Origin of the sequence: Vibrio ezurae NBRC 102218 (assembly GCF_000467185.1) — a bacterium.
GTDB classification, from domain to species: domain Bacteria; phylum Pseudomonadota; class Gammaproteobacteria; order Enterobacterales; family Vibrionaceae; genus Vibrio; species Vibrio ezurae.
Window position 1 is genome coordinate 1 of record NZ_BATM01000008.1, and the last position, 115343, is coordinate 115343.

The following is a 115343-nucleotide window of genomic DNA, read 5'->3' on the forward strand; positions in this document are numbered from 1 at the left end:
ACGATGTATCAAAAAAGTTCTGCCTTGTTCTCATCATTATTATTGCGCTATTTCTGATCACTTACTGAGTGTGATTGGTATGATTGTGCCAAGTGATGCAAACTTAGCGTCAAAATGTCATTTTTGGATACTCAAGTTGATGATAATTATCGATTTAACATGGTGTAGAGTGGCGAATTACTGCATAATCAAAGATATTACACTGATTTTAAAAGGGTCATCCTAGTGAAAATTTTGAAGATAGCGTTGGTGCTGGTTCTGTTTTTAATAGCATTAGCATTAGGCGCACAAAATCAAGAAGTTGTGACTTTTGACTACTTATTAGCAGAAAGTAATTTTCATCTATCCACCTTGATTGGCATTGTATTTGTGACGGGTTTTGTCATTGCGGGAGTTATTTTCGGTAGTATGCTCTTCCGCTCTCGACTTCAGGTAAGAAAGCTTAATCGCAAGCTGAAAAAGCTCACCCCTCAAATTACTCCTGCGACGTCCACCGCGACTGTCCCGGCGACAGATAAGTCTAATAAGTAATTTGCTAAATGCTTGAACTACTGTTTCTACTCTTACCAATTGCAGCAGCCTATGGATGGTACATGGGTCAACGCAGTGCGCGTCAAGATAATCAGAGACAATCCAACCAGATCTCTCGTCAATACGTTCACGGCTTAAACCTATTACTGTCAGAACAGTCTGATAAAGCGGTTGACCACTTTATTGAACTGTTACAGGTGGACGATGAGACCATTGATACCCATTTAGCGCTAGGTAACTTATTTCGTTCAAGAGGTGAGGTAGATAGAGCTATTCGTATTCACCAAAGCCTGATCTCACGTACTGAGTTGACCATAGACCAAAAAAACATTGCCTTGCAGCAGCTGGCGAAAGATTACATGGTGTCCGGTTTTTTGGATCGCGCTGAGAAAATCTATGAGCAGTTGGTGGATGAGCCTGATCATAAAGAGCCAGCACTGCAACAGTTAGTCGCCATCTATCAACAGACTAAAGAGTGGAATAAAGCCATTCACTACGCAGGAATGCTAGTGAAAATGGGTCGTAAAAAAATGCGCACCAGTATCTCGCATTATTGGTGTGAGTTGGCGATTCATGAGAAGGCATTTGGTAAACGTAATAAATGCATTCAATACTTTAAAAAAGCCCTGTCTGAAGACCCTAAATGCGTGCGCGCGAATATTTCTCTTGGCCGCATCTATATGGAAACCGAGGAATATTCAAAGGCGCTGCGCTATTTAGAAGCGATCTTAGCCCAAGACGTGGACTATGTGAGTGAGGTTTTACCGAACATTGCTGATTGCTATCGTCATTTAGGATTAGAGTCAGATTTGCTGTCGTTTCTGCGTCAATGCATGGAGAAAAATGCGGGCGTATCGGTTGAGTTGATGCTGGCACAAATTGTCGCACAACATGAGGGCAGCGTCGCCGCTCAAGAGTTGATGACCCGTCAGCTGACTAAAAACCCAACCATGAAAGGCTTTTATCGCTTGATTGATTATCATGCTGCTGAAGCGGAAGAGGGCAGTGCAAAAGACAGTTTAACCCACCTGCAAGCGATGGTTGGTGAACAACTTAAAGTTAAGCCTCATCATCGATGTCGAAAATGTGGTTATTCTACCCACGCTCTCCATTGGCACTGTCCTTCGTGCCGCAGTTGGGGCAGTATCAAGCCTATTCGTGGCTTAGACGGAGAATAAAAGCCACACTAGCTCTAACATTCTGCTGCATAGGAGGTTAGAATAGGCGTGCTTTACTCTTTATCCCCTCTAATTAGGAGACCCTTCGATGGATCAAAAAGTGATTGTTGCCTTAGACTACGACAACAAAACTGACGCTTTAAACTTTGTTGACCGAATTGACCCTGCTTCTTGCCGCCTTAAAGTAGGCAAAGAAATGTTCACTCTATTTGGCCCTGAGTTTGTAAAACAACTCCATCAGAAAGGCTTTTCTGTATTTCTAGACCTTAAATTTCATGATATCCCTAACACGTGTTCAAAAGCCGTTCGTGCGGCCGCAGAAATGGGTGTGTGGATGGTGAACGTTCACGCCAGTGGTGGCGAGCGCATGATGACAGCTTCACGCGAGATCTTAGAACCCTACGGTAAAGACCGCCCACTATTAATTGGTGTCACCGTATTAACCAGCATGGAACAAGCGGATTTAGCGGGTATTGGCTTAAATGTGCAGCCTGCTGAGCAAGTATTGCGTTTAGCGAATTTGACTAAAAATAGCGGTTTAGATGGCGTGGTATGTTCAGCTCAAGAAGCGAACTTCTTAAAAACTGAACTTGGTCAACAATTTAAACTCGTGACTCCGGGGATTCGTCCTGCGGGTGCTGATGTGGGTGACCAAAAACGCATCATGACACCTGTTGATGCAATTCAGGCGGGGTCTGACTACCTTGTGATTGGCCGTCCAATTACACAAGCAGCTGATCCTGCAAAAGTATTAGCGCAAATTAACGCGACTCTTGCTTAATTGCTAACTAATACCAAGCATGCAGAGCTTCTCTGCATGCTCATTTCACCTTAATTCTTCTCTATAAAACCGCTTCGGCAACCGGCACGCCACTATGAAATTTAAATTCATGGTCGTCAGAGCTGATTAGCTGCGCTTCTACGTTGGCAAAATAGTCAATTCGTTCACTGATATCTTCCCCAGCAATTTGCTCAGCCAAACTTAGGTAATCTTGATAGTGACGCGCCTCAGAGCGAAGTAGCGAAATATAGAAAGTGCGAATATCCTCATCCATATAAGGGGCGAGGGCTGCAAATCGCTCACAAGAACGCGCTTCTATAAAGGCACCGATAATTAATTTATCAATTAAGGTTTGTGGCTCATACGTGCGTACGTGTTTGAGCAACCCTTTGGCGTAACGGCCAGCAGGTACGTGTTGGTATTCAATACCTCTGCTGACCATGATTTCAAGAACTTGGTAAAAGTGATGCAGTTCTTCTTTGATCAATAGCACCATCTTATCGATAAGATCTTGGCTATAAGGAGACTCAGACTGGGCAATAATGCCTTTAGAAATATTACTTTTTCCTTTTAGGCTAGCCAAATCGCCGACGCCTTTATAAGCAAATTCTTCGTAAGGTTTAAACCAGTCCAGCATTTGCTGTTTACTGTCGTTATTCGCGGCGTACTTGCGGATTAAAAACATCGCTGATTGACCGGCTTTTAACTCACACAATAGATGATCAATAAGCACAATCGGTAATCGCTCCGGTTTTTTCGCTTCATCAATCCATTGGGTTGGGGTTGTACAGTTGAGAAATTGGTGAATAGGGGCAAGCAGTTGTTGATACATATGGGGTCCAGAATGAGTTTAGCTAGGGCTAGCCTAAGAAAATTGTCTTGAGATGTCTATAAAGTGATGAATTGTTCATGATAATTAACGAAACTACTATTCAATATATACAAAAAGCGTTATAACTAATCATTATATATAACGGAGTCTGGGACATAATATGAAGCTACAGCAACTAAGATACATTGTAGAAGTTGTTAATCATAACCTGAACGTATCGGCCACTGCTGAAAGTCTTTATACCTCTCAGCCGGGCATCAGTAAACAAGTAAGATTGCTTGAAGATGAACTCGGCGTTCAGGTGTTTGAACGAAGTGGGAAGCACTTGACTCAAGTTACTCCAGCCGGTGGCGAAATCATTAAGATCTCTCGTGAAATTTTATCAAGAGTAGAATCCATCAAGTCGGTGGCCTCTGAGCATACTCATCCAGAAATGGGTACGTTAAACATTACCACCACCCATACTCAAGCGCGTTATGCATTACCTGATGTGATTAAAGGCTTCACTACTCGCTACCCTAAAGTTTCTTTGAACATGCACCAAGGCACGCCTTCACAAATGTCTCAGGCGATAGCCAAAGGCACCGCGAACTTTGCGATTGCAACCGAAGCGCTGCACCTTTATCACGATGCGATTATGTTGCCGTGCTATCACTGGAACCGTTCAATCGTTGTAACTCGTGACCATCCTTTAGCAGCAAAATCTCACGTTACGATTGAAGATCTTGCCGCCTATCAGCTGGTCACTTATGTGTTTGGCTTTACTGGGCGTTCTGAGCTAGATACCGCGTTTAACGCGGCAGGATTAACCCCAAGAATCGTGTTTACTGCCACTGACGCCGATGTCATTAAAACTTACGTACGTATGGGCATTGGTGTGGGTGTTATCGCTAGTATGGCGATTGATGCGGAGCAAGATAAAGATTTGGTGGCCATTGATGCCAGTCATATTTTTGGCGCGAGTACGACAAGTATTGGCTTTAGACGAGGCACTTTCTTAAGAAGCTATATGTTCGACTTTGTCGAGCGTTTCGCCCCTCATTTAACGCGACCAGTCGTAGAGCAGGCGATTTCATTGAAAAATAATCATGAAGTCTCTGAAATGTTCAAAGATATCGAACTTCCTATTCGTTAATCATTTCTAATTGGCAGACTTCCCTCTAGAATACTCCGCTAGGGGGAAGCATGCGCACTCAATATATTCAACTCGATCACTTACTGCTTAAGCATCAACACTATTGGCGCTTTGAGCCTTTTCACGCCAGTCAAACGGTAGAGCATCGTTTTACTCAAACAGCATTGGGTACATGGCTTGATAGCCTCTCTATGTCGGATGTACAGCGTCTAAAGCAAGACTTACCCAGTATCTTGTGCCAGTTAAGCGAGTATCTGCCACAACTGCCTGAATTGACCCAGCTTTGCCTGTTGGAAAAAAGTACCAGTATGCCATTGGCGCTGAACTCGCATTTAAGTTCAGGCATACCGGGACGCAAACTGTCGCAAATTGCCGCTATGGGGGCAGAGGCTTTGGGCACCCATCATGGCAGTGAATGGTTGGAATGGTGCGCAGGTAAGGGATTTTTAGGACGCATTTTAGCGCATCATTCAGAGCAGGATGTAACCAGTTTTGAGTGGCAAGAGTCCTTGTGTCAGCAAGGTCAACTTGATGCGAATAAACAACAGCTTCCGCTACGTTTTGTACAAGGGGATGCGTTTGATTGTGACCATCAGCAGGTTTTTAATGAGCATCAGCATGCGGTAGCCTTACACGCCTGTGGTGATTTACATGTGCGCTTAATGCAACATGCGAGTCACTACCAACTTCCCGCTCTGTCTATCGCGCCGTGCTGTTATCATTTGATACAAGAGGATGCCTATCAGCCATTGTCCGACATTGGTAAAAGCTCCTTGCTCGCACTGTCAAAAGCTGAGCTTCGTATACCACTTCAAGAAACCGTAACTGGGGGAGAGCGAGTACAAAAGCACCGCTTCTTAGAAATGAGTTATCGGCTGGGTTTAGATGAGTTATTACGCCGCGAGCTTGATTTTAAAGAGTACCAACCGATTCCAAGTGTGAAAAAATCACAGTTACAGCTAGGGTTTCATGCATTTTGTCAGTGGGCGACTGAGCGCAAGGGATTGGCGTTACCCGATTGCGATTTTGCTCATTATCAAACACTGGGTGAGCAGCGCTTTGTGAGAATGGAGAAGCTAAGCCTAGTGCAAATGGCTTTTCACCGCCCGTTAGAGCTGTGGTTGGTAATGGATAAAGCGTTGTTTTTGAAAGAACGTGGTTATCGAGTGAATCTAACGGAATTTTGCGACAAAAAAATAACACCGCGTAATATTTTAATACACGCGGTGTTATCTAGATAAACAGAATTAGTGGACTTTTGCGATGGCTTCCGCTGGATCTACGTATTCTAGGTCAAAATTCTCAGCCACTTCTTTGCAGGTGACCATGCCGTGAATGACATTTAGACCATTTAAGAAGCCTTGATCTTCAGTTAACGCGTCTTTATAACCTTTGTTCGCCAGTCGCAGAATATACGGCAAGGTGGCATTATTTAGGGCGTAAGTAGAGGTTCTTGCTACGGCGCCTGGCATATTAGCCACACAATAATGCACTACATCGTCCACTAGGTAGATAGGGTCGGCGTGTGTCGTAGCGTGCGAGGTTTCAAAACAGCCTCCCTGATCGATCGCTACATCCACAACGGCTGCACCCGGTTTCATAGATTTTATGTGTCTTTTTGTTACAAGCTTCGGTGCGGCAGCGCCAGGGATAAGCACAGCGCCTATGACTAAGTCAGCGTCAAGAACATGACGATTTAGCGCCTCTTCTGTGGAGTAAACCACTTTTGCTCGCCCTTGGAATTCTTCATCCAATGCACGCAGTGTGTGCATATTGCGATCTAAGATAGTGACGTCAGCACGCATACCGACCGCCATTCTAGCGGCGTTTGAACCCACCACACCACCACCAATCACGACCACTTTTGCCGGCTCCACACCCGGTACGCCACCAAGCAGTAAACCGCGTCCAGCATTAGATTTTTCTAATGCTTGAGCACCCGCTTGAATTGACATTCTGCCAGCCACTTCCGACATTGGCGCTAAAAGAGGTAACTGATTTAAGTGGTCGGTCACGGTTTCATATGCAATGCATACCGCTTTGCTATTGATTAGTTCCTCAGTTTGTGGAAAATCAGGAGCTAAGTGTAAATAAGTAAACAATATTTGCCCTTCGCGAAGCATTGCTCGTTCGATGGCTTGAGGTTCTTTTACCTTTACGATCATCTCGGCTTGAGCAAAAATTTCCGTTGCGGTTGGAAGAATGGATGCACCTGCTGCGATATAATCATCGTCGCTGAAACCAATGCCCGAACCGGCTTGCGTTTCAACGATGACTTGATGCCCGTTAGAGGTCACTTCTCTTACGCTATCTGGGACCATACCTACTCGATATTCATGGTTCTTGATCTCTTTAGGGATACCAATGATCATCCTGACTCCTTATTGTTTTATAGTTGTATTAGCTGTATATCTAGCTCTTATTGGGTGTTATCTACTAGTATAGTGTTATTTATATAAAATTTGATGCTGAATATTTTAATATTGTAGTGTATGTTGTTGCAAGGAAGTAAAAAGGTGGAGCAAAGCATGATAGAAGCGAGTAAACCGTCCAAGGAACTGGATCGTATAGACAGAAATATTCTTAGTGAATTACAAAAAGATGGTCGAATTTCGAATGTAGAACTGTCTAAACGAGTTGGTTTATCTCCAACGCCTTGTTTGGAAAGGGTGCGACGTTTAGAGCGTCAAAACTATATTTTAGGATATACCGCGCAATTAAACCCACAATACCTAGACGCATCACTATTGGTGTTTGTCGAAATCACTCTCAACCGTGGCGCGCCGGATGTATTTGAACAGTTCAATGAAGCGGTACAAAAACTGGATGATATTCAGGAATGTCATTTAGTGTCGGGCGACTTTGATTACTTGTTAAAAACTCGAGTATCAGATATGGGAGCCTACCGTAAATTGTTAGGAGATACTCTTCTTCGTTTACCGGGTGTTAATGACACTCGTACATATGTTGTCATGGAAGAAGTGAAACAGAGCAACAACTTGGTTATCAAAACTCGTTAAATGACTATTCCCCAAGGTTCTATTTGGGTTTTTGCCTCTGCATGTGTTTAAATGAAGGTAATCATGGGCGACAGTAGTCGCTCATGTTATTTTTGTCCGACCTAGACTCACATGCAATGGATATGTTGAAAAGAAATCCTAAAATTCGAACGATAGTTCACACGTCTCCAAAAAAATCGACTACTCATCTGTCAGGCATACAACGCTTGCGCGAAGGGTGCTTAATTATTGGGGTACTCATGGCCGTCTTAATGGCGGTATCTTTGATGTCATTTAACCCAGCTGATCCTTCTTGGTCACAGACCGCATGGGGTAGCGACGTTGCCAATGCGGGTGGACTGCTAGGTGCATGGGTCGGTGATACACTGCTATTTACCTTTGGTGTACTGGCTTACTTTATTCCGCCCATCATTATTTTATTGTCTTGGATTGTGTTTCGTAAACGTTCGCAGACTGAGCCAATTGATTTGATGTTGTGGGCAACAAGGTTGCTTGGTGGCGCACTATTGATAGTGACAAGCTGTGGTCTAGCGGACTTAAACTTTGATGATATCTGGTATTTCTCATCGGGTGGTGTTGTTGGTGATGTGATCGCAAGCCTTGCCTTGCCAACCTTAAACACATTGGGCACTACATTAGCATTGCTCTTTATCTGGGGCGCATCCTTCACGTTATTTACCGGTCTTTCTTGGTTATCTATGGTTGAGCACATAGGGCAGGGGACACTATCCTTGATTAGCTCGTGCCTAAACTTTGTTCGTGGTGATAAAGAGCAAGTGATAGAGCCAACTCGTCTTGATGATCAAAAACTGGTTTACGCGGATACTACCCCAGAAGTGACTGCGCCAATGGACAGTGATGATTCGGTACCGAGCATTTCTACGGCAGATACGGCCTCTGAAGATGAGCCTTATAAGATCTATATGCCAGAGAGCAATGATGACGATACGTTTGCCTTTGATCGCGTAAATAACCTAAATGCGCCTATCGATCAGCTAGAGCGTGATGCGCAATTGGCAAACGATTATGTCGATCTAGATCCATTGATGGATGAAATGCCTCCGCTTGATACTCCGATCGTCACATCAGCAGCGCAAGGTGCAGCAGCACCATCGGCATCAATACCGGAGCACGCACCGGTTGCCCAGAATACGCAACCCACACAACAATCGCAGCAAGGTATAGCATCTAACGATATTGCTGTGCCTAATCCAGTGCAGTCGCAAACTGCGCATGCAGCGGCAGGCACGCTTGCAAGTGCTGTCGTCGGCGCTGCTGCATCACAAGTGGCGGCAACACAATCCGCGCCAGTAGGGGAAACACCGATTTACGAAAGTGCATCAACTGGCGTGAATCATGCGGACTTTGAAGCCACAACTATCCAAGATGATGATATTGAATTGGATGATGGCTTTACTGACTTTGACATCGATGAAGGTGACAAAGTGACGCCAAGTTTCTCTTCGCACAGCTTTGATGAAGTGGACGATAACGCAAGCACCATTGAACTTGAAAATGAGTTAGATGAGCCGTCTACGCCAGAAATGACCTTGGATGAACACACCGCAGTACACTCGGCGGGACACACTGAAGCGCAATTCGAAGCGCAAGAAGAATTTATAGAACCACAGCCAGTCGCTGCTTACGCTGCTGAGTCTGAAGTTATCGAAGAACCTCAGCCACTGCACGCTGAGCAAGATCAACCTTTCAATGAGCACGTATCTTCGGAAACGCCGTTGCAGCCTGCACCTGAAGCAGTAACAGAAGCAGAGCCAATGGCTGAAGCATTAGCTGTTGAGCATGAGCCAGCCGTTGATGATGAGCCTGTTGTTGAAGAAATGAGTGAGGCGGAAGCTTTTGCCAAACAAGTAGAAAGAGCAAGAGCTCGTGATGCGGCATCGCAAAACCCGTTCTTAATTCGTCAAGATGAGAATTTGCCGGCGGTCACGACACCACTGCCAACGCTGGAACTGCTTTATCACCCTGAGAAGCGTGAAAACAATATTGACCGAGAAGCCTTGCAAGGCATTGCTCGCTTGGTGGAATCAAAACTGGCGGATTATAAAATAAAAGCAACTGTGGCCGGTATTTTCCCTGGTCCGGTAATCACACGCTTTGAACTTGATCTCGCGCCTGGGGTCAAAGTGTCTAGAATCTCAAGTTTATCAATGGATTTGGCTCGTTCACTGTCTGCGTTAGCGGTACGTGTGGTTGAAGTTATTCCGGGTAAACCTTATGTGGGTCTAGAGCTGCCGAACATGACGCGTCAGACCGTGTACTTATCTGATGTGATTAGCAGCCCGCAATTCCAAGAAAATACATCACCAACCGCGGTGGTATTAGGTCAGGACATTGCAGGCGATGCAGTGGTTGCTGATTTAGCAAAAATGCCACACGTATTGGTTGCTGGTACCACAGGTTCTGGTAAGTCGGTGGGTGTGAACGTCATGATTCTGAGTATGTTGTATAAATCAACGCCAGAAGACGTTCGCTTCATCATGATCGATCCAAAAATGCTGGAGCTATCCATCTACGAAGGTATTCCGCATCTTCTTTCAGAAGTTGTGACGGATATGAAAGATGCATCCAATGCATTGCGTTGGTGTGTTGGCGAGATGGAACGCCGTTATAAACTGATGTCAGCATTAGGCGTTCGTAACCTAAAAGGTTTCAACGACAAATTGAAAATGGCGGCCGATGCAGGTTACCCAATTCAAGACCCATTATGGAAGCCGGGCGATAGCATGGACGAAGAAGCGCCTATGCTAGAAAAACTGCCTTATATCGTGGTGATTGTGGATGAATTTGCCGACCTGATTATGGTAGTCGGTAAAAAAGTCGAAGAGTTGATTGCTCGTATCGCGCAAAAAGCACGTGCGGCAGGTATTCACCTTGTATTGGCAACGCAACGTCCATCGGTAGATGTAATTACCGGTTTGATTAAAGCCAATATCCCAACGCGTGTGGCGTTTACGGTTTCTACCAAAACCGATTCGCGTACCATTTTGGATCAAGGTGGCGCTGAATCCTTACTGGGTATGGGTGATATGTTGTATTTACCACCGGGTTCAAGCCATACCATTCGTGTACACGGGGCATTTGCCTCCGATGATGATGTGCATGCGGTCGTGAATGACTGGAAAGCGCGTGGTAAACCACGTTACATCGAAGAGATCACTAAAGGTGAACCTTCACCGGATACGCTATTACCGGGTGAAAAAATGGAAGGTGACGAAGACACTGACCCATTATTTGACCAAGTGGTTGAGCATGTCACAGAAACGCGTCGCGGTTCTGTGTCAGGCGTGCAACGTCGCTTCAAAATCGGTTATAACCGAGCAGCACGTATTGTTGAGCAATTAGAAGCTCAAGGTATTGTTTCGGCGCCAGCACACAACGGTAATCGTGAGGTGCTTGCGCCACCTCCAATTAAAGATATGTAATGGGCCTTTTGGCCCAGTTTTCAGAGAGTAATATGAAAAAACTATTAATTAGCGTTTTAGTGTTAGTTTCCAGCGCAGCCTTTGCCAATCCTCAACAAGAGTTGGTTCAGCGCCTTGATAAAACCGATGGTTTTACCGCCAATTTTGCGCAAACTGTGGTCAGCCCTGACAACGAAGTGGTTATGCAAGGTACTGGCACCGTTGAAATTGCCAGACCGAGCATGTTCCGTTGGTCAACGAACGCTCCAGATGAAAACCTGTTGGTGTCTGATGGTGAAACGCTTTGGTATTACAGCCCATTCATTGAGCAAGTGAGCATTTACAAGCAAGAGCAAGCCTCTGAGCAAACGCCGTTTGTACTGTTAACTCGCAACAAAGCCAGCGATTGGGATAAATACAGCGTGGAACAAAACGGTGACAGCTTCACCTTAACACCAACTGATAAAGCTTCAACACAAGGTCAGTTCCAGCTAAACATCGATAAAGCTGGTGAGATCTCAGGCTTTAACGTGATTGAGCAAGACGGTCAGCGCAGTAAATTCACGTTCAGTGATTATCACTCGCAAGTGTCACCAAAAAGTCGCTTTGTATTTACTGTCCCAAATGGGGTAGAAGTTGATGATCAGCGAAACTAAGTCGCTATCATGAGCAATATGCAGTTTGATTTTTCATCGGGCGAAGACTTTCGCCCGTTAGCCGCTCGAATGCGTCCTCGCACCCTTGAAGAGTACATCGGTCAGCAACATGTATTAGGGCCGGGTAAACCTCTCTACAGAGCCTTACAGGCCGGCCAACTGCACTCCATGATTTTATGGGGGCCTCCGGGCACAGGTAAAACCACCTTAGCCGAAGTAGCAGCCAGTTATGCCGATGCCCGTGTTGAGCGAGTCTCAGCGGTCACCTCTGGGGTGAAAGACATTCGCGCCGCCATCGAAAAAGCTCGTGATAATAAACTTGCCGGTCATCGCACCATCTTATTTGTCGACGAAGTACATCGCTTCAATAAAAGTCAGCAAGACGCCTTTTTGCCACACATTGAAGACGGCACTGTGACATTTATTGGTGCCACCACCGAAAACCCGTCTTTTGAGCTTAATAACGCACTGCTGTCTCGCGCTCGCGTGTACAAGCTAGGCTCGTTAAACACCCAAGATATTGAACAGGTGATAGAGCAAGCCTTAAATGACGAAGAGCGAGGCTTAGGCAAGCTACAGGCTCAGTTTATCGACGAAAGTGATAAACGCCTTGCCGAGCTTGTCAGTGGCGATGCGCGTATGGCGCTGAACTATCTTGAATTGCTTTTCGATATGGCACCGGAAAAGAACTCAGTCAAACAGATAGACCTTGAGTTATTGGCGCAGGTGGCTGGCTCTAAAGTGGCTCGCTTTGATAACAAAGGCGATATTTGGTACGACCTTATTTCAGCGGTGCATAAATCCATTCGCGGCTCTGATCCCGATGGCGCTCTGTATTGGAGCGCGCGCATGCTCAAAGCAGGATGCGATCCTTTATATATTGCGCGCCGTTTATTAGCCATTGCCTCTGAAGATATTGGCAACGCCGACCCAAGAGCGATGCAAGTGGCAATCAGTGCATGGGATTGTTTTACTCGTATTGGCCCTGCCGAAGGCGAGCGTGCCTTAGCACAAGCGGTGGTGTATTTGGCCTGTGCACCTAAAAGTAACGCGGTGTACAAAGCATGGAAACAAGCCTTGCAAGATGCCGAAGATACCTCTGAGCTTGAAGTGCCTCATCACTTACGCAATGCTCCTACTAAGCTAATGCAAGATTTAGGCTATGGGGAAGGGTATCGATATGCTCATGATGAACCGGGCGCCTATGCCGCAGGTGAGAGCTATTTCCCGCCAGAGATGCGTGACACCCGTTACTATTTTCCAGAAAACCGTGGCTTAGAAAGCAAAATTGCTGAAAAGCTGAACTATCTACATTCATTAGACGAAAAAAGCACACGAAAGCGCTACAAAAAGTAGTGGTTTTTCGCTATCTTTGTTCGATTGAATTTTTCCCTTTTTAGCTCCTTGAGAGTTATCGTTAACTACACGCAGGATTAGCAATGCTAGATTCTAAATTATTTCGTACAGAGCTGGACGAAACAGCAGCAAAACTAGCCCGTCGAGGTTACACCTTAGACGTTGATACCATTCGCCAACTGGAAGAACAGCGTAAAGCGATTCAAGTTGATGTTGAGAACTTGCAATCCACGCGTAACTCCATCTCCAAGCAAATTGGTCAAAAGATGGCTGCTGGCGATAAAGCAGGCGCTGAAGAAATCAAAAAACAAATCGGTACTCTAGGCTCAGATTTAGATGCGAAGAAAGTAGAGCTAGCAGAAGTGCTTTCTCAGCTAGAAGACATCACTCTTTCTGTTCCAAACTTGCCAGATGACTCTGTACCAACAGGTAAAGACGAAAACGAAAATGTTGAAGTGACTCGTTGGGGCACACCAAAAGAGTACGACTTTGAAGTGAAAGATCACGTTGATCTTGGTGAACTTGCAGGCGGTCTAGATTTCGCAAGCGCAACTAAAATCACTGGTGCTCGTTTCATCGTGATGAAAGGCCAATTTGCGCGTCTACACCGCGCGATTGCACAGTTTATGCTAAACCTTCACACTGAAGAGCACGGCTACACAGAAATGTACGTACCGTACCTAGTAAACTCAGACAGCCTATTTGGTACTGGTCAATTACCTAAATTTGGTGAAGACCTATTCCACACAGAACCACTGACTGAAAAAGTAAACGATGAAGAGCCACGTAAACTGTCTTTGATTCCTACAGCAGAAGTACCAGTGACTAACATGGTACGTGACACCATCGTTGATGAAGCAGATCTGCCAATCAAGATGACGGCACACACACCATGTTTCCGCTCTGAAGCGGGTTCTTACGGTCGTGATACTCGCGGTCTTATCCGCATGCACCAATTCGACAAAGTTGAACTTGTGCAAATCACTCGTCCAGAAGATTCAATGGATGCGCTAGAAGAGCTAACAGGCCACGCTGAGAAAGTACTGCAATTGCTAGAACTTCCTTACCGTAAAGTGGTGCTTTGTACGGGTGATATGGGCTTCGGCGCTCGTAAAACTTACGACCTTGAAGTTTGGGTTCCAGCGCAAAAAACATACCGTGAAATTTCTTCATGTTCAAACACATGGGATTTCCAAGCACGTCGTATGCAAGCTCGCTTCCGTCGTAAAGCTGAGAAGAAACCAGAGTTGCTACACACACTAAACGGTTCAGGCCTTGCTGTAGGTCGTACTATGGTTGCTATCTTAGAAAACAACCAACAAGCAGACGGTCGCATCGAGATCCCTGCGGTACTACAACAGTACATGGGCGGATTAACTCATATCGGTTAATTCTGCTAGGTTGTAAAAACCGGCTGACTTATTTGAAACCACCTAGCAGTATTGTTAGGTGGTTTTTTTGTTATAGCTCAGCTATCTGTGAGAGAGTTTCTGGATGACGCTGAACCAATTTTAGAAGGGTTATCGCTTGTCCATTTGGTGCGCTACGCCCTTGTTCCCAATTTTCTAATGTACGAGATGAGGTATGCAGTAAACGCGCAAACACACCACGAGACATATTAAATTGTTCACGAATACTCACGATCTCATTAGGTGAAATATCTAACTCACCGATATCGTTAACTTGGTAGGTTTTAAGGGTTAACTTACCCTCAGAATGTTCTTTAGCCTCAATAAGAGCTGAACTTAACTCTGTAAACAGATCACGACTGCTCATTACGCCACGCCTCCATAAAAGCTTTCAATTGTTTCTTCTGGTCTGCGGTTAAATCAGACATTTCATTCTTGCCATAAATCGTCAGCAAGTAGAACCGACGCTTTTCGTCGAGGAAATAATAGATAACACGAGAGCCGCCACGCTTGCCTTTGCCTTTACTTGCAACTCTAATTTTCCGCAAACCACCTGTACCTTGAATTACGTCACCTTGTTTCGGGTTAGACATTAACTCAGATTGAAAAAGCCTAAACTCATCATCGCTGAGATATTCATTACGGTACTTTTCAAATATGGTTGATTCGACAAATATACTTTTCATATGCAAAGTATACGCAACTAACGTATAGATAGTAAAGCTATACGTGATTAACGTAGTTATGATTTTTAAGAAGGCGGGGTTGGGTTGAGCTATCACGCTTTGTTAAGCGGCAATAAAGCAGGGTCAGGACTTGAATTTTGCGTTTGAAGGTTTACTTTGTGCAAAAAGAAAGACCTGACCCCATTTACTTCCCGAGTTTACCACTTGGGGACCATACTCAAAGCAGAAGTAATTTGATCTCTTGCCGCTTCACCAAATAGATGAGTATTTTCTATCAGCATATTAACTGCAGCTCCATTAGAAGCAATTTGCTTGCGAATACGTTCTTTTGCTGCAAAAGCTGGTTTCTGACGTTTATAAACGTCTTCCCACCAATCTCGACCATATCTATTTATGAGACTATTTTTAATTGATTTAAAACGCTCTCTACTTCGAACACCCTCAGCAGACACTAAAACGCTTGCCCAAATCATGCGCTTTTGTAAATCATTTGGAATCCAACTTTGACGTTGAAGATCGGAAATCACATCAGGATGAACGTAAAGCGTGTTCTCAGAAACCTTTCGTGCAATCCACAAAGTTTGAGCACGTTCAAAAGCTAATTTCTTATCCTGAGGACTAAAATCTTGGCTATATTCTTTCCAAGTTTCTAGCTCATCAATTAATGCCAATTTCTTAATTAATTCTTCCAAGACTAAAGTCCTCCGAGAACGTATAACATTCTTAATAACAGATCTGCTTGCCCAACTTTCATTCAACATACCATAACTAATTGAAATGTAATGCATATACTCAACATTTCGTATTCTGTCTTTACATAAAAACGAGTGTTCGTGTTATCACTTTTTAACAATGCACGTTACCTTAGGGATAACAGAGATAATTCTATAATTAATCATTGTTATTCAATAGCTTAACATGTATTCATGCTCCTTGTTGAGAGGGGTTAGCGACTCTATTCAGCTTTCTAATGATTATTTAAAGTAAATGACAGTGCTACATAGGCAGAACCTTGCTCGGAATAAGGTTCTGCCATCAAATATTGCCAATAGCGGTTTATTTAGATGGATAGGGGATGAGCTTTTTGTTTAGCGGTGTGCACTAACCAGCAACCACTACAACTGAAAATTATCAGGATCAGCGACCGCACTCTCAACAGCATCTATCAAGCGCGCTAATTCGTCTGGCTGGATAATGTAAGGAGGCATCATATAGATAAGTCGTCCAAACGGACGTATCCACACGCCATGCTCCACAAAGTGCGCTTGAATGCGTTGCATGTTGACGACTTGATAAGTTTCGATGACGCCAATTGCGCCTAAATAACGAATATCTTTCACCATCGGCTGTGCTTTTAGCTTGGGTAGTGATTCGGCAAAGATGGATTCAATTTGCGTGACTTGCTTGTGCCATTCACCCGTTTGCAATAGCGACAAACTTGCGGTTGCCACGGCGCAGGCGAGTGGGTTGCCCATAAAGGTTGGGCCATGCATAAAGCATTGCGCTTCACCTGAGCAGACGGTATTGGCTACTTTTTTGCTAGTCAGGGTAGCAGAGAGCGTCATGTAGCCACCCGTTAGCGCTTTACCAACACATAAGATATCTGGCTGTATATCGGCATGTTCAACGGCGAACATTTTGCCAGTGCGGCCAAAGCCTGTGGCGATTTCATCGGTGATCAGCAACAGATCATATTGGTCGCATAATTCACGCACTCGCTTGAGATAGGTGGGGTGGTAAATACGCATTCCGCCAGCCCCTTGCACAATTGGTTCAAGGATAATGGCCGCAACTTCTTGATGATGCAGTGCTAATGCATCAACTAGCGGAGCGGTATCGGATTCATCCCAAGTATCAAAGAAGCCCGTCTTTGGCGACTCAACAAAGATATGTTCAGGCAAAAAGCCTTTATACAGGGAGTGCATTGAATTATCAGGGTCGGTTACGGACATAGCGGCAAAAGTATCGCCGTGATAGCCGTGTCTAAGCGTGAGAAACTTAGCGCGTTTTTCGCCTTTTGCGTGCCAGTATTGCAATGCCATTTTTAAGCTGACTTCCACTGCGACCGAACCCGAATCGGCAAGAAAGATATGCTCAAGATTATCAGGGGCGAGATCTAATAGCTTTTTACCGAGCTCTATTGCCGGCTGATGGGTGATTCCGCCAAACATCACATGCGACATAGCATCGATTTGCTGATGAGCCGCCTCGTTTAATGCAGGATGTGAGTAACCATGAATCGCTGACCACCAAGAAGACATGCCATCAATTAACTCTCGTCCATCTTCTAAGGTCAATTTGACGCCAGAAGCTGAGGTGACTGGGTAACAGGGGAGAGGGTTAAGGGTTGAGGTATACGGGTGCCAAAGGTGGTTTTTGTCGAAGTCTAAATCCATAAAAGCGCTCAAATTGTACAATTAGTGTTCGTTAGTAAACAAAGTTACCTTTGTGATGTTGACAGTGTATCGCTTCGGGTTAGACTAGCCAAGCATCAAAACAGCCCAAAAGGATAACAGCGTGGAAGTTCGCCATGACTGGACAGTTGCAGAAGTCCAACAATTACTCGATTTACCTTTTATGGATTTGCTCTATCAAGCGCAGACCATTCATCGAAAGCACCAGCAACATAACTATGTGCAGGTCAGTACCTTACTTTCAATAAAAACAGGCGCTTGCCCAGAAGATTGTAAGTATTGTCCGCAAAGTGCCCATTACCGCACTGATGTTGATAAAGAGCGTTTGATGGAAGTTGAGCGAGTGCTTGAAGCCGCTGAGAAAGCGAAAAACTCAGGTTCAACGCGTTTTTGTATGGGCGCAGCATGGAAAAATCCAAAAGCGCGCGATATGCCGTTATTAACGGACATGATCAAAGGCGTGAAATCCATGGGCTTAGAAACCTGTATGACGCTGGGCATGTTAACCCCAGAGCAAGCCTCTGAGCTCTCCACCGCTGGCCTTGATTATTACAATCATAACTTGGACACCTCTCCAGAATATTACGGCAACATCATTACCACTCGCACCTATCAAGACCGTTTAGACACGCTCTCTCACGTGCGTGATGCCGGAATGAAAATCTGTTCTGGTGGCATTATCGGTTTGGGTGAAGGTTCAGCCGATCGCGCTGGGCTGTTAGTGGAGCTAGCCAATTTACCTGTGCACCCAGAAAGTGTGCCAATCAATATGCTAGTGAAAGTAAAAGGCACGCCACTGGAAAACGTGGAAGATGTCGACCCATTTGAATTTATTAAACTTATTGCGATTGCTCGCATCATCATGCCGCAATCGGCGGTACGTCTTTCAGCAGGACGTGAAAGCATGAACGAGCAAATGCAAGCGCTGTGCTTTATGGCGGGTGCAAACTCCATCTTCTACGGTTGTAAGTTGCTGACTACGCCAAACCCTGATGAAGACAGCGACATGCAGCTGTTTAAAAAGCTTGGCATTAATACCATTGCCACCAGTCAAAAGCCCGATGAAATTCAAGAGCAAGATTTGCTTGAGCAAGTGAATGAGCGCGTGGCGGCAAGACCAAGTAAAGACGATTTGTTCTACGATGCAACCGTTTGAGTCGCGCCTATTTGAATCTCGTATCGACAAGGCATTGCAGCAACGTAAAGAGCAGGGCCTTGTTCGAACGTTAAATCCTATCGTGGGTGGCAACACCGATACCATTATTGTGGATGATACGGCGTTTGTTAATTTCTCCAGTAATGACTATTTAGGGTTGGCAGACGAGCAGAGCATTAAAAGTGCGTGGAAATCCGCCATTGACGAGTACGGCGTGGGTAGCGCCGCATCGCCAATGGTGACTGGGCATTCATTTGCTCACCAAGCATTGCAGGAAACGTTGTGTCACTGGCTTGGGTTTGAACAAGCACTGCTGTTTAACTCTGGCTTTAGTGCCAATCAAGCCGCGCTGTTTACCTTGTTGAAAAAAAACGACATCGTCTTGCAAGATAAGCTCAATCACGCCTCCTTGATGGAAGCGGGGATGCTAAGCCCTGCTAAAATGCTTCGTTTTTCGCATAATCGAACGGATAAGTTGCAGTCTCTACTTCAAAAATCAGGCCCCAGTTTAGTGATTACTGAAGGGGTCTTTAGTATGGATGGAGATCGTGCTCCTCTGGCGAACATAGAGACTCTTTGTCAGCAACATGATGCTTGGTTGATGGTCGATGATGCACACGGCATTGGCGTATTGGGCGAGCAAGGTCGCGGCAGTTGTAGCGCTATGGGCGTTAAGCCGAACCTCTTAGTCGTCACTTTTGGCAAAGCCGTTGGCGTGCAGGGGGCCGCGATTCTATGCGATAGCCAAACCGGCGAGTACTTACGTCAATATGCACGCCATTTTGTTTATTCAACCGCTATGCCTGCCGCGCAAGCGGTGGCGATTACCCGTTCAATCGAGTTAATTCAAACTCAGGATTGGCGTCATGAAAACCTGAGCAACCTATTAAGTACTTACGCTAAGCACTTAGGTCACCTGCCGGGGTACGTTGCAACGGATACACCCATTAAACCGTACTTGGTCGGCTGTTCTCAACGAGCGATGCAACTGGCTGAGTATTTACGTGAGCAGGGCTTTTGGACGACGGCCATTCGTCCGCCAACAGTGCCACAGGGCAGTGCGCGAATTCGCATTACTTTGTCTGCAAAGCATGACGCGCTGCAAATCATCAATTTAGCGCAAGCCATTGAAAGCTTTGAAGCGCTTAATTCCAGTAAGAGTTCATTATGATGTCGGAGCACAGTGGTTTGAATCTCACCGCCGATAAGCTGGCGATTGCGTCAGCATTTGGACGAGCGGCAACGCATTATGACAAGCACGCGCAGCTGCAACGAGATGTGGTAGAGAAACTGTTGCAAAAACTGCCACCTTGTCTTATCGGTGTATCCATTTTGGATGTGGGCTGCGGCACAGGGTATTTAACACAGAAGCTGATTGAGCGAGGTGCCACGGTAACGGCGCTGGATCTGTCTGAGAAAATGCTCGAGCAAGCTCGTAGGCGTTGCCAAGATAGCGCCAGCTACTGTGTAGGGGATGCGGAATCACTGCCGTTTGCCGATGCTGATTTTGACTATGTTGTCTCAAGCCTAGCGTTGCAATGGTGTAATGACTTGAGCGTACCAGCCACAGAACTGCTCAGAGTCTGTAAATCTGGCGGTGAAGTGTTGTTTTCAACCTTGGCTGACGGCTCTTTATTTGAACTCAAAGAGGCGTGGAAGTGTGTGGATCACTACCCACATGTAAAAGAGTTCATTTCTGATAAAGCGATAAATATTGCGTTAGCTCAAGCGAATGGTAATTGCTATCAAGTAGACTCGATAACGATGACATATTGGTACGACAGTGCGTTTAGCCTGATGAAAGATTTAAAAGGCATAGGCGCTACACAACTTGACGGGCGTTCTCAAGGACTCACAAAACGAAGCACCCTCATGCAAGTGGAACAAGCGTATCAAAGTCTCTTTCAAGATGATCTCAAATTACCGGCAACTTATCGCGTTTGCCTAGGGTTAATAAAGAAATGAAAAAGACGTTTTTTGTTGCAGGTACGGACACCGATGTAGGTAAAACCGTTGTATCACGAGGTTTGCTACAGGCACTTCAAGCCAAAGGATTTTCTACGATTGGTTTTAAGCCCATTGCTGCGGGCTGTGAATCCACAGAGCAAGGGTTGAGAAATTCCGATGCTTTATATTTGCAAGCCGCTGCGACAGTTGACTTGCCGTATGAAGAGGTCAACCCAGTCGCCTTGCTAACTCCAGCTTCACCACATATTGCCGCGCCGATTGATAACACGGATATCGACACCGAGTTTTTTTCACAAAAGCTGCATCAGCATCAAGAGAATGCAGACGTGGTTTTAGTTGAAGGCGCGGGTGGTTGGCGCGTACCCATTGGTGCAGGTTGCTATCTCTCACAATGGGCAGTGACGGAAAAACTGCCTGTAATTTTGGTTGTTGGCGTGAAGCTAGGTTGTTTAAACCACGCAGTGTTAACAGCTGAAGCCATTCGCAACGATGGTTTAGAGGTTGTTGGCTGGGTCGCAAATCGCGTGAACCCATGTGAAGAATACTACCAAGAAATCATTGCCTTTTTGCAAGATCATATCGGCGCACCAAAAATTGGAGAGATCCCTTACATGCGCAGTGTGAAGAAAAAGGACATTAGCGAATACATCAATCTTGATGCGATCTTATAATTTGTTTTTTGTAGTGCATAAAAAAACGCCCATTAGTGGGCGTTTTTATTAAAAAAGAACAGCGCTGAGTGTCTGTATTAGGCGTCTGTAGCGACTTGTGACTGCGCCTTGATGACTTGTTGTTCAATGGTCGGCATCTTTTCAAGCCCAAGTGCTTCTAAGGCTTCTTCCTTACTCATCCCTAAATGGCAACGAAGCATATCCAACGCCATTTCATGATTTGAACCCTCTTCCATAACCAACTCCTTTTGTTAATAAATGGTTAATAGTTAAATTCTATGCTTAATATTTATACTCATACATTGATTTTAAGCAAGATAGTTTGATAAAAAATGCGTCAAGTTTGGCTCAAGGTCTCATTATTGTAGCAATTTGTTACTGCTATTAAGTTTGCGCGGCGGATGCACCTGTATACAATGTGCAGATCAAGATAGCTTGTCCTCAAAAGGTCAGTGTTGTTTGCTGAGCACGGGGAACAAAGAGCGTTTTTCTTTGTCTACAGTATCGATTAAAACCCATAATTACATAGATTTAGCTTCTTATTTTGGAGAACTCTGATGAAGCGCGTAGCGTTATTTTTACTGACCAACCTTGCTGTGATTGCAGTATTGAGTGTGGTATTAAACCTTGTATATGCCTTTACCGGTATTCAATCCGGTAGCCTTTCTGGTTTGCTTGTGTTGGCTGCAGTGTTTGGTTTTGGCGGATCTATTATTTCTTTGATGATGTCCAAAGGCATGGCGCTTCGCTCTGTGGGTGGACAAGTGATCGAAAGCCCTCGCAATCAAACAGAGCATTGGCTGTTAGAAACGGTTTCTCGCCAAGCACAACAGGCGGGTATCGGTATGCCAACGGTAGCGGTCTATGACTCGCCAGATATCAATGCTTTTGCGACAGGCGCAAAGCGTGACGACTCACTAGTGGCCGTGTCTACAGGTTTGCTACATAGCATGACGCAAGATGAAGCCGAAGCGGTACTGGCCCACGAAGTCAGCCACATTGCAAACGGTGACATGATCACCATGACCTTAATGCAAGGTGTGGTGAATACCTTTGTTATTTTCCTTTCTCGTTTTATTGCCAACATTGTGGCAAACAACAATAACGATGAAGGAGAGGGCGGTTCTAACATGATGGTGTACTTTGGTGTGTCTATGGTGCTAGAGCTGGTGTTTGGCTTTTTGGCGAGCTTCATCACTATGTGGTATAGCCGCAAACGTGAGTTTCATGCTGATGCTGGCGCGGCCGAATTGGTCGGTAAGCACAAAATGATTGCCGCTCTTGAGCGATTGAAAACCAGTCATGAGCCTCAACTGGAAGGTTCTATGATGGCATTTGGTATTAACGGCAAAAGCTCACTGACTGAGCTACTGATGTCGCACCCACCATTGGACAAGCGTATTGAAGCGTTGAGAAACACTCAAAACTTCTAACCCTATTGCGTGTTGGCAATATGCGAAATAAAAAAAAGCTTGGTGTAAAAACCAAGCTTTTTTTTGATCTTAATTCACCCAAGTCACGTAGTTAAGGAGAGCAAGGTACTCTACCTTTATATTTGGCACTGCAAAAAGTGCTCAAAAAACAGGTATTAAGCGTATAGGAAAGGACTTCTTAAACGGTGATTAGGAATAGACCATGAGCATTGATAGCGTTGCAGATGTATACCAAAAATTGACCAAAGAGACATTGAGCGATTTAACGCAGATTTATCATCAAGATGTCATCTTTGAAGATGCGGTACATAAGTTAAATGGCTGGGAAGCCCTGTCTTTATACTTTGAAAATCTTTATCAAAACGTGATTGATTGTCGCTTTGAGATTGAGAGCAAGCATCAAACGGGCGAAGCGGGTTTTATTATTTGGACCATGCGTTTACGCCACCCGAAATTAAGAGGCGGCAGTGAGGTGGCCGTTAAAGGCATTAGTCATTTGCAGTTTAGTGACGGTAAGATCATTCACCACAGAGATTATTTTGATATGGGTGAAATGCTGTATGAAAACTTACCTATTTTGGGGTCTGTGGTTAAAGCGATCAAAAAGCGCATGGGTGAGTTATGAGTGCGCTTCTCATCACTGGCGCGACCTCTGGCATAGGAGAGCAGCTGGCTTATGACTATGCTCAAACTCATGCCGAACACAATGCCCAATCCGATGCACTAGAAAATGCCCAGCCTAAGCGGGTTATCTATGTGTGCGGTCAAAACCAAGCCAAATTAAATGCCCTTGCGGCATTGGGGGAACATGTCATTCCCCTTAACTTTGATATTACCGATTTAACCGCCTGTAAAGAGGCGCTCTATTCATTAGACCCTGTTCCGAGCACATGGATCTTAAATGCAGGAAGCTGTGAATATATTGACGATGGCGTGATGGATGCTGCACTTCTGGCAAGAGTCATGCAGATAAATGTAGTGGGACTAGCGAATACGATTGAGGCGGCGCAACATCATTTTACCGCGGGTCATCACTTGGTAGTGATGGGGTCAATTGCCAGTGAATTAGCACTACCGAGAGCCGAAGCGTATGGCGCCTCTAAAGCGGCGGTCAGTTATTTAGCTAGGACACTGGCGCTGGATTTATCCAAAAAAGATATTTTGGTCAGCACGGTTTTTCCCGGGTTTGTAAAAACGCCTCTCACCGATAAAAACGATTTCCCAATGCCGATGATGATCAGCGCAGAACAAGCCTCAAAAGCAATTCAAAAGGGCATTGCCGACAAAAAAGCACACATCTATTTCCCAAAACGTTTTACATGGATTTTAAGACTGCTTGGCAGCTTGCCGTATTCCATACAGCAACGCCTATCAAGCAAACTGATTAAGGATAACGCCGAATGAAAATTGCAATTATTGGCACCGGGATCTCTGGTTTAACCTGTGGCTATCATTTACATAAAACGCATGATGTCACTTTATTTGAAGCCAACCATTATATTGGTGGGCACACCGCAACCGTGGATGTTGAAGTCGATGGAAAGCCCTATAGCGTGGATACGGGGTTTATCGTCTATAACGACAGAACCTATCCCAATTTTATTAAAATGATGAATGAAATTGGCGTGCGCGGAAACCCAACTGAAATGAGCTTTAGTGTGCGTAATGACCGTAATGGATTAGAGTATAACGGACATGGTATCTCGAACCTGTTTGCGCAAAAACGCAATTGGCTAAACCCTAAATTTTACCGCTTTATCTTAGAGATTTTACGCTTTAATCAATTAGCGAAAGCGTTTGCCGCTGATGACTCAGTGCAAGATGACACCTTAGGCGATTTTTTAAATCAGCATCAATTCAGCGAATATTTTTGTGAGAATTACATCTTGCCAATGGGCGCAGCCATTTGGTCATCTACGCTTGCGGATATGCGCGCCTTTCCACTGTCATTCTTCCTGCGCTTTTTCTTAAATCATGGTTTGTTGGATATTAAAAATCGTCCGCAGTGGTATGTGATTGAAGGCGGCTCTAGGGCTTACATAGAACCGTTAATTGCAGGTTTTGCCGATAACATTCACCTTAATTCACCCGTTGAAAAAGTCGTGAGAAGCGAGAATGGGGTGCGTATTTTGGTCAAAGGGCAATGGCAGCATTTTGATCAGGTGATTTTTGCCTGTCATAGCGATCAGGCATTGCGCATTTTAGGGGAAGAGCGCACAGAGACTGAGTCCGATATTTTAGGCGCGATGACCTATCAAGCCAATGAAGTGGTATTGCACACCGATACCCGTTTATTACCTAAGCGTACTAAAGCGTGGGCATCTTGGAATTACTACTTAGAAGGTGCAAGCGATCAAGAAGCTCGTTTACCGACCTTAACTTATGACATGAATATACTGCAACACATTCAGTCATCGCATACCTTTTGCGTTTCGTTAAATAACAGCCCCAATATCGACAAAGACAAAGTTTTAAAATCCTTTGTTTATCACCATCCGGTTTTCACCCGTGAATCCATTGCCGCGCAGCAGCGTAGCTCTGAGGTGCAAGGTCAAAATAACACGTGGTTTTGCGGCGCATATTGGCGCAATGGTTTTCATGAAGACGGCGTAGTGAGTGCATTAAATGTGGTGGAAGCGATTGAGAAAAGGTTGCCTGCCACTTCACGAGATTTGCAACAAAAGGGCGCGGCATGAATACCTCCTCAGCACAGCAAGTCACAAGCAGTGCCATCATGGTTGGTGAGGTCAGACATCGACGTTTCTCACCGGTAAAACACGCACTGAATTATCCTTTGTTTATGCCCAGTATTGATCTGGATGAACTCCCCAGCTTAAAGAAATCCGTATGGGGTTTTGGGGAGCGCTGGTGGCATTGGGCTCGGTTTTCTCGTCGTGATTATTTAGGAACAGGCTGTCTTAAAAAAGCGGTGCAAGACAAAGTATTTTCGCTAACAGGAGAGAGGCTGTCAGGCAAAGTTATCGCGGTGGTGCATCTTCGTTATCTAGGCATCTATTTTAGTCCAGTAAATTTCTATTATGTGTTTGATGAGCAAGGACAATGGCGAACTTTACTGGCCGAAGTGAGTAATACGCCGTGGAATGAGCACCATTACTACGCCATTGATGCCTGTGAAGGTGAGCACGGGCAAAACTGGCAGCATGACAAAGCATTTCATGTATCGCCTTTTAATCCTTTAAATCAACAATATGTCTGGAAACTCAAACCTTTATCTCAGCGCTTGATGGTGCATTTAGAGTGCCATCGACAGGGGAAAGAGTTTGATGCGACGTTATCCATGAAAGCTCAGCCATTTAATTCAAAAAATTTGTTAAAGCAATTGATCTCAACGCCAATAATGGCAGTAAAAGTACTGACAGGTATTTATTGGCATGCTTTTAAGTTGTGGATAAAGAAAGTGCCTTTATATCCCCATCCGGCCAAAAATAAATAGAAGATGAAGCAGGAGGCTTTTTGCAATGTATAACTCTCAATCTTTAGTGATAGAAAAGGAATTCTCGCCATTACAACGCTCTGCCAGAGCCATGGTGTTTAAGCAGTTGCAGAACTTAAAGCACGGCTCTTTAACCATTGTTGAACGTTTCGACTCATACTCATCGGTGCAGAGTTTTGGTAAAGAAACTCATGCACTTACGGGTTGCATTGAAGTATTGCATCCGGATTTTTATTCACGAATGCTAAGTGGCGGTAGCATAGCCGCGGCTGAAGCCTATATGGATGGTTGGTGGGAGAGTGCTGACTTAACTGCGGTCACTCAAATTATGGCGTTGAATCTTAATGCCCTTGACCAACTCAACAGCAAACAGAGCGTATTGACTCGCTTAGCCTACAAAGTCGGGCACTGGTTAAATCGTAATACTCAGGCAAATTCGAAAAAGAATATCCATGCTCACTATGACTTAGGGAATGATTTATATCATCGTTTCCTTGATGAAAACATGCTGTATTCAGCGGCCCTTTATCACAGCGCAGAAGACAGTTTAGAGCAGGCCCAAGTCAATAAAATGGAAAGGCTATGCCAACAATTACAACTTGGTGCGGGTGACTCTGTCATTGAAATTGGCACGGGTTGGGGAGGCATGGCGATTTACATGGCGCAAACCTATGGCTGTCATGTCACCACCACGACTATCTCGCAAGAACAATTCTCATACGCTGAGCTGCAAATCAAACAGGCAGGTCTTAGCGATAAAATTACTCTGCTACAACAAGATTATCGTGATTTGGAGGGGCAGTACGACAAGCTTGTTTCTATTGAAATGATTGAAGCGGTGGGGCGTGAGTATTTGCCGTCATACATCGAAAAGTGCCAAGCCCTACTCAAACCTGGCGGCTTGATGGCGATTCAAGCGATCACCATTGCTGACCAACGATTTGAATCCTATAGCCAAGGGGTCGATTTCATTCAAAAGTATATTTTCCCCGGTGGATTTTTGCCTTCGGTTTCCCATTTACTGCAACAAACCACTCAATACAGCCAGTTGGTTGCCCAAGATCTGCATGATATTGGGTTAGATTACGCGCGCACCTTAAAGCAGTGGCGACATCGTTTTGAGCTGGCGAAAGGCGAATTATCTGAGTGTGGCTACGATGAACGGTTTATGCGTATGTGGCGTTATTATCTGTGTTATTGCGAAGGTGGCTTTTTAGCGCGCCGAATTAGCACGGTACATCTTACATTCAGAAACCCTATGTAGGCTTGTTATGAATAAGACACTATTACTGACGTCAATTTGGTTTCAATGCTTGTGGTTCTTAGCGGTTGTGGGCCAACAAAGTACGCAATTGCTATTGCTAGTGTGTGTGGTTGCCACTGTCGTGTTCTCTTATCGGTATCGCGGGATACCGTTAAGTTGGTTGTTGATGATAGTCAGTGCCGGCGTAGCGATGGACATCATGCATGGCGTGACAGGGCTATTTGTGTTTGCATCACTGCCAACCGCAGGCATACCTTTATGGCTGGCGTTATTATGGGTTAGCTTTGCTTGGTATGCCTATCATATGCGTGCTCTTTTGATCCGTTTTCCTTTTGCCATCGTATGTATGGTAGGAGCGTTGGGAGCGGCAAGCAGTTACTTTGCAGGTTTGCAATTAGGTGCGGTGCAGTGGCCTTATTCACATGCAATGACGTTTGTGATTGTTGCATTGGAATGGGCATTCATTTTCGCACTGATTATCTACTCCTTAAACGTATTGGAAAAACGACGTCATGGAGTAAAAGCACATGAGACTCGTCCAAGCTAAAAGCGTCTTACTAAGTGGTATTGTGTTTATTTGTGCATCCGCCTTTGCGGCGCCAAGTAAAAGTACTTCAGCACAATGGGAACAATGGCAGACATGGCCTAAGGTCGGTTCGGCAGATTTAAATTTTATGTTTTTTGATGTGTACACCTCAGAGCTTCGCTCTCCAAAAGGGCAATATCAAGTCGGTAATGATTTATCCCCACATCCTGTGGCATTAGCCATCACCTATGAACGTAACATTTCTAAGCAACATCTACTAAAAGAGACTCAAAAGCAGTGGGCGCATCTTGGCTATAGTCATCAGCTATCCACACAGTGGCTTGAAAATTTGGGCCGTATTTACCCTGATGTCGCCCTAGGCGATCAGCTGGTGTACATCAGTGATGGGCTCTCAGGGGCATTTGTGTACATACAAAAAAATGGCATCGCACAAATGCGTGGCGAGATCACCGATGAAGCGCTCAATGATGCTTTTCTAGCTATCTGGCTGTCACCAAACACTGAATACCCTAAACACAGACAGCAACTTATAGGGATGAATTGATCATGAGAAAAATATGGAAAGCGTGGCTATTGGGTGCGGTATTTTCCCTTTGTATTATCGGGTGCACTGCCGATGTTAAGGAGTATCAAGGCGAAGGTCCTGATTTTGACTTATTTGGTTACTTTGACGGGAGCGTCACAGCGTGGGGCATGGTGCAAGACCGAAGTGGCAAACAGACAAGACGCTTTGAAGTCGCGTTAAGCGGACGCATAGTTGGCGATACTCTCACCTTACATGAAGATTTCGTGTTTGCCGATGGTGAACAATCCACTCGTATTTGGCGCATCACCCGTTTACAAGATGGCACCTATGAAGGAAAGGCCGACGATATTGTTGGCGTAGCCAAAGGGCAAGAAGTTGGCAATGCACTGCGCTGGCGCTACGACTTTACGTTACCTAGAGGGGAGTCGAGTGTCGTCGTGCACTTTGATGATTGGTTGTATCGTCAGGATGAACGTCATGTCTTTAATTTGACGTCAATTCGTAAGTTAGGGATCGAATTTGGCACACTGACGCTTTTTTTCCAGAAAAATCCTTAGCTTGCGTTTGCGCTCACTATTTGTTACAAAATCTGCAAGGAGGGCAATCAGGCGCTCCACAATTTGTGTTACCATCAGACATTCTTGTCTCTACGTTTAGTGTGATCAATGACCGCTGTTGCTGAATCTAATCCAATGTTATTCCACAAAACCTATCACCATCCTGATTCTCAGGAGTGGGTGGTGTTTGTGCATGGCGCAGGTGGCAGTTCATCCATTTGGTTTAAGCAAATTAAAGCGTATCGAGAACATTTTAATGTCTTATTGGTGGATTTACGTGGTCATGGTAAATCGAACACCTTATTTCAAGATATTATCAGCAAACGTTATACCTTTGAGTCGGTAACAAAAGACATATTGCAGGTGTTGGATCATCTGAAAATTAAGTCAGCGCATTTTGTTGGCATGTCTCTGGGCACAATTATTGTGCGTACCTTAGCCGAACTGGCCTCTGAGCGAGTTAAGTCAATGGTATTAGGTGGCGCTGTAACTCGTTTTAATACTCGTTCACAGATACTGGTGAAAATGGGGGATTTGTGTAAGAACATTATCCCTTATATGTGGCTATACAGTTTGTTCGCTTGGATTGTTATGCCTCAAAAAGGGCAAGTTGAATCCCGCCTAATGTTTGTGCGAGAAGCGAGAAAGCTGTGCCAGAAAGAGTTTAAACGTTGGTTTAAACTGGCCGCTGACGTGAACCCCTTGATGCGTTACTTTAAAGATAAAGAGCTGGACATCCCCACGTTATATTTAATGGGGGACAAAGACTATATGTTCATCAAACCGGTAAAAGAAATGGTTTCAGTTCATCAAAATAGCCAGTTGGTAGAAATTGAAGACTGTGGACACGTGTGTAACGTGGAAAAGCCGTTAGAATTTAATCAGAAATCGATTGAATTTATCCGCTCTCAAAGCTGATCTTGCGCATTTTATAGTGTCATTCTTTTTAGATTAATAAGGCATCATTAGTCTGGCTTGAACCACATTGCCAACACAGTGCAAACTGTCCTTCATTTATCTCATTGCAATGATCACAGCGCCAACTTGGCGCATGCTGATGCCTGCTCTCAAACTCATCAATCAGTGCCTTCGCTTGTGGCTGCTTGTGTTCATCAAGCAACCAAAGGTAGGGAAGACTGCTGTCATCCATAGGCAGCTCACCTTGCAGGCCAAATAGCCCTTCACCACGCACTTCTACGTCAATACGATGACTGCGCAAAAGCTCGCACAGAATATGAGCTTGCGGTGGGTTTTGAGCAACGTAGAGCTTCATACATATCCTTGTTTATGCAGGGCTTGAGCCATTTTGCGGGCGAAGTTTACCCATGATCCATTTTGCAATCAGCGGGAATAATCCTAGCAGAGCAAAAGAGGCCAACACCGCTGGTGAGACAATGCCAGACAAACTGTCTATTTCAGCCAGTTGTGTGCCAGCATTGAGGTAAACCATAGTCCCGGCTAACATCCCTAACTGACTAAAGACATAGTATTTCACCACCGAGATAGGTGTTAACCCCATTAGCAGATTGATCAAGAAAAATGGAAATACAGGGATCAAACGCAGCGAGAATAGATAGAAAGCACCATCACGTTCAACGCCTTTATTGATGGCGTCCAATTTCGAACCAAACTTTGCTTGAACCCAATCACGTAAAAGATAACGGCTACTTAAAAAGGCCAGTGTGGCGCCAATGGTGCTGGCAAAAGACACCAATAATAAACTCGTCCAAAAGCCAAATAATGCAGCCCCAAGCAAGGTGACTACCGCCGCCCCAGGAATAGAAAAGGCGGTCACAAACACATAGCCGATAAAGTATATGGCGGCTGATAAAATGAAGTTATCTTCAATGTGAGTATTTAGTGCGAGCTGCTGAGCTTTAGCATTTTCTAAGGTGAAATACTGACCGAAGTTGACGCCGAGTAAAACAATAGAAATGACTAAAATTAGCCCGATTATCAATTTCTTATTCATGAGTACATCCTTATTATCTTGAGTAAGTATAGAGACAGGCAGAGTAATAGAAAACTTTCATAACGATTTATCTTTGTTTAGTGATCACGCACAAAAAAGGCCAGAAGTCGGTAAACTTCTAGCCTGATATTTGGGGCACTATCGCGTGGCGTTTAGTCTGCGTTTAGATTTCTTACGCTAGAGCGCGCCACCAATTCTGGGTGCATTTCAAAGATGCGACGGTCATGCTCTTTGTTTTTGATACGCTCAAGTAAAATTTCAAAGGCGGTTTTACCAACACGACGTTTAGGTTGGTGTATTGTGGTCAGCGGCGGCGCAAAATAGCCAGCAAGATCGATATTATCGTAGCCAATCACTGAGATATCTTCAGGAACAGCAATGCCATGTTGAGTTAGACGGCTAATTAAGCCCAATGCCATAATATCATTGAAGCAGAAAATCGCTGTTGGACGTTCGTCCTTGGCAAGAGCCACCAATTTATCAGCGGTTTCAACCGCAGTATCACATTCGAAATTACCTTCAAAAATATAGTTCTCGTTGAAGGCGATATCAGCTTGAGACAAGGCTCTTTTATAGCCCGACATACGCTCGATGCACGCCAGCTTCTCAGCCTGTCCTGTAAGACAACCAATTTTTTGGTGACCGTTTTCGATAAGGTATTTAGTCGCTAGGTAGCCACCTTCTTCAGAGTTATCGATGATCTTATCTGCCGACGATGATTCTGGGCCCCAATCCATTACTACTTTTGGAATACCAGGATGAGAATCCAGCATTTCACGCAACTCTTCGGTCAAGTCTGAGCACATGACCAGTATTCCATCAACGCGTTTTTCTGCAAGCATACGGATATAATCGCGTTGTTTCTCGTATAGGCCGCCCGTATTACACAGGATTAGCGTGTAACCTTGACGATAACAATAACTCTCAACACCGTCGACCACCTCGGCAAAGAATGGGTTGGTGGATTGGGTGACTAACATGCCAATGGTTCTAGTGCTGTTGCATTTTAAGCTACGAGCAACCGCACTAGGCGCATAGTTGAGCTCTTTTACAGCTTCCATGACACGTTCTTGTGTTGTTTCAGCCACAAAACGTGTTTTATTGATAACGTGTGAAACTGTAGTGGTAGAGACACCAGCCAGTTTAGCGACGTCTTTTATGGTTGCCATAGGAGACCTTGTTAATAAGAGTTAGGGTATAAATGCAGTCAATTATAGAGTAAATACCTGTCAATAATTCGACTGCAAACGATTGCGGGGGAGTCTAGCCATAAATGAAGAAGCTGACAACGCATTTATGAAGATAATGTGAATCTATTTCTTACAGCCTGTTATTTTTCGTCACTGAGGTACAAACAATCAATTTCACAGAAGTTAACCAACAATTCGGCGACCGCAGAGTAGAAGCCAAATTCATCATATTGAGTGCAGTTTTCTGAAAACTGTGGAATCCAACTCAGTAGATGCTGTTCAATAAAGAGCTTTTGTTCGTTAAGCGCCGCATCTAGGTGCGCTTGTTTTTCTAACTGATTGGAGCGAATGATTAAATTGCCGATAAAATCGAGCTCGATGGCAAGGTGGTCAGCAGGTTCATTAAAACCTTTATCCACCTCTATACCGTGCTCAAGCATAATTTGCGTCATTTTTTGCGCAGGAGCGCCGTTGAGCAGTTTGTTCTCTTCTAGGTAAAGAGAGGCATAGGGAAGGGCTGCGTGTTTATCAGAGGTGAGAAATAAGTCGCAGAAGTCGGCCGATAACTCTAATTGAGCGTCTTCGCGCTGTTGCAGTTTATCAAGTGCTGTTAAAAGGCGGGTGGCGGAGGCAAACAGAGACTCGTTTTCAGCAAGCCCCTGAATAAAGCCTCTTACTGCGGGGGTTTGGTAGGCAATGAGATCGTCTTGTGTCAGCTCTTTGGAGAACAGACTTGAAAACCACCAGTAAATTTCGGCTCGCTGTTCGTTAAACTGTTTCAGTTCTTGCATCCTTTACCTCATTAATGTGTCGCCTAAACGACTGTCAATAAGCGGTATCTCCCTATCGATATGCTTAAATTATGAGACAGTTATTTAGCACTGACAAGGTCACGAATGCTTTTCCACCATTTGCCCATAGTTTCATGCCAATAACGCTCAGTCTGCTCCAAATATCGGGCTTGTGGGGTGTATTTTTCCCATGCCTGATTGATGTTGGATTGAGCTAAGTAATTGGTTGGTGCTGGAATTGGGGCTAAACCTGCGCTGTGAAACTCACGTAACGCTCGTTCCATATGACTGGCGGAAGTCACTAAAGCCATATGCTGCTCACCGACAAAGCTTGCCGCCTGTCGGGCTTCTTCCCAAGTATCTTGCGCGGTTTCTAATAAAACAATGTCAGACTTTGCCACCCCAAGTGCCAGCGCTACAGTGGCCATCATACGCGCTTGGCTCATTTCTGAACCGCCATCATAGCCGGATAAAATTAATTTTGCCCCAGGGTACATACGCAAGATACGAATGCCTTCACTAAGGCGCATTAACGCGGTGCGACTCAACTCGGAGGTCGGCGGAATTTGTGGATCAATTACATGCCCACTGCCTAACACCATCACATAGTCTAAGCTTTCTGCAGGGGGTAAAAAGGCCGTGTATTTTCGTTCCAACGGTTTAAGAAGCGAAGTAGAAATAGGTTGGAATGAAATAGCAAAAATGGCCGCTAAAGAAATAAAAATGAAGATGCATCCCGATTTATGTTTACGGGTAAACATCACCAAAGCAAGCCCAAAGAAGCCAATGAGTAGCATTGCGGGCAGTGGCATAAGGAAGACAGTAATGATTTTTTTCAATTCAAACATATTGGGTTAAACCATTTCCTAAGTTCTGTAGGGTAAATTGGTGTCACGAGTTAAAATGTCGTGTTTTGGTCGGTTTTTTAGTCGATCGGAGGGGCAAATCGACAACCGCTCTTTATTCTTGACGTCCTTGTGACACAATACGAAACTCACTCAAATAACATCATACATTAATTAAAAGTGACACAAGATCGTAATTTCGACGACATTGCCCACAAATTTGCCGAAAATATTTATGGCTCAGATAAAGGCAATATCCGTCAGACTATCGTCTGGGAAGATTTGCAGCAAATCATAACCCAAATAGCAGGCCATGCAAAACCTCTCACCATTCTTGATGCGGGAGGGGGCTTAGCACAAATGTCACAAAAGTTGGCCGAGCTTGGTCACAATATTATATTGTGTGATGTCTCTAGCGAAATGCTTTCTTTAGCTAAGCAAGAGATTGCACAACAAGATTTGCTAGAGCAGTATCAGTTTATTCATGCGCCTATTCAAGAATTAGATCAGCATCTTAAACAGCCAGTGGATCTGGTTTTGTTTCATGCGGTCATGGAGTGGTTAGCTGATCCTAAAGACGTATTAGAAAAGTTGATGCAACATGTGCGCCCCGGCGGCATGGCGTCAATCATGTTTTATAACCACCATGGATTGGTGATGAAAAACGTAATATGTGGCAACATCCCACATGTATTGCAGGGAATGCCTCATCGTAAACGATTTAAGTTGCAGCCGCAGAAAGGGTTATTACCCGAAGACGTTTACCACTGGTTAGAAGAATGCGACTTACGCATTTGTGGAAAATCAGGGATTCGCTCTTTTCATGACTATATTGGATTTACCCAATATGTGGGCGATTATAGTCAAGAAGAACTGATGCAGCTTGAACGACAATTATGTAGAACCGAACCTTATCTTTCGCTAGGAAGATACATACACGTATGGGTTCAAAAAGAAATGACAGTAGGGAACTGAATGAGTCAACTCTCCCAAGAAGGGCAACATGACGATCAAGTCACAGTCGATGAACTGGTCGGGTGGGTTAAACAGCACGATTTCTCCCTTAACCTCAATAGTGAACATCTGAGTTTTTTAGTCGCGATAGCGCTACTCAGTCGTGAACGTTTTGATGAAGAGTTAGGAGAAGGCGAATTGCATGATGCATTTGCTATTGTCCAACGAGAATTTAATGGCGATGCGAGCGTCAGCAACATCGCATTTAAAGCCAACAATGCCATCAACAGTTTAGTTGCGCAGAGATTACTGAGCCGATTTACCAGTGAAGGACAAGACGGAAGCAGCATCTATCGCCTTTCGCCCCTTGCGGTAGGCATCTCTGAGTACTACTTGCGCCATCGCCAATTTTCGAAATTGAAATTGTCCATCCAACTGACTTTAGCCGGTAAAGAGCTGGCAAATGTAGTGGCAACCGCTGAGCAGACGCCAACCGATGAAGGTTGGCGCAGAGACATATATGGCACATTGAAGTTTTCAGTTGCGGAAATTTTTGACCAAATTGATTTAAACCAAAGGGTCATGGACGAAGAGCAGCATCAGGTAAAAGCTGAGATTGCTGAGCTACTAAACCAAGATTGGCGAGAAGCGATCATTCACTGTGAAGACTTGCTTTCTGCAACCTCAAATACCTTAACTGAGCTGCAATCTTCCTTGCAAGCAGCAGGCGACGAGTTGCAATCTCAACTATTGACCTTACAACAATTGGTGTACGGCAAAGAAGAGTTAGATTACATCGATGCGGTGTTATTTAGCCTGCAAGTCAAGCTCGATCGCATCATCAGTTGGGGACAACAATCGATAGATTTATGGATAGGCTATGACCGTCACGTGCATAAATTTATCCGTACTGCGATTGATATGGATAAGAACCGAGCGTTCAGTCAAAGACTGCGTCAATCTATTCAAGATTTTGGTTCCAACTCTTGGCTACTGACCTTTGCCGATGCGGAGCGTTTACGAGATCTAAGAGATGAATCTCTGGTTCTGAAAAACGATGAAGCCTTGGGGCAATTACCGCCAGAAGTTGAATATCAAGAAATGCAACAGGTCAGCAATGAGTTGGCCGAACAAGTAAAAGCCATGTTGAAACGTCATAAAGATCAAGGGGCAAAAATCGACCTTGGTGAAGTGCTGCGTAACTATCTCGCCACTCACACACAGGCAAGTCACTTTGATTTAGCTCGATTAGTGGTAGACCAAGCGGTGCGCTTGGGTTACTCAGAGCAAGACTACGCAGCAATACAGCCGGACTGGCAATCAATTAACGAATATGGCGCAAAGGTACAAGCGAATGTCATCAATAAATTCTGATACATATATGCCAGAGAATCTGGTTCGAGCGATAGCAAATCCGCTGTTTCCAGCGTTAGATAGCTTACTTCGCTCTGGTCGTCATATTACTCAAGACGACATGGATAACCATGCACTGCTGTGCGACTTTGAAACAGACTTGATGCTGTTCTACCAAAGATACAATACCGAATTGGTGCGCGCGCCAGAAGGCTTCTTCTACTTGCGCCCACGTTCAACCACCTTAATTAGCCGCAGCGTCCTGTCTGAGTTAGATATGCTGGTGGGCAAAGTATTGTGTTTCCTTTATCTAAGCCCAGAGCGTCTGGCTCAAGAAGGCATATTCAGCAACCAAGAAATGTTTGATGAACTGCTTTCTATTGCCGACCATCGCACTTTGATGAAATTTGTCACTAACAAAGCGACCGGTACCGATTTAGATAAAGAAAAACTGTACGACAAAGTGCGCACTTCTCTGCGCAGATTGAAACGTCTGGGCATGCTATTGCCAGTAGGTGAAGGCGAAAAATTCCGCATTAGCGAAGCGGTATTTCGCTTTGGCGCCGACGTGCGAGTTGGTGATGATGTTCAGCAAGCGCAAATACGCTTAATTAGAGACGGTGAAGCGGTCCCTTCAGAAGAAGTACAACAAGGCAGTTTGCTTGATGAGCCAAGCTCTAACGATCAAAGTAATGATGAGTCAAATAATGAGGAACAAGCATGATTGAACGCGGTAAATATCAATCACTGACCATGGTCAACTGGAACGGTTTTTTTGCACGTACCTTTGATATCGATGCTCTTGTTACTACATTATCTGGCGGTAATGGTGCGGGTAAATCCACCACTATGGCGGCATTTATTACCACATTGATTCCCGATCAAAGCCTACTGCACTTTAGAAACACCACCGAAGCGGGAAGCTCGCAAGCTTCTCGTGATAAAGGTTTGTACGGTAAGTTGCAACCGGGCGTGTGTTACGCGGCGCTAGAAGTGGTCAACTCACGTAATCAACGTCTGGTATTTGCGGTTAAACTGCAACAAATCGCCGGTCGTGATAAGAAAGTGGATATTAAACCTTTCTTAATTCAAGGTTTGCCAAGCTCGATTAAAACGGCAAATCTGTTCATTGAAACCATCAATGATACGCAAGCGAAAGTGTGTCAACTCAATGAAGTCAAAGAGCGAGTGGCGGAAATCGAAGGGGCGCAATTTAAAGCCTTTAATTCTATTACCGATTACCACGCGCAAATGTTTGATTTTGGCGTAGTGCCGAAAAAACTGCGTAACTCTAGCGACCGCTCTAAGTTTTATCGCTTAATTGAAGCCTCTTTATACGGCGGCATCTCAAGCACCATTACTCGTTCATTGCGCGATTACTTATTGCCACAAAATGGCGGGGTGAAAAAAGCCTTTCAGGATATGGAAGCGGCGCTACGTGAAAACCGCACCACCTTGGAAGCGATTAAAAATACCCAAGCGGATCGTGACCTGTTTAAGCACCTGTTAACTGAGTCAACCAATTACGTTGCCGCCGATTACATGCGTCACGCTAATCAGCGCCGCTCGAAATTAGAAAGCACGCTGGCTATGCGCGCAGAGCTATTTGGTAATCGTCAGCAGATCATTGATAACAATGCACTGCTTAACTCAACGCAGCAGCAATTAGAAGCGGTTGTCGAAGAGTACTCAGCGCTAGAGCAAGACCATCAATCCGCAGTCGATTATGTTCAGCTAGTGCAAAATGCACTGCAGCAACAACAAAAAATTGCTCGTTACGAAGATGATTTGGTTGAGCTAAGCGAGCGCCTTGAAGAGCAAATCATGGTGGTCGAAGAGGCGCAAGAGCTACTGATTGCCGCCGAAGAGCAAAGCACCTTAACCGAAGAAGAGGTAGACAGCCTTAAATCTCAGCTCGCGGATTATCAGCAAGCGCTGGATGTTCAGCAAACTCGCGCATTGCAATATCAGCAAGCCATTAAAGCCTTTGCTGAAGCACGTGAACTGTGCGGTTTAGACATTGATTCAGTGGACGAGATCCCAGCCATTGTCAGCGAATTGGCTGAGCAGCAACAAAGTCAAACTCAGCAAATCTTATCGCTAAAACACAAATTAGACATCAATTCAGCGGGCGTTGAGCAGTTCAACCATGCCTTTGAATTGGTGAAAAAACTCGATGACACTTGCTCTCGTCAGCAAGCAGCAAGTTTTGCCAAAAGCGCACTGGCTAAAGCGGTATCGGCCAACAACGATGTGTCTCAATTGCCACATTGGCAGTCACAAAAACAAGCATTAAGCAGTGCACTGGCAAAACAAAAAGCGGTGCGTGCGTTGGTCACTGAATACCAACAGCAATTTGCTTCGCAGTTAGCTGATGAAGCAGACTTAGAAATTGAGCACGAGCGTCAAGCTCTGGCTATCGAAACGGCTGAGCAAAACATTGAGTCAGGGCGCGATAACTTAATTGAGATGCGTCGTAATGAGCAGCAAATCAATTCTGAGATTGCCCGTTTTGAATCCATTGCGCCAAGCTGGATTAAAGCCAATGACGCCTTGACGAAAATTGCCGAGCAAACCGATGCTGAGCTCACCGATGCTCAATCGGTAATGGCGTCTATGCAGCAAGTGTTAGAAACAGAGAAAGCCCTGTTATCGAGCAAAGATGCGATTGCCATTCGTCGCACTCAAGTCGATAAAGAGATCGAAGCGTTAGGCGCACCGGGCGGAGCAAATGATGCTCGTCTGAAAGCGTTAGCGGATAGCTTAGGCGGCGTACTTCTTTCTGAAATATACGATGACATCACTTTAGATGACGCGCCTTACTTTAGCGCCATGTACGGCCCTGCGCGTCACGCGATTGTCGTGTCCGACATGAGCGGCATTAAAGAGCGATTGGTCGAATTTGATGATTGTCCTGATGATGTTTACCTTTTAGAAGGTGACGTTGATGCCTTTGATGATAGCCAATTTGAAGTGGAAGAATTTGAAGGCGCAGTGTGCGTTCAAGTCAGCGACAAACAATTGCGTTTCTCACGCTTCCCGAAAGTGCCATTATTTGGACGCGCCGCGCGTGAATCTCGCCTTGATACCTTGCGTGAAGAGCGTGACCAATTAATCGAAGATTACGCAAAAGCCTCATTTGACGCGCAAAAAGCGCAGCGTTTGTACCAAGCCTTTAATGACTTTGTGGCAAATCACGCACAAGTGGCCTTTGAAGACGATCCAGAAGATAGTATTCGCGAATTACGCAGTCAGCGCAGTGCGTTGACAGAGCAGTTATCAAAACTGCAAGCGGCAGAAAGTGAGCATAAAATCACTTTAGCCAAAGCGAAAAAAGCGCTCTCGGCATTAGATAAAATTTCGCCATCGTTACATCTCCTTGAAGACATCAGCCTTGCTGAGCGTCTAGAAGAGGTCGAGCATAAGTTAGAAGCGCTCACTGAAAGTAAGCGCTACCTTGACAAGAGTGGTAAAACCCTGCAACAGCTTGAGCCTATTGTAGATGCCCTTGATGCTGACCCTGAGCAATTTGATGCGATTCAAGCTGAATACGAAGCTCTTGATAAGGCTTTGCAACAAAACAAAACCAAGAGTTTTGCGCTGTCGAACGTATTAGGACGTAAAGCGCACTTTGCTTACCAAGACTCAGTTCAATTGCTGGATAAAAGTAATGAGCTGAGCGATCAGCTGAAACTTAAACTAGTCGGCGCAGAAGCTGCGAAAGAGCGCGCCAAAGAAGGCTTAAAACAGGCGCAAAAGCAGTTCCAACAATATAACCAATTGTTAGCGACGCTAAAAAGCTCTCATCAAGCGAAGTCTGAAACCGTACAAGAGTTCCGCCAAGAACTCACCGACGCAGGTGTTACCTTAGATGATGGCATTTTAGAGCGTGCGCAATTGCGTAAAGAAAACCTGCATCAGCGCATTGAAACCTCGCGCACGGCGCAATCTCAAATGCAGAAAACCTTAACCGCGACTGAGATGGAGCTTCGCACCGCCACTAAAGCGCTGAAGAAGCAGCAAAAAGAGTACAACGAACTGCGCACCTTTGTAGTGACAGCAAAAGCCGGCTGGTGTTCAGTCTTGAAACTGGCGCGAGAGCACGATGTAGAACGTCGTTTGCACAAACGTGAGTTGGCTTATCTTTCTGAAGGTGAGTTGCGCTCCATGTCGGATAAATCGTTAGGGGCATTGCGCCTTGCAGTAGCCAATGAAGACGATTTACGTGATTCACTGCGCGCTTCTGAAGACACCGCGTATCCTGAGCGTAAGGTGCTGTTCTATATCGCGGTGTATCAATATCTGCGTGAGCGTATTCGCCAAGACATTATTCGCACTGACGATCCTGTGGAAGCCATCGAAGAGATGGAAGTGGAGCTGGCGCGTCTAACCGAAGAGCTTAATCAACGTGAAACTCGTCTGGCAATTAGCTCAGAGTCTGTTTCTAGCATCATTAAGAAGACCATTCAGCGTGAGCAAAACCGCATCCGCATCTTGAACCAAGGGTTGTCGAACATCCACTTTGGTCAGGTGAAAGGGGTTCGCTTGAATGTGCAAATTCGCGAAAGCCATCAAGTGCTGTTAGATAGCCTAGCAAGCCCTGATAAAGCACATCAACAACTGTTTGATAATTCAAGACTGACCTTCTCAGAAGCGATGGCGAAGTTGTTCCAACGCGTTAATCCACACATTGATATGGGTCAGCGTTCGCCGCAAGTGTTGGGTGAAGAGCTACTGGATTACCGAAACTACCTAGAAATGGGCGTGGAAGTTAACCGTGGCTCAGAAGGTTGGTTACAAGCCGAGTCTGGCGCACTGTCAACGGGTGAAGCGATTGGTACGGGTCAATCTATTCTATTGATGGTGGTACAAAGCTGGGAAGAAGAATCACGCCGTTTGCGCAGCAAAGACATTGTTCCTTGTCGTTTATTGTTCTTGGATGAAGCGGCGCGTTTGGATGCTAAATCCATTGCCACCTTGTTTGAACTGTGTGATCGCTTGAACATGCAATTGTTGATTGCCGCTCCAGAAAACATCAGCCCAGAAAAAGGGACGACTTATAAACTGGTGCGTAAAGTGTTTAAAGATCATGAACACGTACATGTGGTGGGTCTGCGCGGTTTTGGTCAAAAATCATTAGATAGCCAGCAAATTGATGAAGCGGAAGTGATTTAGACTTTCTCTTTATTAATCCAAACAAAAAGCACCTGTCATGAATCATGACAGGTGCTTTTTGTTTGCCCAATTTAATCGATAAACGAAGTCGGGGATTAGAGTAAATCTAATGTGTGCTGATAACGGTATTGATAGCCAAGTTTTTGTGACAGGGAGCTGTCGATTCTTTTATCAGGCGTATCGACAATTTCTGGAAGCGTAATATCCAACTGTCGAGAGGCAATAGCCGCTTGATAAAACTGCGCCTTATCACAGGTGTCTGGGGTAGAGGCATTCAGTACTCGGCTCGTGACCTTATCGAGCGCAAATTCAATAACTCCAATGGCATCGTCTTTATGCAGCATGTTAGCCGGCGCATGGCGACTGACTGAGCGTAAACGCGTGACAAAGCGGGAAGGGTGGCGATGTTGGTCAATGAGCCCGCTGCAACGAATAACGGCATAATCCAATCCACTATCAAACACTTGTTGCTCCGCTTTTAACAGCGCTCGGTTCTTTTCTGAAAATTGGTTATCGACAATAGATTGTGCAAAATCAGCATCACTTTCTTGCATTGGCTTGGCAATGGCAGGATAGACTGCTGTTGAGCTGATCATGATGATCTTATTGATTTTCGCTTGTTGGGCACTTTGACAGATTTGCTGCCAGTTTTGTGCGTAACTGCCCCAATTTGGTGTCGCTGTGCGACGAAATCCGGGCGTAAAACAGCCAATAATGGTATCGATATTTAATTGTTGTAGCAGATCGGTGAGCGAATGAGAGGTATCTAACGGTAGCGATAAATGATGAGCGTGTAAGCCGTCTGTTAAGCTTTGGCTGACGGTATCTAATTGAGAATTGGTGACATGAACTTGATGATGAGAAGCGCTAAGTTGCTTGGCTAAAGGACGACCAAGCCAACCTGCGCCTATTATTAGAACGGAAGCCATATTAGTGGCTAAGCGCCCTTAGAATCTTGTCTGCCGATTCAGCGATTTCTACGCCTTGATCGGTCAGGTAACCACCGTCACTGAGTGTACACAAACCTTTCTCAAACAAGCTTTTAATTGCCACTTGAGTTGCTTCACAAGCATCACTGCGAACCTTAATACCTGTAGCCGCACTGTCTAAGTTGAATTGCATTAGCAAGTTCAGTTCATCGACTAATAATTGATTAAATTTCATGCTCTTTCCTTTTTGATTCCTTTCAACACATTAGAACTGGAATGCAAGCGAATCAACCACAAACACCGAAAAACGTTACCTCTATCAGATGCGCGCTTATTTATTAACCGCATAGGGTGCTGGGAAATTTCAAATATGATTAATGTCATGACAAAGTAAAAAAAAGCATTTTTTTGTTGACTCTGCTCTATCCCAGATGAGGTCAGTCTTTACACTTTTTATCCACAATTATTGTGGATAACCGCAGCGAATCCGCTTTTCGTTCTACCTAAACGATAGATAACATTAAGCGCTTATAAATTAACCACTTATTGTTGTTCATATAGAAATAGGGGATTAAATAGAGCAATTCGCACGCTTTATTTTTTAGCTCATATACTGCTAGCACAATGAAAATCCCCGTCTTTAGCCTAGATAGATTATGGATATGGTCTAGATTATTAATATCGATTAACTGTCGAATAGCTGTGTTATTCACAATGAAAAAGGCGTCGCGAATGAGTGATACGAATACGATTCAAGAAGAAGAGAAGCACTCCTTAGAGTGGAAAGCGTTTCTCTTTATAGCCGTTATTCTCTTTCCAGTTTTAAGTGTCATGTTTGTCGGTGGATACGGATTTGTAGTGTGGATGCTTCAAGTTTTTGTTTGGGGGCCTCCGGGAGCCCACGGATAACGAAATAAACGACCCACAACAAATGGAAGAGTGAGAGTAAAATGAAATCACTAATTGTTAAATTATGGACGACCATGAGTCGCCCTGCTAAGCACATCAGTCTTGGCATCCTAACGTTAGGTGGCTTTTTAGCTGGGGTTATTTTTTGGGGTGGATTTAACACCGCGTTAGAAGCGGCCAATACCGAAGAATTTTGTATTAGTTGTCATACCATGCGTGACAATGTGTACGAAGAACTGCAAACCACAGTGCACTGGAAAAACCACGCTGGTGTTCGCGCCACTTGTCCTGATTGTCATGTCCCGCACGAATGGACCGCAAAAATAGCCCGTAAAATTCAAGCATCAAAAGAGGTCTATGCTCAAATTTTTGGCGATTTAGATACGCCGGAAAAATTTGAGGAGCGCCGTTTTGAACTGGCTCGTCATGAATGGAATCGTTTCTCTGCCAATAAATCCTTAGAGTGTAAAAACTGTCACCAATACGATTCCATGGATTTTGCCGCGATGTCACCAACCGCTCGTATTCAAATGAAGCAAGCTGCGGAGCGAGATCAAAGCTGTCTTGATTGTCATAAAGGCATTGCGCACAACTTACCCCAAAATATGGACTCTTCCGGTGGTTTGATTGGCGAGCTTGAGCAGATAGCGCATTCAACTTCCTATACTAAAGACGCCTCATATGTTTCTGTTCGTCACCTTGCCGTTTATGAAGACCAAAACTTATCTGTTGAAGCCGGTCTGCTTAATCCTGCGTCACAAATTAAAGTACTGCAAGTGACAGACCAAGCCTTGCAAGTGGAAATTAGTGGCTGGCGTAAAGACAAAGGCTTTGGGCGAGTGATACAAGAAGACTTTGGTATGAATATCGCCGTTGGATCTTTACTTAAAGAGGCTGCGCAAAATGACGCTATCGTGCAAAGTTTTGAAGAGAAAGAAGATGAGTTAACCGGGCTACCATGGAGTCGAGTAGTGGCAACCGTATGGATGAAACCTGAGTCACTGGTTGAGGGCTTTGACGACATATGGACCCGAGCTGGAGAGTCCTACAAGGTGAATTGTTCAACTTGTCATACTCAACCTGCCCCTGCTCACTTTACGGCAAATGCATGGCCGGGCATGTTCAATGGGATGTCTGCTTTTGTCAATCTAGATACTGACAGTGAAGCTTTGGTATTGAAATATCTACAGAAACATTCATCTGACTTTTCAGATCAACATCACTAATTCTTGACGGAGAGAAATCATGTCATTATCAAGAAGAAACTTTCTGAAAGGGTTAGGGGCATCAGGTGCAGCTGCCTCAGTCATTGGCCCAAGTTTATTGGTCTCTAGCTCAGCCAATGCCGCCGCCGAAACTGAAGGTGTTTGGAAAACATCAGGCTCTCACTGGGGGGCATTTCGAGCAAGGATCTGGGCAGGTAAAGTTCAAGAGATTAAGCCGTTAGAAGTGGATAAATACCCCACCGAGATGTTAAACGGCATTAAGGGCATTATTTATAGCCCATCGCGAGTACGTTACCCAATGGTGCGCCTTGATTGGCTTAAAAAGCATAAATATTCTGCTGATACGCGAGGGAATAACCGTTTTGTTCGTGTGACTTGGGATGAAGCTTTAGATCTGTTTTATCGAGAATTAGAGCGAGTGCAAAAGGACTATGGACCTTGGGCGCTACATGCGGGGCAAACAGGCTGGCGTCAAACCGGACAAATGCACAGTTGTAATAACCACATGCAGCGAGCAATAGGGTTACACGGTTACTCAGTTAAGAAAGTAGGGGATTACTCTACAGGAGCAGGGCAAACCATTTTGCCTTATGTGTTAGGCTCAACAGAGGTGTATGCACAAGGCACCTCGTGGGATCTTATTTTAGAAAACAGTAACAACATTATTATCTGGGCAAGCGATCCGGTGAAAAACCTGCAAGTGGGTTGGACCTGTGAAACCCATGAATCCTTTGAATATCTCGAAAAGCTAAAGCAAAAGGTTGCCAATAAAGAGATCAAGGTGATCTCTGTCGATCCGGTAAAAAACAAAACCCAGCAATACCTTGGCAATGATCATTTGTATGTCAATCCGCAAACCGACGTTGCGTTCATGTTAGGGATCGCGCACACCTTATATAAAGAAAAGCGTTATGACAGTAAATTTATCGACCTTTATTGCTTAGGCTTTAAAGAGTTCACCCAATACTTAAACGGTGAATCAAAAGACAAGGTCGAGAAAACCCCAGAGTGGGCGGCAAAAATTTGTGGTATTCCAGCGGATAAAATCCGTGAATTTGCCAGAATGCTGGTGGATGGTCGCACACAAATCCTATTTGGTTGGTGTATTCAAAGACAAGAGCACGGTGAACAACCTTACTGGATGGGGGCAGTTTTAGCGGCAATGATAGGTCAGATTGGACTACCCGGCGGTGGGGTCTCTTATGGGCATCACTATTCTGGCATTGGTGTTTCTTCAACTGGCTTTGGTGCGCCGGGGTCATATCCACTCAATATAGACACGGGCCAGTCACCAAAATACACCAATACAGACTTTAATGGCTACAGCAGTGTGATTCCGGTGGCAAGGTGGATTGATTGCTTAAAAGAACCGGGGAAAAAGATTCAAGCCAACGGCAAAGAAGTCACCTTACCGGCGTTTAAGATGATGGTTGTCAGTGGTAATAACCCGTGGCATCACCATCAAGATCGCAATAATATGAAGGCCGCATTTAAAAACCTACAAACCTTAGTCACCATCGACTTTGCATGGACAGCCACCTGCCGATTCTCAGATATTGTGCTTCCAGCATGTACTCAATTTGAGCGCAATGACATAGACGGCTATGGCGCATACTCTGGGCGTGGTCTGGTGGCCATGCACAAACTCGTGGACCCATTATTCCAGTCGAAAACCGATTTCGATATTATGACGGAACTTACCGCGCGCTGGGGAAGGGATAAAGATTATACTCGCGGTATGTCTGAGATGGAGTGGGTAAGAAAGCTCTATAACGACTGTAAACAAGCGAATGCGGCGTTCAATTTGCCAGAATTTGAAGAGTTTTGGCAAAAAGGCTTTTTAGACTTTGGGAAAGGGAAACCTTGGACCCGTCATGCCGATTTTAGAGAAGACCCTGAAATTAGCGCCCTTGGAACTCCTTCTGGGTTTATTGAAATCACCAGCCGAACCATTGGCCGTTATGGATATGAACATTGCCAAGAGCACCCAATGTGGTTTGAAAAATCAGAACGCTCTCATGGCGGACCGGGTTCGAAAAAACACCCATTCTGGCTACAGTCTTGTCACCCAGATAAACGCCTCCACTCACAAATGTGTGAATCCGAAGAGTTTAGAGCCACCTATGCCGTTCAAGGCCGAGAGCCGTGTTACATTAACCCAACAGATGCAAAAGCCAAAGGCATCAAAGATGGAGATTTAGTTCGAGTGTTTAACGATCGTGGTCAACTCATTGCCGGGGCAGTGGTCAGTGAACATTACCCGCCAGGCGTAATTCGTATCGAAGAAGGGGCTTGGTACGGGCCGTTAAATGAGAAAGTAGGCGCGATTGATACCTATGGCGATCCCAACACCTTAACTCAAGACATTCCATCCTCTGAGCTGGCTCAAGCCACTTCAGCAAATACGTGTATTGTGGATATTGAGAAGTTCAAAGGTCAAGTGCCACCCGTGACCTCTTTCGGCGGGCCAATTGAGTTGTAGATGTATGTAAGTCAGTTGAAAGCCTTGGGTAATACCAAGGCTTTTTTGTGTTTGTTAGGAAACATAATGTACCTAACTATCATCAAGCCTTAGAGGGAGAGGCTTATCACCATGAAACTCAGTGCCTTACAAGACCCTTGGGAAGAATAATTGAACCAAATATAACAAAGGCTCAAATGTACGGAGCCTTTCAATCATACTTCTACATATTCACCCTAACGGAATACCCTAAGGCTCTCAGAGCTTTATTGGTTCGACCATTCCTTGGTGGAGTATCTTCTGGTTTAGCCCATCCTGCCACTTCTGCTATTGAGTTAATACCATAGTGCTTGAATCTATACTGAGGATCTTTGCCTGCTAGGTATATACGTTCCCACATCTGATCTGCATTACCGCCGTACAACACGAACTTGAGTAGTTCACCAATGGTTTGCCCTTTGTCATTTTGTTGCCCCATGAGCCATTCTGTAAATAAGGGTACTCGTTGCTCCATCGACAGACTCTGCTCATGAGGCTTCCCAAGGGATGCTGTACTCATCTTGCTCAGATGGTCCATGGTTGCATGAGTTGCCCTTAGAATCCCATTTAGCTCGTTCTCTGATAGGTTATCGATATTGGCTTTGCTTAGGCTATTCCTAATCAGAGGAGCTTTTTCATACAGATTAATATCTTCATCTGATGGAGGTGCAGGTAAGTCTTTCCACCAAGCTAACATTGTGAGCAGGGATGCTTGAGGATCTTTGCTGTTGGTCTTGTAGTATTCCTCGTAGGGGTACTTGTTGTCTATCTGCCTTACTTTGTTGTAGTAGTAAGCATGTAGGAACTGATCTACCTGCCAATATGCAGGTGTATCTTCTTCAATCCAGTGTGGTCTAAAGTCGTTAATCTGGGAAGCAATATTACGGATGTGTGATATTGCACTATTCCACTCTATACGGAAGTTTTCTTTGCGTATGTCTTTGGCATTCTGGTCTGGAACAAAGCTTGGACCCTCCCATTCAGGGATAATACGCTTAGGTGGGTTGGTTCTGTCAGCTTTTTCTCTTTCACGCTTTTGCTTCTGAAGTAGCTTCTGTTCATCGATAATTTCTTGAGTTAGGTCGAATGCTACGTCTAAGGCTTCCAAACCATCGAAGAACTCTTCAAGCTGTTCGAGCATACCAGAATCACTTAGGTCACTTTCACTGAAGAATACACCTGCTTCGATGTTGGTATTCCATGCTCTGTCTGTGAGGTTAGCTGAACCAACATAAGCACCATAACCTTTCCACCAAATAACTTTGCTGTGCAGGCAATCAGGAACCAACTTACAGAACACGTTGTTCTTTGTATTTGATAGGAGCTTACTCAGGAAACTAGGTGCAACTGGAACTGTGTGGTCATATCGCATCCAAATATCTAGTCGATGTTTATTGTCGATGCAGTGTTGTAAAAGCTGAGTTTTATCATCACCGTATGCGATAGCCGCTACTACTCCATCAAGCTCAGTGTCTGCTGTTGGAAGCAAAGATCTGAAATACTCACGATTCAAGCTGTTTGCTACTAGCTTCATTTATTTATCCCCTTTCTTTAAAACAATTTTTCCAACATACAGCGTTCAGTAAATAGGGAGCAAACGTAGATCTTTGTTATGTGTTTTACGTTACAGTTCCACAAAAATAGTAATTAAATTTCATATGTATATGAACAAAAAACAATCATTTGGCTCTAATTTAGACTTGAACCAAAGGACAGATAGAATTGCTCTGTTACACTCATTGGTTCAGAATTTCTGTACAACTAATTTGGGTACGTCATGGTTCGTGAACATCAACAAGAATTACAAAAACAGCTCTGGAATATTGCCAACACACTCCGAGGTAATATGTCGGCAGATGACTTCCGTGATTACATACTAGGATTGATTTTCTACAAATATCTTTCGGACAAACTAAACACTTACTGTGACAACTTGCTTGCTGAAGATGGTATTAAGTTCGTTGAATCTGACGATGAGTTAATCAAAGAACTACATGAAGAATGTGTTGAGAACCTAGGCTACTTCGTAGCTCCGAACCAGTTGTTCTCAAGCCTAGCTAAGCGTGGTCAGAAGAATGAGTTTATTCTTGATGAACTGAGCCGTGTACTTAATGACATTGAACAATCAACCACCTCTGCTGACTCAGCAGATGACTTCAACGGTCTGTTTGAAGAACTAGAACTCAACTCAAGCAAGCTAGGTAAAAACCCTGACTCCCGTAATAAGTTAATTAGTCAGGTTCTGGTTCATTTAGAGAACATCGACTTCCAGATTGAGAATACAGAGATTGATCTTCTTGGCGATGCTTATGAATATCTGATTGGTCAGTTTGCATCGGGTGCAGGTAAGAAAGCAGGGGAGTTCTATACACCTCAGCAGGTCAGTAAGATTCTTGCTAAGTTGGTGAGCATCGATGGTAATGTGAAGTCTGTATATGACCCTACGTGTGGTTCTGGTTCATTGCTACTGCGTGTTGCTCGTGAGGTGGGTAGTCACAACCTTGAGTTCAGTGGTCAGGAACAAAACCCAAGCACTTATAACCTTGCTCGCATGAACATGCTTATGCACGGTGTTCGCTACGATAAGTTTGATATTAAGAATGACGATACCCTTGAAAACCCAATGCACCTCGATCAACGTTTTGATGCTGTTGTAGCTAATCCTCCATTCTCAGCTAATTGGAGTGCTAACGAATTATTATTGAATGATGAACGTTTTGCTGACTACGGCAGACTTGCTCCTAAGACCAAAGCTGACTTTGCCTTTGTACTTCACATGGTTCACCAATTGAACCAGAACGGTACTCTAGCAGTTGTAGTCCCTCACGGTATCCTTTTCCGTGGTGCGGCTGAGGGTCATATCCGTAAACACCTAATCGAGAAGAAGAACTACCTAGACGCTGTTATTGGCTTACCGGCAGGTATCTTCTTTGGTACGAGTATTCCTACTTGTATCTTGGTATTTAAGAAGAACCGTACTCACTCTGAAGACGTATTGTTTATCGATGGTTCGAACCACTTTGAGAAAGGTAAGGCTCAGAACCACCTGAGAGATGAAGATGTAGATCGCATCATTGAGGCATACGCTAAGCGTGAACCAATTGAGAAGTTTGCTCATGTGGCTGACTTGTCTGAGATTGCCGAGAACGACTATAACCTCAACATCCCTCGCTACGTTGATACCTTTGAGGAAGAGGAACCAGTAGACCTAGATGCAGTAGCTACAGACCTAACTGAGCTTGAGACCAAGATGCATTCAGTTGATGCTGACATTGCTGGCTTTTGTGCTGAACTAAAAATCAAAGCTCCATTCTAAGGTAGACATTTTATGACAGAACAACTAAATGTGCCAAAGCTTAGGTTTTTCGATTTCGATGATGCCTTGGAGCTAAAGTATTTCGGCGAACTAGTCAATGACATTACTTATGGACCACGCTTTAGTGCGGAAGATTATTGCTCAGATGGTAACGTTAGGACTATACGTGGTACTGATATGGGAGTTAATGGTGAGATCAAATACCATCAAGTTCCTACAGCAAACTTAGATGAAAAAACAGTTGACCGTCACAAGCTGAAAGATGGTGATCTTGTGATGATTACAACAGCTGATTGTGGTGTAACATCTGTATATCGTGAGCAATCAATTAAGCATATTTGTAGTGCGTATGCAGTTAAAATTAACTTGAATGAAAATGCTGACTCTACTTATCTCAAGTACTTTTATCAGACAACCAAAGCCCAGTATGAAGTAAGTCGATTCATTCGCAAGGCAACAGTTTCAAACTTGCCCGGTTCGGATATAAATCGAATCAGACATTATCCTCCGCTGTTGCCTGAACAACAAAAAATAGCCTCATTCTTGTCTAAGGTAGATGAGAAGATCAGCCTACTTTCAGAGAAGAAGGACAAGCTCACCGAGTACAAGAAAGGTGTGATGCAACAGTTGTTCAATGGTAAGTGGGGCTATGTTGATGGGAAAGAAGATGGACAGCTAACCTTCATTCCACCAACTCTACGATTCAAAGCTGATGATGGTAGTGAGTTCCCTGATTGGGAAGAGAAGTGTCTCGGTGAAATTGTATCGATAAAATCACCAAAAGTTGTTCCATTTGAAGGTATTGAACTTCCTTGTATTGAGCTTGATAACCTATCTCAGGAAACTGGAAGGATAATAGGGGACCTATCAGTTAATGGAGCCTTGAGCCAAAAAAACCGTTTTAAAGCAGGTGATGTACTGTTTGGAAAGCTACGTCCTTACCTGAAAAAGTTCGCTTATCCTGACTTTGCCGGAATGTGTTCAAGCGAAATCTGGGTCATGAGCTCTGCTGATTCACTTTCAAGTAATTATCTGTTTCAGTTTATACAAACTGAAGATTTTGTGGCGGAAGCGAACAAGTCTTCGGGAACCAAAATGCCTCGTGCAGATTGGAAAGTCGTATCGCAAATGAAATTTGGCTTGCCGTGTTTAGGTGAGCAAACCAGGATAGCTAATTTCCTATCAGCAATCGATCAGAAGATAGACCTAGCAAACACAGAGCTTGAGAAAGCCAAAGAGTGGAAGAAAGGCTTGCTACAACAGATGTTCGTGTAAGGGATGGTATGAGCACACAATCAGAAGTACAACTAGAGAACGATCTCATTGCACAATTGAACACCTTTGGTTTTGAACCAGTGGTGATTGAAGATGCAACTGCACTCAAGGCTAACCTGAAGGTTCAGCTAGAGAGAGCTAATGATATAAGCCTAACTGATCGTGAGTTTGAAAATGTGCTCATAAGCCTTGAGAAGGGCAACATTTTCGATAAGTCTAAGCGATTACGAGGTAAGGTAGATGTGGTTCATGAGGACGGTACAGTTAGCTACCTGACTCTGCTGTTTACTGATACCTCGAAGAACATCTTCCAAGTAACGAACCAGATCACTATCCATGGTAAGTACGAGAATAGATACGATATAACCATACTAGTGAATGGTTTGCCTTTGGTTCAGATTGAGCTGAAGCGCAGAGGCATTGAGATGGCTGAAGCATTCAACCAGATCAAGCGTTACGACAAGCATACCTATGGTGCTGAGGGTGGACTGTTTAACTATGTCCAACTGTTCGTTATCTCCAATGGTGTTAATACCAAATACTTCTCAAACAACCGTGAGTTGTCATTCAAACAGACCTTCCATTGGACTGATGTAGAGAACCAGAAGATCAATGCTCTTCCTCAGTTTGCTGATGCGTTCCTGAACCAAGAACACCTGACTAAGATGCTGTCACGTTACATAGTGCAGAACGAGTCAGGTAAGTTCCTCATGGTTCTACGTCCGTACCAGTTCTATGCGGTCGAAGCCATTGTGAACCAAGTAGCTACCACTAATAAGAATGGCTATATCTGGCACACAACAGGTAGCGGTAAAACACTTACTAGCTTCAAGACAGCTCAGCTTCTGACTCAGTTGGATGATGTAGAGCGAGTCCTATTTGTTGTGGATAGGAAAGATCTGGATTATCAGACAGCCAAAGAGTTCAATGCCTTCCTCAAAGGATGTGTTGATAGCACCGACAATACCAAGAGTTTATTGAACCAATTTCTAGGTAAAGCGGAGAAGGGCAAAGCAGTTAACGAGAACCGTAACTCTAAGCTAATTGTTACCACACTTCAGAAGCTTAATAACCTCGTGACCAAGGGCCACTATAAAAAGCAGATCGAAGATATTGCCAACCAACGTATGGTGTTTATTTTTGATGAATGTCATCGAAGCCAGTTTGGTGAAACACACCAAAATTTGGTTGAGTTCTTTGGTAGAGCACAATTGTTTGGTTTTACCGGTACTCCGATCTTTGCTGACAACGCTACAGCCAAGAAGATACAGAACCAAGGTGTTCAAAAGAGAACGACTAGAGACTTATTTGGTGAACGTTTGCATAGCTACGTTATTGTGGATGCCATTAGAGATGACAACGTACTTCCATTTGCAATTGAGTATTACGGTAAGCTCAAACAGCGAGATACAGGCATAGACGTAGATGTAAGCAGCATTGATATCAGTGAGTTCTTCAGTTCACCTAAACGGATCAGAAAGGTCTGTAAGCACCTCATTGGTATTCATCGACATAAAACTAAAGGTCAGTTTAATGCCATGCTGTGTGTGGCAAGTGTGCCCGATTTGATCACTTACTACGACACCTTAAAAACATTAAAAGAAGAAGGACAACATAACCTCAATGTTGCCACTATCTACAGTTATGGGGTCAACGAAGAAGAAGAATACGAAGTTGATATCAATATAAAAGGTGTTAATGAAGCCAGCGCCAAATACCATAGCCGAGATAAGCTAGATTCTTATATTGATGATTACAATCATCACTTTGGCACTTCTTATTCAACCAAAGACACCGACAGTTTTTATAACTACTACAAAGACATTGCCAAGCGCACTAAAGATGGTGAAGTTGATATCTTGCTGGTGGTGAATATGTTCTTAACCGGATTTGATGCGCCGGGATTGAACACCATTTATGTCGATAAAAACCTTAAATATCATGGTTTAGTGCAAGCCTTTTCTCGCACTAACCGCTTAAATGGCACCGTGAAGTCGCACGGTAACGTGATGTGCTATCGCAACCTTAAACCACAAGCAGATGAAGCCTTTACCCTGTTCTCTAACAAGCAACCGATAGAGTACATAGAAGTCCCTGATCTTAATGGTTTAACCGAAGACTTTACCAAGGCTCTTGCAGCGTTAAAAGCTATTGTACCGGATGTGCAAAGTGTTGATGACCTGCCCAATGAAGACTTGCAAGCTGGGTTTGTAAAACAGTTTCGCATCTTGATGAGACTGAAGAACCAACTGGAAACTTTTAGTGATTTTGATATTGAAACTCTGGGTATCTCTGAGCAGGAATTTGTCGATTATGCGTCTAAGTATAGCGACCTTGCTAGAGAGCTGAAAAAAGGGCCAGCCGATAAAGAATCTATCCTAGACAATATCGACTTTGAACTTGAGTTGCTGCAACGAGATAACGTTAATGTTGGCTACATTCGTCACCTACTGCAAACCATGCTTGAAGAATCAAGCAAAGAAGCCCAAGGCAAAAAACGACAAGTGATTGCCAACCTGCTTGCGACAGAGCCCTCTTTGTACAGTAAACGTGAACTTATTGAAGGCTTTATTGAGAAGAGTATGCAAGGCATCGTTCAGGGCGAAGAATTTGATGAGTATATCGAGGAGCAAAAGCAAAAAGAGCTACAGCAGATTGTTCTAGAGGAGAATCTGGACACTGATAAGTTTAGCGAAATGATTATTGAACTCGAAAATGGTTTGGATGTTGAATGCCTGAAGTCCGATGATATTGCGCAGCTCACCACTGAAAAGATGACTTTCAGATCGAGAAGAACAATTCTTCCTCGGATCACGCAAAGACTGAAGAGTTTTGCTGATACTTTTGTGAGTGGCTTTCACTAATATCTTGTTATTCTGGTTGTTCTATTTATGTCGATGAAAATATTTTAGGCTGTGAAAAGTATAAAATTGTTGGTCGCTAGAGATGTCCTGATCTCTCCCTTTCCCTTCATAGGGAAGACGTACTATTAACCATTAAGCCTTGTAGTAAAGCACTCATGCAAAGGAGTCATACCGCAAGGCTTTTTATTTTAACAAGTCAGAATGACCCGTTATTTAGTACGATTGCTATCAAGGCTACAGCGCGAATTCAAGCCCTGTTTGTTGCTCTGATAGTGTCCATAGTTTCTCGGCGCTGGCTTTATCTTGCACAAAAGATTCTATTTCACGCTGATCAACCGCTCCCACCCAGTGGTTAAATCCTGTTGGGCCATGGTAGGCTCGTTCTGATAAGTTATCTTGTGTGGCGCACATCAATTCTGGGTATGCGCCTTTTTCAGCGGATTGTACAATCGGAGTCATTGCCATTAATGAAAACGCAATGCGTGTGATGCCGTTGGCTTTGTTATTGATTAATGATGTTTTTGAAGCGCCTGGGTGACACACATACACTTGTACGTTTTTGCTTGCCTGTTTGATTCGGTTTTGCAGTTCATAGCCAAACATCATTTGCGCTAATTTGCTATGACAATAGGTATGGTTAGGGTGGTAGTTGTTATCCCAGTTCATATCATCAAATTGAATTTTCTTGATGCCCATTTTATAGCCTTCGCTACCGACCACTACGATACGACCATGACTTTCATCAATGCGTTTAAACAACAAACCACACAGCAAGAAATGTCCATAGTGATTCACTCCTAGGTGACTTTCAAAGCCGTCTGCGGTCAACTCTTGTGTTGCGACTTGAGCAATAGCGCCATTGCAAATTAGTCCGTCAATGCGGGATACCTGTTCAAGAATTTGCGTTGCGCCATGGCGGACAGAATCAAGTTTCGCGAGATCTAGGGTAATAAAGCTGATATCAGCATCGGCCCCTAATTGCTGTTTTAGCGCTTCGACTGCAACTTGTGATTTTGCAGGATTACGATTCAACATAACCACTTTAGCCCCTTTCGATAGCAAGATGCGCGACGCTTCAAATCCAGCGCCAGTATTCGCACCTGTGATTAAATAGGTTTTGCCTTTTTGTGAGGCCATCAGTTCTGGAGTCCAACCTTTAGGGCCAAATTGTTTGATTGTCATTTTAAACACCTTATCAGCGACAGTAGTTATGGAATTTGCAAACCGTTTGCTACGGTAGTAATCTTTTCTGGAACTAACTATAACTATCAATCGCATTGCTAAATAGGCGCTATACTCTTTAAAATATGCCTATTTGTATCTTTTTTGTTTATTTGGGTGGTAAGGGTATGATGAAGAATGAAATAAAAATGCGCTTAAAAAACCGGCTAAAAGACGATGGTTTGCATGAGACCGGAATCAAAGGAGTGCGCCTGTTTAAGGTTTCAGAATCCATTCAATGTGCACCAGCGGTTTATGAACCGACAGTGATTGCGATTTTAAGTGGCAGTAAAGAAGCGATTTTGGATGGTCAAAAACACATTTATGACAACGAAAAATATATGTGCTGCACTATGTCATTACCTGTAGAGGCAGGAACGCCTAATGCATCACCTGAGGATCCGCTACTTGGCGTATCCATTACCCTTGATAGCAAAATGATGACGGAACTTGCTCTGGAGATGGAAAATATATCGGGAGCCATTAAGAAAACAAAGGCCAGCGAGTTGCCCAAAGGATTGTCTTTTGCTTCGTGGGATAACGCATTTTCTGATGCACTATGGCGTTTACTTCAACTGGAGGATAATTCGGTGGACAGCGCAATGTTGGGTGAGGGGCGTTTGCGTGAGTTGTATTATGCGGTGTTAAAAGGGGAGGCGGGCGAGTCCGTCAGACGCTCTTTTGGTGTGGGGAACGAAATTGCTCGCTCTATCGAGTATTTATCACATCGCCTTGATCAAAGCGTAACGATTGATGAGCTAGCCTCTAAAGTAGGAATGAGCCGCGCGGTGTTTCACCGTAAGTTTAAGCAAGCAACGTCATTGTCACCCATCCAATTTATGAAATCGATGCGCTTAAACAATGCCGCAATGAATATCGCAACAGGAATGAACGTGAATCAGGCAGCGATGAGCGTAGGCTACGTCAGTTCATCTCAGTTCAGTCGTGAATTTAAACGATTATATGGTCAGTCCCCCAAGCAGTGGATCTCCTCTCAAGGGCATTTATACCAATCGTATTAAATAACGGGTTATTCGAGCATTTTTGTTGAGTTATTTCTGGTCACTGAATGGGTGTGATTGGAATTAGGCATATTAACGTAACGTGAAAGCAAAAAAAAAGCCGACCACGAAAAAGCGTGCGATCGGCTTGTATTCTTGTGAACAAGTACAACGTTCACTAACAACGTCAGTTGGCTAGGTGATCCTTGGCTTAAAAGGATCAGTTTCCTTATGCACTATGCGTGCCAACTTTTGATTATAGCTAGTAACCTTTTGTTATATAAGGTTAAAGTTTTAAATGAAAACACTTTTCGCATATTGCATTTGCAAAATGCAATGAAACTTTGATATTTGCATGTGTGCTTTCTTGCATACATTATGTACAGTGCGTTTATTCTTCTGGTTTCATTAGTGCGATTATCCAATCGTACGCTTATTTAATGGCAAACATTATTTAATGGCAAACATCGAACCGAAGTTGAAGCATTGGAACCACACTTCACTGCTACTAAAACCGATATCGGTAAAACGCTTTTTATGCGTTTCAATTTTGTCCGGTAACATTACATGTTCAATGGCGCTGCGTTTTTGGCTGATTTCCAGCTCGCTATAGCCGTTGGCGCGTTTAAAGTCGTGATGAAGGTCGATCAATAACTCGTGGGAAGTTTGGTCCTCGAAGATGAATTTCTCTGAAAGGATCAAAATGCCGCCGGGCAACAGTCCTTGATAGATCTTCTCTAGTAGCGTTTGGCGATCGTCTGGTGAAAGAAACTGCAAGGTGAAGTTCAATACCACCACCGATGCGTTGTTGATTTCAATTTCACGAATATCAGCTTCACGGATATCAACCGGTGTTTTCGCTTTATAGGCATTGATGTGTCGTTCACATCTTTCAACCATTGCCGATGAATTATCCACGGCAATGATCTGACAGCCATCAGCGGTGATATTACGACGCATGGATAGGGTTGCCGCGCCCAAAGAGCAGCCAAGATCGTATAAGTTTGAACCTGGCGTGGCAAAACGCTCGGCCAGCATTCCAATGGCAGAGATGATGTTGCTGTAGCCGGGAACGGAACGCTGAATCATATCAGGGAACACTTCTGCTACGCGTTCGTCAAATGTAAAGTCGCCAATTTTTTCAATTGGAGCGGAAAAAATCTTATCTGTGCTCATAGGATCTTGGTGGGTAATTTATAACAGCCGTAAGTTTAGAGAAAAGTCACGCCACTGTCATTAATCGAGATCAGCAAGGTGTACTTGTGCTGTACGACTTGGCTTGTTTGAATCGCTTATTTGGCTTAAAAACCCTTATCTTGCTTAAAAACAGAGCAAAGCCGTCATTAACTCAATAAAAAAGTACATTGAGTATCGATTTTACGCGTATTTCCGAGTATAAATATCGGTTAATTGCGTCGAGATCTCAGTCTCTCGACAGAACTTTATATAGTCATTAGAAAATAGTCGGGAAATTCAATATGCGTAGCCATTATTGTGGTCAACTGAACAAGTCCCTTGCAGGACAAACTGTAGAACTTTGCGGTTGGGTAAACCGTCGCCGTGATTTAGGCGGCCTTATTTTTATCGATATGCGAGATCGCGAAGGTATCGTTCAAGTCGTTGTTGACCCGGATATGGCGCAGGCACATGAAGTGGCAAGCCAACTACGTAACGAATTTTGCATCAAGTTAACTGGCGAAGTGCGTGTTCGCCCTGACAGTCAAGTCAACAAAGACATGACAACGGGTGAAGTTGAAGTTATCTGTAAAGATCTGGAAATCATCAACCGTGCTGACGTTCTGCCATTGGATTTCAACCAAACAAACACGGAAGAACAACGTCTAAAATACCGTTACCTTGATTTGCGTCGCCCTGAAATGAGCGATCGCATTAAACTGCGTGCGAAAGCGTCTAGCTACGTACGTCGTTTCCTTGATGACAATGGTTTCCTAGACATTGAGACGCCAGTACTAACAAAAGCAACACCAGAAGGTGCTCGCGATTACTTAGTACCAAGCCGCGTGCAAAAGGGCAGTTTCTATGCGCTTCCTCAGTCACCACAGCTGTTTAAACAATTGCTGATGATGTCTGGTTTTGACCGTTATTACCAAATCGTAAAATGTTTCCGTGATGAAGATTTACGTGCAGATCGTCAACCTGAATTTACTCAGATTGATATCGAAACTTCATTTATGAGCGCTGACCAAGTCCGTGCCAAAACAGAAGAAATGGTACACGGCATGTGGAAAGATCTTCTAAACGTTGATCTTGGCCAATTCCCTACCATGCCATTTAGCGAAGCGATTCGTCGTTTTGGTTCTGATAAACCCGATCTACGTAACCCACTTGAGCTTGTTGACGTTGCAGACATTTTAAAAGACGTTGAATTTAAAGTCTTTGCTGGTCCTGCTAACGACGAAAAAGGCCGCGTTGCGGTTATTCGTGTACCGGGTGGCGCTAAGCTCACTCGTAAACAAATTGACGGCTACGCTGAATTTGTTGGTATCTACGGCGCGAAAGGTTTGGCATGGATGAAAGTGAACGACCGTGCTGCAGGCATGGAAGGCATTCAATCTCCAGTTGCTAAGTTCTTAAATGAAGAAGTGATCAACGGCATTCTTGAGCGCACTGGCGCAGAGTCTGGCGATATCATTCTATTTGGCGCAGATAAAGCGAACGTTGTGGCAGAAGCAATGGGCGCATTGCGTTTGAAAGTGGGTATCGATCTAGAGATCACTGACCTATCGGCTTGGAAACCATTGTGGGTTGTTGACTTCCCAATGTTTGAAGAAGACGGTGAAGGTAACTTGCATGCGATGCACCACCCATTTACTTCTCCACTGGGCATCACCGCGCAACAGCTGAAAGAAAACCCGGCAGCGGCAAACTCAAATGCTTACGACATGGTTATTAATGGCTATGAAGTGGGTGGCGGTTCTGTACGTATCCATAATGCAGAAATGCAAGCGGCAGTATTTGATATCTTGGGTATTGATGCACAAGAGCAGCAACTTAAATTTGGCTTCTTACTAGAGGCACTTAAGTACGGCACGCCTCCTCACGCAGGTCTGGCATTCGGTCTTGACCGTTTGGTGATGCTACTTTGTGGCACAGAAAACATTCGTGACGTGATTGCATTCCCTAAAACGACGACGGCGTCTTGTCTACTGACGGATGCGCCAAGTCTTGCTAACCCTGCGGCTCTTGAAGAGTTGGCGATTGCGGTTAAGGTTGCTAAAAAAGACAGCGAATAACGCTTGTTGATCAATAAGTCTAAACTCCCGCTCTAGTGCGGGAGTTTTTGTTTGAGGGAGAGAAACATTCATGACGATTATTTTAGGCATTGATCCGGGGTCGCGAATTACCGGATACGGTGTGATTCGTCAAAATGGCCGTCATTTGCATTATCTAGGCAGTGGCTGTATCCGCATGTCAGAAAAAGCCTTGCCGGGTCGACTAAAGCAAATTTATGCCGGTGTCAGTGAGATCATCACTCAGTTTAAGCCGGACGTGTTTGCCATTGAACAAGTGTTTATGTCTAAAAATGCCGATTCTGCGCTCAAACTCGGACAAGCTCGGGGCAGTGCAATTGTGGCTGCGGTGAATGCGGATCTTGAAGTGTATGAATACGCAGCAAGACTTATCAAGCAAGCGGTTGTTGGGACAGGTGGCGCTGACAAAGCGCAGGTGCAACACATGGTGCAGCAAATGCTAAAATTACCTGCAAAACCTCAAGCTGATGCGGCCGATGCCTTAGGTGTTGCCATTTGTCATGCCAATACGAATAAAACCTTGATTGCTTTAGCAGGCAAAGCCACGTCAGCACGACGAGGCAGATACCGTTAATTGATGCAGAGTACTGGCTATCCGTCCAGTTATTTATTATCATCAATATCATTGCAAACCGTTATTGGAATAAGACCGTGATTGGACGTCTACGTGGAACCCTTATCGAAAAACAACCTCCTGAATTACTTATTGAAGTAGGGGGTGTTGGCTATGAAGTACAAATGCCAATGAGTTGTTTCTACGAGCTGCCTGAGGTAGGCCAAGAAGCCATTATTTATACTCACTTTGTGGTGCGCGAAGACGCACAATTGCTGTATGGCTTCAACAGCGTCAGTGAACGAGCGCTGTTTCGTGAAGTGATTAAAGCCAATGGCGTTGGCCCTAAATTAGGGCTTGGGATCTTATCGGGTATGACGGCAAGTCAGTTTGTGAGTTGCGTAGAAAATGAAGATATTTCTACCTTAGTGAAACTACCGGGCGTAGGTAAGAAGACCGCAGAACGTCTAGTGGTCGAAATGAAAGACCGCTTGAAAGGCTGGGGTGCAGGTGATTTATTTACGCCAGCGACGGATGCCGCGCCTGCGGACAATCACTTGTCAAACGATCAAAGTGCGGTGGATGAGGCGGTCAGCGCATTGTTAGCCCTTGGCTATAAACCGCAAATGGCCTCAAAAGCGATTTCGCAAATTGCGAAGCCAGATATGACCAGTGAAGCCCTAATCAAAGAAGCTCTTCGAGCTATGGTGTAATGGATGATTGAAGCAGACCGACTGATCGCGCCTGACAACCCAACGTTTAAAGACGAAGAGGCGGTCGATAGAGCGATTCGCCCTAAAAAATTAGAAGATTACCAAGGTCAGGATCATGTTCGTGGTCAGATGGAAATATTCATCAAAGCGGCGCAAATGCGAAATGAAGCGCTGGATCATTTGTTGATCTTTGGACCGCCGGGGTTAGGGAAAACCACCCTTGCTAATATTGTTGCCAATGAGATGGATGTTAATATTCGCACCACCTCAGGACCGGTGTTAGAAAAAGCAGGTGATTTAGCCGCGCTACTGACTAACCTTGAAGAGAACGACGTCCTGTTCATCGATGAAATACACCGCTTAAGCCCAATGGTGGAAGAAGTGCTGTATCCAGCGATGGAAGATTATCAGTTAGATATCATGATAGGAGAGGGGCCAGCGGCGCGCTCTATCAAGATTGATTTGCCACCTTTTACCTTAATTGGCGCAACGACACGCGCAGGTTCACTGACCTCACCACTTCGTGATCGCTTCGGCATTACACAACGTCTGGAATACTATAAGGTCGAAGATCTGCAACATATTGTTCAGCGCAGCTCAGATTGTTTAAATCTATCTATGGAGTCACAAGGGGCACTGGAAATCGCTCGACGTGCTCGCGGCACTCCTCGTATTGCAAACCGACTGTTAAGACGAGTTCGAGACTATGCTGAAGTAAAAAGCGATGGTCATATCGACTCGGACATCGCAGATAAAGCCCTCGACATGCTCGATGTTGACAGTTTGGGCTTTGATTACATGGACAGAAAACTGCTGTTAGCCATTATTGAGAAGTTTAATGGTGGGCCAGTTGGTTTAGATAATATGGCAGCGGCTATTGGTGAAGAGAAAGACACCATTGAAGACGTATTAGAGCCTTATTTAATTCAACAAGGTTATCTGCAAAGAACACCAAGAGGGCGAATTGTAACAGATCGCGCTTATTTGCATTTTGGCTTCGATTTGAAAGATTAATATTAAGTTAAGGAGGTGTGACCTCCTTTTCTTTATCCAACCATTCTTTAATTACATATTTTAACATTGCTGGCAAAACCTCCCATCTACGTATAATAAAAACGCTTTTTCAATTCATTATTCTTGATTTATATCAAGGTAATTTTCTTAAATAAAGCCTTTGAAACCAACGGCCTAAACCTATACTATACCCACCGGATATATTAGAGGATGCTTAACAAATGTTTAATTATTAATTATCAGTGTATTAATAATTAACTCAGTTATTTAACATCTCTTGTGTGATTTTAACTTTGCGCTTTATGCTAACCCGACTAAATCGTTGTTTAGAGGCTTGCTTAGATAAAATGACCTGATTAAAGCACTTAAAAACAACACTATTTATTGTTGATTAAGTGCACAGCAAGGATTGCGATTAGAAATGCCTTCTATCAATAATCATCGGTTGCTGTTTTAGGTTGTTTAATGAGTAACCATAAGCCGCTATTTAATGGGTTTAGTATTGGATTGAACCTGTGTCTTGGAAGACACCCAAGGAGTTCTTATGATAGATGTCGTTGATCTGTCGCGACTGCAATTCGCGTTGACAGCAATGTACCACTTCCTATTTGTGCCACTAACGTTAGGTCTAGCCTTCCTACTTGCCATTATGGAATCCGTTTACGTGATGACAGGTAAGCAGATTTATAAGGATATGACTAAGTTTTGGGGTAAGTTATTCGGTATTAACTTTGCCTTAGGCGTTGCGACCGGCCTTACCATGGAGTTCCAATTCGGAACGAACTGGGCATACTATTCTCACTATGTCGGTGACATTTTCGGTGCACCGCTGGCCATTGAAGCCCTTGTCGCTTTCTTTTTAGAATCAACATTTGTTGGTTTATTCTTCTTTGGTTGGGAAAGACTATCAAAACGTCAACACCTGGTAGTGACTTGGTTAGTGGCGTTAGGCTCTAACTTCTCAGCATTATGGATTCTGATTGCGAATGGCTGGATGCAACATCCAGTAGGCGCAGAATTTAACTTCGAAACCATGCGTATGGAAATGGTGAGCTTTGCTGAGGTGGTCTTTAACCCAGTCGCTCAGGTTAAATTTGTACACACAGTCGCATCGGGTTACACCACAGGTGCAATGTTTGTCCTTGGTATCAGTTCTTACTACCTATTAAAAGGTCGTGACGTGGCGTTCGCTCGCCGTTCATTTGCGATTGCTGCTTCTTTTGGTATGGCCGCTATCCTTTCTGTCATCGTATTGGGTGATGAGTCAGGTTATGAGCTAGGTGATGTTCAGAAAGTGAAGCTCGCCGCTATCGAAGCCGAATGGCACACTGAGCCAGCACCGGCTGCGTTTACGGCATTTGGTATTCCAAATCAGGAGACCATGGAAACAGATTACGCACTGAAAATCCCTTACGTAATGGGTATCGTGGCAACACGTTCTATCGACAAGCAAGTGACGGGGTTACGTGATCTTCGCGAAGAGCACGTTGGTCGTATCCGTAACGGTATGTACGCCTATGAACTGCTTGAAAAACTGCGCTCAGGCGATCGCTCGGTGGAAAACAAAGCCGCATTTGATGAAGTTAAGCACGACCTCGGTTATGGCTTATTGCTGAAACGCTACACCGATAACGTGGTCGATGCGACAGAAACGCAAATTCAAGCGGCAGCGGATGACTCTATCCCTACAGTTTGGCCTCTGTTCTGGTCGTTCCGTTTGATGGTGGGCTGTGGCTTTATCATGTTGTTTGTATTCGGTATGGCGTTCTTACAAACTTGTCGTCAAAAAATCGAACAAAAACCTTGGTTACTTAAAGCGGCACTTTGGAGCATCCCACTACCTTGGATTGCTATCGAAGCCGGTTGGTTTGTCGCCGAGTTTGGACGTCAGCCATGGGCTGTGGGTGAAATCTTACCTGTGCATGTGGCCGCTTCGGCACTGACGGTCGGTCAATTATGGGCATCATTAGCGGCTATCTTAGCGCTGTACACTGTGTTCTTGATTGCCGAAGTGTATCTGATGGTGAAATTCTCTCGTAAGGGACCAAGTAGCTTGAAAACAGGTCGTTATCACTTTGAACAACAAGACAATGATGAAGCGAAAGCAAAAATCGACCGTCAAGTTGAAGCATAATAAGGGAGCGAAATTATGTTTGAATATGAAGTTTTAAGATTTATATGGTGGTTGCTAGTTGGCATATTGTTTGTTGGCTTTGCAGTAACGGACGGATTTGATCTGGGGGTAGGCGCTCTAGTGCCTATCATCGGTAAATCGGATAACGAACGTCGCGTAATGATCAACAGTATTGCCCCGCACTGGGATGGCAACCAAGTTTGGTTAGTGACCGCAGGTGGTGCACTTTTTGCGGCATGGCCTACCGTGTACGCAACGTCATTCTCTGGCTTTTACTTCGCGATGATTTTGACTTTGGCGGCATTGTGGCTTCGTCCACTGGGCTTGGATTATCGCTCAAAGATTGAAGATCCAAAATGGCGCAGTAGCTGGGATATTGCGATCTCAATCAGTGGTTTTGTTCCGCCAATTATCTTCGGTGTGGCATTTGGTAACCTATTCCAAGGTCTGCCATTTCAGCTAAACGAATTTATGATGTCTAGCTACCACGGTTCGTTCTTCGCTCTATTAAACCCATTTGCACTGCTGTGTGGTTTAGTGAGCCTATCCATGATTGTGCTACAAGGCGCAACTTGGCTACAAATGAAGACGACCAGCGAAGTGCATGCACGCTCTCGTAAAGTGGCTCAGCTAACAGGTATTACGACAGCATTGTTGTTCGTTATTGCAGGTTACTTCATTCATGGAATGGACGGCTATGTCATTGCGAGCCAAATCGATCATAACGCAGCATCGAACCCGCTAAACAAAGAAGTGGTACTAGAAACCGGCGCTTGGTTGAACAACTTTGCACAATACCCAGCGCTATGGGCAGCCCCTATTATTGGTGTGTTCATGCCGCTGTTAGCCGTGATTGCATCGCGCGTCGAAAAAGGCTTTTTAGCCTTCTTGTTCTCAAGTTTGGCGTGTGCAGGCATTATCTTTACCGCAGGTCTGTCTATGTTCCCATTCATCATGCCTTCGAGCTTGAATCCATCGCACAGCTTAACGATGTGGGATTCAACTTCAAGTGAGCTGACATTGAATATTATGACAGCGGTAGCGTTTGTGATGGTTCCCGTTATCTTGGCGTACACCAGCTGGACGTATTACAAAATGTTCGGTCGCATCGATGCGAAATTCATCGAAGAAAACAAGAATTCACTTTACTAAGAAGGGATAAAGTATGTGGTATTTTGCTTGGATATTAGGTGTGCTGCTTGCGTGTGCTTTCGGCATCATCAATGCTCTATGGCTTGAGCACTCAGAAATGATGGACAAAGATAAGAAAGACTAAGTCTTTTAACCATTATTAAATAAGGTCAGGGTTGGAACTCCAATCCTGACCTTTTTTGTATAATTTTATTACCAATCGCAATAAAGGTCCCTCGTAAGTTTCGAAGCCTGTATAATCGGGCGATTATTTGACTATGCTTAGCTGTCGCGTGCGAGCACTTTGACCGTTGCAAGTACGCAATACCTTCAGCAATGCTAATTTGAACAACTGGCAAAATTGAACTTTTTCTCGTTAAAAGACTCTGATTTGGTTAAAGAATAGGGCTAGACCAGTCAATTTTTAGTCACTTAGGCAATGAAATTGCTGCCTGCATCAAAAAAAGCGTGTTGCATAAAAAATAAAGCGATACATTGTGTATATTACAGGCGAGAAAATCAGGGACCTAGGATATGCCAAAAGCCGAAACGACACTATTTCGCTGGCCAATACGAATTTACTACGAAGATACTGATGCGGGTGGGATTGTATACCACTCGAATTATCTGAAGTTTTTTGAGCGTGCCCGCACTGAAATGTTAAGAGCCATTGGTGTTTCGCAAGAGGTACTGTTACAAGAGAAATTAGGGTTTGTGGTACGTCATATGGACATCGATTTTTTGCAAGGCGCAAAACTCGACCAAGAGCTGACAGTACTCACACATATTTCTCAAATTAAGCGAGCTTCTCTCGATTTTTGTCAAGAGATAGTCAATCTAGAAGGCAGAGTATTGTGCAAAGCTACGGTTAAGGTAGCATGTATCAATACCGCTAAAATGAGGCCTCAGGCCATACCCAGTTTTATGATCACGGAGTTATCTTAAAGTGTCCGCAGAAATCAATTTTATTGATCTTATTCTAGAAGCCAGCCTATTAGTGCAGTTGGTGATGCTCACCTTAGTGGGTATGTCGATAGCCTCTTGGGCAATGATCATCAGCCGTAGCAAGGTTATCTCTGCCGCTTATGCTCATACCGAGCGTTTTGAAGATAAATTTTGGTCTGGTAAAGACCTTGGCAAGCTGTATCACGAAGTGAAAGCTCGCAAAGGTAGCTTATCTGGCATTGAAGAGATTTTTTACTCAGGCTTTACTGAGTTTGCGCGTTTACGTCGCACAAATGCTAACTCTCCTGACTTTATTATGGAAGGCACAGGTCGAGCAATGCGCGTCTCTGTTGCAAGAGAAGTCGACAACCTAGAAACAAACTTACCATTTTTAGCTACCGTCGGCTCTATTAGCCCATACATTGGTTTGTTCGGTACGGTATGGGGCATTATGCATGCCTTTATTGCTCTAGGGCAGGTTAAACAAGCGACGCTGGCTATGGTAGCGCCGGGTATCGCAGAAGCATTGATTGCCACTGCGATGGGCCTATTTGCGGCGATTCCAGCGGTTATGTTCTACAACCGTTTGAGCAATCGTGTCGGTAAGCTTGAGCATTCTTACGCCACCTTCTCCGAAGAGTTTCATGCTATTTTGCACCGTCAAGCAATGAGCGAAAAGGACTAGTCAATGGCGGGTTATCAACCTAAAAAGCGTAAGCTGACCGCTGAAATCAACGTTGTACCTTACATCGATGTGATGTTGGTATTGCTGATTATTTTTATGGTGACTTCTCCTTTTGTCACCCAAGGTGTGGATGTGGATCTGCCTAAGACTCACAGCGCAACACCCGCTTCAGAGCTTGCAGGCGATACTGAGGCGAGTTTTATCATTATCGAGATTAATTCCAAAGGCGAACTGGGTTTAAGTGTTAACGACCAAGAGATGCAAAGAGGAATGAGTCTGCAAGATATTGTGGTGCGAGTAAAAGCAGAAAGAGCCATTTCACCGAATTCACCGGTTGCGGTAGGTGGTGATGCGGCAACTCCATACTCAGACGTGGTTCTAGTTCTCGATGAATTAAGCCAAGCAGGTATCGCGAAAGTTGGCCTGTTAACGGATATCAAGGAATAGAATCCAGTAGCCGATGAAACAAGATAAAAAGTTCATGAAATCACTAGCCATATCACTAGCAGTTCACTTATTGCTAGTGATTGCTTTGATTTGGGGCACAAAATTCAATATGTCAAAGCCTGAGCCAAAACCGAATATGGTTGAGGCTGTGGTGATTGATCCCAACGTCATTCACCAACAAGCTCGACAGATTCGTCAGCAACGAGAGGCGGCGGCAAAAGCTGAGCAGGAGCGTATTCGCAAGTTACGTCAACATACTGAACAGCTGGAAAAAAATCGTAAAGCGGAAGAGAAGCGTATTCGTCGCTTAGCGGAACAAAAAGCGCAAGCGGAAAAGAAGGCCCGTGAAGCGGAAAAACAGCGCCAGTTGAAAGAACGTCAGCGTAAAGAAGAAGAGAAGCGCGCGAGCGCGGCAAAAGCGGAACGCTTAAAGAAAGAACAAGCGGCCAAAAAAGCCGAAGCAGAACGTGCGGCTAAAGTAAAAGCTGCCGCAGAGGCGAAGAAAAAAGCGGCAAAGGCCGAAGCCGATAGGTTAGCGAAAGAGAAAGCCGCTAAGGCTGCGGCTGAAAAAGCGCGTCAAGCCGAGCAGAAAAAACTCGCTGAGCAGAAGGCAGCTAAAGAAGCCGCTGAAAAAGCGAAGCGAGAGAAAGCGCACCTAGCGCAGCTAGAGAAAGAGCGTAAAGAGAAAGAAGCTGCTCTTAATGATATTTTCTCAGGGCTTGAAGCGGAAGCGGCCAGTAACTCTAGTGCTCGCAACCGCGCCATCACCGATGAAGTGTCACGCATGGGTGAAGTGTATAAACAGATGATTCAAAGAGAGTTGTTGTTAGATGACTCGTTTAAAGGTAAAGAATGTAAGGTCAATCTGCGCTTAATTCAAGCAGGCTCTACCTTTATGGTGAGTGACCTTAGAACGCTTTCTGGTGACTCAAGTTTATGCCGTGCGGCAAAAACAGCGGTCTCAAAAGTGGCGAGTTTCCCACTACCAAAAGACAAAGCGGCGATAGAAAAATTGAAAAATATTAACTTAACCGTTGCACCTGAATAAGGAAACCCCGGTGATTAAACGATTATTTGTAAGTCTACTGATGATGTGCAGTTTGGGCGTATCTGTTGCCCATGCTTCACTAGAACTTGTTATTACTGAAGGCGTAAACTCAGCTCGCCCCATCGGCATTGTGCCATTTAAATGGGCTGGGCCGGGAAAACTGCCGCACGATGTATCAGCGGTGATCGCCTCTGATTTACAGCGCAGTGGTAAATTTAGCCCAATTCCGACCAATCAAATGCCTCAAACACCTTATCAAGATAAGGATGTGGATTATTCGGCGTGGACTGCCATGGGTGTTGACGCTCTATTAACGGGCACCATTACCGATGCAGGCGACGGTAAATACCGCGTGCAATATAAACTGATTGACGTGGTACGCGGCGCCTTGACCAATGGTCAGTCTAAATCACTGCAAAACGGTAAGTTGGTGCTGTCTAAAGATCACATTCTATTCAACAAACAAGCGACCGTACCAGGCCCTCGTTTACGTGAATACGCACACAGAATTTCAGATTTAGTGTACGAGCAATTAACGGGTGATCGCGGCGCATTTTTAACGCGCATAGCGTATGTGGTCGTGAACGACAAAGACAGCTATCCATACCAACTGAGAATTGCCGATTACGATGGCTACAATGAACGTTTGGTACTGCGCTCTAAACAACCGCTAATGTCACCATCATGGTCACCTGATGGCAGACAATTGGCTTATGTCAGTTTTCAAAGCGGCCACTCAGAAATTTACTTGATGAATATCTATACTGGTAAAAGAGAGAAGCTAACGTCATTCCCTCGTCACAATGGTGCGCCAGTATTCTCTCCTGATGGTAAGTCTTTGGCTTTGACACTGTCTAAGACTGGCAGTTTACAAGTGTATACAATGGACTTAGCGACTAAGAAGCTAAAACAAATTACTCGTGGTCGCGCAAATAATACCGAACCATTTTGGAACCCAGATGGTAAATCGCTAATATTCACTTCTGATAGGGGTGGTAAGCCTCAGATTTATCAAGTAAATTTGGCAAGTGGTGCAAGTAAGAGGTTGACTTGGCAAGGTAGCCAAAACTTGGGTGGTCAAATTACCCCAGACGGACGTTTCATGATTATGGTGAATCAATCCCGTTCAGGATTTAATTTGGCAAAACAAGATTTGGAGACTGGAGCGGTTCAAGTGTTAACAAAAACACTACTAGACGAGTCTCCTAGCATAGCTCCAAACGGCGGAATGGTGATATACAGTTCGATGTATAACAAAAATAATGTACTATCGATGGTTTCGATTGATGGACGTTTTAAAGCCAGACTACCAGCAACCAATGGGCGTGTAAGAGCACCCGCCTGGTCACCGTTTTTGTAACCGTTTTCTTAACAACGTTACTTTTTATACAATAAGGAAAATTTAGAATGCAACTTAATAAAGTTTTGAAAGGACTGCTAATCGCACTTCCTGTACTGGCTGTTACAGCTTGTAGTTCATCTGACGATGCGACTGATGCATCAGATGCACAACAAACAACAAATCAAGAAACTCAACAAGCTACGCCAGCAGAAACGACTGATACTACAGTAGTATCTCCAATGACTGACGAGCAAAAACTGGCTGAAGAGCGTGAAGTTGCTGAAAAAGCACTACGTGAAAACACTACGCTTTACTTCGCATACGATAACTCTGCAATCAGCTCTGAGTACGAAGAAATGCTTTCAGCTCACGCTAAATTCCTAAGCGAAAACCCAGATGTTAAAGTATCTATCGAAGGTCACGCTGATGAGCGCGGTACTCCTGAGTACAACATCGCACTAGGCGAGCGTCGTGCTAACGCAGTTTCTAACTACCTACAAGCTTCTGGCGTTCAAGCTGACCAAATCTCTATCGTAAGCTACGGTGAAGAGAAGCCACTAAAACTAGGTCAAACTGAAGAAGCGTACGCGAAAAACCGTCGTGCGGTTCTAGTTTACTAATCTTAGGAAGACGTAAACATGATCAGTAACTATAAGCGAGCAGTTGCGCTTACGTTACTAGCAAGTGCGGCGAGTGTTTCATTCGCCGCACCAGCTCCCGTTTCTGATCTCAACTCTAGCAGTGTCTCGACGTCAAAATCTTCCACTGCCTCTAAAGAAAATGAGACACAACGTCTGGAGCGTTTGCTTAGAAACAGCAACCGAGTTCAAGCTAATTTACAACAACAAGTCGACGAATTATCGATGGACTTGAGTGAATTACACGGTCAACTTGAAAAAAGCGCGCACGAAAGAGAGCAACTTGTCGAAAGACAAAAAGAATTGTTTATCGAGCTGGACCGTATGCGTACAGAGCTAGCCGATATTAAAAAGGCGCCCGCGGCTCAGCCTGCACAAGCCACACCTGAAGGTCAGTATTCATCTAACCAAGGTGAGCAACAGGCGTATCAAAGTGCTGTCGATCTTATCTTAAAAAATAAAGATTATGATGCGGCCACCGTTGCCTTAGAGCAATTCCAAAAAGACTTTCCAGAATCTGTGTATTCGGCCAATGCAAGCTACTGGCTAGGACAGCTCTATTTCTCGAAAAAGAACGACGTAGAGTCAGCTAAGGCATTTGCTTCGGTTGTTTCACACGAGAAATCGAACAAGCGTGCAGACGCACTGGTTAAGCTTGGTGACATTGCGGTGCGCAATAACAGCGCTGCTGCGGCCAAAAAATACTACCAGCAAGCCATTGATGAGTATCCAAATACCGGCTCAGCCAATTCAGCGAAGCAGAAATTGTCGAAACTGAAATAATCATAGGCTTAATCAAAGCTCAACGTCTTAGTTGAGCTTTTTTGCTTTTGGCAACCAGCGTCAAAGCAGTGTACAATGCTCTAAGTTAAAGGAAGTTGCCCGAGCATTGCAATGAGCCAAATATTAGAAACAGCACCAACAATATACCCATTCCCTCCGAAACCTGTTCCATTGAGCAATGATCAAAAACAGGCGTACAAGGAGAGCATCAAAACCCTTCTTAAACAAAAAGATGCGGTATTGATTGCCCATTATTACACCGATCCAGAGATCCAAGCTCTAGCAGAAGAAACCGGCGGTTTTGTCGGCGATTCTCTAGAAATGGCAAAGTTTGGTAATCGTCATTCTGCAAAAACTTTGATTATTGCAGGTGTGCGCTTCATGGGGGAGTCAGCTAAGATCCTAACCCCAGAAAAGACCATTCTAATGCCAACACTTGAAGCCGAGTGTTCGCTCGATCTAGGGTGTCCGGAAGAAGAGTTTAGTCAATTTTGCGATCAGCACCCAGATCATACGGTAGTGGTTTACGCTAATACCTCTGCGGCCGTGAAGGCCCGCGCTGATTGGGTTGTCACGTCCAGCATCGCCCTTGAAATCGTCGAGCACCTAGACGCAGAAGGTACGCCTATTATTTGGGGACCAGACCGTCATTTAGGTTCATACATTGCCAATCAAACCGGCGCTGAAATGCTGCTGTGGAATGGTGAATGTGTGGTTCACGATGAGTTTTCTGCGAAAGCACTAAAAGACATGAAAGCGGTGTACTCTGATGCGGCTATCTTAGTTCACCCTGAGTCACCAGCCAGTGTCGTCGCGCTTGCCGATGCCGTAGGCTCAACCAGCCAGCTGATTAAAGCTGCGAAAGAGCTTCCGCAAAAGCAATTGATTGTTGCCACTGATAAAGGCATTTTCTTCAAAATGCAGCAACTGGTGCCAGAGAAAGAGCTGATTGAGGCACCCACCGCAGGCGCAGGCGCAACCTGTCGTAGCTGTGCGCATTGTCCTTGGATGGCAATGAACGGCCTTAAAGCCATTGAATCCGCACTGAAAAGTGGCGGGGCAGAGCACGAAATCTTTGTGGATGAAAACGTACGCGTTAAATCACTGATTCCGCTAAATCGTATGTTAGATTTTGCCGAGCAGCTGAACATTAAAGTGAAAGGTAACGCTTAAGCCATCTTGAGCGTTTATCGACAGCAAATAAAAACCTCGACGCACAGCGCCGAGGTTTTTTATTTATATAGTGTTTAAAGACTATTGCTCTGAAGCTAATATCGCGCCACGCTGAGTGAGTCCACATAACATCATAGGTACGGCATTAAAGATCTCGACAAACTGATCTAAGCCGTTCATACCTTCTTCTGACAAGGTAGCAAGTGAAGTCTCTGGATCATAAAGCATGCTAATAGAAAGCAACACACCGCCCAGCAAGGCATTGTCTTGGCTATTTTCAGGCATCAGTGTTTGCCAATCATCTTGCGCCAACTGCCAGCCTTGTAGCAGACCTTCACAAAATTCTTTAGTCGCTTCAGTCACAATCTCTTGATCGTTTAAGCCACATTCAATCGGCCACTGCCAAGTGTCCTCAAAAAGAGCAGGACGGGTCGCATTCCAAGAACCCACTACCGCTTCTAAATAAGCCTCTAACTGCTCACCATCAGTGAAAGGGGCCGTTTCTTCCCCTCCCCATAGATAAGCAACCCATTGAGATGGGTCAAGGACATTAGGGGCAGCCGCAACAGCCGTAATAAACCCAAGAGTTTGATGATAAGGGAGGAGGCGGTCTTCCAGCTCAGGTTGAGCAATAATTTGTGCTAAATCCAAAATATTTGTCCAAATAAAGGTTTTGCCCATTATATCAACCCTTAGCCCCCAACTGTAATGCAAATTAGTCGCAAAAGCGTCAATTTCCAACGAACTAGACAATAATTGCGCAAACAAACCAAAACAAAGTAAAAACCGCCCAAATCTACTTGACCAACCGCCCACAAATCATTAAATTAGCGCCTCGTTGACAGACACTGTCAACCTAATCAAATTCGGTGAGTTGTCCGAGTGGCTGAAGGAGCACGCCTGGAAAGTGTGTATACGGCAACGTATCGAGAGTTCGAATCTCTCACTCACCGCCACATTAGAAACCCTTGCTTCGGCGAGGGTTTTGTCGTTTTAGGGCTATCTGTTCCTTAAACACGGACACAGACACAATGTATCTAATCAAGTCTAACTATGGCATCTATTACTTTAGATTTACTGTTAGAGCCAACGGTATACAGCACCAACCTAAGTTATCTTTAAGAACCAAGTGTAAGCGCAAAGCTAGATACCATTCGGCTATCTTGTCTAATGCTATCTATAATCTACCTAGAAACACTGTAGATGCTATTAAAGCTACCTACTCAGAACAAGGCAGGGGATACTCAAGTTTCATCAAGAGTACTTATCTTGTTATAGGTCTTACATTAAATACTTCACCACATTAGATAAGAACATCAACATTTTGAGAGTTGTGCAAAAAGCGATAAACAGAGAGAGCGTAACAAAGCGATTGCTTGGGCGTAATACTTGCGTCTCAAGACTCGATGGATTCGAGATGATTATTTCAATGATCAGAAAATGCTATTGAGTTCGGGTACCATATGTTTTCTAGGATTAATGCAAAATATGCGATTATTTGCCATAGTGCTGCTGCTGTGGCAACACTGTGCTTTTTGTAGTCAACGCTTTAGCTAACTGAAGCGTAAAGCAAAAGCCTCTTCAGAAAAACAAATATGGCTTCAGCTCTTCAAAATTCCCTAAGATGATCTGTTGTCCTTTGGGGTTCGAATTCAACATATTAATATCGATGTTATAAGCATCAAGAACATAGCGAACTAATGCTGCGTTCGTCGGTATTGCCAGGATTCCTTTTTCCATACCATAGTCGTGTGCAATCACTTTGGCTTGGGCTTCGGTCAATCTTGAGTCGGGGATTAACTTAATAGATAGATGAGTATTCCAAAGCCTATCTTGTTCTTTCCCTTTTGTTTTTTTTGTCTCGAGAGTTGGAATACCTCGAATTCGGCTCAGCACAAAATCACGATAACCTTTTGCATGTTCACAGTAAGCCCGAATATGCCAGCGTAGAGGTGTGCAAACGAGGGTATGAGGAGAGATAATCCGCTCAACTTGAATACCGTCTTTGAGAGATGTGTAGCTTATGTCGACACGTTTTTTCTCTCTGATAGCTTGAACTAATGGACGCAAGACTTGTGGTGATATATTGCGAGTCACAGGGCGGATCATTGAAACATTCTCAAATCCCATATCGAGTTCTTTAAATGTGATGGTCATATCTTCACTTCTTGAAAGAATGTGCAAATATTCATCAGCATGACCGCTTGTTACTTGTGGGATAAAGCTATCACTGGGCTTGTAGCCTTTGAGCTGCTTATCATAAACAAGATTTCCTGGAGCGATGTCGGTTAGATAGGTGTTGATGTCTTTCGAAGCTTGCTGTCTGCCAATACCAAAGCTCTGAATCAAATGGTTGGTAGTGAGTCGCCCTTCCCATAATGCAATGATTTCTATCATTCGGTAGCGGAACAGCAGATCCCAACGTATTGGCCATTTGCTCATCATCTAATTCCTGTCTAGTTATGCGACGTGTGTATGCAATCAGTATTTACCTGTCGTTATTGACGTCATATTATTGAATTTGCTGTAGCTAAGTCAATGAAAGGATTTGGACATACTGAAATGAAACTTAACCGATATCTCAATAAAATCTCACAGGGCGGTATGATCAACTTAGAGCACTTCCTCAAGTCTTTGCCATTCTCGGACATCAATGAATGGCGGAAAATTTATCGTGCAACTCGTTTTAAGAATGGCTATCAAATGGAGATACTCGATGAAGAACGGCATCACGCACTCTTTGAGCCGGAGGTAAGCAATAGAGTCGAAGCATCAAACTTGGGTCGTTCACATGATTTCCCAAGTAATTTCGCTCATGTCCTAGTTTTGAACCTCTCCACTAAATCGCAGATCCCTTTTGTTGTTGTATCGGATAGCAACGGTTACAAAACCCATGGAAAGCTCATTGGCAAACGAGCAGTTCTTATTGAAAATATAGAGAACTTCTATCGATATCGAGAGTTCCTAGAGTTAATCGGCCATTCTTTGTTGGCGGAAAACTCAGACATCATTTTTGGTGCAGGAAATCAAATATGCGACTATCTGAACAGACCATTTTTATCTACTTATGATGAGATCTATTGTGCTCAAGACGTTGAATTGGGCGGGCTAACTGTGTATGGAACTCTCAAAAAGTCATTTCCTCAATGTGAATGGCTTGCTCCAGTAGATTGGGACTTATTTCAAAACAAATTCAAACTCAAACCCAAAAACGCAGTTCACTTAGCTAAGGCGATAGAGCTGGCTCGAAATCTTGGCTTAGATTCAGAAGCCGATCTTATGAACAAAACTCGCCTATTCCTAGAGCAAGAGGCTCTATTACCCGAAATACGACAGGATTCCACTGATGTTTAACAATCCAATAGATAATCTTCTAATCAGTATATCGCGCTTGGTTGCAGTAGATTGTGCTGGCGTTGCAATTGCAGAAATTGACCTGCGTGAAGGCGGGATTCTTATTGGTGGAGGGAACATCGGTAAAACTTCCATTCTGAACGCCATTCGACTCTTTTTGCTGCCAGAGGAGAACTTTAAAGATTCAAAAAATAAGTTTGGATTTTCAGATAAAGAAGGCAACTTTTACTCCAATGATGAGTGCTTTGAGCATTACTTCCCTAGTAGCACCAGCTTCCTGATTTTGGAATGTGACAACTACCTCGGCGGGCCAATGCCTCATTGTCAGATACTCTATCGTGGTAACTCGGATAAGCTCGATTATCGCCGTATGTTTACGTCCCTTCGGTATGCGCAAATACGGCATATATTTTGGGATGACAACGTTGGGGATGATGGCATTGGTGGTCGAGTCGATGATTTATCACCCAGCAAAGTGCAGGCTTTTCTAAAGCGTGAGGATAAGCACTTTAAATCATTAGTACGCTCTTCCGCGATTAAGGAAGTGATCTATGCGAATCAACTACTCGATATCGATGCGATGCGTTTTTGTTTATTTCCTCTCAGCTCAACTAAGGATGCAGATGTCGATGCTTTTCGAGCACTCGTCCGCTTGCTATTTGATATGAAAACGGGGTCGGACACGGTTCGCTTGGCTGTGGCCAATATCATTGAATCGAGAAAGAAGGAGCGCAAAGACGAACTCAATTTTGATATTGATGCTTTTATTAATCATAACGACATGTTGTCAAGTCGCGAGCTAATACTTAAAAAAATTGAAAGCCTAAGACCTGAGTACGAAAAGCTAGCCGTCAGTCATCAGCAATTAGTGAGCAATAAAAATGCTGAAGATGCGCTGATGCAGTACGCTATGATGCTTGACAGCCGAATCAATCAAGAAAACCAAATTCTTGAGCAAGAAGAGATACAGTTAACGTTACAGAAAGGAAAAGTACAGTCGGCTAAAAAAGTGTGTGATGACACTGTCGATAAACAAAAGACACTGAAAGGTGAGGTTAAAGTACTCGTTCGTCAGCAGAAAAAGCTCAATGAGATTGTGCAAGAGACGGATCTTATCCTTAACATCTACGATAAAAGTGAGACGATAGACGACATTATATCAGGCCACCGTGAACACCTGGATGATAAAAAGGAAGCGTTAAGATTAAAGGAAGATGCAGAGGCTCTACAAACTGAATTGGAAACCCTCAAGCAAGAAATTTCCAACCTTAGCGAGACTGAAGCTCGCTATAAAGCCTCGGTCAATGCTCAACAATTTAAACTGTTTAACCAGTTACCTGAAAGTGTTTGGATGAAGTTAGCAGCGGTTAATGAGGAGTTGGCGGAGGCTAACCCCGCAAGAGTGTTATCCTCATCAGAGAGGCAGGCAATTGAGTCATTTACCGATTTATTAGAAGAAAAACAGCAGCACTACGCACTTTGGGACTTAACATTAGGGTCTATCTCAAGCACAAATCGAGAGTCTGACCAAACGCGATTATCTAAAGTACAAGAGGCCTTAGAGCAAAAACGCAAGCGAGTTACAGAACTCAGTGTAATGGGTAATCAATCCCGCATTGAGCGAATTAAAGAAATTACGGCGCTTAAAACGGAAATCAAACGTACTGAAAATGAAATCAACTTGCTAAAAGCATATACAAACAATGCAGATCTGTTTCAAGAGACTAATAAAGAACTAGCGGAAGCCGAAGAAGTGCGTGAGTCGCTACAAAAACAGTTCGATGCACAAAATGATCTGTGGGTACAAGAAAAGCAGTCGTTTGACGAACAAACTCACAAATTAGCCGAAAAAAAAGAACAAGTAGAAAAATTAACCGGACGCAGCATTAGGGTCAAAGCGGAACTTCAGGCGCATCATCTGCCAGTCAGTGATTTCGCAGTTTTACCCGTTCAAACCCTCGACCTTTCGGAAGAAACACTACGAGATCGAATAGATGCTTTGCACAAAAAGCGTCAATCAAAGACCGAAATTACCGAAAAAATCCAAGGTTTTGTCAGAGAGCAAGTGCTAGAAAGTGACGATAAGTTGATGCTCTCTCACCTAGATGATGAGCTTCTAGAGCACGCATTTCAGCAACTCCAAACTCGCTATCAAGGCTTAGATGATGAGTTTGATATTCTGCGTAAAAATTTTGTTGAACATAAGCACACTGTTCACGCCATCATCAATGAATTAAAAAATAATCGAGAATTAGTTTTCCAGTTTGAACAGAATATTAACCGTGCGTTTGAAGGATTAGAGATCAATGATTTGTCACAGGTTGAAGCCAAAATCAAGGTTGAGGCGCGATTTGATGACCTAGTGAGGGAAATCGAGTTTTTTGATTCGCACTCAGATCAAAAAGCCTCGGAGCAGTTTATTGACCGCCTCAAAGCTTTTAGCAAAAAGTTTTTCCCAGAAGGCAAAGCCGCGCTGCTGACCATGGAGCAGATTGTCTCTGGCATTAGCTATAGAGTTAAAAAGCGTGGTCAAAATGGTTGGGAGAGCAAATCACAGTCCACCTCTACTATCATGCTGATCAATATCAAGCTGGTGGAAATTTTGTTGAGCCGATTAAGAAATAGCGCTTGTGCAACCCAATTTCCACTAGTGATAGATGAAGGTGCTTCGGTGGATAGTTCACAATTTGATTGGCTGTTGCCAAATATGAAAAAAGCAGGCTTCCGAGTTTTAAGTGCTTCGACTAACTCGGCATCCAGTGAGATCATCTTTAAGTTTGGTCAACATTTCCGTTTGGATTCGATGCGCACTTCAAAACCCTACGATGAAGCTCGAACCATTGCTTATACAGGCATACCAGAAAGCTTTGTGATAAAAGGAAGTGCGCTGGATAGAGAGCAACTCGATATTTGGGGAGAGGCTGATGAGTGATAAAAGGCTACTGACCATCCCCACGTTTGCAATTATGCTTGAACATCACACCATAATGAGGGACGTGATTCGGACAATGGATGAGGGAGGGGAGCCTTATGTAAGAGAAGCGACCTTCATCTCTAGATTACACCGATACATACAAGGGCAAAGCAAAGACAAACAAAAGCAATTACGTACTGCCTTTTCTACCGATAACTTGTTAGCGGCCCATATCTTAGTCGACAAAGATGAGTTCGGTGGTGAAAGTCGCTTGATCTTTGATCGAGCCGTGATTGGGGTATTTCGTCTGTTTGATCGCAGCCTATTTCAAGACCTTACCGATGTAGCACTTAAAATCCAGCTCGGTGGTATACGTATACTCTTAGAAAAGCTGCAATCGGGTTCGATGCTCTATAGCGATAGTGACTTAGATTTCAAGGAGTTAATTGACGAATTATTTCATCAATTGAGTGAGCTGCTTAACAGCATCCGCTTGAATTTGGTAAAAATGCAAACGATCAATCAGGAGCTCAGTGATGCGAGTGAACTTGCTGCCAAATCGGATAACCCACAAGTGTTCTCACTCCTCCAGCAAGAGTCGATAGAAAAAATATCGCTATTGTTATCGAGGCACATACTGCCCACGCGACAATTTTTGGATGAGAAAAGTCGCTTGAAAGATGGTCCGAACTTGTTTGAATGTTTGCAAAGTTTACGCAGTCAGTTTGAGCGCCATCAAGATCACCCACGGGCGAACGCGATGTTGAGATATGAGGTGAGTTTTAACAGTTTTCACAAACAGATCAGTAAAGTATCGCATTCAGTCGATCAGTTTTTGGCACGATCTAAAAAACGCCTCCAACAGTTTAATGCTATTGAAACGGCATTTGGTGATTTAGTCAAAGAGCTAGATGCAACAAAGCACAACCTAAAACGCAGCCAGATAGATGGGCAATTTGCCCGAGATAACGGCGCATTTATGGGCTTAATGCAACAAGCTAGGCCCAAAGTGCTTCGTATCAGCAGTTCAGAAGCCTACCTCAACAATGTAGTGAGTGATATAGATGCGCGAGTCGCGGATAAACGCCTGCTAGATCGAGGCCGTTATGTAGAGTTAGTTAGCACTAAAGATGATTCCACCGAACGAAGGCTCGCTCGCGCAGAGCAGATCTTTGAATTGGTGAAGCAGATGAAAATGGCCGAATATCAAGATCTCACGCTCTCACTTCATCGGCGCCTAAAAGAACATCTGGTTGATTATCATTTTGTTGATCTGTTGGAAGGGCTTAACTTCTTATTACGCAGTGAAGCGATGCTTGATGGACACATACTTAAAATGACTAATTTCCGCCAACGCATTGCCCAAAGCGACACTATTTATCTATACCGTAAAATTCGAACAGAGCGAGTAACTAATCTATGACGCCATTTTCTCAAATAAGCATGGTGAAAAGCCAGCAGATATACACGACATTCGTCAATGGTAAGGTTATCACTAAGCAAGCTTATGACCTTTACCAGCAACATTTTATTGAGAGCCCGCTTTATACCGAGCTTTACAATAATCTGGAGCACTTTACTCAGTTCTATCTGCACATTGGTTATAGCCTTAACTTTAACGTAGAAGGGGAGTTTTTCTATATTAGTCGCAGTGAGGCAGAAGAAGACGCAGACACTAATGCCACCAAAATCCAGGCCATGTTGCTGATTATTGCCCGTTACTGGGTAGACAAGGGCTTCGATTTAGATGATCTCACCACGCCAGTGATAGGACTCGGGCGCACAGCATTAGACGAGATTGCAGAGCAAACCATTTATGATGATATTCGCCAGGCGCTTGGAATAGAAACTTGGGATAAGGCCATCAACTACCTTGCGGATCGAAACTTCCTCTATCCTTGTGGTGATAAACATTACGTTCTAAGTTCAGCTGGAATGCATTTCTTGAACTTGCATGTTGAAAAATATTCACAAGAACAAGAGTAAAATAGTTTGTATCTATTGCTAGTCAATATTTGATTACTGACTGTTAGCTAACTCTATGAATTAACTAACAGTCTCAAAGGTAGTAAGATGCTAACTTAGTTGCATTTAAGGATTAACCAGCATTAGCGAGAAAGGAACTTTTGAGTGGAAAAAAGTAATTTTGAGTTTTTAAAGCATCATGACGAATTACTGTTTCGGTTAGCAAATCGTGCAGAGCAATGTTTTGTTCCTGATCCAAATACCACACTGGTTAAGATACGCCAACTGGGTGAAGCATTAGCGCAAAACGTAGCTGCACGCGTAGGTGTCCAATATGGCAAAGATGAAAACGGGCGAGATATCAGACAAGTCGACCTCTTACGTAATCTTGAGTATAAGTTGACCCTAGACCAGCGTATCAATGACTCTTTCCATACTATTAGAAAGCTTGGAAACACCGCTAATCATGACTTCACTTCGTCGAGCCACCGCGATGCCCTTAAAGCATTAGTGTTGGGCCATGCCCTTAGCGCCTGGTATCACACCCTATTTGGCGGGGCTCATGCCAAAGATTTTAAACCACAATCCTTTATAAAACCTGAAGACCCATCTGAGCATGTGCGTAAGTTAGAAGAAAAGCTACAAGCTTTAGAAGTTACCCAACAGCGAACCTCAGAGCGTCTGAAAGTTGCTGAACAGCTCAAACAAGTTGAAGCCGAAAAATCCGCAGCCTTGAAAAGCCGAGCCGAGCAAATGCAGGCAGAAAGCCAGCTTTGGGAGGAAGTGGCGACTGAGCATGAGGATAGGTTAACTCAATATCGTAAGAAGATGGACGAGGCTAATTTAATTTATTTGGCTGAATTCAACCAACAAGATAAACAAGCTCAAGCCAAAGTTATTGAGCTTGTTGAAAAGTCGCGTCTTGAATTAAATGAACAAGAGACGCGCGTGCTTATCGATGAACAACTTAATGATGCACAATGGACAACAGATACGGTTAACTTAAGGTATTCAAAAGGGGCAAGGCCTGTAGCTAACGAAAACCGTGCTATCTCTGAATGGCCAACTTCATCTGGGCCTGCGGACTATGTGTTGTTCTCAGGTCTAACGCCTGTTGCTGTGGTGGAAGCTAAAAAGAGCGCGAAGAACGTATATGGCGCAATTGATCAAGCTAAGCGTTATGCAAAAGGGCTATTAGAGAAAGGTGGGGTCACAATTGAAACGTCTTATGGAGAGTTTCAGGTCCCTATTGTTTTTGCCACTAATGGCCGCCCCTATTTAGAACAGTTAAAACAAGAAAGTGGTATCTGGTTTTTAGATGTACGCGACAGCACCAACCGACGTCGTGCCCTTAAAGGTTGGTACACACCGCAAGAAATCAAAACGTACTTAAGACAAACGCCACAACAGGCAGAGCAAGAACTTGATCAAATGGGCTTTGATTATGATTTGAAGCTGCGTGATTATCAGGTAGAAGCAATTAAATCAGTCGAAGCGGCTATTAAACAAGGCCAAACCAATGCACTGGTGGCAATGGCAACAGGAACAGGTAAAACCAAAACCTGTATTGCCTTGGTCTATCGCTTACTAAAAGCTGAACGTTTTCGCCGTATTCTGTTTCTAGTTGATCGCTCAGCCCTAGGGGTACAAGCCACTACTGATTTTGGTGAAGTGCGTCTAGAAAACCTCAATACCTTCGCCGACACCTTTGATGTGATTGGTATGGAAGCAGACAAATCACCCATTGCCAAACCCGAAGATGACACCAAGGTTCATGTCGCCACGGTGCAAGGCCTAGTGAAACGTATCTTGTACCCAAATGACGATGATACCAAGCCAGGGGTCGGTCAGTACGACTGTATCGTTGTCGATGAATGTCACCGTGGTTACCTACTTGATAGGATACTAAGTGATACCGAATTAGAGTTTCGCGACCAAAAGGATTACCAGTCTAAGTATCGCGCCGTTTTAGAATATTTTGATGCCTTCAAGATAGGCTTAACTGCCACGCCAGCGTTGCATACCGTCGATATCTTCGGTGAGCCTATCTTTAGCTACAGCTATACCGAAGCCGTTTTAGATGGTTACTTAAACGATCACCTTCCTCCGGTTCGCATTCACACCAAGCTCGCTGAGCAGGGCATTCACTACGATATCAACGAAGAGGTACAAGCCTACAACGTTGAAGACAACACAGTAGAGAAATACAACACACCCGATGAACTCGATTTCGATGTATCGCAGTTTAACAAGAAAGTGGTGAGCCCAAACTTCACCAAAGTCGTGACCAAATGGTTAATCGAAAGTGATGCCATTAGCCCTTATTCAGAAGCGAAAACCTTAATCTTCTGTGTCACCGACAAACATGCCGATCAGGTAGTCGAGGCACTAAAAGAAGCGTGTGAACATTATCATGGTGAAGTGGAAGATGATGCGATTCAGAAAATCACTGGAGCCAGTGATAAACCGCTAGAAAAAATCCGCCTGTTTAAGAATGATCGCCTGCCCAATATAGCGGTTACGGTTGACTTGTTAACGACAGGTGTCGATGTACCAAGAATTTGTAATCTGGTTTTTTTACGCCGAGTAAATAGTCGAATTCTATTTGAACAGATGCTTGGCCGTGCAACCCGCTTGTGTGACGAAATTGGTAAAGGGCCGTTTAAAATCTACGATGCGGTAGACATCTATACCCAGTTAGAAGACGTCAACAGCATGAAGCCTGTCGTCACCAACGTGAATGTAACTTTTACTGAGCTTGAGAACGAGATGAAGCACGTGGATGAAGACGAACTTCAAACGCTCGCCAAGAATCAGTTCATCGCTAAACTGCAAGTGAAACGCCGACACTTGACTGACACCCAGCGCGATAACTTTGAAACTATCGTTGGGCAATCACCAGAAGACTTTATTCAAGATTTAAAGAACCGACCGTTAAATGAAGTAGCCAAATGGTTTACCAATCACCCAGGTTTAGGTGAATTGCTTGATGCCAAAGTCACAGGTGGAGGAAACCGTCCACCTGTGATCATTTCAGATCATGATGATGAAGTGACGGGCGTTACTACTGGTTACGGCGATGGCCAAAAACCTGCCGATTATCTGCAAGCGTTTAGCGACTTTGTTAAAGCCAACAGCAACCGATTGATTGCTATTCAAACAGTCGTGCAAAAACCTTGGGAATTAACCAGAAAAAGCCTGAAAGAATTGGCGTTAGAGCTTGAAAAGAACCGCTTTAGAGAACAAGATCTGCAAGTTGCATGGAACGAAGTGAAAAATGAAGAAATTGCCGCCAGAATCATTGGTTTTATTCGTCAAGCCGCATTGGGTGAAGCTCTTATTCCATTTGATCAACGTGTCGATAAAGCATTAGCCACCATGTTAGCTAGCCAGCAATGGAAGACACCACAAAAGCAGTGGTTAGAGCTTATTGCCAAGCAAATGAAGGCCACCACCATTGTAGATCTTCCCGCGTTAGACCAAGGTATTTTTAAGCAGCAACAAGGTGGCATTAAACGCGCCAACAAACTTTTTGAACAGCCTATAGAGGATGTTCTACTTCAATTTAACAAAGCACTTTGGCTAGCCCCTCAATCGGAAGCGCCGCAGCAAGCAAAAACAGCCTAGTGCTGTGAAACCCAGAAAGGTATTGTATTAATGAGCACTCAAGATCTCGTCGCCAAACTTTGGAATTTATGTAACTTACTGCGCGACGACGGCGTGACCTATCACGAATACCTTAATGAGTTAACCTACCTGGTTTTCTTAAAGATGGTTGATGAAACAGGTCAAGACGAATTGTTACCAGAAGGCTACCGATGGGAAAACCTAGAAGCATATAACTCTGCTACTCGATTAGAAGAGTACAAATTGTTACTGCTGCATTTAGGTTCAAATGGTTCATTGATCACTAAAGCTATCTTTACTGATGCCAGCACAGTTATTCGCAAGCCAGCCACACTGAACAAGCTGGTGGTTGAAATTGATAAGCTTGATTGGTACAGCGCCAAAACCGAAGGGTTGGGCGATATGTACGAAGGCTTGCTAGAAATCAACGCAGGTGAGAAGAAATCAGGTGCAGGGCAGTACTTTACGCCGCGTGTACTGATCGACGTGATGGTAGAGTTAATGAAGCCAAGCTTAGATGATGTGATTGTTGATCCAACCGCAGGTACAGGCGGCTTTTTAATCAGTGCGCACAATTACCTAAAAGAGAACAATGATATTGAATCGTTAGATACTCTGCCATACGATAAATATCAACATGATACTTTCTTTGGTATGGAATTGGTGCCAGACACTCGTCGTCTAGCCATGATGAATCTGATGTTACATGACCTAGCTGTTGATGATGAAAACTCAGGCATTCTATTTGGTGATACTTTATCTAATGAAGGTAAAGCACTACCTCCCGCCAGCCTCATTTTAGCCAACCCACCGTTTGGGACTAAACAAGGTGGTGGAGTTCCGACTCGTGATGATTTGGTACATTACACCAGTAACAAACAGCTAGCATTCTTGCACCTGATGTATCACAAAATGCTTAAGCCAGGTGGCCGTGCCGCAGTGGTATTGCCAGATAACGTTTTGTTTGAAGGCTCTACCGGGCAAACCATTCGTAAAGACTTGATGGAGAAGTGTAACCTACACACCATCCTACGTTTACCAACGGGTATTTTCTACGCCGCAGGGGTGAAAACCAATGTGCTGTTTTTCTCTAAACCTGAAGATGTAAAACAAGACAAAGGCCAAACTAAAAATGTCTGGGTATATGACTTGCGTTCAAACATGCCTAAATTTGGTAAACGTACCCTACTGACTAAAAAGCACTTCGAAGAGTTTTATCAGGCGGTCGGCAGTGATTTAACTCAGGTTGATGAAAAGGCTCGCCAAGCATTCATTAGCAACCACAAAGATGATACTGATGGTTGTCGTCTGCGTTGTTTTAGCCGTGATGCTATTAAAACCAAAGATGAGTCACTTGACTTAAGCTGGATTCGTGATGAAAACAATGAAGATGCCTCAAAGCTGCCCGCGCCAGATGTGTTGATTAATGAGGCCTTACTTGAAATGGCAGGCGCAATGGAAGAGCTAAAAGCGATTTTGGTGGATCTAGATTCAGCGGAAAGTGATGAGGTGGCTTCGTGAGTGAGTTGCCGAAAGGGTGGGAACTAATTACGCTTAAAGAAGAGTGTACGTCGGTAAAGGGAAAAAAACCCAAGTCATTGGAAATAGAACAGAGAGACTCTTTGGTACCTTATGTCGATATTAAGGCGTTTGAAAAAGGAATCTTTGCAAAGTTTGCTGAAGCGAATAGCGGAGTGTTAGCTCAGGAAAACGATACATTGATGGTCTGGGATGGCGCTAGATCTGGTTTGGTAGGGAATGGTGTCAAAGGGGTTGTAGGGTCGACGTTAGCTAAAATAACACCGAATTATTCACATAGGTGTTATCTTCACTATTTTTTGAAGTCGAAATTTGATCACATTAATACAAAAACTAAAGGGACAGGAATTCCTCATGTGGATCCTGCTGTCTTGTGGAGTATTTCTTACCCTCTAGCACCACTAAACGAACAAATCCGCATTGCCAACAAGCTAGATTATATTCTTGCTATGGTCGATAAAGCCCAAGCGCGTTTAGACAAAATTCCAGCGATCCTAAAACGTTTCCGCCAATCGGTATTGGCTGCCGCAACGTCTGGGGAGTTGACTCATTCGAGTGTGGCGACAAAAGAGTGGAAGATTGTCAAGCTAATAGATCTTGTTGAAAATAAACCAAGAAATGGTAAATCACCAAAAGGGGTTGATTTTGATACTGGCGTTAAGAATTTAACGTTGTCGGCTATTACTCCGGGTTATTTTGTTGAAAATAAATATAAATTTGTCGATCTTGATGTTCCTACTGGTTCCCATTTATGGCTAAAGAATCAAGATATCTTGATTCAAAGAGCTAACTCAATCGAATATGTTGGGGTAAGTGCTTTATATGAAGGTGAAGATGATCAATATATCTATCCTGACTTGATTATGAAATGCAGAGCTAATGAGCGAGTGTTATCAAAATATTTATATTACGCTTTGTCATCAGAGCCTGTTAGAAAATACTTTAGAGATAATGCAACAGGTACTACTGGTAATATGCCGAAAATCAATCAGGCAGTAGTCTCTGCTGCACCAATCAATCTTCCGAAAATAGATGAACAAAAAATCATTGTTGATAAGGTTGAGAGTTTATTTAAGAAAGCCGACAAACTAGAACAACAATACCTAGTCGCGAAAGCTCGATTAGATCGCCTAACTCAATCTATTCTAGCCAAAGCCTTCCGAGGTGAGTTAGTACCACAAGATCCAAACGATGAACCAGCAGAACAACTGTTAGAGTGTATCTTGAAAGAACGTCTTTCTCAGCAACAAAAAGCAGATAAACCCAAGAAGACAGTTAAAAAACGTACAATCAAAACCAAAGTTGCAGACAAAGGGTAATACGGATATGAATCAATCACTCTCACTAGTCAATATCAAAGCCAATAACTTTAAGTCGCTGGTGGACTTTTCGCTGCCGTTTAGTAAGTTTAATTGTCTTGTGGGTTTAAACGGCTCGGGTAAATCGACGGTATTGCAGTTTATTGATTTCCTCTCACAGCAGATAAGTGGCGACATTGATGAGTGGTTGGATAGCCGTCAGTGGAGTGCTAGAGATCTTAATTCAACGTTAAGTAAGCAACTCAATATTAGCTTTACTGCTGAGCTGAGTTATCAAGGGAAGCCGGTTAAATGGACAGCAAGTTTTAATCGAACTGAGCTAAATTGTACTTCTGAGAAAATTACTTGGGGTGGAGAAACATTACTTGACGTTACTAGTGGTCGTTACTCCGTGCCAACGAAAGATATTTATGATGCCATTAATTTTGACTATCAAGGTTCTATTCTCTCTCAGCTAAAAGAAAAGCAATTGCCGAAAGAACTAGTGAAATTTAAAACTTTCTTCAATGAGCTTAATGCACTAGACATGCTTTCACCCGATATGCTTCGTGACCAACACATCAGTGGTAAAACACTTGGTGCGGGTGGCAAGATGCTGTCGAGCTTTATCAGTAATATGAAGAAAGAAGAGAAGTCGAACTTAGTTTCGACGCTTAAAGGCTTGTATCCAAATTTGATCAAGGTGGACGCTACGGTTCAAAAATCGGCAGGCACGGTTAAGCTTGAGATAGAAGAAAAGTTTGGCGAAAAAACCATCAAAACTGAAGCTAGGCATATTAACGATGGTTTGCTTCGCTTTATGGCTATTTTTGCTCAATTAACCAAAAAGCAAAGTGCTCTATTGCTTGATGAGATCGAAAATGGTGTGAATCCAGAGCTGATCGAAAAGCTGGTGGACAGCTTAGTGGCGGCAAACACCCAAGTCATTGTTACCACTCATAGCCCAATGATTCTTAACTACATGGAAGATGACGTCGCTAAAACAGGTGTTGTTTATCTGTATAAGAATAAAACAGGTGCAACTCAAGCGATTCGACTGTTTGACATCCCCTCTATGCAACGCAAGTTGAAGTTCATGGGGCCTGGTGAAGCTTACGAAGATACAATGCTTGAGAACCTAGCCTCTGAAATTGCCATATTAGAACACGCAATTGTCGAAGATACTGACAGCTAATAGGAGCATAAAGCATGTATTTAGTTGTCAGCGGTGAAGGTGAAACAGACATCGGAAAAAGCAATGAGGCCATAGGGCCACTGAGTAAACTGATTGATAAGTATATTGAGCCTTATTCGGGGTTTTCATTACTAGAATCAGAAATGCTCGAAGTTGTTCATGAAGCAAGAATTACTGAAATCTCTCGAGATAGAAGTATCATCAAACCCTTATCAAGGCGCGGTAAAAAGACTTTACATGAAACTCGTGAGTTTTACAGTGCTGCCCGTGCTCTAGCCTATGTAGCACAGATCGCGGATATCCAGCCAAGCCTAGCGGTTTTATTCCATGATTCAGACAGCAATAGATGGCCTGATTACAATTCCAAACGCCTTTCGATGAAACATGGCTTTGAAGCTCAGGGCTTTGACAATGGTATCCCTTTTATTGCTCAGCCTAAATCAGAAGCCTGGCTTTTATGTGCGCTGAAAAACGGCTATAGAAATTGTACAGCTCTTGAAGAGCGTTCTGGTAACGATAATTCACCTAATTCTTTAAAAGGTGAGTTGGAAGCTCATTTAGGTGAACCAGCTACTCGAGTTAAACTCAATGAGCTAGTAGATGAAGGCAATATCTATCTTGCTCAAATCACAGATATGCAGTCGATGACCGATTTCCAAGAGTCGATGAAAGAAGTACTAAGGCGCATGTTGGGTAAGCCGATCGAATAGATACGCCATAATTAAAGAATAAGAAGAAATTATAAATAAGGAATACAAATTGGCAATATATTGTGGTGACAAGAATTCTACATATTTACTTACCAACATCTCGGAGTTCAAAGAGCATTGTTTTATTCAAGGCCGCTCTCTTTTTACGGAACTCCCTGTGTGGAATTCACCAACTTGCCAAGAGCTCATTGATTTTTTCGTTGAAAACTTAGATGAAGGTGATGGTGACTTTTTTGAAAAGTTAGAAACTCAATTGGCAGATGCTTCCCCAGAAGCCAAAGTACTGGCGTCTGAAATGCTGTGGTTGATGTTTCTTTGCCCAAGCAATACGGGACCTGAATCTAAGCGTAAGAGTATTGAACGAGTATTTTCCTGGAGTGGATACGAGGTTACCCCAGAATCTAGACAAAAATTCCTTTCTGATAACGCGTTAACTGGAATTGGTAGTGCTGGCACTGCATACAACACACTTCGTTGGCGTGAGCTTATTTATGTTATCCGGTTGGTTGAAGGTTTGCTAAAGCTCTCTGACCTGGAGAGAAAAGAGCTTTTGAATGATGTTGACCGCTTACCTCAGTGGTTGGAATCCATTCCAGAAAATGGCAAAAGACAGTTTCGTCATATGTTTTTGTATTTACTGTTTCCAGAGATCCATGAGCGTATTTTCGGTAACACGGACAGAAAGTCTATTTTGACGACTTTAACCGATATCACGAGTGCCAAATATAACCGAATGGATACGAAAGATGCCGATGCTCGACTATTGGCATTAAGGCAATCGTTTGAAGCGGAGTACGAGACTAAAGAACTTGACTACTATGTTGAGCCATTACGTTCAAAGTGGAAGCAACCTAAGCCACCATCCGTCAATGAAGTCAACGATACAGTACAGGAGTATGACGTGAAGAGTAATGATAAACCTCAACCACTTAATACGATCCTTTATGGTCCTCCAGGTACTGGCAAAACCTATAACACGATTAATAAAGCCTTAGAGATTGTTGACCCTGAGTTTTACCATCAAAATAACGATGATCGAGTTGCCATCAAGAAGCGATTCGATGAACTATTAAACAGTAACCGCATTGGCTTTGTTACCTTCCATCAGAGCTTTAGTTATGAAGATTTTGTTGAAGGCCTGAAAGCGACGACAGAGAACAATCAGGTTAACTATGAAATCGAAGATGGTATTTTTAAACGCTTATGCGAATCTGCTCGTGCTAAACCAACTATCAAAGCGGCTCAAGATCATGTTGATATTAGTGGCCGTAAAATCTGGAAGATGTCGTTAGGTGATACCGCTGGTGATGATGCCTTTATCTATCAACAATGTATTGATAATGGCTGCGTGTTGCTAGGTTATGGTGATGATATAGATTTCACTCATGCAGATGATCGTAAGCAAGTTGCCCAGACTTATCGTGATAATGGCGTAAATATTGAAAATGAAAGTAATAACTATCAAGTAACATCGGTCAACACATTCAAGAATACGATGAGTATAGGTGATTTGATTGTTGTCTCGGACGGTAATCGTAAGTTTCGTGCTATTGCAGAAATAACCAGTGATTACTACTTTGATAACTCTTCGGTTGATGATGTTAGTTATTCTCAAGCAAGGAAAGTTACGTGGCACAGAGTATACGAACCATCATTACCAGTTGATGAATTATTCAATAAAAACCTGTCTCAAATGACTTTGTATCGATTGTATGACACGACCATTGATACTGAAAAGCTTCGAGCTATATTGCAAGGCAGTGGTGATTCAGACAGCGTTGCGCCGGGCCGCACGGTAGGTAAGTATCAGATTGAATCAATTTCTGATGAGTTGATTACTATTCGAAAGCCTAATGGTTCTGAGCTTCCAATGCCCAAATCGATTGTTGACGAACTTTGTGAGTTGGTTCGCTCTGGTAACGTTTCTGTTGACGATATCAAGCAAAAAAGGGTGTTTGATAAAGTCGACACCTTGATGGAGAAGTTCCTAGTAAATGGCTACCCTAATGTTCTCGGGCCGTTAGTGGAAGGGATTGTTAGCAAGGGAGTATCCGCATCAAATCAAGCCTCTTCAGACAAGAGGGTACTGATCATTGATGAAATCAACCGAGGTAACATTTCCAACATATTCGGTGAGTTAATCACTTTGATTGAGTCAAGCAAGAGGGCGGGTGGTAAAGAGGCACTATCGGTTAAGTTGCCATATTCTAAAGAGACCTTCTCAGTTCCTGATAACCTGCACATCATTGGTACGATGAACACGGCTGATAAGTCGTTGGCTCAGCTAGACATTGCGCTGCGTCGCCGTTTTCAGTTTGAAGAAATGATGACGAACTATGAACTGCTTGCAACTATCCCACAATTCGATGGTATTGATATTAAGCAGATGGTTGAAACCATCAACAAACGAATTGAGTTACTGTATGACCGTGAACACACAATAGGACACAGCTTCTTTTTATCGTTAGTTGAAGAACCGTCGATTGAAAAACTGTCAAAAATTATGGAGCTGGAAATTCTTCCTCTTCTAGAAGAGTATTTCTTTGAGGATTGGGAGCGGGTAGCGATGGTGTTGGGAGATCACCTTAAAGAGGATCAGAGCTTACGTTTTGTAGTTGAACAATTTGATGTGAACGAAGTCGCTCAGTTAATGGGCGATGATTGGGATCAAACGGGCATACAGCCTTATGTTAGAAATGCTCACGCCTTTAACACTTCCGCAGCGTATATCGGTATCTATTCTTAATGTTTAGTCGGCATCATGACTCCGTAATTGCTGTCCGCGAGTTCGGCTTGTTACTCAATGATGGTGATAAGTCGAGTATTGATTGCCAGTCAATACCGAGGAAAGCGTTCGAGTGGTTGTTGGTCAATGGACAGAGTCATAATCAAGAGTCAGTCGATCTCATAAAGGTCAAAAAGCAAGGTCGTTCAATTGCTCTGCAAGTTATCAATTATGTTGGGGTATTAGAAACGCCTTGCGGCACCCGGATTGAAATTCTGCCTAAAATATTAGAGAAGGAAGATAACCAAACAGCTACGAAAGTGCTTCTCAAGATGCTTTCAACGGTCTATAAACTTAACATGCATAGGTTTGAAAATTCTTCCTTACAAACGTTAAACAGACCATTGTTTGAAATATTGATTGGTTACTTCTTGAAAGATGTTTCAGATGTCATTAAGAAAGGGATTCGAAGCCAGTACACAAGAGTTCAAGATCGTAAACCTTATTTAAAAGGTCAGCTACAAACATCAAAGCAAATAAACCAAAGACCGGGTTGCTTGAATAGTTTTCACATTGCTTACGATGAATTTTCTCCAGACAGAGCTGAAAATAGATTAATGCGCTCTGCGCTTAATCAAGTGATGAAGTGGTCTAAAAATAGCGATAACTTGCGTTTAGGTAGTGAACTTCAATTTGCGCTTGATGATATTCCTTGTTCTAAAAACTATGCACTGGATTTTCGCCAGTGGTCTAAGGAGCGTTCTCTTGTTCACTATCGTACAGTGAGGTCATGGTGTGAATTAATTTTGAGTTACCAATCACCAGTATCACTCTCTGGGGGGTACAATGGCATCTCGATGCTTTTCCCGATGGAAATTCTCTTTGAGCGATATGTTGCGATTAGGCTAAGCAAGTCGCTACAACCTTCTCTTAAATTGAAAACTCAGGCAAGCAGTTGCTCATTAGTTACTCATACGCCGCGCTTAGGAAAGTCTCAAGAGTGGTTTAGACTCAAGCCCGACATTATTGTTAGTGATAAGGCTTCACATGAGCCGTTTTATGTAGCCGATACAAAGTGGAAGCGAATTAACGAGAAGCAAGCTACGGCTAACCAGAAGTACGGTATTAGCCAATCTGATATGTATCAGATGTTCGCTTATGGCCAAAGTTATTTAGGTGGTTCAGGCGTGGTATATCTTATCTACCCGGCTTACGAGTATTTTAATGAGTCTTTGCCGCCATTTAGGTTTGACGATAATCTCGCGGTGAAGGTTATCCCCTATGATCTTGTGGATGATGAATGTGAATTATTGGTTGTTGAGTGTCCAGGAAAAATTTCATCTCCTGAGCTTTCGTGCTAAATCGCGTATCCTATTATCAACTCGATTAGATTGAAGTATCAAATCAAGTGCATCGAGCTCTCTGTCGTTTTCAAAGATCAACTTTGCGTTTCCGATTCGAATGGCTGCACCAGCTTCATTGCTAAATTTTTGCTTTACAAGGGTTTTAATAGCACCTGCTCGTGAGATCTTTCCAGCAGCGAAGTTTTGGAAAAGCTCATAGTTGGAGAGGTAATCCTCCCAATGACTAGCGGTTTAATTGCACGTTCAGCATGGTTGTTATCGATAAGTGACCTTCATCGATGTAGCAGAGCAGCCATTACGCTTGATATTCCTCCATCACTTCAACCAAGTTATCCAGTGAAAATCCACGATATTCAATTTGATAGCCTTTTAGGTTTAACTTTTTCAAAAGGTTATGGGATTTTTCGATTAATTTTGCCTCACTGTAGCGCTTTTGCTGTCTTTTGACCTCTGCAATGAGTATTTTCTTATCTAGGTCATTGATGGCAACTATATCGATCTCATTGTGACCTTTTGCATCCCAGTAGCCACCGATCTTTCCAAATTGTTTTGATTCGATCAATATAGCAGTGAATAGGCTTTCTAACTCAAGGCCTGAGTACACAGCGAAGTCTCGCTCAATGTATCTTCTGATGTATTCGTAGTTCTCCATCTCGACTGCACTTTTGTTGGCGTGGATAAATCGAAACCAGAAGTTTAGAAATGGGTCGGAAATAGAGTAGCGAATATCTCGAGAGTTCTCTTTAGAGCTAATTGGACGCTTTTTAGTGATAACGTCAAAAACTTCATCAAGCTTTTCCATATGAACGCCAACACTCATATCTAAGAAGTTTTCAATGCGAGCGCGGCTTGTATTGCCTTTTGATATTGCTCCGAGAATATCGAAGTAAACTCGATGTTCTGAACCAAAATCTTCTACGAGCCGATGAGTGCCTTCTTTGATGAGTGGTGAAAACTCTGAGATCACCGATTCAAATAGTGTGTTATTTTCAGCAGAAAATCGAGTTAACCATTCAAGGTATTTTGGGATTCCTCCTGATAGGCACCACCATTGAAGCATGCTCTCTGCATCAAATTGATTGTGGTCTTTCATCACTTCGGCAAGGTAAGACGGTTGTAAAGGTTGGATTTTAAAGAATTGGTCATCGCGGTTGAACAAAGGTTCATCTTTACCTTTGAAGATCTTAGTCATCATACTGTATAGGGAACCACAGCAAACAAGGTGCATCATTGATTCTCTTTTGTTTGTATCCCATAAATTTTGAATGTCAGAGAATAGAGCAGGGCTGACGATATCAATGTCTTGAAACTCATCAATAATCACTGTTAGAGGTTTTTGCTTTGTATAATCTAGCAAGAATTCGATGATATCTCGGAGTGATTGAGGCTGGAAAAACTTTACACCGAGCTCATTGTTGATAACTTCTGTGAATTCAGTAACTAAAGAGTTTTCACTTTTTCGGCTTATGAATAAGTAAAGAAATTGAGTCTTACCTCGGTGAAATGCTTCGTTTAAAAGACGGGTTTTACCCACACGTCTTCTTCCCACCATTACACTTAGCTGTCCTTTGCTTTCAGCTATCTGTTCAGAAACAGTTTGTAGGGCTTTTAATTCTTTCTGACGATTATAAAATTTCTTCATCATTTCCGACTTTTGATTCTAATTTATTAGCCTTAGAATAGAACATGACTAACTTACTGTAAATAAAGTTACTGTAATATAATTTACAGTAACTTTATTTACACTAGTGCAAGGTGCGCTGTGGCAGTGAAATGAAGCGAAGAAACGGCAAGTACGGTGCATTTTGGAGTTGCTCGACGTACCGAAAGGACGCGGATAAAAACTGTGGCTACACGCTCGATGCAAAACCTCGCAAAAAAGCACATTAGGTGACTTAGTTCGCTATAAACAGCAATACAAGGCGAGCAGTAGGGAAGGGAATAAGCGGCATCGGAAGATGCCGCATAGAAGATTAAGCGATGAGGGTGATTAGTCTATGATCAGACGGTTCACTGTTTCGCGGTCTAGGCGTTTAACCAGCTCTGTGATCAAGGTGGTTGTCGCGTAGTAATCTTGCTTGTGGATCATTGAAGTATGCGAGTGGATATAACGTGAAGGAATACCAATTGAGATAGACGGTGCGCCGTTTCCTGATACGTGCATCATGCCTGCGTCAGTGCCGCCACCATCAAGTACTTGGTATTGGAATGGAATATCCAGCTCTTCACATAAGTTCACGCAGAGATCGCGAAGACCTTTGTGACCAACCATGGATGCGTCTTTTAGAGTCAGTTGTGGGCCTTTGCCCATCTGGCCTTTGTTGTCGCATCCAGGAGTGTCATCGGCAATACCTACATCGACTGCAATAGCAATCTCTGGTTGAACCAAGTTTGACGCGGTACGTGCACCACGAAGTCCTACTTCTTCTTGAACTGTGCCGACAGAGAACAGTTGGTTAGGGTGAGCAACGTCTTTTAGGTTGTCCATGACATCTAGCGCAATCGCACAGCCGATACGGTTGTCGAAGGCTTTACCCATTAGGTAGTCTTTGTTTGCCATTTCACGAAATTCGATATATGGCGTGATCATATCACCAGGTTTGATGCCAAGTGCGACGGCTTCTTCTTTTGATGCTACACCGATGTCGATGAACATCGCTGCGATATCTACAGGCTTCGCTCTTTCTTCTGGTTTTAGGATGTGAGGTGGTTTACTGCCAATGACGCCGTGAACATGTTCACCGGTGCTGGTGGTAATCGTCAGCTGCTGTGCCAACATGACTTGGTTCCACCAACCGCCAAGAGGTGTGAACTTAACAAAGCCCTCAGCGTTGATGTCAGAGACCATAAAGCCAACTTCATCCATATGGCCTGCCAGCATAATGCGAGGGCCTGTTTCGTTGCCTACTTTTTTGCCGATGATACTGCCGATGTTGTCAAACAGTACTTCGTCTGCAAGACCGTCGAATCGTTGCGCCATGTATTTACGACATTCGCCTTCGTTGCCGGGTACGGCATTCAGTTCAGTCAGTTTTTTAAGCTCTAAAATTTTATTTTCCATTTCGATTTAACTCTTTTGAATAAAAAAGAAAGTCGCCCGTAGGCGACTTTGTCATAGATATGAATCTAACTTATTGAATAACAGGAAGCTGTTCTAGTGCTTTCTGATCACGGTGGTAACGTGTAAGCAATAGTTTGAACGCAGCCGCTTTGGTTGCGTCAGCTTGACTTGCTTTGTCCGTTGAGAACGCTTTTAGTTTCTGTTCAATCAATTGGTAGTCGTAATATAGGCTACCTGCCAGAATGTTCTCTTCGGTTATCGTGTACTGCTTACCTTGTAGGGTAATGTTTGCACCTTGAACATAATCTGAAGCGAGGTGGATACCCACAAACTCACGAAGTTGACGAGCAGGCTCTTTACCGTAGCTATCACTGTCTGTTGAGTACAGTACCACTTGGTTCAGTAGCGCGTGGAATAGGTTAGTTTTACCTTTAGTCACGCCATTGTCTCTATCAAAACCAAAGCCGAGAACGTTTCGTGTTACCGAAGGCTCCAGTTCTTCGATGTCTTGATCAACAACGTCATCTGTCAAAGTATAGAAATCATCAACACTGGTAATACCTTGCCATTTCCAGCCAGTACTTGAGCTTTCCATAGTGGTTAGATCAAAGTCGGTTGGTAGGTCAGGGTTAGTTCCCATGATTTGCGTAATCGCCAGTTCATTACATTTTGATTCTGGTGCGGCTACCTTAGCAGGATCAGAACCGTCTACCGCTGCCATAGCGCCAACATAGGTGTTCTTCACATCCGCCAGTGCCATGCGACATAACATACCTTTGAACAATCGGTTGATTGGCGCAAAGTCCACCATAGCTTGGTGAGTTAGATTGTTAGTCTCACGGTTTGTATGACGCGTTACCAATTGCTTCATCGCGATTAAACGATCAGGCCAAATACCTAAAGAATCCACTTCATTTGAGTATGGGTGTTCAGGATCTGAAACCGTAGCACTAGTACTGTTTAGACGACGACCAACGACTTTCACAACCGGTGTGAATTGGTAGAACTGATCCCACATTGAGCTCTTAATTGCAACTTGAACGGCCATAAGATCGAACAGTTTAGGTGCATCAGAGTATTGAGTCAGTACTTGTCCTGGTTGCAGTTTATCAGCATCATCCAAACGAGAAAGATCAAGAGTCGTGTACTTACTCATTAGGAAGGTAAGGCTAGTGACAATAGGATCATTGAAAACAAGCTTGCCATCAGCGCCTTTGAAGTTAATCAATACGGCTGCATCAGGTTGGCTAGCTACTTGCAAGAAGAACTTAGCTGTTTTGTCTTTTGCGTTTACTGAATCACAGTACCAAGGGCTGCTGTCGTTCGCACACCATAGATCTAGAGAGTGATCAGGTAGATTGATACGACCTTCAAGTCCGCCTGTGTCTTCAATAAACTCATGCATTGTTGAAAACTCTTTTCTACGAGCTGCAATGTAACCGTTGTAATTCGTGTCGAAGTAGGTCGCACGCTCAAAACGTGTATTACGTAGTTTGTAGAAATTTAAGTAAGTTTCAATGTAGTTTTGTGCAATTTGCTCGTTGTTAAAGCCTGCGTCAAAACGGTTACAGTTACTGTTTAAGGTAACATGACCGTCAGTACAGTATTTATAACCAAAGAAGTTACTGTAGTTGTTGTCATCGCCTTTAGCGTTTACTTTACCGTCAAGCTGTTGACTTAGTAAGTCCACAGAGCCGGTACGAGTTTCGCCATTATTGATGTCGTTTGCCCATTCATCACGACGCTTCTGGTCAAATGGTTTCAGTGAATGCCAGTAACTCGCGTTATCCCAATCATCGAAGGTTGTTGCGCGGTTATCTTGGATTTCACGGCGGTAGCCAAAGCGAATAGCGGCCAAATCGTATGGTCCAAAGCCCATACCGAACATGTCACTGATGTACTCCATTTGCGAGCTGGTCGCAGTAGATAGAGTCACATTTTTGTAGCCAAGTTTAGCCAATTCTGCTTTTTGCTTATCAATGGCTGCTTTGGTGTAGAAGTGCTTGTAATCCAATGAGCCTTTGAAGTTATGGCGTAGGCCAATACTGTGACCAAATTCATGGATAATCGTACCGACAAAACCTACCGCTGCTGTTTTTAATACCATGTCATGGCGAAGTGCTTTCGGCAGTTTTTTCAGTTGCTTAAGCTTACCGCCAACAATACCATCAACCCATAGCTCTGGTTGTTTCCAATCAATCGCATAACCTTTGATACCTTTAGGCAGAACGGAATAGTTACCACCAAGGTTCACGGCGTCAGCCGTCATAATGTTATGCTCAGAGTTGTAGCTCATACGCTTGTTATACAGTTCAAGTACGTTTGTAGAGTAGGCTACCGCTTGTTGATTGGTTTGGACATCGCTTGTATCGCGATTGACTTTTTCTGATAGGTTTTGCAGCTCACTGAATTGCAGTGGATCTTTAGATACTTGCTCTAAAGTCTCATGCATCATCGGCAACATGTTAGAACCACTTTGCAGTGCAGCCGCCAGTTTTTGGTTGGCTTCTTTCGTTAGCATGTCTTGGTCGTGAGGCTGACTTGCATTGGCGATCGCATGTGCAATGTCCAATGGTGCTTCTTTCGCTGTTTGGTTTAGACTCGCCGTATTATTAATCGTACGAGCAAAGTCTGTCACACCTTCTAGCTTAGTGTTTTGTAGTGCAGGCATTGGGTAAGTTGCGCCTGTACTTTCTTTAACTGAATCAGAGTTTAAACGACCTAAGTTGTACTCACGTACGAATACATCGTATGAGAACGCGGCATTGCCTAGGAAGTTACCACTGAATTGGTTAAAGCCAGCACTGATGATTTCACCTGTTAGAGGATCAACACTGCTGTTTGCTACACCCAGTAGGCCGTTATCAAGAGGTTGATCAAACAGTCTTAGGAAGTTGTAACGTAAATCACCGTAACGCTTGTCTTTAGCTTGTACAAAGTTGATGTGAGGCAACCCTGTGTGGTACATGCTATTTTGCGTATTGATAATCGCTTCAGCTTCTTTTGCTGCGGCAAGGAATACGGCGTTATCTTCTTTCCAGAAGTCATTCGACAAGTAGTACGTTTCTTCTTTCTTATTCGGATTGAAGCGTTCTAGGTACGAGCGGCTGTAGCCTGATTTACCTGATTGATAATCATCATCGCGGTAAGAGTGCTGGGTTTTAAAGAAGCCGTATGTGCTGTTGTCTGCTTCTTGATAAGGTACTGGCTTATAGTCTTTTGACACGACTTTATCGCGCTCAACCATAGAGAAGTATTCGGTCGTTTGGAAGCTCAGTTTGTCGAAGTCCCAATCGCTTGCAAACTTAGGAATACAACTTTGACTTGGTACTGAATAAACCGATTTTAGCTCGAAGTTAATCACGCCATTTTTTAGGTCAAGTAAGTAGCCTTTCCATTTGTCTGCGTCCACTTGTGCAAGAACAGAGCTGACAGGTTGCACAGCACAATGCAGAGAGAATAGGTTATTCATGTCTTGCTCGGCGATGCTTACGTTCGAGAAGTCAGGAATGAAGTAGTGCTTTTGATCCCAAGTTAATGCGTCACTTGAATCAACTTGCTCTTTGTTAGTACATTTGTTGTAGCTGTCTTCAGTACATTTGTAGTCAACGTATTCGCCGCCAATCGTTAGGATTGGACGGTAGTTGTTGTCTGTATTAAAGCGAGCGTCATGGCCGTCACCTACATTATCAGAATCAAGTTGTAGAACTTGAAGTCCGTTTTCGGTTAGGCGAAGTTTTACCAGCTTAACATCATCAGGCACTTTACCGCGTACAGCAGTAAGGTAGCGTGGAGTCTCGCCCAGCATACGACGGTATAAAAAGGTTTTTGAGGATAGTGTGTTTATATCCGACACTTTGAGTTCAAAAGGAGAGCGATCAACTTTGTCATACGCTTCATCCTTGGGACCACAGCCTACAAGTCCTATGGTTGCAGCAAGAATACTGCAACCTAATAAGCTCTTATTCATTATTATTTCCTGGTAATAATTGTACTAAATGACATGCTACTTTGTGCTCGTCGCAACTTAGGGTAGGGGAATGTTCAAAACACCCTTTTTCAGCAAGACGGCATCTTGTTGAAAAGGCACAGCCTTTTGGTGGATTCATCGGAGATGGAATATCACCATTGAGTATTATTCTGTCTTTCTTAGCCCATGGATCTGGCTGAGGAATGGCAGAAATCAATGCTTCTGTGTAGGGGTGTTTAGGGGTGTTGTAGACATCTTCGGCTTTGCCTATTTCAACAAACTTACCTAAGTACATTACGGCAATTACGTCCGAAACATGTCGGACTACAGAAAGATCATGCGCAATAAAAATTAATGCGATGTTCATTTCTTTTTGTAAGTCGAGCAGTAAGTTCACAATTTGCGCTTGCACAGAAACGTCTAATGCCGATACTGACTCATCACAGACAATCAGCTTGGGCTTTAGCGCTATTGCGCGTGCAATTCCGATACGCTGACGCTGACCACCTGAAAATTCATGTGGAAAACGTGAAGCCGCATCAGGACGTAATCCTACTTTGACTAACAATTCTGAAACCCATTGGTCTCTTTCTTTGGGAGTTCCAATACCGTGGATCTGGAAGGGTTCTTTGATGATATCCCCGACAGTATGGCGTTGGTTTAAACTCTCAAGTGGATCTTGCAGTATGATTTGCATTTCTTTGCGAAGAGAGATCATCTCTTTTGCTTTTAGGTTCGTAATATCACGACCTTCAAAGAAAATGCGTCCTGCTGTTGGCTCGTACAATTTAAGTAATGTACGTCCTACGGTGCTTTTACCACACCCAGATTCGCCCACAAGACCAATGGTTTGCCCCGGATAAAGATCAAAAGAGACCCCATCCACGGCGTAAACGTATTTTTTATCTTGAAACAGTTTGTTGGACACTAAAAAGTGCTGCTTCAAATCTTTAATTTGGAGTAAAGGCGTTGCCTGTGTCATTACATAACCTCTTTAACAGCAAGACAAGAAACAAGGTGGCCAGCTTCCACCAATGCCGATTCAGGTTTGGTGTTGTGACAATGCTCCATTGCTTTGCTGCAACGGTTTACAAAACGACATCCTGACGGCATATCTTTTAACTGCGGTACGCTACCCTCAATGGTAGTGAGTTGCGTTTTGGGTACCGACGAGATAGTGGGCATAGATGCCAGAAGACCTTGTGTGTAAGGGTGTGATGGCTTACCAAAAATTTGATAAACATCGCCTTGTTCAACAACGTTTCCTGCGTACATGACGGCAACGTCATCACAGATTTCGGCCACAACGCCAAGATCATGAGTGATGAACAAAATAGCCATACCCAGTTGCTCTTGCATCTGTTTCATCAGCTCAAGAATCTGTGCTTGAATGGTGACATCCAGTGCCGTTGTCGGTTCATCTGCGATTAATACTTTTGGCTCACAGGCGAGGGCCATTGCGATCATAACGCGTTGGCGCATACCGCCAGACAACTCATGAGGATAAACATCTAAACGTTTTTCAGGTTCAGAAATTCCGACCTTTTTAAACATTTCAAGTGCCGCCTGACGACGAGTGGCATCAGTGGTGTATTTAGTGCTGTGTAGCTCATACACTTCTTCAACTTGCTTACCGACACGAACGACAGGGTTAAGCGCTGTCATTGGATCTTGGAAGATCATAGAAATGTCGTGACCGCGAAGTTTACAACGCTCTGCTTCGTTGAGCTTGCTAATATCACGGCCTTCAAAGAGGATCTCACCGTCGGTCACATTGCCATAAGGTTGAGGCAATAGGTTCATGATGGAAGCGGCGGTAATACTCTTGCCACAGCCAGACTCACCCACGATACCCAGTGTGCGACCTTTGATCAGATCAAAGGTAACGCCGTTGAGTGCGGTAATATCACCTTCGTCGGTATTGAAGGTAGTGGTCACGTTACGCAGTGACAGTATTGCTTTATTTGACATGCTTAGAGACCTTATTGACCGATAACTTGAGTACTTAAGTGCGTGATTTTAGGGAAGGTTCTACCTTCACTTTTCGCTGCTAGAACGTCACGCTTCATATCGGTATCAATCCACATTAATCCTAAATCCAATGTCGATTCGTCGAATAGGTAGCGAGATTGAGCGGTACCTACTTTCTCTGGTAGACGCACATAGCGCCAATGCGCTGCGCGAGCAAACTGAGAGACAGTACCTGGGATAAAGCAGTTTGATGCCATCACCATGCGTTGGATCTTGTTCGATTGCTTCACTTGCTCTTCAACCGTTGACGCTTCATCGAATTTCTTAATGAGCTTATCCATCTCAGGATCGGCAAAGCTGAAGAAGTTATTGGTTTGTGGCACAACATTACTTGAATGGAAGTATTGTCGATACGCAGGGTATAGACTGGATGACATAGACAAGTACGCCATCTGGAATTTCTTCTCTAGTAGCGATTTAAACCCGGTAGAGCTATCAACCAGCTTAAGCTCAATATCTAAACCTGCTTTTTTCGCTTGTTCTTTTAAGATAATGACATCAGCGGTAGAGCGAGGGCTTAAATAAGTCAATGTGACTTGCAGCGGTTGTCCTTTCGCGTTGTACAACAGACCATCTGAGCCGAGCTTGGTGTAGCCGGCTTTAGCAAAATGCTTCTTCGCTTCAACAGGAGAAAATGGCTTAACCCCAATATTTTTTGGCGTTGAATAAGCACCCACTAAAGTGCCAAATCCATTTTGTCGTCTTGCTTCACCATGACGTACGTGTTTGATAACTGAGTCAAAGTTAGTGGCGTACGCTACACCTTCTCTAAGCTCTGCATTCTTGAGTACTGGATCAACCATGTTTAAGAACAAACCAGCAGGTCCCATAGAGACTTCGTTATTGACCATCGATTTTACGATATAGCCTTTTCGGAACGGTTCAGAGTTCGTTTTATCAAACCACAGCTTTTGTGAGTTGATATTGAAAACGTCCAGTTCGCCTTTTTCAAAATAACGATACGCAAGATCAGGGTCACGGATTACAGAGAAGCGGATCTTGTCTACATTGAATCGATTTTTTAGGTAGCGGTTGTGGTAACCCCACCAGTCTTTAACGTGAGAAAGCTCGACGGTGCGACCTTTTTTCAGTGCCGAAACATAGAAAGCGCCAGTTGTTGGTTCTGCTTTCCAGTTGTATTCACGGATGTAGTTTTTACCGATGCCATGTTTGAAAAAGTGTCTAGGCTTTGGCTGTAAATTGATGCGGTCAATAAGCTGAGCTTCAGGTAACGCATCCGACGAGTGCAGTGCAATGGTGTACTTGTCGTAAATAGTTAAACCAGTGACTTTCTTGGTGTAATAGTTGTTATAAAAAGGTGCGTGCACATTTTTATTGGTCACGTATTCAAATAGAAACGCGTAGTCATCGGCGGTAATTGGCACACCATCAGACCACTTAGCTTTAGGATCTAAACGGAAATACATGGTTTTGTTGTCTTTACCAAAGGCCCACTGCTCAGCCAACTCAGGGTAGGGCTGTAGCGTATTTGGGTGAATACCAAGTAGGTTTGGATGACCGTCTAACAGGTACGAACGAAACGCAGTGTTAGCGTCAGGGCCGATAGTACGCATTGTTAATGGGTACGACGGAACATACAGATTCAACGTACCACCACGTTTGGCGTTCGGGCTGGCAAATAATGGAAGATCAGAGTTTGATATCCATTTTAAATCTTTTGGTAACTGAGGCGTTTGTTTGGCCTGTTGCGCACTGGTATGTTGCGGCGCTTGCGCCGCAGCTGTTGCCGCATCGGCATAAACGGGCGCTAACAGTGTTGTTCCTAATAGCGCAACCAATAACGTTGATAATTTTCGTGTATTTAGATTCATGATATTAGCTGTACTTCGTTTGTTTCTTAGGATCAAAGGCTTCACGGATAGCTTCACCGATGAAGGTAATCATGGTGAGAATTCCCACAATCGAGAACACAACTGAGCTCATGATCCACCATGCATCTAGGTTAGATTTACCTTGTTGCAACAAGTCACCCCAGCTTGGGGTAGGGGGAGTTAAGCCTAACCCTAAGTAATCCAGTGCGGTTAAGGTTGAGATGTTAGCCACAATGGTAAATGGCGCTAAAGTCACAATCATAACCAAGGTGTTAGGTAAGATGTGTTTAGTGATAATTCGCCACGTGCTTGCGCCTTGCGCTCTTGCCGCCAGTACGTATTCTCGCGCTCGCTCTTTATAGGAGATGGAACGCATATACCAAGTAATCGGTATCCAGCCAAAGAGGACGTTGATAAAGACAAATAAGACAAAGTTAGGCTTCATGATCGAGACTAATATCATGATCACGTACAGCATAGGCAGCATCGACCAAACTTCGATAATACGCTGCATAATCAGATCGAATTTGCCCCCTAAATACCCCATAGCACTGCCAATAATGACCCCAATGAAGTAACAGATAGCAAGGGTAATAAAGGCATAGAAAATGGCGATGCGGAAGCCGTAGACCAAACGTGCCAATACATCGCGACCTGAATTGTCAGTGCCAAGATAGTGCTGAGCATGTGCATTTGGTGCACTCGGTGGAAAACCGTTAGAGTAGTCTTGCTCTAATGGATTCCAAGGGACGATAGGCATGACTATCCAGTCACCTTTATCCTCTTTTTCAAATTTTGCTTGCAGTGCACGATAGTCGGCTTCGTAGCCGTATTGCTCACCAAAATCATTCCCGGTATGTATTTTTGAATAGGTCGGAAAATACAGGTGTCCTTGGTAAGACACCACGAGTGCTTTGCTATTGACCAATGCCTCTGAAAATAGCGACAACACGACCAGCAATAGCAAGAAGATAAGAGAAAAGTAGCCACGTTTAATTGAACGAAAGCGTGCTATTTTCTTTTTAGTTAATTCATCAAAGTTAAACATTATTTACCAAACTTAACGCGAGGATCAACGGCGGCAACACACAGATCCGATATGATATTGCCAAACATAAGTAGCAGTGCAGACAGCGATAAAATACCCATTACAACAGGGTAATCTCTTTGAATAATCGCTTCGTAGCCCAACAGTCCAATACCATCGATATTGAAGACCACTTCAATTAAGAAAGAACCGGCAAGGAAGACACTGATCACTGAACCAAAATGGCTAGCGATAGGGATTAAACTGTTTCTAAGCGCGTGTTTGTACACAGAATCTTTATAGGTTAAGCCTTTGCTTACCGCTGTTTTGATGTAATCCGAAGACAGGTTCTCTAATAAGTTATTTTTCATCGTCATTGTTAAAATGGCGACGTCAGCAATGGTGTAACAAATCACCGGTAAGATGGCGTGCGAAAATAGGTCTTGCACTTTGCCTAGCAGTGAAAGCTCTTCAAAGTTATTGCTGGTAAAGCCCCCAAGAGGCAGTACATCGAAATAAAACGCCAATAAGGAGAGCAACAGCACCCCTAATACGTAGTTCGGCATCGAGTAGCCGATGAAAATGATAACCGAGCTGAGGTTATCGCCTTTACTACCGTGATGTATTGCTTTGTAGATCCCCAAAGGAATGGCAATGCCGTAACTCAAAATTAACGCAATAAGCCCGTAAAATAACGATACAGGCATACGCTCTTTGATCATGTTCCAGACCGGATCATAGTAGCGAGTTGATACACCAAGGTTGAGATGAACCAAGTCTTTCAACCAGTCGGAATACGCGATGTAGACAGGTTTATCCATGCCGTACAGCGCTTTTAACTCGTTGATTTCACTTTCTGAAAGGGTTTGAGAAGCCGTTTTAGATCCACCGCTCATCTGCATTTGTGAGATCATTCGTTCAACAGGGCCACCTGGAACAAAACGAGTCAAACAAAAGATCAATACTGTAATTCCTAGAAAGGTAGGAATGATCAGTAACAGTCTTTTTATAAAGTAACCTAGCAATTTAATTTCCTTACTTAGTATTGACGGCTTAGAACGCGTAGTTCGTCGTTAGGTAGAAGTGCGGGTCTTTATCGTCAAACAATCCTGTAATTGGATTTGGACCATGCTCAGGGTTGTAGAACTGAGCGTTATTGGTATAACCGACACCGATGTAAATATTATCGGTGGCTTGATAGCCTAATTCTTCGGCATGACTCAACGTAGGGTAGGTTGAGTTGCCTTTGTATGTGATGTAGTGGCTGTTTGCCAAACTCACGGTAAAGTAGAACTTGTCCGAAATCTGATAGGTGGTATCTAACGTCATCGACAAGGTGTATTCCGTTAGGTTCTGGCCCCCAGCGGTTTTGTACTCATTAAAGTATTTCGTCACTGCTGGAGTAAGAGAAACACTTAAGCCATTGATGTAGCGGTTGACGTCAAAAGAAACCGGTACATAGCCCGTCGCACCAAAATATAGGTGAGTGTCTTGAGCGTATTGTGTGGTTGGCAAGATGATGCGCCCTTGTACTCCGACTGTGGTGAAGTCGTCGAAGAAGCTCGCAAGGTTGTCGTATTTTGCGTACAAGTACGTAGGAGACATACACCAGTAATCTTGGGTATGTGAAGAACAGTAAGCCGTATCTAAGTAGTAGGTGCCAGTGATGACGCCCGCGCTGAAATTCTGTGTGAACTGATAGCCCAGCTTGAGGTCAAAAGACACATTGCGGTCATCTCTGTAATCGCTTGCCCAGTCATCAGAATAGGTAGCTGCAATATAGCCAGTAAAGCCGGGTGTGAAGGCTTGAGTTTGGCTTGCATCGGCATCGGTCGCTTGAGCATCGGAGATGTTTGTTTCACTTGCCAAAGATGTTGTCGCCGTTAGCGAAAGTAGGGCAAGCAAAACTCCGTTTTTTACCACTAGATTTGATCTGTTCAATTTGATGTCTCAATAAAAGTGAAAAATGGTACGTATTGAGAGGGACTGGGAATCAATCAATCGCACTTATAAAGGTGAATAAACCACTTTCTATGCAATCGATAGAGTCTGTAGATGTATATACAGGCAGTTGAATATTCTGAGTCGTTATAGATTTAGTAATCCTTACTAACTATAAAGTGAACAAACTCATTAAACCTAACTAGCGACAACTCAAATATTCATAAATTAATAAACGATAATATTTTACAGACGAAAGGTGATCGTTAAATTAAGTTATATCTACGAGAGTTAGTTCCCTCACACGCGTGTTACTAAATTTTATAGTATATGACTCGGTTATTCTTTTTATATAAATCGATATAAAAAAATCAAAATCACACACTTACAAGAAAAAAACAGCTATTCCTGTTATTTAGTAGCCAATTTAGGTGAATTTGCTAGCGTTTCAATATTTAAATGTGAAATTTAAATATCCATTATTATGCTTCTGGAATATTAGATTTAATATTTACTCAATATGTGATTTGATTTCTATTAAAGAGATTATTTCAGGTAATTTAGGATTTGTTTGGTATTGAGAACCATTATTGTTTATCGGTGGAAGGATTGTATTTCGTCTTCAGAAAGAAAGCGCCACTGCCCCGGTGCAACGTCTAATGTTACCGACCCTATCTGCTCTCTATGTAAGTGTACGACTCGATTTCCAATCGCCGAGAACATGCGTTTCACTTGGTGAAACTTACCTTCAACGATAGAGAGGCGGACGTCCTTACTCGATAGCACTTCAAGCTTAGCAGGGCGTGTCATTTGGGCTTCCCCTTGTAAGTACAGACCATGGGCAAATTTGTCTTTAGCATCGGCGCTGATGTCTTTAGACAGTGTCACTCGATAGACCTTTTGGCAATCGTGATGTGGGGTCGTAATGCGGTAGGACCAACGGCCGTCATCGGTGAGCAATACCATACCTGTAGTATCTGCATCTAAGCGTCCGACAGTATGCAGCTCAGAGACATTTTCAATATTCAGGTTATTGAATAACGAAGGGTAGGCTTCATCGATATTAGAACAAATTGTATCGCCAAGTTTATTCATTACGATATAACGAAAAGGGCGAGGGGTAAGAATGCACTCATTTAACTTTATGATATTGTTTTCATGCACTTGAGTCTGTTCTTTTGTCACGATACTTCCATTTACCGTGACGTTTTCATTTTTAATATGAAACAAAGCGTCTATTTTATTTAACGTGGTACTCTTGCAGATAAACCTATCTAGACGCATTGTACTTAACCTTACTTAATAACCGTGCAGGTATATTTATCAATTAAATTAGAGGGTTGTTATAGTTTGAGCGCTCTGACGTTCTGTTCTATTACAAATAGATGGTTCGCCGCGCTCATATACTCTGGGTAGTCAATAAAATGCGTTTGATATTCAGTAGTCATTGTTCTTATTTCTTCTGCGCGCATTAATTTCCAGTAAATTGGTGTGGTATGTAGCATAGCGGCTAAAGGTTTGAACACTTCTTTCTCATAAGCTAAAAACAGGCATTCCAGCACGGCTTCACGTTCGTCTTCTGTGTGTATTTTAGCGTCAATGCTCGCTTGTGCTTTTTGATAGTTGGCATTCGCTTGCAGGGCTTGCATCACAGCAATGTTGCTCTGTGCCATCTCTTTAAGTTGTGCATGCACCAGTGTTAACCAATAATGTTTGCTGAGCTGCTGCTCTGTGACATGTTCAAAGTCATGACGAATCTGCTTTTCAATATTACGTTGCGAACTCATCAACACTTTACGAACTTTCTGAAACGAGAGTTGATAGGTTTTACACAGTTCAATGATCAAATCATGAAACCCATTGTCGGGAAAATGCATACATGCTTTAAAGGTGGCAAGAGCGTGTTCTTGCGAAGGGGTGAGCTCACTCATTGAATCTTGATCCTTAAACTGTGTTGGAGCGGTCGATATTATAAACCAAAACCCACTTTTGGCAGCATACGCACAGAGCGCACACCCCAAGGCGTTAAATCAGGTTTAGGTTCTCCGGTATAGTTACCTAGGCAGATATAGCCTTTTGATAAATAGCGATATAAGAAATCCCCACCTTGGTGTTTTGCGACTTTTTCATCGTAGGCGGGTAAAGAGATACGTTCGACGCGTAAATCGAAAGCTTGCTTAAACGCTGGATAAACAGAGGAGTTGATCTGATGAGCATCAAGATTGTTCAACAGAGCTTTATCTGACATAGATGCTTTTTTACGAATAAAGAGCATGATGAGGCGTTTTTGTTGTTCCGATGAAACAATGAGCATTTCCATAACGAGAATTCCTTTGAAAGAAGCGCAGTATATAAGAAGTAGGTGGTGAGGTCTTGCGTTTGTGCGCGAGATTCAGGTTGTCAGGCTTATTGAAAGCATTGGCATCAATTGTGCCGCTCTGCTTTCCATTCTATATAAATAGGCAAGGGTTATGTAGGCAGTGAAGGAGAGCGGGCAGGGTTGCCATTTTTGCTTGTCATTTTTCAAGATACATTCGGTTACAAACTTTTTTCTGGCGATGAAATATAGTGTTTGCAACGTAAATTGAATCGAGAAAAAAGGCATCAATTATGAAAACTATTTCCCTTGCTATCTCAGCTATCTTATTGTCACACGCCGCTATGGCTGATACTGGCAACACGTACATTCGTAACGGTAACGTCTATACACACGAAGGCCACGGTGTTATTGGCGGTGGTGTGATTACGGGCAGTAAAATGTATAAAGGTCAAAAACACCAAACTTCAGCGTATTTAAATGGTGGTTATCACGGTGTTGATTTTAACGCGGACTTAAGTTCAATTAACTACCGTTTCCTAGGGACTAACGAAGATCTCTTTAATATGAGTGTGTTTGTGGTCACAAACCCTGGGGTTGATACCGATGATGCAACCGTTCTTAAAGGCATGAAAGATCGCGATATTAGCGCAGATTTAGGTTTGAACGCCGATGTGCATCTTGGTCAAGGCACTCTTTCTGGTAAATTCCAACAAGACGTGACAGGCGTATATAAAAGCTTCCAAGCGGACTTAACTTACTATCACCCAATCGCGCTAGGTAGCGTGGATTTTGTTCCTTATGCGGGCGTTCACTACTACAGCGAAAAATTTGTTAACTACTATGCAGGCGTTTCAGCAGCAGATGCAACAGCTGATAGAGCCGCATACAAGGCTGATGGCGCATTTGCTTATAAAGTGGGTTACGCGATGGTGATTCCAGTGTCTGAGCACGTTGACATCACTCAATCGACTGGATACTCCTACATCACTTCTGATTTTGCAGACTCACCTCTGATTGACACGCAAAATCAATGGGCAACAAGTTTAGGTGTTAACTACACATTCTAAGTTGAGGATGAATGATGAGACTGTGTAAACCGTGGTGGGTTGTTGTCTTATTTGCTTGTGTATTGTCGGCGTGTGCTACGCCGTACAATACGCAAAAAAGTGTTTGGACTTTTGGTCAAGGATTTGAAACAACGCAAATAGCCCCCGATAGCTGGCAAATTAGCTTTGTTGGTAACGATCACACGGACAGAGCGTTATTGAGAAAGTACGTGATGCATAAAGCGGCGCAAGTTTGTCATGAGGCTGGCTTTGCCTACTTTATCTACACCAATGAGCAGACCACGCGTGATACGGTTGCTGAAGTGGGCGTTGGGAGTAAAATGAATAAACGTTTTACCTTTAACACCTCAAGTACGTTACAAAAAGGAACCAGTATTGTAGAGGTCACTGGCCTAAAAACTAAGCCTGAGCATGCGTCGGGTCGGGTTTACGATGCAGAGTTTTTGTTAACGCATTTAAATGTCGACTGATTGCATTATTGACTCACAGTCTTAATCATACTTTTCTTGAGCGCCATATAGTTTGAATATGGCGCTTTTTTACGTTCTGTAAACGGCCTATTTGCTGGCAGGTTATTATCATTGCAGCTAAAAAAGGCAGGGAACTTAGCGCTATACTTGGTCTGTTTTCTTGTTCTTTAGCGTGTTAAAGGTCAATCTCATGCTGGCGCCACCAAGCTCAGTTGAGCGATGGATCGACAATGGCGACCCCATCCAATCTCCAATACGATTGACGATGGCAAGTCCCATACCATGTCCGGCATTTCCTCGGCTTTGCTGACCGCGAACGAAGGGCTTGATAACCTGCATCGCTTCTTGTTCATCAATGCCTTTACCATCATCGTCGATGCGCAGTGTTGCGACATTACCACGCTGCGTGAGCTGCACTTTTATCTGTTGCTGACCAAAGCGCTCCGCATTACTTAATAAATTGCCGACTTGCATCGATAAATACATCACATCACTGTGAACCCACACGGGAGTTGGATTGGGAACGAACTGCAAATCGTGTTTATCCAGAGTATAAGAAGCCATTTTTGATTTTAGCCAGGCGTTAAGCTCTAGTGGTGCCAACTCTGGTTGAATGTTAGCTTGATCAAGACGCGCGTAACTTAACAGTGTTGAGACCAACTCTTCCATCGAATCCAAATCGTGATTAAGACGAGAAAAATACTTGAGTTTGAGCTGTTCGTTGTCGGTTTCTTCCAGAGCTTCGATACCAAATCTGAGTCGCGCGATAGGGGTTTTCAAATCGTGAGAGACGGCGCGACTTAATAACTTATTATCATCGAGCAGTTGCTGAATACGATCCGCCATACCGTTAAATTCCTGTTCTATTTCAGAAATATAAGAGTATTTAGCGATAGGTATGCGCTGCTTTAAATCACCCATACCAAATGATTGCGTAGCTTTACTTAGGTTGAGCAATTGTTTAATTAAGGGTGACACCCAAAGCAATAGGATGATGACAATGCCAATGTAAAACAAGGCCGTGTATATCATGTTAATGTTGTGGCTCTGTGGTACAACCGGAATGATATTCGTGTAGATGTTCAGGACTTGAGATGTGTTTGGTAATAGATAATGAAGGGATACGCCTTCGTCTGATTGCAGTAGCAGCTGCCCATCGTGAATAAATTGCATTTTTAACGAGGGGGGAAGTGGAAATTGATCTTGGTTGATCAGTGATAGCTGCTCCGGATTGTGACGATTCCAGCTATTGATAAGACTAAGGTGTGCCTGTTGTTGGTTGGCTATGTGGTTGTCGTCTAAAATCTGAGCAAAGTTACTTCCCACCAGTTTTAGGGCTTGCAGGCGTTCGGCTGTGGCTCTCGATGCCACCTTAGTTTCATGTTGCTGCGCATAATGGCTTATTGACCAGCCAACGATCACAATCGAGGCAAGCACAGCGGCAACCAGTGAGAGTATAAGCTTTCTCATGTTATTGATACTTCGCTATTCTTCTTCGCGACAAAATAGATAGCCTTTGCCACGAATGGTTTTTATTTTATACGGTTGCGCGGGAGCTTCTTGAAGTTTTTTGCGCAGTCGAGAGATGCGATTATCGATAGAGCGATCAAAGCCATCATATTCTATTCCACGTAATTGGGTGATGAGTTCTGTTCTCGGCACGACAGTGCCTTCTTTGGCTGCTAATGCCCAGAATGCGTCAAATTCGTTCGAGTTCAAATCCAGTTGATGTTCGTCAATAGTGACTGATTTTGCGGTGGCATTGAGCGTAAGAGAATCAAATTGTAATAGCATTTTGGGCGCTTCGTCGCTGGCTCTACGCAGCAAGGCTTTAATGTGCGCTAGCATCACTTTTGGGCGGATTGGCTTAGTCAGATAGTCATCGGCGCCGACCTCTAGACCTTTGATTTCATCGCCATCTTCTACACAGGCCGTCATAAAAAGGATAGGGCCTGAATAAAATTTGCGTGCCTCTTTGCATACATCAAATCCATCTTTTACAGGAAGCATCACATCGAGCAAGACAAGATCCGGTGTTTCTTCAGCGATCATCTCAAGGGCGTAGTCGCCTTGACTGGCAATGGTAATGTTATACCCGTGATCAAGGAGATAATCACCTATCCACTCTGACAATGAGGCATCGTCTTCAACGACTAAGATGTGTTTTTGCTCGGTCAAAATAGTCTCCATCCTGATTGTGATTGTTTCGGCGCTTTATAGACCCAAGTTACGACCACTTTCACTTCCGCCAACGCTTGTGCTGTTTCTTGATTGATTAGGCGAAATTTGGTGGTTTTATCGTTGCTAAAACTGTACTGGTATTGCTGTTTTAATTGACCTTGCCAGCAGGTCAGTGGGGTTGCGTTATCCGACTGCAAAAGACAAAACCGTCCTTCTAACGGTGTTTTCCATTGAAAAACAATATCTTGATAACAAGTTTGCCCTTTATGCAGGGCTACGCATTGCTGGGGAGTGGCGGTAAAAGTCACCTCTTTATCGTTTGCCAATGCTGGGGCAATCCCGGTGAATAAGAGTAAACCGCAATAAAGTTGCTTTCTCATCATTCCCCCTAAAACACGTAGCTTACAGACAGGTTAAATAACGAGCTGTAATTCGCTTGACTATAGGGGCTATCGGTAATTTCATCGGATAATGCGATGACCCGATAGGTAGAACGAAATACAATGTTTGGGGTCAGCGGGTAGGCCGCGCCAAATTCCAATCCATAATTAAAGGCTGCATCCGGTTTATATTCATAAAACTGGCTGGTGGCTTCGGCGGCGCTGACGCCAAATAAATTATTCGTAAGCTTACTAGAGAGGTAGGACACACTACCGAGTGTGTAAAGGTTCCAGTTTTGAACTTGCCATGATTTACCCAGCTTAATAGAGCCTTGTAAGCCTAGATTCTCCGAGTAATCGCTCACCATACGAAACTGGAAAACATAATTGTCATCCCAATAGCGGGTTGCACGAATACCGGCGCCGACATATAAGCCTTCATCAGCCAGCAAATAGTCATTACGCTGAGCTTCATTCAAAGTGCTCACATCAACATCAGGGTCTTTCTTCCAAGTGGTCTCAAAATTGGCGGCTAAAAAATCAACAGACCAATGTTCAGAGTTCCAGAAATTGTAGCCAAGGTTGGCACCATCTTGAGACAGATGCACCAGCTCGGCAAACATCCCTTTATATTGATATACACCACTCAGCAGCAGTGAAGGTTGAATGTTTCTATGATCGGTATTGCGAACGTCCATATGATTGGTCGCAATGAGCGAGCCACCCACTTCAAAATAGCCCCCATCGTCATGACGACCACCACTTTGTGTGGAAGCTGTGGTGATATCAGCTGCAAGGCAGGGTGCTGAAATAAACAGTCCAGTCAGAAGAAAGGCAACAGTAGGAGCGCGAGCAACATTTCTCAATAGGGATGATGTTTTTTGTTGCGTAACAAAATAGGCGTTCACTGATGTGTTCCAAATGAATGTTAATGGATGTGTCTATTATGACCTTCTAGTAAAACTGAGTCTAATAGAACAAGCCAGTTTTATAGATTAATAAGGTTTACCTTTCATGCCTATTATTGTGATAAAGCACGAAAGTAGGGGAGTGAATAATACCAATCACTGAATAAATACGATTGGTATAAGTAGAGGTGGGTAACGTATACACCTGATGGTAGCGTAATAACGCATCACAGAGACTGCTGACAGTATGGATGCGTTTTACGTTTTGGCAGAAGTGACAGTAAGCAGGGGCAAGCCCTGCTTTTCGCTATCAGTCGCGCAGTTCGCGACGTAAGATTTTACCTATGTTGGTTTTTGGCAGTTCGTCTCTAAATTCGATCACTTTAGGGATCTTGTAGCCAGTCAGGTGTTGACGACAGTGTTTCTTAATATCGTCCACAGTGACAGGGTCACTGGTTACGACTATCAGTTTCACTCGCTCACCGGCGACGTCATCGGGAACGCTAACCGCCGCAGCTTCAACAATTTTAGGGTGTAGCGTTGCAACTTCTTCGATTTCCGTTGGGAATACGTTAAACCCAGAGACCAAAATCATGTCTTTTTTGCGATCTTCAATATAGAAAATGCCGTCGCTATCCATACGGCCGATGTCACCAGAGCTCAACCATCCATCTGAGGTTAAGATAGCCTTAGTTTCGGCCTCTTGCTTCCAATAGCCTTTCATCACCTGTGCGCCGCGAACTTGAATCTCTCCAACCTCTCCAGTGCTAAGGGGCTGACCATTGTCATCCACAATGCGCAGTTCAGTGCTTGGCAGGGGTACACCAACCGCTGAAACGTACTCTTGTTGAGTGTGAATGCCGCCAGCCACAACAGGCGAGCACTCAGTCATGCCATAACCTTCGATTATTGGCATTCCGGTGATTTTTTGCCACTCATCGGCAGTGTGTTTTTGGGTTGCCATGCCGCCAGCAATGGTAAATTGCGCACTAGAGAAGTCTAGTGCTTTGAATTTACTGTTATTGAGCAAGGCAGCAAATAAGGTATTGAGACCAAAAATCATGGTAAA

The 115343-nt window shown here is 43.8% G+C and carries 99 protein-coding genes and 1 tRNA gene (1 of these 100 running past the window's edge); 64 read left to right on the forward strand and 36 right to left on the reverse strand.

Annotated features, from left to right (window positions below; all coding sequences use genetic code 11):
- Nucleotides 1–225 precede the first annotated feature (225 nt).
- From VEZ01S_RS03765 to pyrF, 3 genes are all read left to right on the forward strand, one after another.
- On the forward strand, nt 226–531 hold the full coding sequence (locus VEZ01S_RS03765) for a LapA family protein (protein WP_021712676.1): 306 nt from the start codon (nt 226–228) through the stop codon (nt 529–531).
- An 8-nt stretch (nt 532–539) separates the two neighbouring features.
- Nucleotides 540–1709: a lipopolysaccharide assembly protein LapB gene (gene lapB, locus VEZ01S_RS03770; protein ID WP_021712677.1), complete on the forward strand. Its 1170-nt coding sequence runs from the start codon at nt 540–542 to the stop codon at nt 1707–1709.
- Nucleotides 1710–1797: 88 nt separating this feature from the next.
- Nucleotides 1798–2490 carry an orotidine-5'-phosphate decarboxylase gene (pyrF, locus tag VEZ01S_RS03775; RefSeq protein WP_021712678.1) on the forward strand — a complete coding sequence of 231 codons (693 nt, stop codon included), beginning with the start codon at nt 1798–1800 and terminating at the stop codon, nt 2488–2490.
- Nucleotides 2491–2551: 61 nt separating this feature from the next.
- On the opposite strand, the gene miaE is transcribed toward pyrF, so the two are convergent.
- Nucleotides 2552–3322 carry a tRNA isopentenyl-2-thiomethyl-A-37 hydroxylase MiaE gene (gene miaE / locus VEZ01S_RS03780; protein ID WP_021712679.1) on the reverse strand — a complete coding sequence of 257 codons (771 nt, stop codon included), beginning with the start codon at nt 3320–3322 and terminating at the stop codon, nt 2552–2554.
- Nucleotides 3323–3482: 160 nt separating this feature from the next.
- Between miaE and cysB the strand changes: the two genes are divergently transcribed.
- Both cysB and VEZ01S_RS03790 read left to right on the forward strand, forming a co-directional pair.
- Nucleotides 3483–4457 (forward strand): HTH-type transcriptional regulator CysB, encoded by a 975-nt coding sequence (gene cysB, locus VEZ01S_RS03785; RefSeq protein WP_021712680.1) that lies wholly within the window; start codon nt 3483–3485, stop codon nt 4455–4457.
- A 50-nt stretch (nt 4458–4507) separates the two neighbouring features.
- Nucleotides 4508–5698: a methyltransferase gene (locus tag VEZ01S_RS03790; protein ID WP_021712681.1), complete on the forward strand. Its 1191-nt coding sequence runs from the start codon at nt 4508–4510 to the stop codon at nt 5696–5698.
- A gap of 6 nt (nt 5699–5704) precedes the next feature.
- Here the strand turns inward: VEZ01S_RS03790 and ald are convergent, their stop codons facing one another.
- Nucleotides 5705–6829, reverse strand: a complete 1125-nt coding sequence (gene ald, locus VEZ01S_RS03795) for an alanine dehydrogenase (protein ID WP_021712682.1) — start codon at nt 6827–6829, stop codon at nt 5705–5707.
- A gap of 156 nt (nt 6830–6985) precedes the next feature.
- Here ald and lrp point away from each other — a divergent pair, with 156 nt between their 5' ends.
- The 5 genes from lrp to serS all read left to right on the forward strand — a co-directional run bounded on the left by lrp (nt 6986) and on the right by serS (nt 14302).
- Nucleotides 6986–7477: a leucine-responsive transcriptional regulator Lrp gene (gene lrp / locus VEZ01S_RS03800; RefSeq protein ID WP_021712683.1), complete on the forward strand. Its 492-nt coding sequence runs from the start codon at nt 6986–6988 to the stop codon at nt 7475–7477.
- Between the two features lie 122 nt (nt 7478–7599).
- Nucleotides 7600–10920 (forward strand): DNA translocase FtsK 4TM domain-containing protein, encoded by a 3321-nt coding sequence (locus VEZ01S_RS03805; RefSeq protein ID WP_040890166.1) that lies wholly within the window; start codon nt 7600–7602, stop codon nt 10918–10920.
- A gap of 32 nt (nt 10921–10952) precedes the next feature.
- The gene (lolA, locus tag VEZ01S_RS03810; protein ID WP_021712685.1) at nt 10953–11555 is read left to right on the forward strand and encodes an outer membrane lipoprotein periplasmic chaperone LolA; all 603 of its coding nucleotides are present in this window, start codon (nt 10953–10955) and stop codon (nt 11553–11555) included.
- Nucleotides 11556–11564: 9 nt separating this feature from the next.
- On the forward strand, nt 11565–12911 hold the full coding sequence (locus tag VEZ01S_RS03815; protein WP_021712686.1) for a replication-associated recombination protein A: 1347 nt from the start codon (nt 11565–11567) through the stop codon (nt 12909–12911).
- Nucleotides 12912–12994: 83 nt separating this feature from the next.
- Nucleotides 12995–14302 (forward strand): serine--tRNA ligase, encoded by a 1308-nt coding sequence (gene serS, locus VEZ01S_RS03820; RefSeq protein WP_021712687.1) that lies wholly within the window; start codon nt 12995–12997, stop codon nt 14300–14302.
- 70 nt (nt 14303–14372) lie between these two features.
- On the opposite strand, the gene VEZ01S_RS03825 is transcribed toward serS, so the two are convergent.
- The 4 genes from VEZ01S_RS03825 to bioA form a co-directional block, all read right to left on the reverse strand.
- Nucleotides 14373–14687, reverse strand: coding sequence for a helix-turn-helix domain-containing protein (locus VEZ01S_RS03825; RefSeq protein WP_021712688.1), 315 nt, complete (start codon nt 14685–14687; stop codon nt 14373–14375).
- Entirely contained in the window at nt 14674–15006 is a 333-nt protein-coding gene (locus VEZ01S_RS03830) for a type II toxin-antitoxin system RelE/ParE family toxin (RefSeq protein ID WP_021712689.1), read from the reverse strand. Before VEZ01S_RS03830 ends, VEZ01S_RS03825 begins: the two co-directional genes overlap by 14 nt.
- A gap of 197 nt (nt 15007–15203) precedes the next feature.
- Nucleotides 15204–15698, reverse strand: a complete 495-nt coding sequence (locus VEZ01S_RS03835; RefSeq protein ID WP_021712690.1) for a hypothetical protein — start codon at nt 15696–15698, stop codon at nt 15204–15206.
- A gap of 423 nt (nt 15699–16121) precedes the next feature.
- Nucleotides 16122–17402, reverse strand: a complete 1281-nt coding sequence (bioA, locus tag VEZ01S_RS03840; protein ID WP_021712691.1) for an adenosylmethionine--8-amino-7-oxononanoate transaminase — start codon at nt 17400–17402, stop codon at nt 16122–16124.
- A gap of 121 nt (nt 17403–17523) precedes the next feature.
- Here bioA and bioB point away from each other — a divergent pair, with 121 nt between their 5' ends.
- From bioB to bioD, 4 genes are read left to right on the forward strand one after another with little or no spacing between them, the layout of a single operon-like run.
- On the forward strand, nt 17524–18576 hold the full coding sequence (gene bioB / locus VEZ01S_RS03845) for a biotin synthase BioB (RefSeq protein ID WP_021712692.1): 1053 nt from the start codon (nt 17524–17526) through the stop codon (nt 18574–18576).
- Entirely contained in the window at nt 18563–19747 is a 1185-nt protein-coding gene (bioF, locus tag VEZ01S_RS03850) for an 8-amino-7-oxononanoate synthase (RefSeq protein ID WP_021712693.1), read from the forward strand. Before bioB ends, bioF begins: the two co-directional genes overlap by 14 nt.
- Complete coding sequence (gene bioC, locus VEZ01S_RS03855) at nt 19747–20541, forward strand: malonyl-ACP O-methyltransferase BioC (protein WP_040890169.1); 795 nt, start codon at nt 19747–19749, stop codon at nt 20539–20541. Before bioF ends, bioC begins: the two co-directional genes overlap by 1 nt.
- A complete protein-coding gene (bioD, locus tag VEZ01S_RS03860; RefSeq protein WP_021712695.1) occupies nt 20538–21215 on the forward strand; it encodes a dethiobiotin synthase in 678 nt (225 codons plus the stop codon). The genes bioC and bioD overlap by 4 nt, the downstream gene beginning before the upstream one ends.
- 77 nt (nt 21216–21292) lie before the next feature.
- Here the strand turns inward: bioD and VEZ01S_RS16805 are convergent, their stop codons facing one another.
- Nucleotides 21293–21451: a hypothetical protein gene (locus VEZ01S_RS16805; protein ID WP_021712696.1), complete on the reverse strand. Its 159-nt coding sequence runs from the start codon at nt 21449–21451 to the stop codon at nt 21293–21295.
- Between the two features lie 321 nt (nt 21452–21772).
- On the opposite strand from VEZ01S_RS16805, the gene htpX reads away from it, so the two are divergent.
- From htpX to VEZ01S_RS03910, 10 genes are all read left to right on the forward strand, one after another.
- Nucleotides 21773–22648, forward strand: a complete 876-nt coding sequence (gene htpX / locus VEZ01S_RS03865) for a protease HtpX (protein WP_021712697.1) — start codon at nt 21773–21775, stop codon at nt 22646–22648.
- A gap of 202 nt (nt 22649–22850) precedes the next feature.
- The gene (locus VEZ01S_RS03870; protein ID WP_021712698.1) at nt 22851–23273 is read left to right on the forward strand and encodes a nuclear transport factor 2 family protein; all 423 of its coding nucleotides are present in this window, start codon (nt 22851–22853) and stop codon (nt 23271–23273) included.
- Nucleotides 23270–24052, forward strand: coding sequence for an SDR family NAD(P)-dependent oxidoreductase (locus tag VEZ01S_RS03875; protein ID WP_021712699.1), 783 nt, complete (start codon nt 23270–23272; stop codon nt 24050–24052). The genes VEZ01S_RS03870 and VEZ01S_RS03875 overlap by 4 nt, the downstream gene beginning before the upstream one ends.
- The gene (locus tag VEZ01S_RS03880) at nt 24049–25344 is read left to right on the forward strand and encodes an NAD(P)/FAD-dependent oxidoreductase (protein ID WP_021712700.1); all 1296 of its coding nucleotides are present in this window, start codon (nt 24049–24051) and stop codon (nt 25342–25344) included. The genes VEZ01S_RS03875 and VEZ01S_RS03880 overlap by 4 nt, the downstream gene beginning before the upstream one ends.
- Nucleotides 25341–26102, forward strand: a complete 762-nt coding sequence (locus VEZ01S_RS03885) for a DUF1365 domain-containing protein (protein WP_021712701.1) — start codon at nt 25341–25343, stop codon at nt 26100–26102. Before VEZ01S_RS03880 ends, VEZ01S_RS03885 begins: the two co-directional genes overlap by 4 nt.
- Before the next feature lie 25 nt (nt 26103–26127).
- Nucleotides 26128–27366, forward strand: a complete 1239-nt coding sequence (locus tag VEZ01S_RS03890; protein ID WP_021712702.1) for an SAM-dependent methyltransferase — start codon at nt 26128–26130, stop codon at nt 27364–27366.
- Between the two features lie 7 nt (nt 27367–27373).
- Nucleotides 27374–27913, forward strand: a complete 540-nt coding sequence (locus VEZ01S_RS03895; protein WP_021712703.1) for a DUF2878 domain-containing protein — start codon at nt 27374–27376, stop codon at nt 27911–27913.
- Complete coding sequence (locus VEZ01S_RS03900; protein WP_021712704.1) at nt 27894–28457, forward strand: chalcone isomerase family protein; 564 nt, start codon at nt 27894–27896, stop codon at nt 28455–28457. Before VEZ01S_RS03895 ends, VEZ01S_RS03900 begins: the two co-directional genes overlap by 20 nt.
- 2 nt (nt 28458–28459) lie before the next feature.
- The gene (locus VEZ01S_RS03905) at nt 28460–28996 is read left to right on the forward strand and encodes a DUF3833 domain-containing protein (protein WP_021712705.1); all 537 of its coding nucleotides are present in this window, start codon (nt 28460–28462) and stop codon (nt 28994–28996) included.
- Between the two features lie 108 nt (nt 28997–29104).
- On the forward strand, nt 29105–29914 hold the full coding sequence (locus VEZ01S_RS03910) for an alpha/beta fold hydrolase (protein ID WP_021712706.1): 810 nt from the start codon (nt 29105–29107) through the stop codon (nt 29912–29914).
- A gap of 28 nt (nt 29915–29942) precedes the next feature.
- On the opposite strand, the gene VEZ01S_RS03915 is transcribed toward VEZ01S_RS03910, so the two are convergent.
- From VEZ01S_RS03915 to elyC, 5 genes are all read right to left on the reverse strand, one after another.
- Complete coding sequence (locus tag VEZ01S_RS03915; RefSeq protein ID WP_021712707.1) at nt 29943–30269, reverse strand: putative signal transducing protein; 327 nt, start codon at nt 30267–30269, stop codon at nt 29943–29945.
- Nucleotides 30270–30281: 12 nt separating this feature from the next.
- On the reverse strand, nt 30282–30968 hold the full coding sequence (locus VEZ01S_RS03920; protein WP_021712708.1) for a TVP38/TMEM64 family protein: 687 nt from the start codon (nt 30966–30968) through the stop codon (nt 30282–30284).
- Nucleotides 30969–31120: 152 nt separating this feature from the next.
- Complete coding sequence (gene purR, locus VEZ01S_RS03925; protein WP_021712709.1) at nt 31121–32137, reverse strand: HTH-type transcriptional repressor PurR; 1017 nt, start codon at nt 32135–32137, stop codon at nt 31121–31123.
- 161 nt (nt 32138–32298) lie between these two features.
- Nucleotides 32299–32949, reverse strand: a complete 651-nt coding sequence (gene torD, locus VEZ01S_RS03930) for a molecular chaperone TorD (protein ID WP_021712710.1) — start codon at nt 32947–32949, stop codon at nt 32299–32301.
- A gap of 80 nt (nt 32950–33029) precedes the next feature.
- A complete protein-coding gene (gene elyC, locus VEZ01S_RS03935; RefSeq protein ID WP_021712711.1) occupies nt 33030–33797 on the reverse strand; it encodes an envelope biogenesis factor ElyC in 768 nt (255 codons plus the stop codon).
- A gap of 177 nt (nt 33798–33974) precedes the next feature.
- Here elyC and cmoM point away from each other — a divergent pair, with 177 nt between their 5' ends.
- From cmoM to mukB, 4 genes are read left to right on the forward strand one after another with little or no spacing between them, the layout of a single operon-like run.
- Nucleotides 33975–34769 carry a tRNA uridine 5-oxyacetic acid(34) methyltransferase CmoM gene (gene cmoM, locus VEZ01S_RS03940; RefSeq protein WP_021712712.1) on the forward strand — a complete coding sequence of 265 codons (795 nt, stop codon included), beginning with the start codon at nt 33975–33977 and terminating at the stop codon, nt 34767–34769.
- Nucleotides 34770–36122, forward strand: a complete 1353-nt coding sequence (gene mukF / locus VEZ01S_RS03945; protein WP_021712713.1) for a chromosome partition protein MukF — start codon at nt 34770–34772, stop codon at nt 36120–36122. It abuts the gene before it with no gap.
- Nucleotides 36103–36825, forward strand: a complete 723-nt coding sequence (gene mukE, locus VEZ01S_RS03950) for a chromosome partition protein MukE (RefSeq protein WP_040890088.1) — start codon at nt 36103–36105, stop codon at nt 36823–36825. Before mukF ends, mukE begins: the two co-directional genes overlap by 20 nt.
- Nucleotides 36822–41276, forward strand: coding sequence for a chromosome partition protein MukB (gene mukB / locus VEZ01S_RS03955; RefSeq protein ID WP_021712715.1), 4455 nt, complete (start codon nt 36822–36824; stop codon nt 41274–41276). The genes mukE and mukB overlap by 4 nt, the downstream gene beginning before the upstream one ends.
- A 95-nt stretch (nt 41277–41371) precedes the next feature.
- Here mukB and VEZ01S_RS03960 read toward each other — a convergent pair whose 3' ends face one another.
- On the reverse strand, nt 41372–42205 hold the full coding sequence (locus VEZ01S_RS03960; protein WP_021712716.1) for an NAD(P)H-binding protein: 834 nt from the start codon (nt 42203–42205) through the stop codon (nt 41372–41374).
- A 1-nt stretch (nt 42206) separates the two neighbouring features.
- Entirely contained in the window at nt 42207–42440 is a 234-nt protein-coding gene (locus tag VEZ01S_RS03965) for a TIGR02647 family protein (RefSeq protein WP_021712717.1), read from the reverse strand.
- Nucleotides 42441–42937: 497 nt separating this feature from the next.
- Here VEZ01S_RS03965 and torE point away from each other — a divergent pair, with 497 nt between their 5' ends.
- Genes torE through torA form a run of 3 tightly spaced genes read left to right on the forward strand, consistent with a single transcriptional unit; the run spans nt 42938 to nt 46822 of the window.
- Nucleotides 42938–43114 carry a trimethylamine N-oxide reductase system protein TorE gene (gene torE, locus VEZ01S_RS03970; RefSeq protein ID WP_021712718.1) on the forward strand — a complete coding sequence of 59 codons (177 nt, stop codon included), beginning with the start codon at nt 42938–42940 and terminating at the stop codon, nt 43112–43114.
- Nucleotides 43115–43155: 41 nt separating this feature from the next.
- Nucleotides 43156–44340, forward strand: coding sequence for a pentaheme c-type cytochrome TorC (torC, locus tag VEZ01S_RS03975; protein ID WP_021712719.1), 1185 nt, complete (start codon nt 43156–43158; stop codon nt 44338–44340).
- A gap of 19 nt (nt 44341–44359) precedes the next feature.
- Complete coding sequence (gene torA / locus VEZ01S_RS03980; RefSeq protein ID WP_021712720.1) at nt 44360–46822, forward strand: trimethylamine-N-oxide reductase TorA; 2463 nt, start codon at nt 44360–44362, stop codon at nt 46820–46822.
- Nucleotides 46823–47024: 202 nt separating this feature from the next.
- Here torA and VEZ01S_RS03985 read toward each other — a convergent pair whose 3' ends face one another.
- On the reverse strand, nt 47025–48374 hold the full coding sequence (locus VEZ01S_RS03985; protein WP_021712721.1) for a phospholipase D family protein: 1350 nt from the start codon (nt 48372–48374) through the stop codon (nt 47025–47027).
- A gap of 243 nt (nt 48375–48617) precedes the next feature.
- On the opposite strand from VEZ01S_RS03985, the gene VEZ01S_RS03990 reads away from it, so the two are divergent.
- Genes VEZ01S_RS03990 through VEZ01S_RS04000 form a run of 3 tightly spaced genes read left to right on the forward strand, consistent with a single transcriptional unit; the run spans nt 48618 to nt 54295 of the window.
- Nucleotides 48618–50156 carry a type I restriction-modification system subunit M gene (locus tag VEZ01S_RS03990; protein ID WP_021712722.1) on the forward strand — a complete coding sequence of 513 codons (1539 nt, stop codon included), beginning with the start codon at nt 48618–48620 and terminating at the stop codon, nt 50154–50156.
- Between the two features lie 12 nt (nt 50157–50168).
- The gene (locus VEZ01S_RS16315; protein WP_021712723.1) at nt 50169–51431 is read left to right on the forward strand and encodes a restriction endonuclease subunit S; all 1263 of its coding nucleotides are present in this window, start codon (nt 50169–50171) and stop codon (nt 51429–51431) included.
- A gap of 8 nt (nt 51432–51439) precedes the next feature.
- The gene (locus tag VEZ01S_RS04000) at nt 51440–54295 is read left to right on the forward strand and encodes a type I restriction endonuclease subunit R (RefSeq protein WP_021712724.1); all 2856 of its coding nucleotides are present in this window, start codon (nt 51440–51442) and stop codon (nt 54293–54295) included.
- 234 nt (nt 54296–54529) lie between these two features.
- Here the strand turns inward: VEZ01S_RS04000 and VEZ01S_RS04005 are convergent, their stop codons facing one another.
- The gene (locus tag VEZ01S_RS04005) at nt 54530–55477 is read right to left on the reverse strand and encodes an SDR family oxidoreductase (RefSeq protein WP_021712725.1); all 948 of its coding nucleotides are present in this window, start codon (nt 55475–55477) and stop codon (nt 54530–54532) included.
- Between the two features lie 167 nt (nt 55478–55644).
- Between VEZ01S_RS04005 and VEZ01S_RS04010 the strand changes: the two genes are divergently transcribed.
- Complete coding sequence (locus VEZ01S_RS04010; protein ID WP_040890174.1) at nt 55645–56538, forward strand: AraC family transcriptional regulator; 894 nt, start codon at nt 55645–55647, stop codon at nt 56536–56538.
- Nucleotides 56539–56967: 429 nt separating this feature from the next.
- Here the strand turns inward: VEZ01S_RS04010 and cmoA are convergent, their stop codons facing one another.
- On the reverse strand, nt 56968–57693 hold the full coding sequence (cmoA, locus tag VEZ01S_RS04015; protein WP_021712727.1) for a carboxy-S-adenosyl-L-methionine synthase CmoA: 726 nt from the start codon (nt 57691–57693) through the stop codon (nt 56968–56970).
- Between the two features lie 302 nt (nt 57694–57995).
- Here cmoA and aspS point away from each other — a divergent pair, with 302 nt between their 5' ends.
- From aspS to nadA, 15 genes are all read left to right on the forward strand, one after another.
- On the forward strand, nt 57996–59771 hold the full coding sequence (gene aspS / locus VEZ01S_RS04020; RefSeq protein WP_021712728.1) for an aspartate--tRNA ligase: 1776 nt from the start codon (nt 57996–57998) through the stop codon (nt 59769–59771).
- A gap of 70 nt (nt 59772–59841) precedes the next feature.
- A complete protein-coding gene (gene ruvC / locus VEZ01S_RS04025; protein WP_021712729.1) occupies nt 59842–60363 on the forward strand; it encodes a crossover junction endodeoxyribonuclease RuvC in 522 nt (173 codons plus the stop codon).
- Between the two features lie 77 nt (nt 60364–60440).
- Nucleotides 60441–61055: a Holliday junction branch migration protein RuvA gene (ruvA, locus tag VEZ01S_RS04030; RefSeq protein ID WP_021712730.1), complete on the forward strand. Its 615-nt coding sequence runs from the start codon at nt 60441–60443 to the stop codon at nt 61053–61055.
- A 3-nt stretch (nt 61056–61058) separates the two neighbouring features.
- Nucleotides 61059–62069, forward strand: a complete 1011-nt coding sequence (ruvB, locus tag VEZ01S_RS04035; protein ID WP_021712731.1) for a Holliday junction branch migration DNA helicase RuvB — start codon at nt 61059–61061, stop codon at nt 62067–62069.
- 544 nt (nt 62070–62613) lie between these two features.
- A complete protein-coding gene (cydA, locus tag VEZ01S_RS04040) occupies nt 62614–64203 on the forward strand; it encodes a cytochrome ubiquinol oxidase subunit I (RefSeq protein ID WP_021712732.1) in 1590 nt (529 codons plus the stop codon).
- 15 nt (nt 64204–64218) lie between these two features.
- Nucleotides 64219–65355: a cytochrome d ubiquinol oxidase subunit II gene (gene cydB / locus VEZ01S_RS04045; protein WP_021712733.1), complete on the forward strand. Its 1137-nt coding sequence runs from the start codon at nt 64219–64221 to the stop codon at nt 65353–65355.
- Nucleotides 65356–65368: 13 nt separating this feature from the next.
- Nucleotides 65369–65479 (forward strand): cytochrome bd-I oxidase subunit CydX, encoded by a 111-nt coding sequence (gene cydX, locus VEZ01S_RS16480; protein WP_040890092.1) that lies wholly within the window; start codon nt 65369–65371, stop codon nt 65477–65479.
- Nucleotides 65480–65868: 389 nt separating this feature from the next.
- Nucleotides 65869–66279 (forward strand): tol-pal system-associated acyl-CoA thioesterase, encoded by a 411-nt coding sequence (gene ybgC / locus VEZ01S_RS04055; RefSeq protein WP_021712734.1) that lies wholly within the window; start codon nt 65869–65871, stop codon nt 66277–66279.
- A 1-nt stretch (nt 66280) separates the two neighbouring features.
- A complete protein-coding gene (gene tolQ, locus VEZ01S_RS04060) occupies nt 66281–66964 on the forward strand; it encodes a protein TolQ (protein WP_021712735.1) in 684 nt (227 codons plus the stop codon).
- Nucleotides 66965–66967: 3 nt separating this feature from the next.
- Nucleotides 66968–67411, forward strand: coding sequence for a protein TolR (tolR, locus tag VEZ01S_RS04065; protein ID WP_021712736.1), 444 nt, complete (start codon nt 66968–66970; stop codon nt 67409–67411).
- Between the two features lie 13 nt (nt 67412–67424).
- Entirely contained in the window at nt 67425–68459 is a 1035-nt protein-coding gene (gene tolA / locus VEZ01S_RS04070; RefSeq protein WP_021712737.1) for a cell envelope integrity protein TolA, read from the forward strand.
- 10 nt (nt 68460–68469) lie between these two features.
- Entirely contained in the window at nt 68470–69819 is a 1350-nt protein-coding gene (tolB, locus tag VEZ01S_RS04075; protein WP_021712738.1) for a Tol-Pal system beta propeller repeat protein TolB, read from the forward strand.
- A 47-nt stretch (nt 69820–69866) separates the two neighbouring features.
- A complete protein-coding gene (pal, locus tag VEZ01S_RS04080) occupies nt 69867–70421 on the forward strand; it encodes a peptidoglycan-associated lipoprotein Pal (RefSeq protein WP_021712739.1) in 555 nt (184 codons plus the stop codon).
- Between the two features lie 18 nt (nt 70422–70439).
- Nucleotides 70440–71222: a tol-pal system protein YbgF gene (gene ybgF, locus VEZ01S_RS04085; RefSeq protein ID WP_021712740.1), complete on the forward strand. Its 783-nt coding sequence runs from the start codon at nt 70440–70442 to the stop codon at nt 71220–71222.
- Nucleotides 71223–71333: 111 nt separating this feature from the next.
- Nucleotides 71334–72395, forward strand: coding sequence for a quinolinate synthase NadA (nadA, locus tag VEZ01S_RS04090; RefSeq protein WP_021712741.1), 1062 nt, complete (start codon nt 71334–71336; stop codon nt 72393–72395).
- 81 nt (nt 72396–72476) lie between these two features.
- Here the strand turns inward: nadA and VEZ01S_RS04095 are convergent, their stop codons facing one another.
- Nucleotides 72477–73076 carry a UPF0149 family protein gene (locus tag VEZ01S_RS04095; protein WP_021712742.1) on the reverse strand — a complete coding sequence of 200 codons (600 nt, stop codon included), beginning with the start codon at nt 73074–73076 and terminating at the stop codon, nt 72477–72479.
- 187 nt (nt 73077–73263) lie between these two features.
- On the opposite strand from VEZ01S_RS04095, the gene VEZ01S_RS04100 reads away from it, so the two are divergent.
- Nucleotides 73264–73351, forward strand: a tRNA-Ser gene (locus tag VEZ01S_RS04100).
- A 625-nt stretch (nt 73352–73976) separates the two neighbouring features.
- Here VEZ01S_RS04100 and VEZ01S_RS04105 read toward each other — a convergent pair.
- Entirely contained in the window at nt 73977–74837 is an 861-nt protein-coding gene (locus tag VEZ01S_RS04105; RefSeq protein ID WP_040890094.1) for a helix-turn-helix transcriptional regulator, read from the reverse strand.
- A 120-nt stretch (nt 74838–74957) separates the two neighbouring features.
- Between VEZ01S_RS04105 and VEZ01S_RS04110 the strand changes: the two genes are divergently transcribed.
- The 11 genes from VEZ01S_RS04110 (at nt 74958) to VEZ01S_RS04160 (ending at nt 93083) form a co-directional block, all read left to right on the forward strand.
- Entirely contained in the window at nt 74958–75749 is a 792-nt protein-coding gene (locus VEZ01S_RS04110; protein ID WP_040890097.1) for a hypothetical protein, read from the forward strand.
- Nucleotides 75742–78681 (forward strand): hypothetical protein, encoded by a 2940-nt coding sequence (locus VEZ01S_RS04115; protein ID WP_021712746.1) that lies wholly within the window; start codon nt 75742–75744, stop codon nt 78679–78681. The genes VEZ01S_RS04110 and VEZ01S_RS04115 overlap by 8 nt, the downstream gene beginning before the upstream one ends.
- On the forward strand, nt 78674–80086 hold the full coding sequence (locus tag VEZ01S_RS04120) for a hypothetical protein (RefSeq protein WP_040890099.1): 1413 nt from the start codon (nt 78674–78676) through the stop codon (nt 80084–80086). Before VEZ01S_RS04115 ends, VEZ01S_RS04120 begins: the two co-directional genes overlap by 8 nt.
- A complete protein-coding gene (locus tag VEZ01S_RS04125; protein ID WP_021712748.1) occupies nt 80083–80649 on the forward strand; it encodes a condensin complex protein MksE in 567 nt (188 codons plus the stop codon). The genes VEZ01S_RS04120 and VEZ01S_RS04125 overlap by 4 nt, the downstream gene beginning before the upstream one ends.
- 144 nt (nt 80650–80793) lie before the next feature.
- Entirely contained in the window at nt 80794–84255 is a 3462-nt protein-coding gene (gene hsdR / locus VEZ01S_RS04130) for a type I restriction-modification system endonuclease (RefSeq protein WP_021712749.1), read from the forward strand.
- A gap of 30 nt (nt 84256–84285) precedes the next feature.
- Nucleotides 84286–85776, forward strand: a complete 1491-nt coding sequence (locus VEZ01S_RS04135; RefSeq protein ID WP_021712750.1) for a class I SAM-dependent DNA methyltransferase — start codon at nt 84286–84288, stop codon at nt 85774–85776.
- Nucleotides 85773–87113, forward strand: a complete 1341-nt coding sequence (locus tag VEZ01S_RS04140; RefSeq protein WP_021712751.1) for a restriction endonuclease subunit S — start codon at nt 85773–85775, stop codon at nt 87111–87113. Before VEZ01S_RS04135 ends, VEZ01S_RS04140 begins: the two co-directional genes overlap by 4 nt.
- Before the next feature lie 7 nt (nt 87114–87120).
- Nucleotides 87121–88287, forward strand: a complete 1167-nt coding sequence (locus tag VEZ01S_RS04145) for an AAA family ATPase (protein ID WP_021712752.1) — start codon at nt 87121–87123, stop codon at nt 88285–88287.
- A gap of 14 nt (nt 88288–88301) precedes the next feature.
- Nucleotides 88302–88997 carry a hypothetical protein gene (locus tag VEZ01S_RS04150; RefSeq protein WP_021712753.1) on the forward strand — a complete coding sequence of 232 codons (696 nt, stop codon included), beginning with the start codon at nt 88302–88304 and terminating at the stop codon, nt 88995–88997.
- Nucleotides 88998–89046: 49 nt separating this feature from the next.
- Nucleotides 89047–91743, forward strand: a complete 2697-nt coding sequence (locus VEZ01S_RS04155; protein WP_021712754.1) for a DUF8426 domain-containing protein — start codon at nt 89047–89049, stop codon at nt 91741–91743.
- A complete protein-coding gene (locus VEZ01S_RS04160) occupies nt 91743–93083 on the forward strand; it encodes an McrC family protein (RefSeq protein ID WP_040890102.1) in 1341 nt (446 codons plus the stop codon). The genes VEZ01S_RS04155 and VEZ01S_RS04160 overlap by 1 nt, the downstream gene beginning before the upstream one ends.
- A 298-nt stretch (nt 93084–93381) precedes the next feature.
- On the opposite strand, the gene VEZ01S_RS04165 is transcribed toward VEZ01S_RS04160, so the two are convergent.
- The 12 genes from VEZ01S_RS04165 to VEZ01S_RS04220 form a co-directional block, all read right to left on the reverse strand.
- A complete protein-coding gene (locus tag VEZ01S_RS04165; protein WP_021712756.1) occupies nt 93382–94731 on the reverse strand; it encodes an ATP-binding protein in 1350 nt (449 codons plus the stop codon).
- Between the two features lie 345 nt (nt 94732–95076).
- Complete coding sequence (locus tag VEZ01S_RS04170) at nt 95077–96147, reverse strand: M42 family metallopeptidase (RefSeq protein WP_021712757.1); 1071 nt, start codon at nt 96145–96147, stop codon at nt 95077–95079.
- Nucleotides 96148–96217: 70 nt separating this feature from the next.
- Nucleotides 96218–100117 (reverse strand): zinc-dependent metalloprotease, encoded by a 3900-nt coding sequence (locus VEZ01S_RS16320; RefSeq protein ID WP_021712758.1) that lies wholly within the window; start codon nt 100115–100117, stop codon nt 96218–96220.
- Complete coding sequence (locus VEZ01S_RS04180) at nt 100110–101099, reverse strand: ABC transporter ATP-binding protein (protein ID WP_021712759.1); 990 nt, start codon at nt 101097–101099, stop codon at nt 100110–100112. The genes VEZ01S_RS16320 and VEZ01S_RS04180 overlap by 8 nt, the downstream gene beginning before the upstream one ends.
- A complete protein-coding gene (locus VEZ01S_RS04185) occupies nt 101099–102088 on the reverse strand; it encodes an ABC transporter ATP-binding protein (protein ID WP_021712760.1) in 990 nt (329 codons plus the stop codon). The genes VEZ01S_RS04180 and VEZ01S_RS04185 overlap by 1 nt, the downstream gene beginning before the upstream one ends.
- A gap of 11 nt (nt 102089–102099) precedes the next feature.
- Nucleotides 102100–103980 carry an extracellular solute-binding protein gene (locus tag VEZ01S_RS04190; protein ID WP_021712761.1) on the reverse strand — a complete coding sequence of 627 codons (1881 nt, stop codon included), beginning with the start codon at nt 103978–103980 and terminating at the stop codon, nt 102100–102102.
- 4 nt (nt 103981–103984) lie between these two features.
- Entirely contained in the window at nt 103985–105028 is a 1044-nt protein-coding gene (locus tag VEZ01S_RS04195) for an ABC transporter permease subunit (protein WP_021712762.1), read from the reverse strand.
- Entirely contained in the window at nt 105028–106032 is a 1005-nt protein-coding gene (locus VEZ01S_RS04200) for an ABC transporter permease subunit (RefSeq protein WP_021712763.1), read from the reverse strand. The genes VEZ01S_RS04195 and VEZ01S_RS04200 overlap by 1 nt, the downstream gene beginning before the upstream one ends.
- Nucleotides 106033–106060: 28 nt before the next feature.
- Entirely contained in the window at nt 106061–106948 is an 888-nt protein-coding gene (locus VEZ01S_RS16325) for a hypothetical protein (protein ID WP_156896000.1), read from the reverse strand.
- A 594-nt stretch (nt 106949–107542) separates the two neighbouring features.
- Entirely contained in the window at nt 107543–108232 is a 690-nt protein-coding gene (locus VEZ01S_RS04210) for a pseudouridine synthase (RefSeq protein WP_021712765.1), read from the reverse strand.
- Nucleotides 108233–108291: 59 nt separating this feature from the next.
- Nucleotides 108292–108879, reverse strand: coding sequence for a hypothetical protein (locus tag VEZ01S_RS04215; RefSeq protein WP_021712766.1), 588 nt, complete (start codon nt 108877–108879; stop codon nt 108292–108294).
- Nucleotides 108880–108917: 38 nt separating this feature from the next.
- A complete protein-coding gene (locus tag VEZ01S_RS04220) occupies nt 108918–109268 on the reverse strand; it encodes a hypothetical protein (protein ID WP_021712767.1) in 351 nt (116 codons plus the stop codon).
- A gap of 290 nt (nt 109269–109558) precedes the next feature.
- Between VEZ01S_RS04220 and ompV the strand changes: the two genes are divergently transcribed.
- The gene (gene ompV / locus VEZ01S_RS04225) at nt 109559–110335 is read left to right on the forward strand and encodes an outer membrane protein OmpV (RefSeq protein WP_021712768.1); all 777 of its coding nucleotides are present in this window, start codon (nt 109559–109561) and stop codon (nt 110333–110335) included.
- A 14-nt stretch (nt 110336–110349) separates the two neighbouring features.
- On the forward strand, nt 110350–110805 hold the full coding sequence (locus VEZ01S_RS04230) for a CC0125/CC1285 family lipoprotein (protein WP_021712769.1): 456 nt from the start codon (nt 110350–110352) through the stop codon (nt 110803–110805).
- 141 nt (nt 110806–110946) lie between these two features.
- On the opposite strand, the gene VEZ01S_RS04235 is transcribed toward VEZ01S_RS04230, so the two are convergent.
- From VEZ01S_RS04235 to VEZ01S_RS04255, 5 genes are all read right to left on the reverse strand, one after another.
- Nucleotides 110947–112275 carry an ATP-binding protein gene (locus VEZ01S_RS04235; RefSeq protein ID WP_021712770.1) on the reverse strand — a complete coding sequence of 443 codons (1329 nt, stop codon included), beginning with the start codon at nt 112273–112275 and terminating at the stop codon, nt 110947–110949.
- Nucleotides 112276–112290: 15 nt separating this feature from the next.
- Complete coding sequence (locus VEZ01S_RS04240; protein ID WP_021712771.1) at nt 112291–112983, reverse strand: response regulator; 693 nt, start codon at nt 112981–112983, stop codon at nt 112291–112293.
- Entirely contained in the window at nt 112980–113366 is a 387-nt protein-coding gene (locus VEZ01S_RS04245; RefSeq protein ID WP_021712772.1) for a DUF3019 domain-containing protein, read from the reverse strand. Before VEZ01S_RS04245 ends, VEZ01S_RS04240 begins: the two co-directional genes overlap by 4 nt.
- Before the next feature lie 8 nt (nt 113367–113374).
- Nucleotides 113375–114274: a MipA/OmpV family protein gene (locus VEZ01S_RS04250; RefSeq protein WP_021712773.1), complete on the reverse strand. Its 900-nt coding sequence runs from the start codon at nt 114272–114274 to the stop codon at nt 113375–113377.
- 310 nt (nt 114275–114584) lie between these two features.
- On the reverse strand, nt 114585–115343 hold the 3' portion of the coding sequence (locus tag VEZ01S_RS04255) for a long-chain-fatty-acid--CoA ligase (RefSeq protein WP_021712774.1). Its footprint extends 906 nt past the window's final position; only the last 759 of its 1665 coding nucleotides appear in the window; the start codon falls outside the window, past its right edge; the stop codon is at nt 114585–114587.

Excerpts from the sequence above, each read along its gene's own strand:
- lapB (WP_021712677.1), top strand. The coding sequence starts at position 540 with ATGCTTGAACTACTGTTTCTACTCTTACCAATTGCAGCAGCCTATGGA.
- pyrF (WP_021712678.1), top strand. The coding sequence starts at position 1,798 with ATGGATCAAAAAGTGATTGTTGCCTTAGACTACGACAACAAAACTGAC.
- miaE (WP_021712679.1), bottom strand. The coding sequence starts at position 3,322 with ATGTATCAACAACTGCTTGCCCCTATTCACCAATTTCTCAACTGTACA.
- cysB (WP_021712680.1), top strand. The coding sequence starts at position 3,483 with ATGAAGCTACAGCAACTAAGATACATTGTAGAAGTTGTTAATCATAAC.
- VEZ01S_RS03790 (WP_021712681.1), top strand. The coding sequence starts at position 4,508 with ATGCGCACTCAATATATTCAACTCGATCACTTACTGCTTAAGCATCAA.
- ald (WP_021712682.1), bottom strand. The coding sequence starts at position 6,829 with ATGATCATTGGTATCCCTAAAGAGATCAAGAACCATGAATATCGAGTA.
- lrp (WP_021712683.1), top strand. The coding sequence starts at position 6,986 with ATGATAGAAGCGAGTAAACCGTCCAAGGAACTGGATCGTATAGACAGA.
- VEZ01S_RS03805 (WP_040890166.1), top strand. The coding sequence starts at position 7,600 with ATGTTGAAAAGAAATCCTAAAATTCGAACGATAGTTCACACGTCTCCA.
- lolA (WP_021712685.1), top strand. The coding sequence starts at position 10,953 with ATGAAAAAACTATTAATTAGCGTTTTAGTGTTAGTTTCCAGCGCAGCC.
- VEZ01S_RS03815 (WP_021712686.1), top strand. The coding sequence starts at position 11,565 with ATGAGCAATATGCAGTTTGATTTTTCATCGGGCGAAGACTTTCGCCCG.
- serS (WP_021712687.1), top strand. The coding sequence starts at position 12,995 with ATGCTAGATTCTAAATTATTTCGTACAGAGCTGGACGAAACAGCAGCA.
- VEZ01S_RS03825 (WP_021712688.1), bottom strand. The coding sequence starts at position 14,687 with ATGAGCAGTCGTGATCTGTTTACAGAGTTAAGTTCAGCTCTTATTGAG.
- VEZ01S_RS03830 (WP_021712689.1), bottom strand. The coding sequence starts at position 15,006 with ATGAAAAGTATATTTGTCGAATCAACCATATTTGAAAAGTACCGTAAT.
- bioA (WP_021712691.1), bottom strand. The coding sequence starts at position 17,402 with ATGGATTTAGACTTCGACAAAAACCACCTTTGGCACCCGTATACCTCA.
- bioF (WP_021712693.1), top strand. The coding sequence starts at position 18,563 with ATGCAACCGTTTGAGTCGCGCCTATTTGAATCTCGTATCGACAAGGCA.
- bioC (WP_040890169.1), top strand. The coding sequence starts at position 19,747 with ATGTCGGAGCACAGTGGTTTGAATCTCACCGCCGATAAGCTGGCGATT.
- bioD (WP_021712695.1), top strand. The coding sequence starts at position 20,538 with ATGAAAAAGACGTTTTTTGTTGCAGGTACGGACACCGATGTAGGTAAA.
- VEZ01S_RS16805 (WP_021712696.1), bottom strand. The coding sequence starts at position 21,451 with ATGGAAGAGGGTTCAAATCATGAAATGGCGTTGGATATGCTTCGTTGC.
- htpX (WP_021712697.1), top strand. The coding sequence starts at position 21,773 with ATGAAGCGCGTAGCGTTATTTTTACTGACCAACCTTGCTGTGATTGCA.
- VEZ01S_RS03870 (WP_021712698.1), top strand. The coding sequence starts at position 22,851 with ATGAGCATTGATAGCGTTGCAGATGTATACCAAAAATTGACCAAAGAG.
- VEZ01S_RS03875 (WP_021712699.1), top strand. The coding sequence starts at position 23,270 with ATGAGTGCGCTTCTCATCACTGGCGCGACCTCTGGCATAGGAGAGCAG.
- VEZ01S_RS03880 (WP_021712700.1), top strand. The coding sequence starts at position 24,049 with ATGAAAATTGCAATTATTGGCACCGGGATCTCTGGTTTAACCTGTGGC.
- VEZ01S_RS03885 (WP_021712701.1), top strand. The coding sequence starts at position 25,341 with ATGAATACCTCCTCAGCACAGCAAGTCACAAGCAGTGCCATCATGGTT.
- VEZ01S_RS03890 (WP_021712702.1), top strand. The coding sequence starts at position 26,128 with ATGTATAACTCTCAATCTTTAGTGATAGAAAAGGAATTCTCGCCATTA.
- VEZ01S_RS03895 (WP_021712703.1), top strand. The coding sequence starts at position 27,374 with ATGAATAAGACACTATTACTGACGTCAATTTGGTTTCAATGCTTGTGG.
- VEZ01S_RS03900 (WP_021712704.1), top strand. The coding sequence starts at position 27,894 with ATGAGACTCGTCCAAGCTAAAAGCGTCTTACTAAGTGGTATTGTGTTT.
- VEZ01S_RS03905 (WP_021712705.1), top strand. The coding sequence starts at position 28,460 with ATGAGAAAAATATGGAAAGCGTGGCTATTGGGTGCGGTATTTTCCCTT.
- VEZ01S_RS03910 (WP_021712706.1), top strand. The coding sequence starts at position 29,105 with ATGACCGCTGTTGCTGAATCTAATCCAATGTTATTCCACAAAACCTAT.
- VEZ01S_RS03915 (WP_021712707.1), bottom strand. The coding sequence starts at position 30,269 with ATGAAGCTCTACGTTGCTCAAAACCCACCGCAAGCTCATATTCTGTGC.
- VEZ01S_RS03920 (WP_021712708.1), bottom strand. The coding sequence starts at position 30,968 with ATGAATAAGAAATTGATAATCGGGCTAATTTTAGTCATTTCTATTGTT.
- purR (WP_021712709.1), bottom strand. The coding sequence starts at position 32,137 with ATGGCAACCATAAAAGACGTCGCTAAACTGGCTGGTGTCTCTACCACT.
- torD (WP_021712710.1), bottom strand. The coding sequence starts at position 32,949 with ATGCAAGAACTGAAACAGTTTAACGAACAGCGAGCCGAAATTTACTGG.
- elyC (WP_021712711.1), bottom strand. The coding sequence starts at position 33,797 with ATGTTTGAATTGAAAAAAATCATTACTGTCTTCCTTATGCCACTGCCC.
- mukF (WP_021712713.1), top strand. The coding sequence starts at position 34,770 with ATGAGTCAACTCTCCCAAGAAGGGCAACATGACGATCAAGTCACAGTC.
- mukE (WP_040890088.1), top strand. The coding sequence starts at position 36,103 with ATGTCATCAATAAATTCTGATACATATATGCCAGAGAATCTGGTTCGA.
- mukB (WP_021712715.1), top strand. The coding sequence starts at position 36,822 with ATGATTGAACGCGGTAAATATCAATCACTGACCATGGTCAACTGGAAC.
- VEZ01S_RS03960 (WP_021712716.1), bottom strand. The coding sequence starts at position 42,205 with ATGGCTTCCGTTCTAATAATAGGCGCAGGTTGGCTTGGTCGTCCTTTA.
- VEZ01S_RS03965 (WP_021712717.1), bottom strand. The coding sequence starts at position 42,440 with ATGAAATTTAATCAATTATTAGTCGATGAACTGAACTTGCTAATGCAA.
- torE (WP_021712718.1), top strand. The coding sequence starts at position 42,938 with ATGAGTGATACGAATACGATTCAAGAAGAAGAGAAGCACTCCTTAGAG.
- torC (WP_021712719.1), top strand. The coding sequence starts at position 43,156 with ATGAAATCACTAATTGTTAAATTATGGACGACCATGAGTCGCCCTGCT.
- torA (WP_021712720.1), top strand. The coding sequence starts at position 44,360 with ATGTCATTATCAAGAAGAAACTTTCTGAAAGGGTTAGGGGCATCAGGT.
- VEZ01S_RS03985 (WP_021712721.1), bottom strand. The coding sequence starts at position 48,374 with ATGAAGCTAGTAGCAAACAGCTTGAATCGTGAGTATTTCAGATCTTTG.
- VEZ01S_RS03990 (WP_021712722.1), top strand. The coding sequence starts at position 48,618 with ATGGTTCGTGAACATCAACAAGAATTACAAAAACAGCTCTGGAATATT.
- VEZ01S_RS16315 (WP_021712723.1), top strand. The coding sequence starts at position 50,169 with ATGACAGAACAACTAAATGTGCCAAAGCTTAGGTTTTTCGATTTCGAT.
- VEZ01S_RS04000 (WP_021712724.1), top strand. The coding sequence starts at position 51,440 with ATGAGCACACAATCAGAAGTACAACTAGAGAACGATCTCATTGCACAA.
- VEZ01S_RS04005 (WP_021712725.1), bottom strand. The coding sequence starts at position 55,477 with ATGACAATCAAACAATTTGGCCCTAAAGGTTGGACTCCAGAACTGATG.
- VEZ01S_RS04010 (WP_040890174.1), top strand. The coding sequence starts at position 55,645 with ATGATGAAGAATGAAATAAAAATGCGCTTAAAAAACCGGCTAAAAGAC.
- cmoA (WP_021712727.1), bottom strand. The coding sequence starts at position 57,693 with ATGAGCACAGATAAGATTTTTTCCGCTCCAATTGAAAAAATTGGCGAC.
- aspS (WP_021712728.1), top strand. The coding sequence starts at position 57,996 with ATGCGTAGCCATTATTGTGGTCAACTGAACAAGTCCCTTGCAGGACAA.
- ruvC (WP_021712729.1), top strand. The coding sequence starts at position 59,842 with ATGACGATTATTTTAGGCATTGATCCGGGGTCGCGAATTACCGGATAC.
- ruvB (WP_021712731.1), top strand. The coding sequence starts at position 61,059 with ATGATTGAAGCAGACCGACTGATCGCGCCTGACAACCCAACGTTTAAA.
- cydA (WP_021712732.1), top strand. The coding sequence starts at position 62,614 with ATGATAGATGTCGTTGATCTGTCGCGACTGCAATTCGCGTTGACAGCA.
- cydB (WP_021712733.1), top strand. The coding sequence starts at position 64,219 with ATGTTTGAATATGAAGTTTTAAGATTTATATGGTGGTTGCTAGTTGGC.
- cydX (WP_040890092.1), top strand. The coding sequence starts at position 65,369 with ATGTGGTATTTTGCTTGGATATTAGGTGTGCTGCTTGCGTGTGCTTTC.
- ybgC (WP_021712734.1), top strand. The coding sequence starts at position 65,869 with ATGCCAAAAGCCGAAACGACACTATTTCGCTGGCCAATACGAATTTAC.
- tolR (WP_021712736.1), top strand. The coding sequence starts at position 66,968 with ATGGCGGGTTATCAACCTAAAAAGCGTAAGCTGACCGCTGAAATCAAC.
- tolA (WP_021712737.1), top strand. The coding sequence starts at position 67,425 with ATGAAACAAGATAAAAAGTTCATGAAATCACTAGCCATATCACTAGCA.
- pal (WP_021712739.1), top strand. The coding sequence starts at position 69,867 with ATGCAACTTAATAAAGTTTTGAAAGGACTGCTAATCGCACTTCCTGTA.
- ybgF (WP_021712740.1), top strand. The coding sequence starts at position 70,440 with ATGATCAGTAACTATAAGCGAGCAGTTGCGCTTACGTTACTAGCAAGT.
- nadA (WP_021712741.1), top strand. The coding sequence starts at position 71,334 with ATGAGCCAAATATTAGAAACAGCACCAACAATATACCCATTCCCTCCG.
- VEZ01S_RS04095 (WP_021712742.1), bottom strand. The coding sequence starts at position 73,076 with ATGGGCAAAACCTTTATTTGGACAAATATTTTGGATTTAGCACAAATT.
- VEZ01S_RS04105 (WP_040890094.1), bottom strand. The coding sequence starts at position 74,837 with ATGAGCAAATGGCCAATACGTTGGGATCTGCTGTTCCGCTACCGAATG.
- VEZ01S_RS04110 (WP_040890097.1), top strand. The coding sequence starts at position 74,958 with ATGAAACTTAACCGATATCTCAATAAAATCTCACAGGGCGGTATGATC.
- VEZ01S_RS04115 (WP_021712746.1), top strand. The coding sequence starts at position 75,742 with ATGTTTAACAATCCAATAGATAATCTTCTAATCAGTATATCGCGCTTG.
- VEZ01S_RS04120 (WP_040890099.1), top strand. The coding sequence starts at position 78,674 with ATGAGTGATAAAAGGCTACTGACCATCCCCACGTTTGCAATTATGCTT.
- VEZ01S_RS04125 (WP_021712748.1), top strand. The coding sequence starts at position 80,083 with ATGACGCCATTTTCTCAAATAAGCATGGTGAAAAGCCAGCAGATATAC.
- VEZ01S_RS04135 (WP_021712750.1), top strand. The coding sequence starts at position 84,286 with ATGAGCACTCAAGATCTCGTCGCCAAACTTTGGAATTTATGTAACTTA.
- VEZ01S_RS04145 (WP_021712752.1), top strand. The coding sequence starts at position 87,121 with ATGAATCAATCACTCTCACTAGTCAATATCAAAGCCAATAACTTTAAG.
- VEZ01S_RS04150 (WP_021712753.1), top strand. The coding sequence starts at position 88,302 with ATGTATTTAGTTGTCAGCGGTGAAGGTGAAACAGACATCGGAAAAAGC.
- VEZ01S_RS04160 (WP_040890102.1), top strand. The coding sequence starts at position 91,743 with ATGTTTAGTCGGCATCATGACTCCGTAATTGCTGTCCGCGAGTTCGGC.
- VEZ01S_RS04165 (WP_021712756.1), bottom strand. The coding sequence starts at position 94,731 with ATGATGAAGAAATTTTATAATCGTCAGAAAGAATTAAAAGCCCTACAA.
- VEZ01S_RS04170 (WP_021712757.1), bottom strand. The coding sequence starts at position 96,147 with ATGGAAAATAAAATTTTAGAGCTTAAAAAACTGACTGAACTGAATGCC.
- VEZ01S_RS16320 (WP_021712758.1), bottom strand. The coding sequence starts at position 100,117 with ATGAATAAGAGCTTATTAGGTTGCAGTATTCTTGCTGCAACCATAGGA.
- VEZ01S_RS04180 (WP_021712759.1), bottom strand. The coding sequence starts at position 101,099 with ATGACACAGGCAACGCCTTTACTCCAAATTAAAGATTTGAAGCAGCAC.
- VEZ01S_RS04185 (WP_021712760.1), bottom strand. The coding sequence starts at position 102,088 with ATGTCAAATAAAGCAATACTGTCACTGCGTAACGTGACCACTACCTTC.
- VEZ01S_RS04190 (WP_021712761.1), bottom strand. The coding sequence starts at position 103,980 with ATGAATCTAAATACACGAAAATTATCAACGTTATTGGTTGCGCTATTA.
- VEZ01S_RS04195 (WP_021712762.1), bottom strand. The coding sequence starts at position 105,028 with ATGTTTAACTTTGATGAATTAACTAAAAAGAAAATAGCACGCTTTCGT.
- VEZ01S_RS04210 (WP_021712765.1), bottom strand. The coding sequence starts at position 108,232 with ATGCGTCTAGATAGGTTTATCTGCAAGAGTACCACGTTAAATAAAATA.
- VEZ01S_RS04215 (WP_021712766.1), bottom strand. The coding sequence starts at position 108,879 with ATGAGTGAGCTCACCCCTTCGCAAGAACACGCTCTTGCCACCTTTAAA.
- VEZ01S_RS04220 (WP_021712767.1), bottom strand. The coding sequence starts at position 109,268 with ATGGAAATGCTCATTGTTTCATCGGAACAACAAAAACGCCTCATCATG.
- ompV (WP_021712768.1), top strand. The coding sequence starts at position 109,559 with ATGAAAACTATTTCCCTTGCTATCTCAGCTATCTTATTGTCACACGCC.
- VEZ01S_RS04230 (WP_021712769.1), top strand. The coding sequence starts at position 110,350 with ATGAGACTGTGTAAACCGTGGTGGGTTGTTGTCTTATTTGCTTGTGTA.
- VEZ01S_RS04235 (WP_021712770.1), bottom strand. The coding sequence starts at position 112,275 with ATGAGAAAGCTTATACTCTCACTGGTTGCCGCTGTGCTTGCCTCGATT.
- VEZ01S_RS04245 (WP_021712772.1), bottom strand. The coding sequence starts at position 113,366 with ATGAGAAAGCAACTTTATTGCGGTTTACTCTTATTCACCGGGATTGCC.